This window comes from Streptomyces sp. TLI_053 (assembly GCF_900105395.1).
Lineage (GTDB): Bacteria > Actinomycetota > Actinomycetes > Streptomycetales > Streptomycetaceae > Kitasatospora.
The window spans coordinates 1,379,256-1,493,174 of sequence record NZ_LT629775.1 but is presented as its reverse complement, the minus strand read 5'-3'; the positions used below and the strand labels follow the sequence as shown (position 1 = coordinate 1,493,174).

Sequence of the window (113,919 nt, the reverse complement as noted above, 5' to 3'; positions counted from 1 at the left end):
GTGCTCCGCGACGAGGACGGCCGACCCGCCGCCGTCCTGTGCGTCAACCTTGACCGGGCCCCGCTCGAACACGCCGCCGCCCTGCTCGCCGCCTTCGCCGCGCCGACCGCCCCCCGCCCCGAACCGCTCTTCGAGCAGGACTGGACCGAGCGGATGAACGAGGTGATCGGCGGCTACGTGCGCGCCCACGGCCGGCCGCTCCGGCAGCTCGGGCGCGAGGACCGGCTCGCCGTGCTCCGCGAACTCGACCGGGCCGGAGTGCTCGCCGTCCGGCGCGCGGTCCCGGCTGTCGCGAGGGCGCTGGAGGTGTCCCGCTCCACCGTCTACACCCTGCTCGCCGAACTGCGGGAGGGCCCCGGCGCGGCCGAGACCCCCGAGGCGCCCGAGACCCCCGGACCGCCCGCCCTCCCGGCCGACTGACCCGCCCCCACGAAGGAGACCCGCCATGACCCGGCTCCCCGACTTCCGCCTGGAGACGTACTTCTCCCGCTGGGAGTTCACCGCCCGCCACCACCTCACGGCCTCCGACGCGCAGACCATGACGATGTCCGAACTGCTCGCCCTCGCCGACCCGGAGGACCGCCACGCCTGGGACACCCTCGCGCTCGGTTACACCGAGACCTTCGGCGACCCGGCCCTGCGCCGGGCGATCGCCGGACTCTACGAGCGGGCCGACGCCGACGACGTGATCTGCTTCGGCGGCGCGCAGGAGGGGCTCAACCTGGCGATGCAGGTCCTGCTCGGTCCCGAGGACCACGCCGTGGTGCTCACGCCGAACTACCAGTCCGCCGAGACCGTCCCGATGTCCCTCTGCGAGGTCACCGGCGTCGCGCTCGACCCCGCCCGCGACTGGGCGCTCGACCTCGACGAACTCACCGCCGCGCTGCGCCCCAACACCCGAGTGGTGTCCGTCAACTTCCCCAACAACCCGACCGGGGCGGTGATCGACGCCGCCGACTTCGTCCGGCTGGCCGAGATCTGCGACGAGCGCGGCATCCACCTCTTCAGCGACGAGGTCTACCGGGGTCTGGAGCGCGACCCGGCCCGCGCCCTGCCCCAGGCGGCCGACCTGTCCGAGCGTGCCCTCTCGCTGAACGTCACCTCCAAGTCGCTCGGCCTGCCCGGCCTGCGGATCGGCTGGATCGTGTGCCGCGACCGGGAGTTGCGCGGACGACTGGAGCGCGCCAAGCACTACACCACCATCTGCAACGCCGCTCCCAGCGAGATCCTCGCCCGGATCGCGATCAAGGCGCGTGAGCCGATCCTGGCCCGGAACCGGGCGGTCCTCGCGGCCAATCTGCCCCTCTTCGACGAGTTCTTCGCCCGCTTCGACGGCCTGTTCGAGTGGCGTGCCCCGGACGGCGGCTGTGTCGCCTACCCGCGCTACCTGGGTGCCGACGGCGTCGAGGCGTTCTGCACCGGGCTGGTCGAGGAGGCCGGTGTCCTGCTGCTGCCGGCCTCGATCTTCGCCTCGGAACTCACCCCGACGCCCGCCGACCGGTTCCGGATCGGCCTGGGTCGCCGCGACCCGGCCCCCGCGCTCGACGCCTTCGCCGGCTGGCTGAAGGGTCGTCGGGACTGAGGGGCCGGCACCGGGCGGACACCGCGCACGGTACGCCGCGGGGCGGTGGGGCGGACCGTCCGGACCTTCCCACCGCCCCGGCGCGGTTACAGCGGAGAGGGCAGCACCCAGGAGAGCATCAGGGTGTTGCCCGCGGCCTGGACGCCGACCGTGCCGAGCAGCCAGCGCAGCACGACGGCCAGCAGCTGCGGGTCCTTGGTCAGCAGCGTCTCGGTGCCCTTCGCGGTGACCAGGAGTTCGAGCGTGGTCGACAGCAACTCGGTGGCGCTCTCGGCGCCGTAGACCTTCGCCGCGTAGCTGCCGCTGGTGGTCGAGCGCGGGGGCGAGACCGGCATCACGGCCCGGTACGCGCACTCCTTCGCCACCTCGGGGTCCGCGTGCCCGGGGTAGATCGGCAGCAGTGTGCCGCCGCCCGCGGCGGTGTGCCGGGCGTGCAGCAGCCGGACGAGGTCGAGCCAGCAGCCGATCGGCAACACGTTCTCGATCACGTGGCCGACCTCGTGGGCGACCACGTCCAGCGTGTCCGTCTCCCCGATCGTGATGTTGATGCCCCCGGCGCCGGTGAAGGCCCGTACGTTGAGATCCGTGCCGCTCGTCTTCACCACGGTGAACCTGGGCAGTGGCAGTTGCCCCTGGACGCCGGGCGAGATCACGTTGCTCAGGGCCGTCAGGGCCTTCTTGATCGTTTCCACGCTCTTCGGGAGGGCCTTGTCCACCAGCAGGCCGGTCCTGACCGTGTCGTGCTCGGAGTGGTCTGCCTCGACCAGGGGGGCCGTGGCCCAGCGGGGATCGACCCCGCCGCGCAGCGGGACGGTCGAGGCCCCCTTCAGTGCCGCCACCACGGCGGGGAGCTTGCGCAGGGTCTGCTCGAGCGAGCCCCGCACCTGTTCGGTCAGGACGGGCTTGAACCCGGGCACGACGGGGTGCGCCGCGAGGTAGGCGGTGCCCAGGGCGTCCTGGTTCATCGGGTCGGCGAACCGCGCCAGCGTGCCGAACCGGTGGAACAGGGCCACGATGTCGGCGCTCGGCCGGCGCCGCAGCGCCCCGTGCCCGGCGTTGTACCAGCCGTCGACCACCTGCTGCGCGATCCCGTCGAGCTGGCCCTCCAGCAGCAGCTGGAGCTGGACGGGGGTGTGGTTCCCGTAGAGCGGGTCGTGCTGGTCGACGACGGACACCGCGCAGCCGGCGAGCTTCGAGTGCAGGATCATCAGGTCGTGGGTGCTGGCCAGTTCGTGGGCCAGGAAGAACCGGACGGTCTCCTGGAACACCTGGGTGTCGTTGGCGAGCGCGTGCGGGTTGGCCGGGAGGGCCGCCGGGACGGCGGCGTTCAGCGCGGCGACCAGGGGGTTGAAGAGGTCGGCCGGGTCCGGCAGGCGGGAGCCGTCCAGACAGGAGCGGATCCGCTTGTCGACCTGGCCCACCAGGTCGGGCGGGTTGTCCCCGGGCAGGTACTGGTCCTTGGGATGTGGCATGCGGGCCCCTCGGTCGAGGACGGGCGGGCCCGGTTCCCCCCTGGCCCGTCCCGTCGTGTTCGCCACGAGAGTAGACCCGCCGAGGAGCCCCGGACAGCCGAACCCGCGGACGGCGATCGATCAGGCGGGCGTACGACGCGCCTCCTTCGCACGGTACTTGAGGCCGAGCAGCGCCCCCGGCAGGCCGTGCGGCACCAGCCAGGAGACGTCCTCCCGGTCCACCGCGTCGAAGCGGTACTTGTAGGGCTCGGTGCCGCGCAGGAAGTCGAAGGTGGCCAGCCCCTGCCGGGCGGCCGCCCGGATCGCCTCGGCGATCACCGCCGTGCCGAGCCGCAGCGGCGCCCAGGCCTGGTCCCAGCCGATCTGGTAGTAGGCGAAGGTGTCCCGCCACTGGAACCCGTACAGCACGCCGACCACTTCGCCCGCCCGCTCCGCGACCAGGAACGCCGGACCCTCGCCGCGTCCGGTGTCGGCGGCCCGTTCGATCACCCGCAGGTGCAGCGGCGCCCTGGCCTCGTCGAAGGTGGTCGGCCGGCCGAGCGCGGCCCGGCGCAGCCGGTGCAGCCGGACGGTGGTGTGCAGCAGCTCGAAGCGTTCCGGGAGTTCGGCCGTCGCCAGGGCGGGCGGCACCCAGCGGAAGGTGATTCCCTCGGCGGCCAGTTTCCGGCCGTAGCGGCGCAGGTCGGCGCGGAACTGGCGGCTTCCCAGCGCCTCCGGACCGGCCGCCAGATCGGCGCGCGGGCAGGCGGTGCGCCCGATCTCCGTCGCGTCGGGCGGCAGCAGGGCGGCCTGGTCCGGATCCAGGTCGGTGAGCAGCAGACTCGTCCGCCGCCCGCGCCGGGAGAGCCAGTCGGCCACCTCGGTGCGGCGGTGCGGTGCGACGACGAAGCCGCAGTGGTCGGCCGCGCCCGCGCCGGAGCCGAGCACCGTCAGGCAGGGGACGGGCAGCGGCGCGCGGGGGTGGAGCCGCTGGACGGTGCGCAGCAGGGGGACCACGGCGTCGATCCGGCCGTCCCCGTCCCGCCACACCACGATCTCGCCGTCGCCGGCGGCCGTGCCCAGCGTCTCCCACCAGGCGAGGGTCCACTCCGGTGTGCTGAACCACGCGCCGCCGGCCGGGCCCGCCGCCAGTTCGCGCCAGCCGTCGACGACTTCCGGCGGCAGGGCGGGCGTCCGGTGGCGGACCGGCACCGTGCGCGCCGCGGCCTCGTTCCGGTGCGCCGCGCCGAGCTCTCCCGCAGCCGCGCCTCCCGGCCCCACCCGTGCTGCCCCCACCTGTCCCGCCCCCGCGTCTCGTGCCCCCGCGTCTCGTGCCCCCACGTGCCTGCCCCCAGGTCTTCGCCGCCCCGGTGCGCCGCCGCTCGGCGCTCCGGTCGCGGTCAGGTCCGCATTCTCCCGGACTCCCGCGCCCGATCGACGCGGTTCGGCCGGTTCCGCCGCCGCTTCCTTCCGGGCTTCGGCGGAACGGGAGCAACGGGAGTCGGCGCTTCCGGCCGCGGGTGGTCAGTTGCCGCCGCGCAGGTGGTGCACGGCGGGGTGGAGCCCGGACAGGATGGTGTCGAACCGGTCCCGCCCCGTGGTCGAGTTGACCCGGAGCCGGCTGATCCGCAGCGGGTGCGGCGGCAGGAGGCGGTCGTGGCGGTGGTCGAACAGGAAGCCGGTCCGGTAGCCGAGGCGCCGCAGTTCGGCGTCGGCGCGCGGGTCGACGTTGCCGTTGGGATAGGCGAAGGCGGTGGGTTCCTCGCCGCCGAGCCAGCCGGTGAGCGCGTCGTGCGCGCGTCGGATCTCGTCCCGGACGGTGCCGCCGTCGCAGCGGTCGAGGCAGGGGTGGCCGGCGGTGTGGTTGCCGACGGCCACGCCGTTCCGGGTGAGCGTCAGCAGATCGGCGGGGGTGAGCTGTTCCTGACGGGGGGCGCGGACGCGGGCACTCGCGCCGAGTTCGGCCAGTGCGGCCCGGCGCTCGCCGTCGGGGAGGGTCTTCATCCGGCGGACGACGCCCCCCGGCGGGCAGCCGTCCAGGCTGCGGGCGGTGCCGCCGTGGGCGGCCAGGAAGGCGGCCTCGGCCCACCAGAACGGCTGGTCGCCGCCGACGAGATCGGTGACCACGAAGGCGGCGGCGGGGATGCCGAGCCGGGTGAGCACGGGCAGGCCCTCGGTGAGCACGGTGCGGTCGCCGTCGTCGAAGGTGACCAGCACGCTGCGGGGCGGCAGCGCCCGTCCGGTGCGCACGGCCTCCTCGACGGCCGCGAGCGGGACCGGGCGGGCCACCCGGACCAGGCGTTCCATCTGGAGCGCGAACACCCGGGGGTCGTCCACCCCGTGGTAGGCGAGGACGGCCAGCCGCCGGGTGGCGGCGAGCCGGAACAGTGGCTGGAGCGGCGAGTTGCGCAGGACGGCGTCCACGGTGGCGCGGCGGCCGGCCAGCCGGGTCCGTCGCGGGGCGGTGGTCGGCGCCGGATCCGCGGTCGGCTCCGGGCCCGGATCCGTGGCCGGATCCACGCCGGGAAGCGGAACCCCGGTCGGTGCCGGGCCGGTTCTGGTGGCCGTCCCGGTGCCTGTTCCGGTGCCTGTTCCGTCGGCTCTTCCGGTGCTCGGGCCGTGCTCGGTCCCGGTCGAATGCGCGGTCCCCTCGGGCATGGACACGCTCCCCCTTCCTCCCCGTGTGATGCTGCGGCGGCGGGGGTGGGACACGTCGCACGGGCAGTTCCGGCCGTTCGGCACAGCTCTGCCCGGTGGGCGGCCCGCCCCGTCCACGAATTCCCAAGATAGTGCAAAAACCCATGCTCCGAACCGGGTTGTGCGCCGCGAACGGCCTTCGGGAGGAGGTTGGCGCATTCGTCGACGCGTCGGTGACCTGTGCGACGGCTGGGAGCATTCTGAGTGATTGCTGGTGGGAGCGGGGGCGGGTGCGCCGAGAGGGAAGCGGTCCGGCCGCCGGTTGCGGACCCGGCGGCCGGCCGTGGCCGGGGCTGCGGGGCCCCGACCGCGTCACCCCTTCCGAACCCGACGGGGCATCAGAAGGGGTAGGTGCAGGTGGTCACCTGCTGCGCGGCCTCCAGGGCCGGGCCGGCGGTGGCGCAGACCATCTTGAGGTCGCTGGTGACCACGCGGGGGGTCACGGCCCGGGCGGAGCCCTTGGTGACGGTGGTCGCCGAGGCGGCCGGCAGCCACGGGCTGCCCCAGGCACGCTGGGTGCGCACCTCGACCTTGACTATCGTCAACTGCCCGGGGTCGGCGGACACCTGGGCGACGCCGACGAATCCTCCGCCGTCCTTCTCCTGCCAGACGCACGGCTGGTTGAGCACGGCCGTACAGAACACGCCGCCCGCCCCGTTCGTGACCGAGGTCGTGCCGCCGGCGGTGACCGTCGCGGCCGAGGCCGGAGCGACCGTTGCCGCCGTGATCCCTGCCGCCGCGACCATCAGGGCTGCGATACGAGCGTTCATGATGTCAACCTCCTTGGAATGAAAGGGAATCTCACTCTGTGGGATGAGTCTTGCACAAAATATGGACGTGCTCCGTGTGTGCTGCATCACACTCATGGTGACCGTTCAACTACAGCTTGCAATCTCGCCAGTGACCCCGCGATTACCGTCGGGTGTCAGTCCGTCGACGAACGGGTGCCGCGCTCCGGTCGGCGGCCCACGGCCTTCCGCCGCCGCCCCGCGCGAGGCCCCCGCCCGGCTTTCCCGCGCAACTCTCCGGCCAGGACGCGGCGTTCACTCGTTCGGGTGGCGTTGCGCCCATAGGTCGTTCGGGCAGCTACGATCGGGCCGACCCCCGGAGGTGACCAGGATGAACACGGTCATCGTGCAGTTGCCCGACCCCCACCCGCCGGTCCGAGCCGACCGTCGGTTCGCCCGGCTGTCCCGGCCGCCCCGCAGTTCCCCGCCCGCTCGACCGGCCCTGTTGCACCTCGGGCCGGGCGACAGCGTGGAGTTCGGGCGCGGCGAGCCCGGCCGGCCGCTCGCCGTGCCGATCCCCGATCCCGGCGTGTCGCGTCGGGCCGGAGAGATCACGGCCGCCGAGGACTACTGGCGGCTCTCCAACTTCAGCGCCACCGCGACCTATGTCGTCGAGAACCTCGAAGGTGCCGGCGAGCACGTCAAGGTGGCACCCGGCCGGCTCGGCGCGCCGGTGCCGTTCGAGTTCTCCCGGGTGCTGCTCCCGGCCCTCGGCGAGCCGGCCGCGTTCAAGGTCTTCGCGCCCCAACACGCCTACCTGGCAGGCGGATCGGCCGGCGCGGACGGCGCGGGCGGGCTCGGCGCGCCGGGGGCCGGGTACGGCGAACCGACGGTCAGCCCGTTCGCCCTGGACCCGGGCGCCAAGTACTTCCTCGTCCTGCTCGCGCTCTGCGAGCCGCGCCTGCGCTCGCCCTCCGCGGCGGCCGTCCCCGGTGTCACCGAGGTGCTGGCCCGGCTGCGCTGCCTGCCGTCCTGCCGGGACCTCACCCGGTCGGCCGTCAACTACCACATCGACTACCTGGTCGGCAGCAAGCTCCGGCTGCGCGACCCGGCCGAACCGGTCGACCCCGGCGGCGCCGGCGCCGGTGGCAAGCGGGAGGAACTCGTCGCACTGGCACTGCGGTTCGACCTGGTGCGGGAGGAGCACCTGGTGCTGCTCCCGCCCCGGCGCGGCGGGTGACCGGGCGGTGGCGCCACGCGCGGTGGACCCGCCCGGAGCCCGGCCGGACGGCGGTGGGGCGGGGTTCGCGGTCCCGGCGGGCTACCCGCTCGGCGGCTACCTGGTCGGGGAGAGGATCGGAGCGGGCGGCTGGGGCAGCGTCCACGTCGCCCGGGCGGCCGATCCGGATCGCCCGCCCGAGGGCGAACTCGCCGAAGTGGCAGTCAAGTTCCTCCATCCGGGGCGGCTCGGACCTGGGCAGCGACAGGCCGTCGCCCAGGTCGCCCGCAGCGAGATCCGGTTCAGCCGCCGGGCCGACCACCCGCACCTGATCCGCACCTTCGCGGTGCTCACCCTCGCCGACCCGGAGCGGCCCGAACTCGACGGTGCCGTGGCCCTGGTGATGGAGCGCGCGGTGCGCAGTCTGCAGGACCTCCTGGCCGAGGCCCGGCCGCCGCACCCGCCGCCGGGGGCCGAGCGGATCCTGACCGAGGTCGCCGCCGGGCTCCGCCACATGCACGGCTCCGGCTGGGTGCACGGGGACCTCAAGCCCGGCAACGTGCTGCTGATGGCCGACGGCACCGCCAAGCTCGCCGACTTCGGGCTGACCGCGGAGCTGGAGGGCACCCACGCCTACGCCCCGCCGCTCGGCTCGCCGGACCACGTGCCGCCCGAGTGGTGGTCCGAGCGGACCGGCGCGCGCGGCGCGGCGCTCCGCCCGAGCGCCGACCTGTGGGCCTACGGCGTCCTCGCCCACCAGGTGCTGACCGGCGGACTGCACCCCTTCCTCGGTGCCACCGCCCGCGCCCGCTCGCTCGCCGCGGTCGCCTACGCGCGCGGCAGTGCCCCGCTGCGGCTCGACGCCGCGCTGCCGGAGCGGTGGCGGCCGCTGGTCACCGCCTGCCTGACGGCCGACCGGCAGCGGCGCGGGCGGCTGGACCTGGCGGTGCTGCTCGCCGGAACTCTCGGCGGAAGCGGAAGCGGGAGCGGGCGCGGGGGCGGGCGCGGGGCCGAGGTCGGGCGCGGGGCCAGGGCCCGTCCCGGGTCGGGAGGCGACGACGCCCGACCGGGCCCCGTCGCACTCGGCCCCGTCGCGCCGGGTGGGCGGAACACCCGGCGCCGGAGCGTCGCGCGCGCGGCGCCGCCGCTCGCCGCCGTCGCCACCCTGCTCCTCCTCACCGGAGCACCCGAGCGGTCCGGGCCCTCCGGTGCCACGTCCGCCGGTGCCACGTCGGCCGGCTCCACGTCCACCCGCCCCGTCCGCGCCGCTCCCGCGCGCCCCGGCGACCTCGCGCCCGGGTCCGACGTCCCCGCCGCCCTGCGCGGCCCGATCGAGGACGCCGCCCGCCGCTGCCCCGAGTCCGAGGTCACCCCGGCGCTGCTGGCGGCGATGCTCAAGGCGGAGTCCGGCTTCGACCCGGCCGCCGCCCGTCCCGCCACGGGCGAGTACGGGGTGGCGATGTGGACGCCCACGGTCTTCAACGCCTGGGCGCAGGACGCCGACCACGACGGCGTCAAGAGCTATCTGGACCCGGACGACGCCATCGCCGCGATGGGCGGCTACGTCTGCTGGCTCGACCAGCGGTTCAAGCAGCGGGGCTTCCCCGCCGCCGAGCTGCCCGCCCTGGTGACGGCCGGCTACCGGACGAGCGACAAGACGGTGGCCGATGCCGGCGGCGTCCCCGAACGGGTGAAAGCGCATGTCGCACGCGTGCTCGGCTACCTCGCCGAGTACGGCGGAGGTAGCGTGGCCGGGCCATGAGGTCGGCCACATCCGCCGTCTCCCCGGCGGCGTCGCCACGGAACCGGAGGTTCCGGATGGGATGCTCGGCAGCATGTTCACCAAGCTCCGACCGCTCGTCACGCAGTGGACCACCGTCGTCCCGCTGCTGGCCTTCCTCGTCCTCGCCCTGACCTGGCACCGCGACCTTCCCGGCTGGGTGGTGGGGGTGGTGTCCTGCTTCCTTGCGGGCGCCGTGCTCTCCGCCGTGCACCACGCGGAGGTGGTCGCCCACCGGGTGGGGGAGCCGTTCGGTTCCCTGGTGCTCGCGGTCGCGGTGACGGTGATCGAGGTCGCGCTGATCGTGACCCTGATGGCGGACGGCGGGGACAAGTCGGCGACGCTCGCCCGGGACACCGTGTTCGCGGCGGTGATGATCACCTGCAACGGCATCCTCGGCGTCTCCATCCTGGCCGCGGCCATCAAGCACCGGGTCGCGGTCTTCAACGCCGAGGGGACGGGCGCGGCGCTGGCCACCATCGGCACCCTCGCCACACTGAGCCTGGTCCTGCCGACCTTCACCACCAGCTCGCCCGGCCCCCAGTTCAACCCCACCCAGCTGGCCTTCGCGGCGGCCGCCTCGCTCGTGCTGTACGGACTGTTCGTGGCCACGCTGACGTTCCGGCACCGGGACTACTTCCTGCCGGTGACCTCCGACGGCAAGGTGCTGGACGAGGAGGACCACGCCGATCCGCCGAGCTCCCGCGCCATGGTGTTCAGTCTGGTGCTGCTCGGTGTGGCGCTGATCTCGGTGGTGGGCCTGGCCAAGGGCGTGTCGCCGACGATCGAGTCGGCGGTCGAGTCGGCGGGGCTGCCGTCCTCGGTCGTCGGTGTGGTGATCGCCCTGCTGGTCCTGCTGCCGGAGACCATCGCGGCCGTGCGCGCGGCCACCCGCAATCGCGTCCAGACCAGCCTCAACCTGGCGCTCGGCTCGGCCCTCGCGAGCATCGGCCTGACCATCCCGGCGGTGGCGATCGCCTCGCACTGGCTCTCCGGTCCGCTGGTCCTCGGCCTCGACCCCGCTCACCTCGTACTGCTGACGCTCACTCTGCTGGTCGGCACGCTGACGGTCATCCCGCGCCGGGCGACCCCGCTCCAGGGGGCCGTGCACCTGGCGATCCTGGCTGCGTACGTGGAGCTGGCGATCGTCCCCTGAGGTGGCGCTCGCCCCGTGCGGTGCGGGGCGGTGCAAGGCGGTGCGGGACGGCCGAACGGGGCCGGCGACCTGACGAGGTCGCCGGCCCTTCGTCCGTCCGTCCTCGCCGGGGCGGTACGGGCCGGGTGGTACGGGCCGGGGCCGGTCGACGGCCGGGCCGCAACGACTGTTCGACTGATCAACCGTCAGTATCCGGTCATTCCGTGGCGAGGTGCCCGTCCACCGGATCCGCCCGGAGCGGCCGCGCGGGCCACCGGACGCCCGCGTGTCGGGTGCGGCGCGACCGCCGGGCTCCATATCGTCGGGTGTCCGCCGAATCAGCCGAGTCCGCCGCAGGACCGACACCCGTGGGAGCGTCGCATGCCCGGCCCAGCACAGCAGCCGTCCACCCGCCCGGCCCGACCGGCCGGCCCGTCCGCCGACACCGCCGACGTCATCGTGGTCGGCGCGGGCCCCGCCGGTTCCACCGCCGCCTACCACCTCGCCCGGACCGGCCTGGACGTGCTCCTGCTGGAGAAGTCCGTGTTCCCCCGGGAGAAGGTCTGCGGCGACGGCCTCACCCCGCGCGCGGTACGGCAGTTGATCGACATGGGCATCGACGTCTCGGAGTCCGCCGGCTGGCTGCACAACCGGGGACTGCGGATCGTCGCGGGCGGACGCCGGCTGGAACTCGACTGGCCGGAACTCTCCGCCTTCCCGGGCTTCGGACTGGTCCGCCGCCGCGCCGACTTCGACGAACTGCTCGCCCGCCGCGCCGCCGCGGCCGGCGCCCGACTGGTCGAACGGGCCAACGTGGACGGCCCGTTGCTCGACGAGCCGACCGGCCGGATCACCGGTGTCACCGCCCGGCTCGGCGAGGAGCGCCGCCCGGTCGCCTACCGCGCGCCCCTGGTGGTGGCCGCCGACGGCAACTCCACCCGGCTCTCGCTGGCGATGAAGCGCTACCGCCGGACCGACCGTGCGATGGGTGTCGCCTACCGCACCTACTTCACCACCCCGCGCCACCAGGACCGCTACCTGGAAGCCTGGCTGGACCTGCGCGACCCGTCCGACCGGGACCGCCGGCTCCTTCCCGGCTACGGCTGGGTGTTCGGCATGGGGGACGGCACCGCCAACGTCGGTCTGGGCGTCGTCGACACCGGGGCGGTGGCCGGCGAGGTGGACTGGAAGCACCTGCTCCGGCGCTGGTGCGAGAACCTCCCCGCCGACTACGGCTACCACCCCGAGGCCGTCACCGAACCCATCCGGGGCTCCGCCCTCCCGATGGGCCTCAACCGCCAACCCCACTACGCCGACGGCCTGTTGCTGATCGGCGACGCGGGCGGCACGGTCAGCCCGGCCACCGGCGAGGGCATCGCCTACGCGATGGAGTCCGGCCGCTACGCCGCCGAGGCCGTCGTCCAGGCCCTGGCCCGCCGCACCGACCGCGGCCGCGACCTCGCCCTGCGCGCCTACCCCCAGAGCCTCCGCGCCGCCTACGACGGCTACTTCGCCCTCGGCCGCCTCACCGCCGCCGCCCTGAGTCGCCCCCGCCTGGTCGGCGCCGCGGGCGCCGCCGGCCTCGGCAGCCCGGCACTCCTGCGGGCCGCCTTCCGCCTCATGGTCAACCTGACCGAGCCCGACTCCCGCGACGCCCTGGACCGCCTCCTCCACATCCTCGGCCGCCTCGCCCCCAGCAGCCGGGGCTGATCCCGGCGTCGCTCCTCCCGGCGCGCGGAGCGACCGGCCTCCCCGCCCGCCGCCTGCCCCACCCGGTCGACCTCTTCGCCGTCTCCGCCGACCGGCGGCCGCCGTCGCGGGTCGGAGGTCGCGGGTGGCGGGTCGCGGGGCACCGGTCGCGGGTCGTGGGTCACAGGTCTGTCCGGATTCCGCGAGCGCCCGATCCACCGTCAGTTGCGCGTCGGCGCAGGCCAGGCGCTGCTGCCGGGCCGGTTCGCGTCGTTCCCGGGGCGGGAACACCCCGGGATCGACGGCCGAGCGGTCGCCCGGCCGTGCCATCCTGCCGGGAGGAGGACCGGGGGGTCCGCTGTCCGTCGGGGGGCGTGATGGGATCGATCGGTGTGTTGGGCGCGGTGGCCGGGCTCGTGGTGGCGGGGCTGTTGCGGTGGCTGCCGGTCAGGGGGCGGACGAGCGGTCTGCCGGCGGTCGGTGTCGCGGGAGTGCGGGGTGGTTCGAAGGCGGCGCTGACCGTGGCCGTCGTGGAACTCCACCTCGCGGAGGTGATCGACACCGGCCGCGCCGGACAATTGCGGAGGGTGGCGCACAGCGGCCCCGGACGGAACGTGACGTCCCTGCACCGGGCCGCGTGGACGGTTCTCGGCCGGAACCTCTCCTTGGCCGATGCCGCAGCCGCTCCGGCGGTGCGGCGGGCCCGGCAGGAGCTGAACGCCGAACTGGCCGGGCGCGGTCTGCGATGCGGTCGGGCCAGGTCGACACTGGCCGGTCTGCTGGCCCTGGCGGCCTGCGCCACGGCCGTGGCCGTCGCGGCGCAGGGGGCCCTTCGGACGGGACTGTCCCTGGCGGTCCTCTCGCTCGCCGTGCTGTGCGGCCCGGCGCGGACCCTGGCCGGTCACCGGCTGCTGCGCGAGCTGCGCCGTCGGCACCCTCGTCCCGCCGCCGTCCCGGCCGCCCCGGCGGAGACCGGACTCCTGGTCGCGCTCCACGGGCGCCGGGCCCTGCGTCCGCTGGTGCCGGAGTTCGCCGCCCGTGCCGGTCTGCTCGGTGGCCGCGCCGTCCGGGAGACCGTCGCCCGGTCCGGGGGCGGCCCGTACGAGGGTTTCGCCGCCGGTTCCGGTGAGGGCGGCGGCATCTGATGGACCGTCAGGGGCTGGCGGGAGCAGGGGGCGGCCCGCGCGGGACCCCGACCCCGTCCGCTCGGCAGGGTCCTACTGGTCGTTGAACCAGGCGCGGCCGTCGGGGGAGAGGAAGGTGCGGAGGACGAAGGTGCCGAGGGCGATGCCGGTGAGGGCGGCGATGGAGCCGGTCAGCAGGAGCAGGGCGGCGGTCGCCACCGAGAGGGCCTCGACGGCGACCACGGTGGTCCTGGTCCAGCCCGCGCGGCGGGAGGCGAGGCCGGCGCAGGTGCCGAGCAGCAGGCCCACCAGGACGGAGGCCATCGCGATGAACCGCACCGGCGCGACCTCGCCGCCCTGGTTCCGGCCGAGGGCGGCGAGCAGGGCGAGGCCCGCCGACCCGCTGAGTGCGGCGTGCACCCACACGCCCGCGACCGCCCATCTGACCGCCGGTGGCATTCGCCGTGCCGGCCACTGGTCCGTCATCGCTGACCACCCCCGGTCGTCGAGCGGCCCCGCGCGGTGGCCGGGCCGTACCGGCGAGGATCGGGGCCGGTCCGGCGGACTGTCAATGGAACGGATGCGCTCCGCGTCGGCGCCGTCACCGTCCGCCGCTGGTTGCGAGGGCTGCCGCGACCCGAGCTTGGGGGCGCGTCCCGACGGTCCGCGCGCCCCCTGGGGTGGGTACGCGCGGGCCCGCGTGACCCCGGAGCCGTCGTGCCGGGGCCGGCCCTCGTCCGGTGCGGCGGCGCGGTCGGTGAGCGGGGTGATCATGGCCCGATCGTGGCACGGCCGGGCGCCACCGCCGCGCGGATTCCGGACAGCCGCGAGCCGTCACCCGCAGTGATCGCGGACGGCGGGCGCGGCCGGGGGTGCGGGCCTAACCTGGAAGGGCGCGCCGGTGCGTGGTGCGGAACGGGAACGGTGGGCCATGACGGTCGTCTCGGCGGCACTCTTCGGGGCCGGTTGGCGTGCCACGTCACGCGGTTCCGCCGCCCTGCTGCGCGAGTGCGCGGCACGGGGCTGGACGGTGGTCCTGACCGCCCCCGGCCCGAGCGGGACCCCGGCACTCACCGTGACGGATCCGGGCCGCGATCCGGTCCGGGTGGCCCTCGGCCTGGTCGACGGCGAGCCGTCGCACGCCGTGTTCGTCGCCGCGAGCGCGCCCGAGGTCCGGGTCGCGAGGCTGGCCGGAGTGCCCTGTGTCGCGGTGCTCGGTCCCGGCCCCGGTGCCACGGCCGCGGAGGTGCGGGCGGCCGGTGCCGCCGAGGTGCACCCCGATGCCGCGGCCCTGTTGTGCGTGCTGGACGACAGCCTGCTCGCCCGTCCGCGGGCGTTCGGCGACCGTCGCCCGCCCGCCTCCCTCGCCCTCGCGGGCCGGAGCGGCTAGCGCACCCCCACCGGGCAGTCGCCCGGACCGATGTCGTCGTCACCGGACGTGCCGGAGGTGACCGAGATGGACGGACCCGCTTTGAGCGGACGGGAGCGGCGGCTCCTCGCCGAGATCGAGTGCGATCTGAGCCGGGACACTCGCCTCGACCGGCGATTGAGCACGATGGGAGCCGAACGGCCGCACCGCGTCCGGAGCGCGCTGCGCGGCTTCGGCTGGCGATTGCCGACCGGCGTGCTGATGACGGCACTGGTCATGGCGGCGCTGTGCCTCAGCATCGCGGTGCGCAGGCCGACGGCCGCCGTGGCGATCGCCACGGCCGCCGTGTGGGTCGGCAGCGTCGTGATCGCGGCCGCGCTGTCGGTCGTGCTGCGCCGCCACCGGCGGCACCGGGTGGACCCGGCGGACGGCCTGCCGGACCGCGGGGACCGCTGGGGCCGGGGGCCGTGGCCCGGTGAGCACCGGAGCTGGGGCCCGTACCGCGACCGGGGCGACGACCGGGCCGGGGGCCGGGGCGAGGGTCGGGCCGAGGGGCCGGGCGACGGGCGGGACGACCCGGGCCGGCGCGAACGCCGTCCGTGGGACCACCCGGAGGCGTGATGACCACCGAGCTGAGGGAGTACCGCCCGGGCTCCCACCACGCCGCCGACCTCACCCTGGTCGGCTACGACGTCGAGGCGACGGACGGCTCCCTCGGCCGGGTCGAGCAGGACGCCGGGGACCACCTGCTGGTGGACACCAGGCCGTGGGTGCCGGGCGCCCCGGTCCCGGTCCCGATCGGGACGGTCGCCCGCGTCGACCACCTGGAGCTGGTCGTCCACCTGGACTGCCCGCGCGCCCGGGTCCGCGTCGCCCCGCCGTCCGCCGTCGTCGAACTGACCGGGGGCGGACCGGCCGCCGCCGACCGCGCGGACCGGTCCGGCGCGCGCCCCGGGAGCTGAGCCGGTGCGGGGCGTGTCGGTGGGCGGGCAGCGGGTGGGCCCGTCCGGATTCCGGAGAGCGCGGCCGCCCGGACGCCGGAGAGCGGGGCGGTCCGGATGCCGCTGACGGTGCTCACCGGTCGGACGATCGCCTTCCTGGTCGCTCCCGAGGGCGTCGAGCAGGTCGAACTGACCATCCCCTGGCAGGCCGTCGCGGAGGCCGGCGGCACACCGCGGCTGTTGTCCACCCGCCCCGGACTCGTCGACGCCTACCGGCACCTCGACCGGGCGGACGCCTTCCCCGTCGACGACGTGGTCGGGGTGGCCCACCCGGGCGCCTACGACGGCCTGGTCCTGCCCGGAGGCGTCGCCAATCCCGACTGCCTGCGGCTGGACCGTACGGCCGTGGCCCTGGTCCATCGACTGGCCGCCGCCGGCCGACCGGTCGCGGTGACCGGTCACGGCGCGTGGACCCTGATCGAGGCGGACGCGGTGCGCGGACGCACCCTCACCTCCTGGCCGAGCCTGCGCACCGACCTGGTGAACGCCGGCGCGTTCTGGGCCGACGAACCGGTCCACGTCTGCCGGGACGGTCCCGGGGTGCTGGTCTCCGGCCGTCGGCCGGGTGACCTCCCGGCCTTCACCGAGTCGCTGGTGACGGAGTTCGCGCACGCCGGGCCGGCCGGGGGCCCGCACCCGCCGTGGCCGGTCGCCCACGAGGCCGCCCCGTCCCGCCATACGGAGGCGGAGACGGAGCAGGACTGACTGCGTGGACTGACTGCGTGGGACTGACTGCGCAGGCGGGCTCAGTCGCCCCGCAGGCGGACGAAGCGCGCCGTCGGCGGGCGGCCGGTGACGGTCACCTCGGCCCGCAGCGGAACGGCTAGCGGCCGGACGTCGCCGTACTGCGGATCGTGGACGGGTGCGCCGAGCCGCCCGGCCGCCAGCTCCGCCACCTGCCGGGACTGGAGCGGCGACAGCGGCGGGGAGGAGAGCAGCACCCGGCCGTCCTCCAGCTCCAGCACCACCGCGCGGGGCCGGGCGGGAGGCCCGGTGACGGCGCGGACGGTGGCGTCGGCGGTGTCGCCGCGCCGGTACTTCACCCAGACCCGGCCCGCCCCGCGCGGCCGGTACGCCGAACCGGCGGCCTTGCAGACCAGCCCCTCCACGCCGGTGTCGGCGAGCTGCTCCATCCAGGTCAGCGCCTCGGCCCGGTCGGTGGTCGCCAGCACCGGCTGGACCGGCGGCGGCACCTCGGCCAGCGCGGCCAGCAGCAATCGCCGCCGGTCGGCCAGCGGCAGGGACCGGACGTCCCGGCCGGGCAGGGCCAGCACGTCGAAGGCGACCAGCCCCAGCGCCACGTCCTCGGAGGCCCGGTCGCGCCGGGTCCGCAGCAGCTCCTCGAAGGCGAACCGGCCGCCGCGCCAGGCGACCAGCTCCGCGTCCAGCACCAGCCCGGCCGGCAGCCGGGCGACGGCCGCGGCGATCGGCGGGAACTCGGCGGCGAGGTCCCGTCCGGAGCGCGACTGCAGGAACGGCGGGCAGTCCGGACCGCGGGCGAAAGCCACGCAGCGGAAGCCGTCCAGCTTCAGCTCGTAGAGCACCCCGGCGCCGCCGAGGCCGTCCGCCGGCGGCACCGCGGGCACGGCGGCCGGGCGCATCACCTCCACCAGAGGCGTCAGGACCACCGGGTCGCGCCCGTCCCGGGGCCGGGCGGCGGAGGTCCCGGCTCCGGCCCCCGCGGCGCCGCCCCGGCGCGACGGGGCCGCGGGCAGCGGCCGGGCCCGCGCCGGGTCGAGCAGCGGCCCGAGCGGATCGCCGTCGGCCGCCAGCCGCTCCGGCACCTCGGCGATCGTGAACACCAGTTCCGCCGCCGAACCGGCCGCCTCCAGCTCCGCCCAGGAGAGCGGCGCCGACACCGTCGGCCGCTCCCGCGCCCGCACCGTGTAGGGGGCGGCCGTGGTCTTCTTCGCCGAGTTCTGCGACCAGTCGACGAGCACCCGGCCGGTGCGGCGGGCCTTCGCCATGGTGTGCACGACCAGCTCCGGACGGGCGGCCTCCAGCTCGGCCGCCAGCTCCTTCGCGTAGGCGGACACCCGGGTGCTCGGAGTGGGCTCCAGCGGCACCAGCAGATGGAGGCCCTTGCCGCCGGAGGTCTTCACCCAGGCCTCCAGACCGTCCGCCGCGAGCCGCTCGCGCAGCAGCCCGGCCACGGTGCGACAGGTCAGGACGTCCGCCCCCGCGCCCGGATCGAGATCCAGCACCAGCCGGTCGGCCAGCCCGGGTGCGGCGGCGTGCCACTGCGGCACGTGCAGCTCCAGACAGCCCAGGTTGACCACCGACAGCAGCCCGGCGCCGTCCTCCAGCACCACCTGGCGCAGCTCGCCGCTGTTGCTCGGCACCTCCGCCGTGCGCACCCAGTCGGGCGTGCCCGGCGGCGGGTTCTTCGCCACGAACACCTCGGCCGCCACGCCGTCCGGGCAGCGCAGGAAGGAGACCGGACGGTCGCGCAGGTGCGGCAGCAGGGCGGCGTGCACGGCGGCGTAGTAGCGCAGAACCTCGCCCTTCCGGGTGCCGGTCCGCGGGTAGTAGACCTTGTCCAGGTGCGAGAGCGCGAGGGTGCGCCCGTCGACCGTCATCTGCGGCATCGCCGCCTCCGGGGCTGCGCGCGTCCCCGGTCCCGGGCACGGCCCGCCCGGGCCGCCCGGGTCCACCGGGCCCGTCGCGGCCAGTCTGCCCGCGCCGGGGCCGCGGCGCGAGCCGTCCCGGCGGCCGGAACAGGTGCCGCCCTGGCAGCGTTGCCCACCGGTGACCGCCGAGAATCACCGGACCCAGGGGGATGTCATGAGTGGACCGATCACCGCTGTCGCCAGACTGAAGGCCGCGCCGGGGCAGGAGGAGCAGGTACGGGCCCAGGCGCTGTCGCTGGTCGCGCCGACCCTCGCCGAGCCGGGCTGCCTGTTCTACCGCCCGTACCAGGACCCGCTCGACCCCGCGTCCTGGGTGGTCGTCGAACAGTGGGCGAGCCGGGCGGACTTCGACGCCCACCTCGCCGCGCCGCACATGACCGAGGCCTTCGCCGCCGGCGCCACCCTCCTGGCCGGCCCGCCGGACCTCCAACTCCTCACCGACCTGGCCTGACACCCGCACGGGGTGACGGGTCGGCGGCCATCGGTGGCCGCCGACCCGGTCAGGACGATCGGTCTCGGTCCGCTCCAGGATCGCGGACCGAGACCGGGAGGGTGATCCTGTGCTGCCCGAGCCGCAACTCGTGATTCTCGGAATCGCCGGGTCTCCCATGCGCCGACCGACCGCGGTCCGGGGTTCTGGTCACTCCGGATTCCGTCGCCCGAAAGCTCCCACGCCCCGGCGTCGGACTTCGGCCGACCAGCCTCGAGAACGCCTTCGCCCGTCCGGGACCGTCAGTACCGACGCCAGTGGTCGCGACGTTCGACCTGCCAATCGCCGGTCGATTCACCGGATTCGTCCTGACCACCGAGATCTTCTCCGTTGAATCCGCAGACACCGGTCCAGGTCGTCGAGCCGAACCTCCAGCTTTCCGTCACCCTGACTCTCCAAGCCAGGTTCCAGCCTTTTGCGGCCAGGGCGTCCAGGGCAGCGGTCGCAAGCAGCAAGGCCGGCGGTCCGTGGCGGTCGATGCCCGGGTCGTGGAGGACCGGCCGATCTTCCCCGGAAAGATGGAAGTCGAGGTGTCGACCGCTCCAGTCGAGGTCCAACAGGTCGGCCAGCGTCCGCGATGGAACCGCCCGATTGTCCGGCTTGCCCTTGACACCGTCCGACAGTCGTACGAGGAAGGTGTCTTCGTATTCCGCCGTGCTGGGGGACGTGCCTTCACCACCGGACGACGGTCCGGTGGTGGCTGCTGGCCGCCGGTAGTACTCCGCCAGGTACATCTGAAGCGGCCAGCGCTCGCTCAGCCGTGGTGACGCCCCCGAACCCGACACGGTCGCGACGGTGCCTTCCCGCATGCCCCTCCGAACAAGGACCGTCTCCACCTCCACGTGGACGAACTTCTGGTCGGCGCCTGGTCTGGCCGGTGCCGACGACCGGTCCCCGTCCAGTCGCAGGACGGTGTACGGGTCGGTGACGAGAACCGGAAGTCGGTCTTCTGCTGCCGTGTCGTCAGGCCGGTCAAGGTTGTATTCGGCGCGCAGCACGCACCAGGCCACCCCATCGGGGTCCTGCACCGTCGTGAACCGGGACGGCTGCATGTCCCTCAGCACGGCGGCGATGTCACCGTCGCCCACCGGGGCGCACCACCAGGAGTCGGATCGCCGACTCAGGTGGGCCGAGGATGTCGGCCATCCCGGTGGGACGGTCGGGTCGATCCCGTGACGTCGGTCCAGCACTGAGAGTTCGGACCAGGCGCGCACCCCGCCTGGACCGGACGAGGTCGAGCCGTGCCATTCCTCCAGGACGGTCTCGAGGACCTTCTGCTGCTGGGCGTAGGCAGGCCACTCCCCGAGGCGATAGCCCCTCCGGCCTCGCATCTTCACCTCGAGCCGCCTCGGCTTCAAAGCCTGGGACCGCCGGACCAGCCACCGATAGCGGCCCGGATGACTGTCGGTGTTCTCCACCATCGACCCGAAGTAGCTCTTGCACCGCTCCGACGTCCGCCGGGAGACCGGCAGTGGAGGAGCCCATGGCAGTCCGACCCTCGGCTCCTCGCGCGGCATGGCGGACGACGGTCCGAGCAGTGTTCCCAGGCTGGAGATCGTCTGTTGGATGCCTCGGTGTGCCCTGAACCGGTCACGCGTCATGACGGCGTTCCACTGCTCCACTGGAACCGCCTCGCCTCCCAGCAGCAGCGCACCGTAGGCGGCCAACCAAGTCGCCTCGGCCACGTAGGAATCGTGGTGCTTCCCGAAGATCTCCACCTGTTCGATCGCCGCTCCGGGAACGTCCCGCCAGATCTGTGCCACCGCGCGCACGCACTGGGCGCGCAGTGGCGGGCTCGGAACTGTCGCAAGCCACAGCAGTACTCTGGTGACATCCGTGGCGTTCTTCCGAATCTCGGCGGCCCCTCCGGCTGCCCAGCGAATGAATTGCTGGACCATCGCCATTCCGTCGCGATCTTCCAGGAGATGCAGCATCGGGACGATGAAGCGGCTTGCCAACCGGCGCTTCCCCAGCCCGTGAAGCTCACGGTGGAGGAAGGCGGCGCCGGCTCGATGTCCCCGGCAGGCCGAGTTCGCCAGCACGGTGTACCAGACCCACGGTGCCAGCTCGGGGTCGGAAGTACAACGCTTCAGGAAACGGAGCGATTGACCGGTGACCCGACTGCAGTTCCTGCCTTCGAGAGAATCCAGAACAGCCATGACGACTGCCGACGGCAACCGCTTCGGCAGGAAATGCGGAAGTTCCTTCTCCGGGTGGGTGTAGGGCACCACGCCGGCCAGGGCGGACAGCAGTCGGTAAGCCCGATCGGCGGTCTCGTCAGGGCCGGACAGGTCTTTCACCAGCGAAGCCAGATGACGGCGGCGCCCGGTCTCGTTCATCAGATTGCCGGCCCGGACGTGCTCGGCAAACCTCTGCACAGCGAATCCGATCCGCTGGTTCTGCGGGTCCGACGCCAGCACGCCGGCCTGGAAGAGCCATTCCAGGAGCTGTACGGGCTCTCCCAGTTCAGGTGCACTGCTCAGAGCGGCACAGGCCGAGCCGTGGTCGAGCGAGTCCTGCAGGCCCAGGCGCTCGCCGAGGAGTGCACAGGCCCGGCTCACCAAAGGATGGTCAGCGGCGGACGGTCGACCGTGAAGGTACTCGAAGTAGTCCCTGTCGAGAGCCTTCAGCCACCGCTCGAAGAGGTCGCCGACGCTGGGCACCGGCACGGGTGCATCGTCCTCCACTGCGCCACGCTCGCGATACAGGCACCAGGCGAGCACGGTGAGCATCAACGGGCGGCGGAGTTCGGCGACATCGGGTGGAAGAACCAGCGCGGGCACCTGGTAGACATCCCGCAGGACCTCCCATGCCTTCACCGGGTCCGCCACACCGCTCGCCCAGTGGATCCCGTAGCACCCCCCGACCGTACCTTCGTCCCGTGACCTGCGCCGGTCCAGGCGGGTGGATGCAACGAGCAGGACCTCGGGGAACTCCCTCAGCAATGCCGTCAGGGACGCGAACCCGTCCAGCTCACGACCGCGCAGAGCTGCAACGTCATTGAGGGCGTCGATCACCAGCGTGGCGTGCCTTCGACTGGCACGTGCCTGCGTCTGGAGCACCGCCAGCAGTTTCCGGACAGAACCGACCCGACCGCCCGGCACGGCCGCGTCGGCGATCTCCTTCTCCCAGTGCTCGCCACCGAGTTCGCCACCACTGACGAACGCCACCGGAGCCCCGGCAACAACCCGGGCCTCCGCCCAGGCCCCGAGCCCGTAGGACTTGCCGGTGCCCCACCCTCCGGCAACCAGCAGAGCACCGGACGCTCGGGCGAGCAGGCAGGCGTCGACGGCGACCGCAGCCAGCCGGCGCTGGCACGCGTGCAGTTCCTGCAGTGCGGAGAACAGCCTTCGCTCGGCAGAAATGTGCTCGGCAGGCAAACCGTCACGCGGTTCTGACGCTTCGAAGGCCGCGCACAGCTCACGGATCACGGCTCCCATGGCTTCCGCCACCGAGGCCGCCCGTTCCAGAACCGGCGTGATGGTGCTGCCGTCGCCCCTCGCGGACTCGGGCGGCACGCCTTCGAGCACGGTGGCGAGATCCTCGATCCTCCGAAGGCATTCCGCGCGCTCACCCCCTTGGCCACGCCACACCGCGAGGGCCGATTCGACCCGCTCGGCCGCCGGCTGTCGAAATCCTTCGGCAGACGGATCCCAGTCGACCCAGCGCCGCAGCTCATCGGCCGCCAACCGGATGCGAGCCGCGCCCGTCCCGGGGGAGGTCAACTCCTCGAGGACATCGCTGAGCGGAGTGTGCAGCCATGGAGTCTCCAGCCCGTCGGCGCCGGCACGCCGCCGGACGCTGCGCGCCGTAGCCAGAGCCTTGCGATCGAGGTCGATGCGGCGAGCGAACTCATCATCGGCGGGGGATGGTTCGGACTCGGCAACCGGTTGTCCGACGCCATGTGCACCACTGGTGTACATGTGCAGCTCGCCCACCGTTCCGACCTGCACCACCGGACCGTGGAACTCTCCGCCCTCGATATGGTTCGCCACTCGCCCGATTCTGCCGAAGAACCAGTGGCACAGGGGCATCCTTCCGGGCGCGGACGACGAGAATCGGATTTGCCCTCCGAGTCCGGGAAGGTCACGGCCCGAGCAGGGTGAGCGCGGTGCGGACCAGGGTGGTGTCGGTGGTGGGGTCGGGTGCGCCCGCCACGTCGGAGCGGAACAGCGAGGCGCCCTCGACCAGCATGATGAACACCCCGGCGCGGGCCCGGCGTTCCTCCTCCGGGAGGTGGGGGTGGCGGCGGGCGAGGAAGGCGGTCACCTGGGTCCGGTAGTCGTCGTAGAACCCGCGTACCGCCGCCGCCACGGTCGTGTCCCGGGCGGCCAGGGCCCACACCTCGACGAACAGCCGCATCAGCCGGGCGTCCTCCTGCTCGGCCAGCAGGGTGGTCACCACCCCGGTGGGCGCTCCCGGGGCGTCGGGGTCGGTGGAGAGCAGGGGGGCCAGCCGCTCCGCCGAACGCCGCAGCACCCGCTCCAGGACGGCGGCCACCAGGTCCGCGTGGGTGGGGAAGTAGTACTGGAGGTGGCCCAGCCGGACGCCCGCCGCCGCAGCGACGGCCCGCATCGTCCACTCCGGTCCGCCCTCGGCGACCAGCACCTCCTCGGCCGCGTCGAGCAGGGCCTCCCGGCGCTCCGCGCCCTTCCGCCCCCGGGCCGGGGTGCGGCTGTCGCCGTCGGCGGCAGGGGCGGTCGTCCGCCGCCGCCCGCGGGCCGGGCCGGCCGACGGGGCGGCGGGCGAGTTTTTCCCGGGGCCCTCCGCCCGGGCGCCCCCGGGGGAAGGCGACGGGTCGGAGGGCGGCGACGGAGCGTCGTCCGCCGTCGGGGCGGGGGCCGGGTCGGGTGCGGTGCTCATGCAGCAGCATCCAAGCCGGGCGCGGGGCTGATGTCGACCGCGACCCCCAGGGCGGCGAGGTCGGCCACCACCCGGGCCGGGTGCGGTGTCTGCTCGGGGAAGGAGACGCCGGCCGGTGCCGCCGCCGCGCCGTCCGAGCCAAGGATGCGGCGGAGGGCGAGCAGGCCGCCGACGGCGGTGAGGTGGGCCTGGCCGGCGCGGTCCTCGACGACCGCGCCGAGGGTGCGGCCGGCGTGCCGGACGTCGACGCGCAGCAGCGCGGTGCCGCCCTCGCCGGGGGAGTACAGCAGGGCGCGGCGGGCGGACTGCCAGCGGTCGCCCCGGCCCCAGCGGAAGAAGCCGGTGTGCTTGGCGGCCAGCAGGGCCCGGGTGCTGAGGTCGGAGCTGAAGCCGATCCGGGTGGTGGCCGTGGTGGTGCCGAGGGTGAGCGGCAGGGTGAACTGTTCGGGCGTGTCGATCCGGGCGACCCGGGTGGGGTGGTCGCCGATCCGGACGGTGCGCGCCTCGGTCAGCGGGGCGACGGTACGGCGCCGGCCCGCGCTGATCACCTCGTAGTCCAGCCCGAGCCGGTCCATGAACTCGACGGAGTCCGCGCCGGCCCGGTCGGCGAGGTCCCAGCGGATCGAGGTCTCGACCCGGTCCGCCCCGCCGAGGCGTTCGGCCAGCGCGGCCGCGACGAGACCGACCACGCCGCCCATCCAGGCCGAGGAGAGCAGCACCGGCGCGGTGGGGCGCAGCAGGGCGGCGACGGTGGCGGCGCGCTGGAGCCGGACGGTCCAGCGGGTGACGTCCACGTACGGGACACCGGCGCGGGCGGCCGCCCGGAGCACCCGGTCGTCGGGGTCGTTGACGACGCCGACGACGGCGCTCACCGCCGCGGTGAAGGGGGCGGGGTCGGCGAGGTCCCAGCGGCGGACGGCGGCGTGCGGGGCGCCGCCGAGCTCGCGGACGAGGGCCGCGCCGCGCTCCTCCGACCGGCCGGTGAGCAGGACGGGGCGCTCGGCCGCGACCATCCGGGCGAGTTCGCCGCCGACCGTCCCGTAGCCGCCGACCAGGAGGACCGGTCCGTGGGGGTCGAGCGTGAGGAGGTCCGGGCTGTCGGTGCCGGGGGCCGGGGTGTTGTTCGAAGTGGTCATGCGCAAAAACTAGGTCACCTGACCTAAAAATTCTGTCAAGACGGCGGGGCGTCGACGGATCGGGGCCGCCGCCCGGCGCCCCGGCCGGTCACCAGGGCGTGCGCGTCCGCGACCAGGTCCTCGACCCGCTCCCAGTCCACCGGGGGGACGTCGAGACGGACGCCCACCCAGCCCCGGTGGCCGACGTACGGCGGGCGGAAGAACAGCTCCGGCTCCTCGGCGACCAGGAACTCCTGCGCGCCGGCGGCCGCCGGGCACCAGAACGCCAGCCGGTCGTCGTGGTGGTGGTCGGCGAGCATCACGAACACCCGCGCTCGGCGGCCGGGGCCGGCGAACCAGGTCGGCTCGCCGTGGCTGACCCGCTCGTCGACCTCCGGCAGGGCCAGGCAGACGGCCCGCAGCCGCTGGACGGCCGCCGCGTCGTCGACGGCCGCCGCGTCGCCGGCGGGAACCGGGGCGGGCCGGTCGTCTCCGGCGGGAACCGGGCCCGCCCCGCCGTCGGCCTGCGCCGCGCCCGCCCCGCCGTCGGCCTGCGCCGCGCCCGCCCCGCCGTCGGCCTGCGCCGCGCCCGCCCCGCCGTCGGCCTGCGCCGGCCGGTCGGCTGACCGCACCGCTCAGCCCGCCGAGGGGCGCGGAGCACCCGGGTAGCTGCCGAAGTACCAGTGGTTGCCCTCCGGGTCGGCGGCGGCGAAGTCGCGCGAGCCGTAGTCGGTGTCGTACGGCGCGGTGGTGATCCGGGCCCCGGCGGCGGCCGCCCGCGTGTGCAGGGCGTCCGGGTCCGCCGTGACCACGTAGGCGGAGAAGGTCCCGGGGCCGCCGGGCCAGGGCTCGCCGTCCTCGGGGGCCGGCCGGTCGGAGCCCAGCATGATCCCGCCGCCCTCCGGCCACGCCAGTTCGGCATGGGCCACGAACTCGCCCTCGCCGTAGGCGACGACCTCCTCGAAGCCGAAGGCCTCCACCAGGAAGCGGATCAGCGCCCGGGCGTCGCGGGCCCGCAGACTGGGCCAGACCTGCGGGGCGGGTGCCGTCCCCGCGCCGGTGCCACCGCTGTTCGCGCCGTCGGTGTCCATGGCCGGTACCTCCTCGGTTCGGGGCGACCCGCCCGGATGGGGCCGGTCCGCCGTCATGCCTCCCACTCTGGCCCGGGCCCGGCCGCCCCGCCTTGGACGTTTCGGAACCTCGCCGCGTCCGGCCCCTCCTCGGCGAGCCAGACCGTCGGCGCGCACCCCGCGAGCGCACGGAACTCCCGGGCCAGATGAGCCTGGTCGAAGTACCCGCAGCGCACCGCGAGCTCCGCCAGCCGTGGCGCCGGACCGGGCGCGGCCAACAGCCGCCGGGCCCGGTCGAACCGGATCACCCGCGCGGCGGCCTTCGGAGTGAGCCCGGTCTCGCGGCGGAACCGGTCCAGCAGATGGCGGCCGCTCCAGCCGGTCTCCTGGGCGAGCGCGGCCACCGGCAGCGCCCCACCGCTGCGCCGCAGCGCGTCCCAGGCGCGCAGCACCTCGGGCTGCACCCGGCCGGAGGGGTGCGCGAGACGCAGCAGCGCGCCGTCGAGCGCCGCGAACCGCTCCGGCCAGGTCCGGGCCTCCCGCACGGCCTCCTGGAGCCGCTCGGCGACCGCGCCGAGCACCGCCTCCGCAGGGACGTCCAGCTCGGCGAGCTCCCCGGCCGGCAGCCCGAACAGTGCCCGCGCCGCCAGCGGGTGGACGGCGACCTGGATGCCGGACTGCCGGCCGTCGTGGCTGATCAGCGCCGGGGCCGTGTGCAGCCCGCCGAGCAGGGTGGCGAAGCTGCCGGGCGGCTGTGCCGGGTCGGGGTGGCCCGCCATGGTGAGCGGTTCGTCCAGGGTCACGATGAAGGTCAGGTACGGGGACGGCAGGCCCCGGTGCAGGGCGGGCGGCAGACCCCGTTGGCGGTAGCCCGAGTACCAGGCCACATAGGGGCGCAGAGCGGTCGCGGGCCGTGCCCGGACCGCCTCGTCGACCGGGTCGGGGGCGGCTGTCACCGCTGTCCGGTCCGCCGCCCGTACCGGACCGGGCGCTCCGGTGAACTCCTCCGTCACGCCCCCAGTATCGTCCCGCCGGAGCCCCGGCGACGCCCGGCGACCGCCGCCCTGCCGTGCCCGGCGACCGCCTCCCCGCCGTGCCCGGTGACGGCCTCCCGGCCACACTCGGCAACGGCCGCCCCGGATGCGCTCGCGGACCCCCGGCACCCGTGCGTAGGGTGGGCGCACCGGAACACCCGGTGCTCGGGGGAGACGCCTGAGGAGGAGTCCCCGTGACTACTGCCCGAGACATCATGCACGCCGGCGCCCAGTGCGTCGCCGCCGACCAGAGCCTCGCCGATGCCGCCAGGATGATGCGCGACATGAACGTCGGCGCCCTCCCGATCTGCGGCGCGGACCAGAAGCTCAAGGGCATCATCACCGACCGCGACATCATCGTCCGGTGCATCGCCGAGGGGCGGGACCCGGCGGCGATGAAGGCCATGGAGCTGGCCGGCCACCTGCACTGCGTCCACGCGGACGACAGCATGGACGCGGTGCTGCACAAGATGGAGCAGCACCAGATCCGCCGCATCCCGGTCATCGACGGCGACCGGCTGGTCGGCATGATCAGCGAGGCCGACCTCGCGATGGGCCACCGCGAGGGCCAGCGGCTGACGGACCAGCAGATCGTCGACTTCATGGACAGCGTCTACATGACCCGGTGACGCCACGGCCGGTGACCACTGCCGGTGACCACTGCCGGTGACGCCACGGCCGGTGACCACTGCCGGTGACGCCACGGCCGCCGGCCACCGCCGGTGACACCGCCGTCCACCGCGGAGGCCCGCCGTCGCCGCCCACCGCGAAGTCCCCCGGGACCCCCGTGCCGCACCGGCACGGGGGTCCCGCCCGCTCCGGGCGCTCTGTAACAGAATCCCCGGACCGGTTAACGCGGGCGCCCCGGCGGCCCTCCTGGTCGTGGAAGTGTGGCAACGACGACAGGAGCGCTGGTGGATCCCGTGACGGGCTCGGTGGTGGCGGGTGTACTGGGGTTGGTGGGCGCCCTGGTCACCCTGGTGGGGCAGTTACGGCCGCGCCGGCGGGACCGGCCCCAGCCGCCCCCGGTCGTGGTCGTCCTCGCGGTCCGCGCGCGCCGGTCCGAGGACGACGGACAGCAGCGGCCGGTGCGGCCGGAGCCGCACGAGGATCGGGGTCGCGGCGCGCATGAGTGAGACCGGCCCGGAGGGGGAGGCCGCGTCGGCGGCGTCCCTCGGCCACCTTCCGGCCCCCGCCGACGGCAGCGGTACCGGAACCCGGCACGGCGAGTTCGCGTACTTCTACCGCACCTGCCTCCGCCGGCTGGTGGCGTTCCTGATGTGGCAGGGAGCCCCGGCCGCGCTGGCCGCGGACCTGGCCCAGGACACCATGGTCAAGGCGTACGAGCGGTGGGACCGGATCCAGTCCCCGGAGGCCTGGTGCCGGAGAGTCGCGTCCCGCGAACTCGTGCGCGCCTTCAGCCAGGTCGAGGACAGCATCGAGGAACTCGCCCTCGAACCGACCTCGTTGCTGCCGGCCCCGGGGCACGCCGCCGAGTGGGAGGGCGAGCAGGAGATCCTGCGGCTGCTGGGCGGCCTGCCGGCCCGTCAGCGCCAGGTCCTGGCCTGGACGCTGGACGGCTACACGCCGACGGAGATCGCCGCCGAACTGGGCATGCGCCCCGCCGCGGTCCGCGCCAGCCTGTTCAAGGCGCGGCTGGCCGTCTCCAGCAGAATGACCGATCGAGAGGGGGAATGATGGCCGAGCGCGGTTCTCCCGAGCGCCGCACCCGTGATGTCTCGGACCGGATGGCGGCACTGCGGAAATCCTTCCTGCACGGGCTCGACGCCCATCTGGACGTGGCGGCCGGGCTGCGCGAGGTGATGCTGTGCGCCCGTCACAAGGAGCTGGCGGAGGGCCTGGACGCCGTGCTCGACATCGAGGCCGGGCTGGTGTCCGTGCTGTCCCGCGGCACGGCCCGGACGGAGTTCGAGGAAGCCGCCGCCCCCCTCTACGACGTCGGCCTGATGCACCAGCGGTTCGAGCTGATCGGCCCGGAACAGCGCCTGGTGCTGCGCGGGCACCCGCTGGTCACCTCGGCCATCCTCGCGGACCTGCTGATCCGAACCGTGGTGCTGGCCCAGGACCTCACCTACGGCCTGGGATTCGGCCGGTACCACGGGATGCCGCTGCAGCGGGCGGTGTTCGCCGCCCAGGGGGTCGCCCGGGGCATCGCGCAGGAGCTCGACCGGCGGGCCGCCCTCGCCTGGGACCTGCGGGACCGCGCCCACGAGATCGTGGCGCTGCTCGAACCCCACTACCCGGAGATCGACCGGGCACGCCGGGTCGGTCAGCTCCTGGTGCGGGAGATGGTGACCACGATCGACCACCGGGTGCGGACGGCGGACCACCCGGCGATCGCCGAGTTCCTGCGCGCCTGCGAGGTGTTCATGTACGCGGTGGCCGGCGGGGACCTCACCCGAGCGGTCCGGGAGGTGCAGTACCTGTCCCGGGTACTGGTCGAGCAGGTCGGCGAACTGCTCGAACTCGGCGAACCGGAGACCCTGGACCTGGAGTTCCTGGCCGAGGTGCTGGACGACTTCACCACCGCGGACCTCACCTCGGTCGACCTCGCCGGGGTCGACCTCGCCGGGGTGCGCTGGTCCGAGCTGCGCACCCGGTGGCCCGCCGCCGTCAGCGTCGACCAGCTCCGGGCGGACTCCCGGGAGACACTGCCCGGGTCCGGGATCTACGTCGTCCGGCCCGGCACCGGGACCCGCGACGTGACCAGGGTCTGAGGACGCCGGACGGGCGCGGCGCCGGGGTTCCGGCACCGCGCCCGCCTCGGCCGTGTCCGCGCCCCGGCCGTGCCCCCGGCCGACCGCGTTCGCAGCCGGCCGGGGAATCGATCGGCCGGGCGACCGACCGACGGAACGTCACATCACGGACGGGACCGACGGACGGGCATCAGCAGGTGAGCACCGGAGCGGCCCAGTCGGCGTGGTCGCTGTTGGTGCCGTCGCCGCCGTCCGTCACCACGAGCCGCAGCTCGTTGGCCCCGGCCAGTGCCGCCGTCAGGTGCTTGACGCCGGACGCGGAGGTGACCCGCCCGCTGTCGGCGACCTTGGTGTCGTCGGCGTAGATCTCGAAGGAGACCGAACCGCGGCCCTGGGCCTCCGCGTCGATCCCGACATCGGTGCTGATCGAGGAGCAGGCGCCGCCCAGGTAGTAGACGATCTCGCTGAAGGCGTTGACGCCCAGGCCCTTGGCGTAGGTGGCGCCGCCGATGGTGATGGTGCCGCCGTCCCGAGCCTGGTTGTCGCCGTTGCTCATGTCGCGCTCGACCGGGCCCCAGCTGTTGCCCGCGGCCGACCAGTTGAGGTCGGAGACCTGGTACGTCCCGGCGGCCGGGCCGTCGCCGCAGGCGACCCGGACGTTCGCCCAGTCGGCGTGGTCCCAGGAAGTGCCGTCGCCGCCGTCGGTGACGACCAGCTTCAGCTCCTGCGCGCCGGTGAGGTCGGCGGTCAGCCGTCGGGCCTGGTCCTGGCCGGTGACCGGTCCGCTGTCGGCGGCCTTCACCCCGTCCTTGAAGACCTGGAACACCACCGAGCCGTTGCCGTAGGCGTCGTCGTCGATGCCCACGTCGGTGACCAGGTTGCGGCAGGTCCCGCCGAGGTGGAAGCCGATCTCACTGGGGGCGTGCACCCCGAGGCCGTTGGCGAACTGGGCGCCGCGGATGGTGATCGTGCCGCCGTCGCCGGCCACGTGGTCGCCGTTGCTGCGGTCGCGCTCCACCGGGCCCCAGAAGTTGGACACGGCGGTGAACGGCAGATCGCTCAGCCGGGTCACGCCCGAGGGCGGGGAGACCGGAGAGCTCGGGGTGACCCGGAACATCGCCGTGCCGTGGCCGGGCACGACCGCGCTGATCGTGCCGTCGCCGGTGCTGCTCTTCTTCGACCACAGGTCCTTGACCTTGTAGGACTCGGCACCGCCGATCCCGACCGCCTGCGCGGTGGTGCTGATGGTGGCGTCGTAGGAACCCTCGTTGGTGAGGGTGACCGAACGGCTGCCGTCCGCCAGCGGCTTGCTCATCACCACCAGCCCGTTCTCCCGGGAGACCACGGCGCCCTGCTTGCCCAGCGGGTCCTGGTCCACCGCGATCACATCGGTGTTGGTGAGGATCTCCAGGGTCTCCGGCTCGGCGGTCCGCAGGTCGGTGCCGATCATCAGCGGGGCCGCCATCTGCGCCCAGAGGCTGAAGTGGGTCCGGTACTCGGTGCCGGTCATGCCGCCGTTGCCGACCTCCAGCATGTCCGGGTCGTTGAACGCCCCGGGCTTGGCGTAGTTCGCCAGGCCCTGGTTGGCCTGCGCGATGGAGATCATGCTCTGCCAGTTGTCGCTGATGTCACCGGTGGTGCGCCACGAGTTGCCGACCGGCTGCGCCCAGTTCCACGGCCCGGTGCTGCCCCACTCGCAGATGCTGTAGAGGATCGAGCGGCCGGTCTTCTTCAGCGCGTCGCCCATCGCCTTGTACCGGGTCCGCGCGTCGACGCCCTTGTTGTTGCAGTTGTCGTACTTGAGGTAGTCGACGCCCCAGGACGCCCACAGGTCTGCGTCCTGCTGCTCGTGGCCGAGCCCGCCCGGGAAGCCCTTGACGTCGCAGGTGTGGTCGCCGGCGCTGGAGTAGATGCCGAACTTCAGGCCCTTGCCGTGCACGTAGTCGGCGAGGGCCTTGATGCCGTGCGGGAAGCGGACCGGGTCGGCCACCAGGTTGCCGCTCGCGTCGCGCTGGGGCAGGGCCCAGCAGTCGTCGAGGTTGACGTACTGGTAGCCGGCCGCCTTGAGGCCCTTGGAGACGAAGATGTCGGCGATGCCCTTGATCATCGCCTCGTTGAACTGGGCGCCGCAGTAGGTGGAGTTCCAGTTGTTGAAGCCCATCTGCGGCGTCAGGTTGAGGCCGTTGTCGAGCGCCGCTGCCGACGGTGCGGTGGCGAGCTGGAGCCCGACCGTCACGGCGCCGCCGCCGGCGAACAGGGCTAGTGCGGTGAGCGCGGACGCGGCACGGCGCGCCGGTCGGGCGTCGGGGGTTCGCACGAATCCTCCATCGGGGGATCGGAGTTGGGCGGGGAAAACGGACCGGCCGGCCTGGCGGGGGAGCCGGGCGGCAGACCGGTCGGACCGGCTGGTGGGGTCGGGGCGTCCAGGGTGGCGGAGCGGTCCGCTCAGTTCAGCGGCGTCCAGGCCTGGCCGGCCGCGGCCGGGTTCGGCGGATTGAGTTCCACGGAGGACGTCGGGGCGGACCGCGGGGCGTCCAGGGCGAGTCCGCTGGCGACGTTGGTGATGGTCAGCGCGCCGGTGGCGGCGTTCTGGGTGACCCGCCACTTCTGGTTCGGGCTGTTGGGGTCCCAGCGGTTGAGCACCCAGGCGGGCGAGCCGTTGCCGCCGCCGCCGGTCAGGGTGCCGTGGGTCTGGGTGGGGGTGTCGCAGTTGTCGGTGATCCGGACGGTGCCGTCGGGGTTCGGGGTGAACTTCCACTGCTCCGAGGTGTGCCAGTCCCACCACGTGTTGATGTCGGTGGTCGACCCGTCGGGCGCGGAGCACATGCCGCGGATCTCCAGCACCTGTCCGCCGGTGCCGCCGGCGCTGATGCCGTGGTAGCGGCCGTCGCCGACGACCGCCGCCGGGACGGTGGTGGGCAGGGCCCTGAGGCGGTACATGGTGACGCCGTGGGCCGGGACCCAGCCGCCGACGGTGCTGGTGAAGGTGTTGGTGGCGCCGGTCCAGAGGTCCTTGGCGGTGTAGCCGGGGCCGGTCAGTCCGAGGTCGGCGAGGGTGGGCGTGACGTAGCGCCAGCCGGACGGGTCCTGGTTGATCAGCAGCACCGCGGTGTCACCGTCGGCCAGTTGGCGCTTCAGGACGATCGGATCGGTGGCGTTGTTCGGCGCGCGGCCGACGAGGGTGGCCGGCTCGGCGAGACGGTCCTGGTCCACCGCGATGACGTCGGCGTTCTTGTAGACCGCGAGGGCGGAGTCGCTGATGCCGGTGGACCAGGTGTACCCCTGGTAGCTGTGCCGGGAGTCGGCGGCGGTGCGCAGGTCGGCGCCGCTGATGAGCGGGGAGGCCATCATGGCGAGGATCGACATCTCGGCGCGCGACTCGTCGTCGGTCATCGGCTTGTGGCAGACGCAGGTGTCGGTGGTGCCGTAGATGCCGTAGGGGTTCAGCCACCCCGCGAACATCATGTCCATGTCGTTCCAGCTGCCGGGGCGGACGTTGGCCGGGTACTCGAGCGCCGTCCGCAACTGGCCGTTGTACAGCACGCCGTCCAGGTCCGGGCCCCGGTCGCCGCCGATCCGGCACAGGTTGGCGACCTGGCCGCACCACTTGCCGGTCGGCGCGTAGCCGGGTGCCTCGCGCTCGGGGGTGCCGGCGGCGACCACCACCGGGTCGGTGCGGGCCGGGTCGTCGGCGGCCAGCAGGTAGGGCACGCCGGAGTGCACCGGCTGGGCGGACACGCTGAGCGTGACCTTGGGTCGGTTCTGCGCCGCCGAGGCGGCGTCCAGCGCCCGGCGGAAGTCCTGCACCCGGGCGTAGACGGACCGGGTGAGCTCGCGGCCGATGCCCTGGGTGTAGTAGTCGTGGCCGTCGGGGCCGACGATCCTCGGCCCGTAGGGGCAGTCGTCGTACTTGACGTAGTCGACACCCCAGGAGACGAAGTCGGTGGCGTCGGTGGTCTCGTGCCCCAGGCTGCCGGGGCGGCCCTGGCAGGTGGTGTAGGTGGTGGTGGCGTAGAGGCCGAACTTCATGCCCTTGCTGTGCGCGTACCAGGAGAGGTACTCGATGCCGTTGAGGGTCCGGCCGTTGACGGTGTGGGCCGGGAACCGCGCCGGGTCGGGCACCAGGTGGCCGCTGGTGAGGTCGAAGCCGGTTCCGTCGGTGCCGCTGACCGGGTTGCGGTTGGCGTCGTACAGCTGCATGGCGCCCTCGGCGGTCTTCGCGAAGTCCGCGCTCTGGCCGTCGCGGTGGCCCAGCGACCACCCGTCGTCGATGGTGACCGTGTTGTAGCCGGCCGCGACCAGACCGCGGGAGGCCATGAAGTCGATGGTCTGGAGGACCTGCTCCTGGGTGACGGCGGTGCCGAGGGTGTTCCAGGAGTTCCAGCCCATGGGCGGGGTGAGGGCCTGTCCGTTCTCGACGGCGGCGGCGGGGGTCGCCGAGGGGCCGAGGGCGAGCGTGCCGAGTCCGGCGGAGGCGAGGGCCAGTGCGAGCAGGGTGCGGGGCACCGCTCGGGCCAGGCTGCGGGCCAGAGGGCGGGGGAGGGCGTGGGGGAGGTGCGGCGCGGTTCTGCGCATGGGCGCTCCAGGGCGCGAGTGGGGGTGGGCGGGGAGTGCGCGGAGGTGGCACTGAGGTGCGGCAGGGGAGTCGCCGTGATGCTTTCTGTCTCTTTTTCGAACAGAAAGCAACGCAGCATAGACACGACAGAACCCGCCGCTCAAGAGGGCGTGCGAACCCCGGAGGCCGTTGTCATTACTTGTCCCATATGGCGTGTCACGACTTGATCTCGGCGGCGAACGCTACTTGACGGCTCGTCAGAGCGGGGTGTGATATTTCACATCGCGTTTGAATCTGTTTGATTCTGCTGATGAGGAGCGGTCCCCTCCATGATCCGAAGCACCAACCGCCGCGTCGCCGCGGCAGGTTCCCTCCTGTTGTCCCTCGGCCTGGTCACGGCCTGTTCCGACGGTCAGGAGACCACCGGCGCCAACGCCTCGGTGGCTCCGGTCAGCGGGAAGATCTCGATCACCTACCTGCAGAAGCAGGGGGACCAGGAGTACTTCATCGGCGAGGCCGCCGGGGCGAAGGCGAAGGCCGCCGAACTCGGCGTCGACCTCAAGGTGGTGAACCTCGGCAACGACGCCAACAAGACGGTCAGCGAGGTCCAGTCCGCCATCGCCCAGAAGACCAACGGCATCATCGTCGTGGTCCCGGACCCGGCCGTCGGGCCGCAGGTCGTGCAGACCGCCAGGGACGCGAAGATCGCCCTGCTCACCTCCGACGACCAGGTCTGCGCCACCGGTCCGGACCCCGCCGCCTGCGCCAAGGCCGATCTGGTGCCGCGGGTCGGCTTCAGCGGGGCGCAGATGGGCGCCGAGGTCGGCAAGCGCGCCGCCGAGGAGTACACCAAGGCCGGCTGGACGGCCGCCGACACCCGGATCGTCTCCGCCTGGAAGCAGGACGTCACCGTCTGCGGGGACCGGGTCAAGGGCGCGAAGCAGGCCTTCGACGCGGTCGTCCCCGGCGTCCAGAACATCGACGTCGCCACCGACAACACCCCCACCGGCGCGCAGGACAAGGTCGCCGCGATCATCACCGCCAACGCCGGCGTCAAGCACTGGGTGGTGTGGGGCTGCAACGACGAGAACGTGCACGGCGGCGTCACCGCGCTCCAGAACGCCGGTATCGGCGCCGACAACGTGATCGGCATCGGCCTCGGCGCCTACCTCGCCTGCAAGGACTGGAGCGGCGGCAAGCCGACCGGGATGAAGGCCGCGCTGTTCATCAACGGCAAGGAGGTCGGCGCGCTCGCGGTCCAGAGCATGGTCGACAAGCTCAGGAACGGCAAGGACCTGCCGGCCGAGCAGTTCGCCCCCACCACCATGGTCGACGCGGCCGGCTGGCAGAGCGCGGGCGTCACCTGTGGGTGACCCGACCTCCTCCCGGCGGGAGCCCTCGGTACCGGGGACCTCGGCAACCGGCACCCCGCTGTCCGGGGCCTCGCTGTCCGGCTCCTCGGTATCCGGGTCCCCGGTACCGGGCCCCGCCGCTCCGGCCGCCGCGGAAGCGGCCGGAGTCACCGGCGTCGCGGCCGTCACCAAGACCTTCGGCGCCGTCCGGGCCCTCGGCGGAGTCACCCTCGACTTCCCCCGCGGCGCGGTCACCGCGCTGATGGGCGAGAACGGCGCCGGCAAGTCCACCCTGCTGAAGATCCTCACCGGCGACCACCAGCCCACCGAGGGCCGCGTCCTGCTCGACGGCCGCCCCGTCGACCTGCGCTCCCCGGCCCAGGCCCGCGCGCTCGGCATCCGGATCGTCCCGCAGGAACCCGAGATCGTCCCGCACGTCTCGGTCGCCGAGAACGTCTACGCCGGCGCCCTCCCCACCGGCCGGGGCCGCCGGCTCGACCGGGCCGAGCTGCGCCGCCGGATCACCGCCGACCTGGAGCGGCTCGGCTTCGCCGGGGTGCTCGACCCCGACCTGCTCGGCTCCCGACTCACCCCCGCCCAGCGGCAGTTGGTCGAGATCCTGCGCGCGCTCACCGGCGAGGCCAAGCTGATCGCCTTCGACGAGCCCACCTCCTCGCTGTCCGAGCAGGAGGTGGACGCCCTGTTCGCGCTGATCGGGCGGCTCCGCGCGCAGGGCATCGCGATCGTCTACGTCTCGCACCGGATGCAGGAGATCTTCCGGCTCGCCGACCGGATCGCCGTCCTGCGGGACGGCGAGCTGGTCGGCGTCCAGGACGCCCGCGACACCGGCGAGGCCGAACTCGTCCGGCAGATGGTCGGCCGCGACCTGTCCGCGATGTTCACCCGTGCCGACGTCGCCACCGACCGGGTCGTCCTGGAGACCCGGGGCCTGACCACCGACCACGTCCGCGACATCGACCTGACCGTCCGGGCCGGCGAGGTCGTCGGCCTGGCCGGCCTCATCGGTGCCGGCCGTTCGGAACTCGCCCTCGCACTCGCCGGGGACCTTCCGGTCCGCTCCGGCAGCGTCACCCTCGACGGCAGGCCGCTGCCGTTCGGCCACCCCGGCCGGGTGATCCGCGCCGGCCTCGGCCTCGCCCCCGAGGAACGCAAGGCCCAGGCGCTGTTCCTGCACCGGTCGGTCCGCGACAACACCTCGATCGCGGTGCTGGACCGGCTGCGCCGCCGGCGCTTCGTCAGGCGCGCCGCCGAACGCGAGCTGGCCGCCGAGTACACGGGCCGGCTGCGGGTGCGGACCCCGTCGATCGAGCACGAGGTGCGCAAGCTGTCCGGCGGCAACCAGCAGAAGGTCGTCCTGGCCCGCTGGCTGGCCCGACGCCCCAAGCTGCTGATCCTCGACGAACCCACCCGCGGCATCGACATCGGTGCCAAGGCGGAGATCTACCGGATCGTCGCGGACCTGGCCGAGCAGGGGGTCGCGCTGCTGGTCATCTCCTCCGACCTGCCCGAGGTCCTCGGCCTGGCCGACCGGATCGTGGTCATGCAGGGCGGGCGGGTCACCGGCGAGCTGGATCGCGCCGACGCCACCGAGGAGGCCGTCCTGCGACTCGCGATGGCCGACGACATCACCCGTACGAAGACCCCGGGAGCAGCCTCGTGACCAGCGCCACCACCCCGCCCGCCGTCGACCGGCCCGCACCGCCCGGCCGGCCCGCGCGCGGGAACGGCCGCCCGCTCGCCGTCCTGGCCGCCCTCGGCGGCCAGAACCTCAGCCTGCTCGGCGCCCTCGCCCTGGTCCTCACCGTCTTCGGCTCGCTCAACGAGAACTACCTCAGCTGGACCAACGTCCAGGTGATCGCCGAGGCCGCGACCATCACCGGCCTGCTCGCCGTGGTCCAGACCGTGGTGATCATCTGCGGCGGCCTGGACATCTCGGTCGGCTCGCAGGCCGGCCTGGCCTCGGTGGTCAGCGCGATGGCCTACACCTCGGCCGGGTCGAACGCCGTCGCCGGGACGGCGGCCGCGGTGGCCGTCGGTGTCCTGGTCGGCGTCGTCAACGGCCTGGTAATCGTCTACGGCCGGGTCAACGCGACCATCGCCACCCTGGCCGGCCTCGCCGCCTACAAGGGCGTCGCCCAACTCGTCTCCGACGGACGGGCGCAGGGCTACGTCCTGGGTGACCCGGTGTTCGTCTTCCTCGGCCGGGGGAAGATCGCCGGCCTGCCGGTGATGGTGTGGATCCTGATCCTGGTCGCGCTCGCGGTGCACGTCCTGCTGCAGTACACCGACCTCGGCCGCAACCTCTACGCGATCGGCGGCAACAACACCGCCGCCCGGCTGGCCGGAATCCCGATCAACAAGTACCTGGTGGCCGTGTACGCCCTGATCGGCGCGGTCGCCGCACTCGCCGGGATCCTGCTGACCGCCCGCACCGGCTCCGGGCAGCCGGTCTCCGGAAGTGAGGGCCTGGAACTCAAGGCGATCACGGCCGCGGCCCTCGGCGGCTGCGCGCTCAAGGGCGGCAAGGGCGGCATCGGCGGCACCCTGCTGGCGGTCGCCCTGCTGGGCGCGCTGGAGAACGGCCTCACCGTCGAGGGCATCAACTCCTTCTGGCAGAACGTCGCCCAGGGCTCGCTGCTGGTGGTCGCGGTGGTCATCCAGCAGTCCCGCTCCGGCGAACGGGCGGTCGGCCTGCCCGGGTAGCCGTCCTCCGCCGTTTCCTTCTGCCCCGCCCGCCGTTCCCCGTCGGGTACCGGCGGGGCGTGTACAGGGCGGCGCCCGCGGGCAGGTGACCCCTCGTGGTGGGTGACCGCCCGGGTGCGGACCGTTCGGCGGCCTCCGGTGGGTCACCGTCCGTCGGCAGGACGGGAGGGCGCAGCAGTGACCACGAAATGGACCGGGGTGTCGCTCGAGGACGTGCGGCTCGACGCGGCCGGCATCGCCGGGGCGAGATTCCGCCCGGACCCCTCGGTGGTGCTGCCGGAGCGGGTGGAGGTCTACCGGATCCTGGACGGCCGGGGCGAGCCGCTGTCCTGCACACCGGCCGAGCACGAGCGCTGGGAGCTGGCGGCCGTGGCCTGTCTGGGCCGGTTGTCGCAGGCCCTCGAGGACTTCTACTGGGCGCACGGCGGCACCATGATCGAGATCGACCTCGTCAACGGCCGGCAGAGCCGCTACGGCATCACCGCGCCGCGCCGCTGGCCGGGGCGCGAGCGGCGGGTCGCCGAACGGTCGGGCCGTGCCCAGCGGCTGCTGGCGTCGGAGGTGGGGCGGGCCGTCGAGGAGTACCGGCCGGTGCGGGAGGAGATCGCCCTGCGGGTGGAGGCGGAGCGCGTGGTCCGCGAGGAGGCCCGGGTGGCCGCGCACCGGGCCGAGCGGCACCGCCGGGCGGTCCTGGACGAACTGGCCGGCCGCCGGGTGTGGGAGTACCGGGAGGGCCGGGCGGGGGAGCCGGTGCGGGTCCGGCGGGTCGACCTGCCCCGGCCCGACGGATGGCCGGAGGCCGAGGACGGCGGCGCGGAGCCGCTGACCGCAAGGGAGTTGGCGGATGCGCTGAACGCCCTGAACCGGTCGGCCGAGAGCCCGGTCGAGGTCGGGTGGGACGAGCGCGCGAGGGTCGCGACCGAGGAGGAGTGCCGGGCGCGGACGTTGTCCGGGACCTTCCTGGAGTGGTGGCAGGACCTCGCCGGGCGGAGCTGGTCGGACGGGCCGGACGGTCCCCGCCCGTACTTCCTGTCACCGGAGGCACGCCGCCGTTCCCGGAGCCGCGGGCCGAGCTACGGCGGTACCGGCATGGGCGGGACCGGCGGTTTCACCGGCGGCCACTCCTACGGTGGGTTCGGCGGCTACTGACCCGGCCGCCCGGGGGCACGGACCGGCGCCACCGGGTCAGGCCCCGGCGACCGGGGCGACGACGAGCTCCCCGACGGACTCCGTCAGGGCGGCCCGGGCCTGGGTGTTCAGTCCCGAATCGGTGACGAACACGTCGATCTCGTCGAGCGTGGCGAAGCCGCTGAGCGCGACCACGCCCCATTTGGTGTGGTCGGCGACGACCGCGACCCGCCGCGCCGAGGCGACCAGCGCCCGGTTGGTCTGCGCCTCCGCGAGGTTGGGCGTGGTCAGACCGGCCTTCTCGGAGACCCCGTGGGCGCCCAGGATCAGCAGGTCGACGTGGAGCGAGCGCACGGCCTGGTCGGCGAGCGGCCCGACCAGCGCGGCCGAGGGTGTGGGCGAGCCGCCGGTCAGCAGCAGGGCGGGCGCGCCGGTCCCGTGCTCGTCGCCGGCCGAGCGGACCAGTTCCGCGACCGGCAGCGAGTTGGTGACCACGGTGAGGCGCGGGATGTGCAGCAGCCGGGCCGCGACCGCGTAGGCGGTGGTGCCCGCGGCGACGGCGATCACGCTGCCCGGCTCGACCAGGGTGGCGGCGGCCTCGGCCACCGCGGCCTTCGCGGCCGACTCCAGGCCGGACTTGGCCTCGAAGCCCGGTTCGTCGATGGCGGTGTCCGAGGCGGAGACGGCGCCGCCGTGCACCTTCTTGACCACGCCCGAACGCTCCAGGGCGTCGAGGTCGCGCCGCACGGTCATGTCCGAGACGCCCAACTGGTCGACCAGCTCCGCCACGCGCACGGCCCCGCTGCGGCGCACCGTCTCGGCGATCAGCGCTTGCCGCTGGTGGGCGAGCAGCCCGGTGTCCGCCACGGATGCGCTCCCTCGTGCTGGTGTGCCATCAGGCCCGACAGTCCGTAAAGGATACTGGCTGGCCGCATACGCCCGACCGCCGAGGTGTTCGCCGATACACGACCGCGACGCCTTTACCGGATCCTGACCCGATCGACGGACGCCCGCGACGCCGTCCACACAGAAGCCTGATGAGGCGCGGCTAGCGTCCCGCCCATGTCCAAGACACCTGGTACCACTGCCGAGACGCCCGGAACCACCGCCGGAACCACCGGCACCGACCGGACCCTGCCTCGCGGGCGCGCCGCCCTGGGGGTGCTGCTGCTGACCGCGACCGCGGCCGTGCTGCTGCCGACCGCCGCGGCCGCCGCGGAACGCGAGTCCGTCACGGTGCACGCCGGCGCCACGACCACCGAGGAGCGCGACCGGACCGACGCCTACTGGACCCCCGACCGGATGCGACTCGCGGGCGCACTCGTTCCCGAGATCACGCCCGTGCCCGAGGACGACCGCACGCCGGACGACCCCCGGCCGCTGCCCGCCGGCACCCCGGACCCGGGGGCCGTCTGGACCCACGGCGGGGCGGTGAGCCGCAGCGTGGGGCGGCTGTTCTTCACCTTCTCCGACGGCTACGACGGCAGCTGCACCGCCACCGTCGTCACCGCCGCGAACCGCAGCACCGCCGTCACCGCCGCGCACTGTCTGCGGGGCGTCGGCTCACCCGGCGCCGACGACACCTGGCGCCACAACCTGTACTTCGTCCCCGGCTACCGCAACGGCACGAAGCCGCTCGGCGGATTCAGCGTCCGGAGCATGGCCACCTCCTCGCACTGGGACGCCGACCCGGGCGGCACGACCTCGAACGCCGTCGCGGTGGCGGGCCACGACACCGGGATGCTGGTGCTGAACCGTTCGGCCGACGGGCGGCGGGTCGCCGAGGTCGCGGGAAGCCAGCGGATCGCGTTCACCCGGCCCGTGGAGGGCGAGTTCGTCGACACCTTCGGCTACCCGAAGGACCGGCTCAACGACCCGGCGGCCGAGTACGCCGGCTCGCGCATGATCCACTGCGCCGGACCCGCCCGTTCCGGTCCGGCGGCGCCGCTGCTGTGGGGCGAGTCCTGCGACATGTCGCACGGGGCGAGCGGAGGCCCCCACCTCACGGGCTTCGACCCCCGGACCGGTGTCGGCACGGTCGTGGGCGTCACCACCACGACCGAGGAACTCGCGGGCGGCAGCGCCGGCACGCTCTACGCCACCCGCCTCGGTGACGGTGCGCGGCGTCTGTACGACTGGGGGAGCGGTCGGGCGGTCTGAGGCTGCCCGGGTACTGCCGGTCGGGGAACGCACGGCGCCGCTGATACCGGACCGTTCCCTGTGGTGGGGGTGGTCGGGTGTCAGCGGCGTGTGTCGTGGTGCGGCCCCCGGTGGTGGTGGGGGCGGGGGTGTTACTTGGTGAGGCCGGCCTTGACGGAGCAGACGGGCCAGGCGCCGGGGCCCTGGGCGGCGAGGACCTTCTCGCCGATGGTGATCTGCTGGGCCTTGGTGGCCTGGTGGGCCTGGGGGGCGTAGGCGGTGCCGCCGAAGGCGGCCCAGGTGGAGCTGGTGAACTGCAGGCCGCCGTAGAAGCCGTTGCCGGAGTTGATGGCCCAGTTGCCGGTGGCCTCGCAGGCGGCGACCTTGTCCCAGACGCCGGCGGGGGCGGCGGAGGCGCTGTTGGCCGTGACGAGTCCGGCCACCGGCAGGGCGAGGACCGCCCCGGCCATCAGTGCCGTCCGGACGCGGTTGCGGCGCTTCGGGGTGGCGGTGACGGCGGTGGTGGCGGTGGTCTCGTTACGGAAGGTCATGCGGTTCCTTTCGGAGGGGGTGCGGGCGTGCGGAACCAGGCCCTGGGGGCTTGTGGTTGCGGGGGGCTCGCACGGTGTTCCCGGTGAGCGGTGTGCTCGTTCGGTGCGACGCATTCGAAGTTACGGGGGTGGGGGTGGTGTTTCAAGGATTCGGAGGTTTAGGCACGTCAGTGGGGGGTTACCGTGGGTATGGATCATGAGAATGGGTTGATTTGAAGGCAAATGCCCCGATTTTCAAGATCGAATACCGGCCGGAAGTGGCCTGGGCCACGTCGGCGGGCCTGTGAGGCCGGGCACACGGTCGACGAGGAGTGGCGGCCCGGTTCCGGCGGGTGCGGAAACCGGGCTCCCGGGCGGGCCCCGGAGGCGCTGCCGGGTGGTCCGGACCACAGCCCTCACCCGCCGTGCCCGACGCCGTCACCCGCCGTGTCCGGCATAGCCTCGGGCCATGAGCAACGAGAGTGATGCGGAGCAGGGGGCGGCGGCCGCCGACGGGGCCGAGGAGCCGGGCGCGGCCGTGGCGCCGTCCGGATTCGAGCTGGGCACCGACGGGCCCAAGATGATCGTGGCGGGCCTCGACGGCTCGGACTCCTCCTGGCGGGCGACCGCCTACGCGGCGGGCCTGGCCCGGCGGCAGAACGCCACCCTGGCGATCGCGTACATCCAGCCGGTGCTGGGCGCGGCCACCGCGCTCGCGGGCGCCGCCGTGGAGGAGACCACCCAGGAGATCGCCGAGGAACTGCTCGCCGCCGTCCGCGAGGCCGAGGACCGGCTGCGCGACGTCTGGCGGGTGGAGTGGCGCTTCCTGACCGTGCGCGGTGACCCCTATACGGGTCTGGCCCGGCTGGCCGACGAGCTGCGGGCGGACGCGGTGGTGGTCGGCGCCTCCGAGCAGGCCGGGCACCGGGTGATCGGCTCGGTCGCGGTCCGGCTGGTCAAGGCGGGCCGCTGGCCGGTCACCGTGGTGCCGTAGCCGCCGCACGGGGAGCGGGGAGGAGGAGCGAGGGCTGCGGTCCCGGCGGGTGCCGGGGCCGCAGCCCTCGTGCGGTCGGTGCGGGGCGCCGGGCGAACCTCGGGCGCGCGCCAGGCGGCGGTCAGAGAATGGAGAGGCCGTTGCCGCAGATGTTGGTCTGGATGTTGATCGGGATCTGGATCTGGTTGCCGGACAGCACACCCGGGGAGTTGGCCACGATGCCGTTGGCGTAGGCGCCGCCCTCGTTGATGCAGACGGTGCCGCCGCCCGGGAGACCGCCCGGGAGGCCGTTGTGGACCGGCGGGGCCGGGGTGTGGTGCACGGGGGTGTCGCAGTCGAGCGCGAGGGCGGGACCGGCGGAGAGGACCGCCAGCGCGGCACTGAGGCCGGCGGCGAGCAGGTACTTCCTGGTGTTGGTCATGGCGAAGGAATAGCCAGTCGACACGCCTGTAACGACATAATCCGACCATAAGGTCACCCGATCGCAGGCGGAACCGCACACCGATGCAGGAGTCCCGCCGCCCGCCCGGCGCACCGGAGGGGCGGTCCGGCCGCCGCTGTGGTGCGGACGGACCCCGAGCGGGCGCCCGTCGGGTCCGTCCCGGCCGGAGGACCGGGCCGGAACGGGACCCCGGCCCCGTGCGCCCGGGACAGCCGCTCCCCGACGCTCGAGGTACGGCCGCCACCGGGGTCGGACCACTCCGGCGGCGGCCGCCACCACGGCACGAACGGGAGACCCGTATGTACGCACACTGGGGCACCTTCACCAAGAACGACACCCTCGGCGACTGCCTCGGCCTGGCCCAGACCGCGCTGCTGCGCCAGGGCTTCCAGGTCTGGGACCTCGCGGGCGACGGCGACTACCAGGTGATCGGGGGCAACGCGGACGTGATCGCGATCGTCGTCTGCGTCCCGCAGTCCGGGAACATCTGGCTGACCGTCAGCGCCTTCTCCACCGATTCGGCGCTCGCCGAGCGCACCCGCAACGACGTGCGCTCGTTCATCGTCAGCTCGATCCGGATCGACTGACCCGGCGCCGCCCGGCGCCGAACCGCGCCGGACGGTCCGGCGGCCCCCGGGCGGCAGGCCCGCCCCCGGGGCCGCCGGGGCCCGGCGCTAGGCTGCGGGACCATGACGGACACCTCGGTCGATCCGCCCCGGACACCCCGCCGCAGTCCCGCCGGAGCGGCCGAGGCACCGCGCCCGGCCGCCCGGCGGGGCCACCGGCCGGGCACCACCCGGCCGGACGACGGGAACGCCACCGCCGCCACCCGCCCGCCCGGCACTCGGCCGACCACCGCCCGCCCCGCCGAGGGCACGGCCCCCGCGGCCTCCTCGGCCTCCTCGACGCCTCCGGCCCGTTCGACCCCTTCGGCCGCCGGTCGCGCCGTCGCCGGAGCGGACGCGGCGGACGCGGCGGACGCGGCGTCCGCGGGCCCGGCCGGGGCCGACCTGCACCTGGACCTGCCCGCCACCGGCAGCCGCCGGTCCGCCCTGATGGCCGCCCTGCGCGAGGCGATCCGCAGCGGCCGGCTCGCCCCGGGCACCCGGCTGCCGCCCTACCGCGCGCTCGCCGCGGACCTCGGCATCGCCCGCAACACCGCCGCCGACGCCTACGCCGAACTGGTCGCCGAGGGCTGGCTCACCGCGCGTCAGGGCTCCGGCACCACCGTCGCCGAACGGGCCGAACCCGTCCCCCCGGTCCGGGCCCGCCGTTCCTCCCGCCCGCCGCGCCCCGCCCACGACCTGCGGCAGGGCCAGCCCGACGCCGCCGCCTTCCCGCGCACCGCCTGGCTCGCCGCCGGGCGCCGGGCGCTCACCGCCGCGCCCAACGAGGCGTTCGGGCCCGGTGATCCGCAGGGCCGGCGGGAGCTGCGCGAAGCCCTCGCCGACTACCTCGCCCGGGCCCGCGGCGTCCGCACCGACCCGGAGCGGATCGTGGTCTGCTCGGGCTTCGCACACGCGCTGCGGCTGCTGTTCGACGGCCCGCGCGCGGTCCTCCCGGCCCGGACGGCCGGGGCGCTCGCCGTCGAGGGCTACGGACTGGCGTTCCACCGCGGGCTGCTGGCCGCCGCCGGTGCCACCACCCGCCCGCTCCCGCTCGACGAGCACGGTGCCCGGGTGGGCGGGCTGGCGGAGGATCCGGAGATCCGTACGGTGCTGCTGACGCCCGCCCACCAGTTCCCGACCGGCGGACCGCTGCACCCCGGCCGCCGCGCGGCGGTGGTCGACTGGGCCCGCGGCCGCGGCGGGCTGGTCCTGGAGGACGACTACGACGGGGAGTTCCGCTACGACCGGCAGCCGGTCGGCGCTCTGCAGGGACTGGACCCGGAGCGGGTGGTCTATCTGGGGACGGCCAGCAAGAGCCTCAGTCCCGCGCTGCGGCTCGGCTGGATGGTGCTGCCGGACCACCTGGTGGACCGGGTGCTGGCGGCGAAGGGCGAGCGGGAGGCCTGGGCCAGCGCCCTGGACCAGCTGACCCTCGCCGAGTTCGTCGAGTCCGGCGGCTACGACCGGCACGTGCGGCGGATGCGCCGCCGCTACCGCGACCGCCGGGACCGGCTGGTCGGCGCACTGGCCGAGCACGCCCCGCACATCGAGGTCACCGGGATCGCGGCCGGGCTGCACGCGGTGCTCCGGCTCGCGCCCGGGACGGAGCGCTCGGTGCTCAAGGCCGCCGCCTACCGGGGGCTGGTGCTGGACGGCCTGGCCGACTACCGGCACCCGCTGCTCGCGGCGGAGGCGATGCCGGCGACGGACGGTCTGGTCGTGGGCTACGCGACCCCGCCGGACCACGCCTACCCGGCGGCGCTGGAGGCGCTCTGCGCCATCCTGCCGCCGCCGCTCTGAGGGGCGGGCGCGGAGGGTAGGCGCCCGGCCGCCGGACGGAGGGTGCAACCGGGGCGGAACCGGGAGGCAATGGCCCGTGGCGTCCGCTCCGCTGTCATATGCCAGTACGGACCGGCCCGGAGGCGGGCCCCGGAGCGGGGACGGCCGCCTACGCTCATTGGTCATGCGCACTTCATTTCTGAGCCGTTTCGGCCTGCCCGCGATCCTCGCCCTCCTCCTCGGCCTGCTGCTGTCGGCCACCCCCGCCCACGCGGACACCCCGTTGCTCTCGGTCTCCGTCGACAAGACGACGGCCACCCCCGGCTCGGACGTCACCCTGACGCTGACCCTGACGAACCCGCACGACACCGCCGCCTACTTCGTCTACGAGTCCGTCCAGCCGACCTACGGCACCACCCTCAACACCGGTCTGAAGTACGCCTTCTCCTCCTGCGGCGGCAACGTCACCGCCTGTGACACCGGTGCCACCAGCGGCCTGGTCCACCACTCCGTCCCGGTCGCCGCGGGCGCGACCACCACCGTCACCCTGACCTACACCGTCGGCACCGACTCGGTCTGCGGCAACGGCGCCCGGATCGACTTCTACACGTACCTCTACTACGAGTACGCGGCCGGTGCGGCCAGTGACTCCGGCATCTTCCAGGTCCCCGGCAACGAGGTCGTCTGCCCCGCCTGAACCGCCCCCGCCTGAACCGCCCCCGTCCGAACCGCCTCCGCAGAACCGCTCCCCCAGCCGGGCCGACAGGCCGTCGGCCCGCTCCCCGTCAGGTGCCGGTCATCCCCCCGTACCGGCATCTGACGGGGCCTTCGCGGTTCCTGCCGCCCGCCGCCTGCCGCCCGCCGCCTGCCGCCTGCCGCCCGCCGTTCGCCGCCCGCCGCCCGCCGCCCGCCGTTCGCCGGGCCGGCCGACCCGGTGTTGTCGGACCCTCGTGGCAGGCTTGGCGCATGGCCGAACTCGTGACCACCGACACCGCCGAGGCTGCGCCCGCCGAGGGCGCGCCGCCGATCCCGGGCGACGTCGCGGAGCTGATCCGGGCCCGGGTCGGCGAGCGGTCGGCGCCCCTGGTCGAGCGGCTGTTCCGCTTCTCCCTCGTGCTGGAGGAGCTGCCGGACGAAACGCGGGGCGAGACGCTGGACGCGGTGCCGGTCGGGCGGCTCGGCGGTCTGCCCGAGCTCCCGGTGGGTACGGCCTGGCCCGAGGCCGCCGGCCGCCCGATGCAGCTGCTCGCGCAGCTCGACTGCGCCGCCCTCGCCACGGCCTTCCGCTCCACCGGGCCGGGCGCCGAGGGCTGGCCGCTGCCCGCCGAAGGGCTGCTGCTCTTCTTCCACGACGAATGGCTCTCCGACTTCACCGGCCGGGGGTGCCGGGTGCTGCACGTCCCCGCCGGTGCGCCGCCCCGGCCGGCCCCGGTGGTCGAGCGGGGCACGCCCGTCGTCCCCGCCGTTCCGGTCCGGGCCGCCCGGGCGCTCTCCGCGCCGTCCTACCAGGACCAGGAGCTGGAGCGGCTGTTCCCGGACGACTTCCTGGTCGCCTTCGACCTCGCCCAGGACCTCGCCGAGCGGATGCCGCGGCCCGAGGTCCGGTTGCTGGGCTGGTGCGACACGGACACCGGCCGGCCCGAGGGGCACCGCCCGCTGCTCCAGATCGGGAGCGGTGCGCTGGCCGTCGACTGGGGCGAGTGCGTGAACGTCTCCTTCTGGATCTCCGAGGAGGACTTCGCCGTCGGCCGCCTCGACCGGGTCCGGCACGGCTTCGAGGTCGCCTGACCGCGGCCGCCCGGCAGGCGGGAGCCGGAGGGCGGAGCCTAGGGTGGAGGGAGGCCCGGGTGAGCGGTCGGACGTCAGCGGTCGGACGTGAGCGGTCGGACGCCGGTCCGGGCATGGCCGGAGCGTGCGGCGGAGCGGTGGGACGAACGTGGCCCCGAGGACAGACGCGAACCCCGAGCACCCGGACCCCGAACGACCGGAACACCCCGGGCGCCCGGGGCCCGCAGAACCGCCCGACGCCCCGGCCGCCCCGCGGCCCGCCGGCCCCGGAGCGGTGAAGGAGAGCGCCCCCGTCGCCGAACTGGTGCGCTCGATGCGGGCCCACCCCGCCCGGCTGCCGGAACTCCTCGCCGTCTTCGCCGTCCGGCACCGGGGCCCCCGGGCCGCGCGCCGGGTCGCGGCACTCCGCGCCGCCCACCCGGAGGCCAGTACCGGTGACCTGGCGGCGCGGGCCGTCGACCACGCCCGGCTGGTCAGCCAGAGCGAGGGCGCCTTCGTCGGCGGGCCGTTCCTCTGGCTCGTCCCGTTCGCCTTCTGCACCGCCCTGCTCGCCCAGGCGCAGCTGCTGCTGGAGCTGGCCGCCCTCGCCGGGAAGGATCCGGCCGACCGGGCCCGGGCCCCCGAACTGCTCGTCCTCCAGGGCGCCCACCCCGACCTCGCCGCCGCCGAGCGCGCGCTCGCGGCGGGTCCGGAGCCCGTTGCCGCCTCCCGTCCGCCCGGCCGCCTCCGGGGGTTCTGGGAGCTGGTCCGGAGGATGGCCCGGCTGCTCGGCATCACCAGTGAGGACACCGTCCCGCCGCCGTCCCGCTGGCGGTCGGCGGGGGAGTGGTCCCTGCTGGCGCTGGTCCTTCTGATGGGTACCGTGGCCCCGCTGGTCTGGCTCCCGTACATGGCGCTGTCCTACACCTGGGCCACCGACCGGCTGGCGGTCCGCGGGGTCGCCCACTACTTCGGCGGCGACCCGACCGGGTGGCCCGGGCTGCACCGGGCCCGCGCGGATCCCGGGGTGGTGGCCGCGACGGGCCGGGCCCTGGCCGCGCTGCTCGTCCCGGTCGCGGCGGTGGCCGGGCTGCTGCTGGCCGACGTCCGGCTCGCCGACAGCCGCTGGCCGGTGCTGGCCCCGGTCCTGATCGTCCTGTCCGTCACGGTGGGCGCGCTGTGGTGGACCGTGCACCGGCGCAGTCTGCGGGCGGCCCGGCGGGCGGCCCGCTCGGAGCACGGGGCCGGCGGGTGAGTCCGTGCGCGTCCGGCCGGTGGGTGGAAACGCGGGGCGCGCGGGGGCGCTCGCACCGGGCCGACCGGCACCCGGATTCGCACTGTGTTCGAGCATCGAACGTGTGTTTGTCACGCCCGCGCCCCACCGGCTGGGGCGCGCGCCTTCGCGCTGCTCCGTTCGGGTGGGGTGAATCGTTCCTACGTCTGGACGATTCGCATGCGCAGAAACGTGTCGGCCCACCGGCGCAAGGGCGACGGATTCAAACCTTCCGATCGGAGAGATTCACCCAATCGGGGGGCACTCGGTTGTCGTACGGGATGGGCCGTGCGGTGGTGATCTAGGGTTCCGATGGATCGCCCGAGCGGGCGCGCCGCATCGCGAAGACAGTCAACACCCGCACCGATACGCGTATCTGATGATCCGTCGATACCTGGCCCCCGGCTGCCGCCGGTCGCGCGACGGGTCGGCGTGACTGATCACACGAAATGGAGAACCCTGCCGATGACCGTGGAGACGGCCCCGGAGACACCGCAGGTGGCGCAGTCGAGCCTGACGACGGCTGCTGCCCGCAATCTCGCCACCACCACCAAGTCCGCGCCGCAGATGCAGGAGATCACCTCCCGCTGGCTGCTCAAGGTGCTGCCCTGGGTGCAGGCCGCCGGTGGTGCCTACCGGGTCAACCGCCGACTGACCTACACCGTCGGTGACGGCCGGGTCGAGTTCATCAAGACCGGTTCCGAGGTCCGGGTCATCCCCCAGGAGCTGGGTGAGCTGGCCCTGCTGCGCGGGTTCGAGGACGACGAGGTGCTGACCGCGCTGGCCGACCGCTGCGAGCAGCGCGACTTCGGTCCCGGCGAGGTGCTCGCCGAACGCGGTGGGGCTGCGGACCGGATCTACCTGATCGCACACGGCAAGATCAACCAGATCGGCACCGGCAAGTACGGTGACGAGACGGTGGTCGGCGTACTCGGTGACGGCGACCGGTTCGGCGAGCAGTCCGTGCTCGACCAGGACGCCGTCTGGGAGTTCACCGCGAGGACGGTGACGGCGGGCACGGTGCTGTCGCTGCCCCGCCGCGACTTCGAGCAGATCCGGGACAACTCGCCGGCGCTCCAGGAGCACCTCACCGCCTTCCTCGCCCTGCCGCTCCAGCGCCAGAACGAGCGCGGCGAGGCCGAGATCGCGATGTCCGCCGGCCACCACGGCGAGTACCAGCTGCCCGGCGCGTTCGTGGACTACGAGCTGAAGCCGCGCGAGTACGAGCTGAGCGTCGCGCAGACGATCCTCAAGGTGCACACCCGGGTCGCCGACCTCTACAACCAGCCGATGAACCAGATCGAGCACCAGCTCCGGCTGACCATCGAGGCGCTGCGCGAGCGCCAGGAGCACGAGCTGGTCAACAACCCGGAGTTCGGCCTGCTCAACAACGCCGACTTCGCCCAGCGGATCCAGACCCACTCCGGCCCGCCCACCCCGGACGACCTGGACGAGCTGCTCAGCCGCCGCCGGGACCCGGACTACCTGCTCGCCCACCCGCGTGCGATCGCCGCGATCGGCCGCGAGCTGAACGCCCGCGGGATCTACCCGCACCACGTCGACCTCGGCGGACAGCAGGTGCCGGCCTGGCGCGGTGTGCCGATCCTGCCCTGCAACAAGATCCCGATCAGCAAGGAGAACACCAGCTCCATCCTGGTGATCCGGACCGGCGAGGACAACCAGGGCGTCATCGGCCTGCACCAGACCGGCCTCCCGGACGAGTACCAGCCCGGCCTGTCGGTCCGCTTCATGGGCATCGACGAGAAGGCGATCATCTCCTACCTGGTCAGTGCCTACTACTCGGCTGCGATCCTGGTGCCGGACGCCGTCGGTGTCCTGGAGAACGTCGAGATCGCGCACGGCCGCCACTGAGCCCCGCACCGCGCGGTGGGCCCGGGTCGCATGACCCGGGCCCACCCCGGGCACACACCCCGGAGCGGCCGTAACCGGTTCTCCGCATGATCGTTTCACCTGATGCCGGACGGCCCGCCCACTGCGGCGGGCCGTCCGGTGTCGGCCCCCCTTCCGGCGTGGGCCGGTCCTCCTGACGACACGAGAGGTGCATGGAGCCCATGCCGCAGCACCAGCCGCCCCGGCGGATACCGATGGACGGGGCATCGTGACCGCGGGCCGGGCGTCGGCGGACGGCGCCCCCCGCAGCCGCGCCGGCTTACCCGGAGCGGGCGCCGCCGAGGGCGGCGAGCCGCGGGCGCGGAGGGTCCGACTGGTCGGAGCCGCCGCCGGTGTGGTCGCGCTCTGCGCGCTGCTGACCGGTTCGGCCACCGCCCGCTCCTCGTCGGACCGGCAGGGCGGGCACCCGCACGGTCCGGTCGTCGACACCTGCGTCTGCGGCGGTACGAGTGTGTCGGTCGGGGCGGGCCGGGACGGCGTGGACACCGAGGTGGACGTGGACGCGGAGGTGGGGGTGGACGTCGACCTCTCCGGAATCCTGCACCACCCGAAGCCGTGGCCCACCCGGCCCCGGCCGCCGAAGCCGACGCACCACCACCCCTGTCCCTCGCCGACGCCGACGCCGACGCCGACACCTACCCCGACTCCGACGCCGACGCGGACGGCCACCCCGACACCCACGCCCACCCCGAGCCCCACCGTGACGCCCACGCCGACGCCCACACCCACGCCGAAGCCGACCGTCACGCCCACCCCCACCCCGGTGCCGACACCGCCGCCGACCCCGGCCCCGGTGCCGCCCGCCCCGCCCGCCCCGACGCCGCCGCCCGCGTCGCCCCGGCCGCCCGCGCCCACTCCGACGCCACCGCCGCCGGCGCCCTCGCCGAGACCGGCGAGCCCGCGGCCGTCCACCGCGCCGGCGGTACCGCCCCCGGTTCCCGCCGCTCCCGCGCCGCCGGCCCCGGTCCCGACGCCGCCCCCGGTGTCCCCGGCGCCCAGCCCGGTGCGACCGGCCCCCACGCTGCGGCCGGTGCCGAAGACCCAGCCGCTGGCGGCGCCACCCGTGCACCACGGCAGCTCGCCGACGCGGACCATGCTGGTGGTCACCGTGCCCGCCGTGCTCGCCGTGGCGGCGCTGCGCCCGCGCGGCGGCGGGGGAGGCGGCCGGGGTCGTGCCGGTGGCCGGGCCGGAACCGGTGGTTCCGCCGGTTCGAGCGGCTCCTGACGCCGCCCCACCCCCTGCTCCGTTCCCCCGTTCCCGCGTCCGTGCCCCGTCGCTCGTACGCGTTCCTGGTCCGCACGGGCCGGGCCCGGTGCGGCCCGGGCCGACTGTCCGACTGATTTCGATCGACTCATGTCGATCCCCGACCGAGAAAGGAGTCCCGATGTCCGAATGGTTGGCGCTGGCCATCGCCATGCTGGCGGCCTGTGCCGTGGTGGTGGCGGTGGTGCTGCTGAGGCACCGCCGCGCCGGTGCGGACGAGGACACCGACGAGACACCCGACGTCATCGAGTACATGACGATGATGATCGGCGTGGTCTACGCGATCGTGCTCGGCCTGGCCATCGCCGGAGTCTGGGAGACCCGCGGCGCGGCGCAGGACGACGTCTTCCGCGAGGCGCAGGCGCTGCACGAGGTGAGCGCCCGTGCGCAGGTCTACCCGGTGGAGTTCCGCGACAGGATCCGGGCCGACGTCGACGCTTACGTCTCCTACGTGGTCGACGTGGAGTGGACGTACATGCGCGAGAACGGCGAGATCTCCGAACGCGGCACCGAGCTGCTCGACAAGCTGCGCACCGATGTGGCGACCCGCCCGCCGGCCTCCGACCTGGAGGCACAGGCGTACCAGCCGATGCTGGACCGGATCAGCGTCGTCGACGACGCCCGCAACGCGCGCGGCCAGAACGCCGGCCCGAGCATGCCCGGCGTGGTCTGGTTCGGCCTGATCGTCGGCGCCGTCGTCACGGTGGGCATGGTGTTCTTCCTCCAGATCCGGCGCTCCCCGCGGGAGTTGATCCTGGCCGGCGCGTTCAGCGCGCTGATCGCCTTCCTGCTCTTCCTGATCTGGGACTTCGACGACCCGTTCGGCCGGAGCGTCTCGGTCACCACCCAGACGTTCACCGACCTGTTCCCCACCCTGGGTGGCGGCAGCGGCTGAGCGCACCGCGCGGGATCCTCCTGCGGGCCGACCCCCACGATCCGGGCTTTCGATAATCTGATCGGGCCGCTGGGGGTCGGCCCCGGCGTGCGCGCGGAGAGGAATCGCGAGCAGTGGCGTACCAGCAGCCCGGCCAGGGTGAACAGTTCCCGACGACCCAGCGCCCCGGACGTGCTTGGTGGTGGCTGCCGGCCGAGGAGAGGCGCGACCGCAAACGCCGGCAGCAGGAGTGGAAGGCCTACCTGCGCAGGCACGGGGAGCGGAAGAAGGACAACGACCTCGACGACTTCCTGCCCCCCGGTTGCAGCGGCGGAAGTGGCGGCGGCTGCCGGACCGGCGGCAACGGCGGTGGTGGCAACGGCGGTTGCGGTGGTGGCAACGGGGGCTGCGGCGGGGGAGGCGGCGGCTGCGACGGCCCCTGCCTGCTCGCGCTGCTCCCGACGGTCCTGGCCGCCGGCCTCCGGTTCGCCCTGACCGCCGGCCGGGGAGACGGCGCCGGTCCCCGTCCGGCCGACCGGGCCGCGCCCGCGCCGCGGGGCCTGGTGGCCGGGGTGCTCTACGGCGCGGTGCGCCACTACCGCACCGAGATCAGCCCGAAGCGGCCCGCCTGCTGCCTGTACACGCCGAGTTGCTCCACCTACGCGGTGCAGGCGCTGCACCGGCACGGCGCGGTGCGCGGCGCCCGGCTGACGGCGGGCCGGCTGCTGCGCTGCCGGCCCGAGGCGGCCCGGCGGAGGAACGGCGTCGACCCGGTGCCGGAGCACTGATGCCGCGGTGCTGATGCCGCGGTGCCGATGCCGCGGTGCTGATCCCGCAGCGCTTGTCCCGCTCCGGCGCGCCGGAGCGCACGTGGGCGGGGCCCGGCCGGATGTGCCGGTCGGGCCCCGCCGTACCGCTCGACGTCAGTGCAGGCTGCTGTTCATCGCGTTGAGCATCGTCCCGGCGGCGTCGTCGTTCTCCAGCGAGAACGCGAACATCCCGGCCAGCCCCTTGCTCCTGGCGTACGCGCCGCGGGCCTGGACGGCCTGCGGGGTGTCACCGGTCCAGAAGTTGGTGCCGTCGTACACCCAGGAGGACTCGGTCACCGGGTCCCAGCGGGTGTTGGCGGCGGTGGGGTTGAGCTCCTTCCAGGCAGCCAGACCGGCCTCCGCGCTCAGCGGCTTGGCCGGGGTCGGACCGGTCGCGCTCTGGTACAGGCCGAAGTTGGCACCGGCCGGCACGCCAGTCCAGCCGCGCCAGTAGAACGGCACGCCCAGCACCAGCTTGGACGCCGGGAACCCGCCCGCGATGCCGTACTCCGGCAGGCCGGAGGTGTACGCGGTGAGCGTGGTGTCGATGTTGTACTTCCGGTTGCCCGGGGTGATCGGCGTGGTCGGGTCGGCCGGGCTGTCGTGCAGCGGGTCCTGGTGGTTGGTCGGGCCCTTGGCGTCCCACGAGCCGTGCATGTCGTAGGTCATGATGTCGGCGTAGTCGAGGTACGCGCCGATCTTGTCGGTCTCCAGCTGGGCGATCTTGTCCTGGCCGCTGGGGAGCGCCGCCGTCAGCAGGAAGCGCTTGCCCTGGGCGTTGCCGAGGGCGTCCAGCTGGGTGCGGAACTCCTTCAGCAGCAGGGTGAAGTTCTGCTTGTCGGCGGGCGAGGTGTGGTTGCCGGTGTGGCCGCCGGCCGAACCCGGGTACTCCCAGTCGAGGTCGACGCCGTCGAAGAGCCCGGCCGCCGAGGCCGCGCCGCCCGCCGGGTCACCGGCGACGTTGGCCGGCAGGTTCCCCTTGAGGAACATGTCCAGGCAGGAGGAGACGAACTTCTTGCGGGAGGCGTCCGAGGCCGCCGCGTCCGAGAAGTACTTGGAGTAGGTCCAGCCGCCGATCGAGATGGTGAACCTCAGGTTCGGGTACTTGGCCTTCAGCTGGCGCAACTGGTTGAAGTTGCCCTTGAGCGGCTGCTCCCAGGTGTCGGCGCTGCCGTCCACGCTGGCCGCGCCGTTGTAGTCGGCCTGGTAGTCGGCGTACGCGTCGCCGGCGCCGTCACCGGCGTTGGGGTTGTTCTCGTTCGCCGAGTCGGAGGCCTTGACCGCCTGGAAGCAGGTGAGGTTGCTCGGGTGGATGTTGGCGAACGCGTAGTTGATGACGTCCAGTTTGCCGGCGGCGCCGCTGGTGTCGACGTTCTTCGCGTGGTACGCGTTCTCGTAGACGCCCCACTGGTCGAAGTAGGCCGAGCGGAACGGGCTGGTGGCGGGCGCCGCGGTGGTGGTGGTGCTCACCCGGGCCGACTGGGCGGAGGCGTGACCGCCGGAGTAGCCCTGGACGGTGAAGGCGTAGCCGCGCGAGGGCAGCAGCGAGCTGACCGCCACCGAGGTGCCCATCGAGGTGGCCACCAACTGGTCGCCGGCGTAGACCTTGTAGGCGACCGGGGCGTCACCGGCGGTCGCGGTGGACGGCTGCCACTGGAGCACCACGGCGTTGTGGGTGACCTTGGTGACGGTGACACCGGCCGGTGTGGTGACCTTGCCGTCCCCGGCGGGGCCGGTGGCCGTCGAGGTGGCGGTGGGCGTCGCCGTCGCGGTCCCGGTGGGGCTGCCGGTCGCGGTCGGGCTGGCCGTCGGGCTGTTCGTCGCCGTGGGGCTGCTCGTGGGGCTGCCGGTCGCGGTCGGGCTGGCCGTCGGGCTGTTGGTCGCGGTCGGGCTGGCGGTCCCGGTCGGCCCGGCCGGGCCGGTCAGGCTCAGGTCGTCGGCCTGGTAGGCGCCGGTGCCGTACCAGCCGTGGGTGAAGACCGTCACCGAGGTGGTGCTCGCACCCGTGGTGAAGGTGCTGCTCAGCTGTGTCCAGCCGCCGGTGCCGGGCGTCCAGCTCTGGGAGTTGACGCCGGTCCCGGTCGCTCCGAGGTAGACGTAGTTGCCCCGGACCCAGCCGGCCAGGGTGTAGGTGGTGTTCGGTAGGACGGTGACGGTCTGCCGGCACTCGGCGGTGTCGGAGGCCGAGACGGCGCCGTTGAGCGCGTAACCGCCGCCGTGGACCGGGGTGGTGACCACGGAGCCGTTGGCACAGGTCCAGCCGGCCAGGGTTCCGGTCTCCAGGTCCGCGTTGGCCAGCAGGTTGGCGGCGGCGGCCGAGGCGGTGTCGAGCGTGAGCGCGAGGGCGGCGCCGCCGGTACTGAGCGTGGCGGCCAGGGCGAGCGCGAGTGCTCGGCGGCGCGGCGCGACGGCCCGGCGCTCGTCAGGGCGCGCGGACATGACACGGTCGTGCATGCGGTTGTCCTCCGGAGGAGTGGGGTTTCCGGCGGTGCGACGGCCCGGACGGGCCAGGGGAGCCGGGCCGGGCGCTGTGGGGGCGCGCGGCCGGGTGAAGACGGTGCGGCAGGAAGTGCGGGCGTGCGGATGTGCGGTGTGCGGGCGTACGGATGTACGGGTGTGCGGGCATGCGGGCGTGCAGGCGTCCCGATGCGGACCGGCCGGGGCCGGTGCATCACGACATCACAGATTGGACTGGACCAATATTCGCCGTCAAGGGTGCCCGGCGGGGGAATCGCGGAGCGTCCGGGCGCCCGGTGGGCCGGCCCGGGGACCGGTACGGTGGCCTCCCGAGAAGTCCCCGCGTCGAACGGAGAACGGCCATGGACAGCCGCGCCTGGGACGAGCGCTACGCCGCCAGCGAGCTGGTCTGGGGCACCGAGCCCAATCGCTGGGTGGTCCGTGAACTGGCCGGACTCGCACCCGGACGGGCCCTGGACCTGGCCGCCGGGGAGGGCCGCAACAGCATCTGGCTGGCCGGTCTCGGCTGGGAGGTCACCGGGCTCGACTTCTCCACCGTCGCCCTCGGTCGCGCCGAACGGCTCACCGCCTCGCTGCCCGACGAGGTCGCCGACCGGCTCACCTGGCGGCACGGCGACGCCCGGAGCTTCGAGGCCCCGCCGGAGGGCTACGACCTGGTCGTGGTCGCCTACCTCCAGCTCCCGGCCGAGGACCGGCGGGCGGCGCTGCGGCGCGCCGCGGCGGCGGTCGCGCCCGGCGGCACCCTGCTGGTGGTCGGGCACGACTCCGACAACCTGACCGAGGGCTTCGGCGGTCCGCAGGACCCGGCCGTGCTCTACACCGCCGGGGACGTGCTCGCCGACCTGGCCGGTGCCGGTCTGCGGACCGTCCGGGCCGATCGGGTGCTCCGCCCGGTCGCCGCCGAGGCCGGCCACCGGGGCGGGGGAGGGGCCGAGGGCGGGGGTACGGTGGCGGTGGACGCCCTGGTCCGACTGGAGCGGACGGCCTGACCCGACCCGTCCGGACGGCCCGAACCGACCTGCCCGGGCGGCCCGCCCGCCGTGGGCGGGAGCGTGGGTGCGAGTGCGTGGAGCGGTGCGGCGCGGTGCGAGGTCTCCCGCATCCGCGGCGGTCCCACGGGGTATGCAGGTGTCCCGGGACGAAGGCGTCCCGCAGCGCCAAAAAGATCTACAGTGCTGTAGATTCAAAGCGCGAGTGCGAGCAACGAGGAGGGCGCGATGAGCGTTTCGCTGGCGAAGGGGCAGAAGCTCAGCCTGGAGAAGCCGGGCGGAGGCCGCCTGGGCGTGGTACGGATGGGCCTCGGCTGGCGGGCGGCGCAGCGCAAGGGCTTCCTCGCCAAGCTGTTCGCCTCCCAGGAGATCGACCTGGACGCCTCGGCGGTGCTGTTCTCCGGGGGAAAGCCGGTCGACGTGGTGTTCTTCCAGCACCTCTCCAGCAACGACGGCTCGGTGCGGCACAGCGGCGACAACCTGACCGGTGGCGCCGGGGACGCCACCGACGACGAGACCATCACCGTCGACCTCAACGCCGTACCGGCCGAGGTGGACCAGATCCTGTTCACCGTGAACTCCTTCACCGGCCAGACCTTCCAGGAGGTCGAGAACGCCTTCTGCCGGCTGGTCGACACCCAGACCGACACCGAGCTCGCCCGGTACACGCTCACCGGCGGCGGCGCCTACACCGCGCAGATCATGGCCAAGATGCAGCGCACCCAGGCCGGTTGGCAGATGACCGCGATCGGGCAGCCGGCCGGCGGCCGCACCTTCCAGGACCTCATGCCGGAGCTGGTCAAGCACCTCTGAAGCAGCAGCCCGGTCGCACGGCCCGCCCGGGTGTCCCGGACGGGCCGGTCCGGGTGCCCGCAGGTCCCGGCCGGCGGGGGCCGGGCGCGGTCGGGTGGAGTTCCGCGATAACCCTGCGGGGCTCTCGGCGGGTCCGCTAACACTGGCCGCATGGACGATGACGCTGCGCAGCTGCCGGAGCACCTGACGATCCGGGTCACCCACACGGACGACCCGGTCGCCGCGGTGGCCGGTCTGGAGGCCTGGGCATCCCGCGAGAAGTACCCGAACCTGATGATGATGCCGCCCGTGTTCGGCAGTCTGGAGCGGACGGGCGCGGGCACCTGGCGGATCGTCGAGTTCCACGCCACCACCCCGCAGGCCGCCCGGGACGACCTGGGCCACGCGTTCCGCCTCTGGGCGCTCGCCGAACCCGGTTCGGGCGGGGCCGCCGACCGGGGCCTCGACGAGGAGGAGCGGGCCTCCTACCGCGCGGCCTACGAGCGGCTGGAACGGGAGCCGCTCGACGAGATCTCCGCCGGCGGGCGCGACTACCGGATCTTCCGCGCCGAGCAGGTGCTGCGCTCGGGCCCGGACGGCATCGAACCGCCCCGGCCGACCGATCCGGACCCGGCTGCCGTGGGAGAGGGGCACCGGCTGCCGCCCCGGACGAGCGGGTTCGTGATCGACCCGGCCGCGGGCGTCACCCTGGTCGACGGAATCCTGCGGCTCGACATGATGTCGCTGGTACCGACCGGCCGTTCCATCCCGGAGAACGTCCGGGAGCAGGCGCGACGCTCCTCCCACCTCTATCCGAACGTGCTGGTGCTGCCCGTGCACTGCGCGGTCGCGGAGTACCGGGACGGCGGCTGGGGCCCGATGACCGGTGCCTGCGAGACCCCGCAGCAGGCCCGCGACACCCTGGCCGCCTACCTCCGGGAGTTCGCCCCCAGGCTCGACCCGGGCCTCGGTGCGGAGGAACTCGCCCGCTACGCGGAGGCCGCCGACCGGCTGGACGCCGAGCGTTCCGACGAACTCCGCGCCGCGGACCGCCACTTCCGGCTGGTCCGGGTCGAGCCGGTGGTCCGCCTCGGCCTCGACGGCCCGGAACTGCCCCGCAGTTCGGACTGGGACCCGGAACTCCCGCTGCGCCTCCAGGAACAGCGCGACCTGGAGGCGGGCATCCGCTACGCCGAGGACGGGGGCGAGAGCGGGAACGCGAGCGCCGGTGACGACGCAGGGGCGGCGAACGGCTGAGGGACTGTTCCGGAACGGGCACGCTCCCGCTCCGGCCGGTCGCGGGTCCGTCACCTGTCGGTGGGACGGCCCCAGTTGACGGGGAGGTCGTGGAGGCCGCCGGTCACACTCGCGCCGTCGACCCGGACCTCCTCCGGCGCGCAGCCGAGACGGAGGTCCGGCAGGCGCCGGAACAGGGTCTCGTAGGCGATCCGCAGCTCCAGCCGGGCCAGTCCGGCGCCCAGGCAGAAGAACTTGCCGTGCCCGAAGGCCAGATGGGGATTGGACGTCCGGCCGAGGTCGAGGGTGTCCGGGTCCGGGAACACCCGCTCGTCCCGGTTGGCGGACTGGAAGGAGAACACGACGAGGTCGCCGGCGGCGATCCGACCGCCGCCGTACTCCAGGTCGGCGCGGGCGTAGCGGGGCATCCAGCTGCCGCCCGGCACCGCGAGGCGCATGACCTCCTCCACGGCGGAGGGGGCGAGGCCGGGGTCGGCGGCGAGCGCCGTCCGGGCGGCGGGGTCGGCGAGCAGGTACAGCAGGCCGTAGGGCAGCCGGGTGGCGACGGTCTCGTAGCCGGCCAGCAGGAGGCCGCTGAGGGTGTGCGGGAGTTCGTCGGGGCGCAGGGCACCGGGCCGTGTCGCGTCGGGCCCGTCGGCACGGGCGGCGAGCTCGGTGAGCAGGTCGTCCGCGGGGTTGCGGCGGCGCTGGTCGAGGAGTTCGCCGATGATGCGGTCGAGGCCCCGCCGCTCCGCCGCGTCCGCCGTCCCCCCGGGGTCCGGGACCCGGCGCACCCGGTCCGACCAGGCGGCGAACGCGACCCGCCGTTCGGCCGGGATGCCGATGAGGTCGCAGATCACGCCGAGGGCGAAGGGCCGGGCGAGGTCCGCGCACAGTTCGGCCGGCGGGCCGGTGTCGAGCAGTGCTCCGAGCAGTGCGTCGAAGGACGCCTGGAGCCGGGGCCGGAGTTGTTCGACGCGGCGCGCCCCGAAGGCCTCGGTGAGGGTGCTGCGCCAGCGCCGGTGGTCCGCCACCGCCGTGGCGTGGTTGGTCTCCGGGCCGAGCAGCGCCGCGTCCCAGAGCCGGGGCGCGCGGGCCGGGTCGGGGTGCGACTTGCCGATCCGCGGGTCGCCGCAGAGCGCGCGGACGTCGGCGTGGCGGGTGACGAGCCAGGCCCGGTCGCCGGTGGCCGTGGGGAGCCTGGCCAGGCCGCCGCGCTCGCGGAGCGCGGCGAGCCCGGGCGGCTCGGCCAGGGCGGCGGGGCAGGCGAACGGAAGCGCGCCCGTCCCGGCCGCGTCCTCGTCCGCCCCCCGGGCGGCTTTCCCGCCGGTCGCCCCGGTGCCGGTGCCGCTGCTGTCGCTGCCCGTGCCGGTGTCGCTGCCCGCACTCATGACGTGTCCCCCCTCGCCGGCCGCGGTGGCCGGTGCCAGTCGCGTTCCCGGCTCGGCGTCGCTAGTGGACCGCCCGGCCGTCCTCGGCGCGGCGCCGGGTGCCGCGCTGGGCCGCGGCCGCCGCGGCCGCCGTTGTGATCGCCTGGACCACGGTGGACATCGAGCCCGGGTGGGCGGCCAGGAAGAGGTTGGGCTCGACCAGTTCGAGTTCCATCACCAGCGGTGTGCCGTCGGCGTTGTCGACGAGGTCCACCCGGGCGTACAGCAGGTCCGCCGAGCCCGGCACCGTGGCCAGCGCCCGTTCGGCCACCGCGAGGTCGGCGGGGGTCGGTGACCACGGCTGGAGCCCCGGGTGGGCGACCTTGCGCCGGTCGAACGGCACGTCGGGGGAGAGTACGGCGTTCTTCCGGATCGCGTGCAGGAAGCGTCCCCGGACGAAGACCAGCGCGCGTTCGCCGGTGCTGTCGATGCCGCTCATGTACGGCTGGAGGATGGCGGTGAGGCCCTCGGCGTGCATCCGGGCCACCTGGTCGTGCGCCTCGTCGTGCTGCTCGGGCCGGTACCGGGCGGCGTAGCGGGCACCTGCGCCGATCACCGGCTTGAGCACGTACTCGTGGTCGTCCGGAAGGTCGGCCGGGTCGCCGGGGGCCAGGTAACGGGTGCGGACGACCGGGACGCCGGCCGCCGCGAGGGTGCCGAGGTAGCTCTTGTCCGAGCTCCAGCGCACCACCTCCGGGGGGTTGGCCAGCCGGGTCGCGCGGCTGCAGCGGTCGACCCAGTCGAGGAATTCGGGCTTGCGCCAGGTGTAGTCCCAGGTGGACCGGATCACCGCGAGATCGAATTCCGACCAGTCGACGCCCGGATCGTCCCATTCCGCAGAGATTGCGTCGGCACCCGCTTCGGAAAGCGCCCGGAGGAGCAGGGGCATGTCATGGTCGGCATTGATTTCCGGACGGGGCCTAGCCATTACCAGTGCGATCTTAGGATCGATCATCGGCCATTTCCTCGGCTCGGGGGCGGCAGTGCGGCAGTAAGCTACCAGCTGGCCGGCCCGGGGAATTCCCACGCGATCGAGGTGCCGATTACTGACCGGTGTCGGTCAATCGTAGAATGTCCTGACCGCCGGCGGCCAGGGTTGTCCCAGGAATGGCGGAAGTCCGCGCGTCCCGTCCGTTCAGCGACCCAGGCCGGACCGGATGAGCGCCAGGTGCCGGGCCGCGTGGAGCGTCTCCGGGTGGTCCGTGCCGAGCACCCGCCTGGCGGCCTCCAGAGCGTCGGCCTGGAGCCGGTGGGCCTCCTCGGCCTCTCCCCGGGCGAGCAGCGTCTCGGAGAAGTTGTGCGCCGTCCGCAGCGTCTGCGGATGGTCGTCGCCGAGCACCCGGCGGTACCGGGCGAGGGTCTCCCGCTGGAGGCGGTGCGCCTCCTCCAGCCGCCCCAGGCGGCGCAGCGTGGTGCCGTAGGAGTCCGCCGCCCGGAGCGTGTGCGGGCTGTCCTCGCCGAACGCCCGCCGGCAGCGGGCGAGGGTCTCCTGGTGGAGTTCGCGGGCCTCCTCGTAGCGGCCGAGCGCGCTGAGGTCGGCGGCCAGGTGGTTCGCCGAGCGGAGGGTGTCGGGGTGGTCGTCGCCGAGCACCCGGCGGTACCGGGCGAGGGTCTCCTGGTGGAGTTCGCGGGCCTCCTCGTAGCGGCCGAGCGCGCTGAGGTCGGCGGCCAGGTGGTTCGCCGAGTGCAGGGTGTGCGGGTGGTCGTGCCCGAGCAGGCGACGGTACCGGGCGAGGGTGTCCTCCTGGAGCCGTCGGGACTCCTCGTAGCGGCCCCGGAGACGCAGGTTGATCGCCTGCCCGTGGGCCAGCCGCAGGGTCTGCGGGTCGTCCTCGCCCAGGGCGCGGCGGCTGCGCGGCATGGACGCCTGGTAGAGCAGGTGCGCCGCCTCGTACCGGCCCTGCTCGCGGTGGGCGCGCGCCAGGCAGCGGCTCGCCCAGAGCACGTGCCGGTCGTCGGGACCGGAGGACGCGGTCCAGCTGGTGCGGAGGTCCACCGCCAGGCGGGCGGCGGCCTCGGAGTCCCCGCGCTCGGTGAGGTACCAGGCGGCGTCGCAGGCGAGGCCGCGCAGCTCCGGCGAGTCGGCGCCGCCCGGGTCGACGGCCAGCAGGTGCGGGACCACCCGGGCCCAGGTCGCCCAGGTGGCGGGGTCCTCGGGGTCGCCGGGCGCGGCCTGGACGAGGACGCTCCGCGCGTGGCGGCGCACGTCGGCGGCCTCCTCGCCCAACTGGTCCCGGATGACGGCCTGGACGAGGCGGTGCAGCCGGACGCCGTCGTGGGTGCTGGTCGCCAGCCCCAGCCGGACGGCCGAACCGACCCCCCGGTGCAGGGCGACCGGGTCGGTGTCGGCCAGCGCCAGGGCGGCCAGCGGGCCGCCGGGAGCGAGCGGGCCGGGGGCCTGCGGGGTCCGGCCCGCCGTCGACCGTCCGAACGCGAGCAGCCAGTGCACCGGGACGGACTCCGGGGCGAGGAACGCGCACAGCCGCACCACCGCCAGACCGAGCGGGTCCAGCCGGGCCAGCCTCGTCGCGCTGAGGTCGATGGCCCCCGCGAGCGGCTTGCGGTAGTCGCCGGTGCTGCCCTCGGTCAGCACCGCCGTCGCGTGGGTGTCCAGCAGGGCCAGGTAGTCGCCGACCCGGGTGGCCGTCTCGGCGAGGAAGCCGCCCGCCTGGGCCAGGGCGAGCGGCAGGTCGGCGAGGGCGCTCGCCAGCAGATCCGCGTCCTCTGGGCTCAGCTCGGGCCGACGGGTGCGCAGCAGGGCCACCGACTCGTCCCGCTCCATGACGTCGACCGGGACGGTGGTGGCGATCCCTTCCCAGCCGCCGGCCCTCGAGGTGATCAGCACGTGGCCGGGGCCGCCCGGCAGCCACTTGGCCACCCCGGCGCGGTCGTCGGCGTTGTCGAAGACCAGCAGCCAGCGGTTGCGGCCGCGCAGGTGGGCCTTGAGGACGGCGACGGCCGTCGCCGTGTCGGTGCCGGGCTCGGCGAGCGCCAGCTCCACCGCCAGGGCCGCCACCTGTTCGCCGATCAGCGCCGGGTCCTCGGCGGCGATCCACCAGACCACGTCGTAGTGCGAGGCGAACCGGCAGGCGAACTCGATCGCGATCTGGGTCTTGCCGACGCCGCCGACCCCGCGCAGGGCCTGCACCCCGCCGGCGGTCCCGCTGCCGAGGCGGCGGCGCAGGTCCGACAGGACGGCGTCCCGGCCGGTGAACTCCGGATTCCGGGGTTCGACGTTCCAGACCGCCGGGAGGCTGCCGCTGACCCGGCCGGGCAGTGGCGCGGCGTCCGGGTCGGCCTCGGGGGCCGACCGGGCGGGCGGGACGGCGGCGGGGCGGGGACCGGCGGTGGGGAGGGCACCGGCAGTGAGGAAGGGACCGGCGGCGGTGACGGGTTCCGGGCCGGTGGGTGGGGCTGCGGCCTCCGCCCCGGTCGCGGCTGCGGTTCTCGTGCCCGCTCCGACCCCCACCCCCGCTCGCGCCACTGCTCCGACCTCTGCCCCCGTCCCCGTTCCGGCCCCGGCGAACTCGGTTTCGGCCAGCTCGGCGAGAGCGGTGCGGGCGCGGGCCGCGAGCGCGCGCTCGCCCCGCCGGTCGAGTTCGTCGGCCACCGCCGTCCACGCCTCGACGGCCCGTCCGACGGCCTCGCCGGCACGCTGGGAGGCCTCGGTCCGGGCGGTCGAGGCGGCGTGCAGCTCCGCCACCCGTTCTTCCAGCTCCCGAACCCGCTGCCGGGTGGCCCGGAGCTCCTGGCGGGACAGATCGGGGCGTGGATCCTCCGCGCCGGGTCCCGGCTCGCTCCGGACGTCGGTCTTGTAGTGGACGGCCAGGCGGTTCCAGGCACTCTCCCAGCTCGGCTCGGCCACCGGGTCCACGCCGCACAGCTCGACGAAGGCGAGCAGGAACGCCTTGCTCGGGAAGCGGCGGCCGGAGAGGACCTCGCCGAGCGTCGTCCTCGGCAGCGAGCGGCCGCTCTGGAGCGCCCGCTTCTCCAGGTCCCGGTAGGAAGGGCTGTCCGCACGGATCCGCAGTGTTCTCAGACAGCGTGCGAGGTCTTCCTTGCTCGCGGCGGAAGCGGGATCGAGACGATCCGCGGAGTTCCCGTTCATCGAGATCGCACAGCCCCCCATGCCTGTCCGACGGTGTCCCGAGGTGTCCGACAGCATACGCGTCCCGTGCCAATCCGGGACGCGCCGCGTCCCGACTCGTCGAACCGTTGTCCGTGAAAAGGAGCGATCTGCCCGGACCTGGCGCGTGATCGGCTCCGGTTCTGGCGGGACGGCGCGCGGGGTGGTGATCTGTAGACGCGGTGCGCTGTCGGGAATTCCGCGGTCGCACCGGCCGATTCCGGTGACGTCGCGCGGCACGGGGAGTTACGGGGAGTTCTCCGCGGGAACGGGCACCGAAATTTCCGGAATCGAATCGGATGTCGATATTCCGAGGTCTCGGAGAACGGCGGTTCGGCCGGCGGGCCGGGCCGCACGGGAGGAGGGCTTCGCGTGCACCAGCAGACACCCTCGACCGGCCGCGGTCCGCGGCGGCCGGCCGGGCGGACCCAAGGCCGCCGGCTCCGCGGCCGGCTCGCCGGCCGAACCGTCCGGCTCACCGGACTCGCCCTGTCGGGCGCGATCGCCGGAATCGCCATGACTCTCGCCGGAGCCACCGCGGTCAACGCCGGGAACTTCGGCCTCGCGGTGACCACCACGCTCATCGCGGCCTTCCCCCCGTCCGGCCGGGCCCCCGGCCGGACGGACGGCGGCCCCGCCGGTACCGACGAGGCGGTCCCCGGCCCGGACCCCGGCCCGGACGCCGCCTGATCCGTCCGTCCGGTCCCGTCCCGTTTCGGTCGGCTGCGGGTTCCGTTCGATCGCGACGGACCGTCAGTCATCACCACCGGCAGGGAGAACGGCCGTCGCCACCGTGGTCCAGGACATCGCGATCGAGTCCGGCGCCGACGAGGTCGGGGACGGGACGGACGGTGACACCCGCGGCGGGCCGGGCGCTGACCGCCCGGTCACGCTCGACGGGTCGCGGTGCCCGGCGGTACGCGCGGTCGGGCACCGTGCCCCGGGCGGGCGCGGTCAGCCCCCGATGAGCGCGAAGCCGACGACCACGCCCGCGGTGACACTGATCCTTCCCGGTGTCAGGTCGCCGTCGCCGTCGCCGCCCCCGCTGCCGCGGTGACTGCGGTAACTGCTCTGCAGTTGCTCGGAGTCCACGTCCTTGATGTGGACGACGGGACCGAGCCGGACCTGGGCGGCCCCGGCGTACAGCTCCGCCTTCTCCCGTGCGGCCGTCACGGCGGCGGTGCGTGCCTGTGCGCGCAGCTCCTTCTTGGTACTCACGTCGAACTCGACACCGTCGACCTGGTTCGCCCCGGCCTCGACGACATCGACGAGCACGGACTCCAGCAGATCGAGCTCGCGCAGCTCGATCACGAACGAGGCGGTGCACTCGTAGCCGAGGAACGTGCGCTCGTTGCCGTAGTCCCAGGAGGACTTCAGGTCCAGCCGGGAGGTCGAGACCGCCGTATCGGGGATCCCGTGGCCGCGCAGGACCTCCCGGATCCGGTTGACCCCGCCCCGGGTGGCCTCGAACGCCTCGGCCGGCTTGGGTCGTGTCTCCGCGATCGCCACCCGGACCCGGGCCAGGTCCGGTGTGGCGTCCACGCTCGCGGCGCCGAACACGGACGCGCCCCAGGGGGTGTCTATCGAGTGCTTGTCGAACATGCGGCTCATCCAATCAGTGTGACGACTGACGATCCAGGGGTGCGCGTGCACGACGAGGGCCCGGCGGTCGTGCCGGGCCCTCGGGTCTCGCTCCACTGCTGCCGCACCCCGCCCGCCCGAGTCCTCGACCGGGGAAGGGGGAGCGTGGTCGGGCTACTGCTGGGCCGAAGGGGACGGCGCGGCGGACGGGGAGGTCGTGGCGCTCGGGGTGACGGTCGCGGACGGGGTGTCCGACGGGGTGGGGGTGGGGCAGCCCGGGGCGCTCGGGGTCGCCGTCGCGCTCGGGGTCACCGAGGGGCCGGCCGACGGGCTGCCGGACGGCGTCGCGGAGGGGCTCGCGGTCGCGGTCGGCGTGCCGGTCGGGGCGGGGCAGCTGGTCGGGGTGCCCGTGGGCGTCGCCGTCGGCGTGGCGGTCGGCGTCGTCGACGGGGTGCCGGTCGGCGTCGTGGTGGGGGTTGTCGTCGGGGTCGCGGTCGCGCTGGGGCTCGGGCTCCCGGACGGCGTGGTGACGGGGGCGGTGGGCGTGCCGCTCGGGGTGCCGCTCGGTTCGGCGGACGGCGAGGCGGACGCGGAGGGCGAGGGGGTGCCGGAGGGCGTCGCGCTCGGCGAGGGCTCGCCCGACGGGGTGGTGCCCGGGACGGTCGGCGTGGTGCTCGGGGTGCCGGGCGTCGTCGGAGCCGTGTTCTGGCCCGGCGTCGGCGCGGGCGTCGTGCCAGGGGTCGGCAGGATCGGGGCCGGCGGGGCGGTCGGGACGAGCGGCGCCACCGGTGCGACCGGGAGCTGCGGCGTCAGCGGGCTCGGGGTGCCGGGGCGGTTCGGGGTGGTGACCGGGCTGCCGGTGCCGAAGTGGGCCATCCAGTTCCGGACCGTGCGCAGGTACTCGGCGGAGTGGTTGTAGCCGAGGATCGCCCGGTCCAGCTGGGCCGGGTCGGAGAGGTCGCGGCCGCCCGCGCACAGGTACCGGCCGGCCGCCTCGGCGGCGTCGAAGACGTTGTTCGGGTCGGCCTTGCCGTCCCCGTTGGCGTCCACGCCCCAGGAGGCCCAGGTGGACGGGATGAACTGCATCGGCCCGACGGCGCGGTCCCACTGGGTGTCGCCGTCGAAGCGGCCGCCGTCGGTGTCACCGATCGCCGCGAAGCCGGCGCCGTTCAAGGCCGGGCCGAGGATCGGACGGAACGTCGTCCCGCCGGCGTCGACCGCGCCGCGGCCGGCCTGGCCGGACTCGACCTCGCCGATCGCGGCGAGCAGCTGCCAGGGCAGGTGGCAGCCGGGGGAGCGCAGGAGCAGCGCGGCCTCGGCCTTGCGGTAGGCGGCGAACACCGTCTCCGGCAGGGCCGGCCCGGAGCGCAGCGGATCGGCGAACGGCGAGGTGAGCGGCGCGAGCGGCGGCTGGGTGAGCGGCAGGGTGCCGCCGCCGTCGACCGGCGCGGTGCCGAGGATGCCCGGGAGCGGGGTGGCACCGGTGCCGAACGGGGTGGCGGTGCCGTCGGCGCCGAGGCCCGGGACCGGGGCTGCGCTGCCGCTGGGCCGGTCGGGAACGGGCTCGGCCGCGGCGGCCGGGGCGAGCCGGAGGCCGGTCACCTGGGAGCCGGTCAGCGCCGCGAGGGCGGTGAAGACCGCCAGCATGCCGGTGAGCCGCTTGCCGAGCCGCAGCCGGCGGCCGGTCGTCCGACCGGTCCGTCGCTCCGTCCCCGTGGCTCCGCCGTCGCCTCGCGTGGCCGTGCCGCTCCTGGTCACCATGCTCTGCCCCTCCCCGTCACCGTCCGGTCCCCTGGGAACGGACAGGCTGTCACCATCGTGCCTGCCGGTGCATGACAGATCTCATCACCCGAATGATTAGTATCACGACGATCTGACAGGTCCCCGGTGGCCCGGGGCAGTACCGGGCGCCACCGTTCGGTGAACGGACGGTGGAGCGGTTCGACCGGACACGGTCACACGCGGCCGGGGCGGGGCAGGACGGGCCGCGCTTCAGAGCTCCAGGAGCATCCCGTCCTCGGCCACGGCCGCGCCGGCCGCCGCCAGCGCCGGGGCCAGCGCGATCGCCTCCGGCGAACCCCGGTGGGCCAGCGGGTTGGTGTTGTTGAGGTGGGTGTAGAGGTAGCGCGGGCCGGGCCGGCCGGACAGGTGGGGGAGCGAGTCGGCGACCGCCAGGTGTCCCATGCCGCGCGAGCCCCGGGCGCCGCCGGTGCGCTCGGCGAGCTCCTCGTCCGTCGCGAAGGTGCCGTCCAGGATCACCACGTCCGCGTCGGCCACCGCCCGGTCGACGGCGGGCGTCCACGCGGCCAGTCCGGGGGCGTAGACGGCGCGGGCGCGGCCGCCGGTCTCGGTGAAGCGGTAGCCGATCACCCAGTCCGTTCGCGCGCCGGCCGGTTCCCCGGCACGTTCCCCGGCCGGTTCCCCGGCACGTTCGCCCGCCGGGAGGGCGGCCAGATCGGCGGCGTACCGGGGGCGCTTGCCGCCGAGGGCCAGCGGTTCGGCCACCAGCCCGCCGGCCAGCTCGACCGGCTCCCCCGGGACGACGGTGTGCCAGCGCGCCTCGGTGTAGGGGGCGAGCAGCGGGCCGACCGGGAACGCCTCGTGCAGCGCGGTCCGGACCGGAGCGGTCGCGTGCACGGTCAGCCCGGCGGCCTCGCGCAGGGTCACCAGGCCCAGGGTGTGGTCGAGTTCGCCGCTGGTCAGCAGGACGCCGCGGAGCGGGGTGTCCCGGGTGCCGGGCGGGGGCGCCAGCTCGGGGGTGGCGAGCAACTGGGACCGCAGGTCGGGGGAGGCGTTGACCAGGTACCAGGCGGCGCCGTCGGCGCTGACCGCGAGGCAGTCCTGACTGCGGGCGGTACCGGTGCGGCGGGCGGTGGCGCAGCCCGCGCAGCCGCAGTTCCACTGGGGCAGGCCGCCGCCGGCGGCGGTGCCGAGGATCCGGATCTTCAGTGCGTGCTCCGAGGGACGGGTCCGGGGCCGGGGGCGCTCACGCCGGGCCCGGCACGGACGGGTCGGGCGTCGGCGCCGGGACGGCCGGGACCGACGGCACCGGGGGGACGGGCGCGGTGAACCGGCGCGCCCGGGGGGCCGGACCGGCCTCCGGGTCCGGCGCGTGCACCAGGTGGTGCTGCGGGGAGAGCCGGCACGCGGGGTCGGTGACGCCCGCGTCGCCGGTGAACTGGAAGGCCTGGCAGCGGCAGCCGCCGAAGTCCTGCTCGCGCAGGTCGCAGCTGCGGCACGGTTCGGGCATCCAGTCGGTGCCGCGGTAGCGGTTGAACGCCGGCGAGTCGTGCCAGCTCGCGGCCAGTCCGTCGGTGACCGCGTTCGGCAGCCGAAGCCCGGGCAGTTGGGCGGCGGCCAGGCAGGGCAGCACGGCGCCGTCGGGAGCGACCACCAACTGCTCGTTGCCCCAGCCGTTCATGCACGGTTTGGCGGTGCCGCTGTGGTGGTCGGCGACGACATGGGTGATCTCGATCCGGTCGCCGTGCCGCGCGCGGGCGGCGGCGACGTCCTGTTCGGCCTGCCGGACCTGCTCGTCGCTCGGCGCGAGGTGGGCCCGGTTGACCCAGGCCCAGCCGTAGAACTGGGTGTGCGCGAGCTCCACCCGGTCGGCGCCGAGCCCGACCGCGAGGTCGGCGATCTCGCCGAGGCGCCCGACGTTGGCGCGGTGCAGCACGGCGTTGACGGTGAGCGGCAGCCCGGCGGCGGTGAGCAGGGCGGCCGCGGCGAGCTTGCGCTCGTGCCCGGTGGGGCCCTTGAGCCGGGTCAGCCCGGCGATGCTGTCGGCCTGCCGCGGGTCGGCGTCCTGGACGGACAGTTGCACGTGGTCCAGCCCGGCCGCGACGAGTTCGGCGGCCCGGGGGCCGTCCAGCGGCAGGCCGCTGGTGATCAGATTGGTGTAGAGGCCCAGATCGCGGGCGTGCGCGACGATGGTCGCCAGATCGCGGCGGAGCAGCGGCTCGCCACCGGTGAGGTGGACCTGGAGCACACCGAGCCCGCGCGCCTGGTCGAGCACCCGCAGCCACTGCCCGGTGTCCAGTTCGTTCCGCTGCCGGACGAGTTCGACCGGGTTGGCGCAGTAGTGGCACTGCAGCGGGCACCGGTGGGTGAGTTCGGCGACCAGACCGAGGGGGGCGGGCGCGCGCTTGCCGGCCGCGGCCCCGGGCAGGCCGGCGGCCGGCTGCGGATCGGCCGGGCCGCCGGTGCCGTCGAGGGCGAGCAGCCGCCGTTCGGCGAGGTCGGCCAGCAGGGCGAGCACCTGACCGGCGTCCACGCCCTCGTACTCCTCGGCCAGCCGGGCGGTGACCCCGGCGACGTCGCGCCGTCCGTCGCAGTGCCGGAGCACGGCCGCGGCGGTCCCGTTGAGCAGCAGCACGCCCTCCGGGTAGAGCAGGGCGGCCTGTTGCCGGACCGGGTCGTGGACCAGCCGCACCCCGCGCCGCAGCCCGGGGGCCGCGGCGGCGGGTGCGGCGTTCACCGGCCGGCCCCGGCGGGCACCGGGGTTCCGGCGGCGGTGGCCCCGGTGGTGGCGGTGGTGGCGGCGGTCTCCGGGCCGTAGTCGACCGCGTCGAGCATCGCCCGCAGCACCTCGCACTTGAAGGCGAGCGCCGACACCGCGGCGTGCTGCTGCTCGGCCGTCACGCAGTGGTCCAGCACCACGTCGAGCGTCCGGGCGCTGTCCCGGCGCGCGTCGGGGATCCGGTGCTCGAAGTAGGCGTAGCCGGCCGGGTCGATCCAGTCGTAGTGCTTCTGCCAGGCGATCACCCGCTCGGCCATGTGGTCGGGCGAGAACATCTCGGTCAGCGCGGCCGCGACGCCCTCGGTCCACGGCCGGGTCTGGCAGAAGTGCAGGTAGCCGTCGACGGCGAAGCGCACACCGCGCGCCACGTGCCGTTCGTCCAGGACCTCGGCGCGGTCCAGGCCGACGGCCTCGGCGAGCACCAGCCAGTCGGCCAGCCCGCCCTCGCCCTCCTGCGGCCCGTCCTGCTGGCCGAGTCGCCGGGTCCACTCCCGACGGACCTCCGGGAGCGGGCAGTTGGCGATGATCGCGGCGTTCTTCCGGGTCAGGCACAGCTGGTAGTACCAGCGGTTGGCGACCCAGCGCCGCAACTCCGGTGGCGTGCAGCCACCGGAGTGCAGGCGCAGATGGAACGGGTGGGTGTCCCAGTACCGTTCCCGCAGGCCGTACAGCCTGGCCGCGAACTCGTCGCGGGTCGACGCGGTGGTGGAAGCCTGGGTCACCGAGTGGTCCGCGCGGCGTACGCGGTGACCTCGGCGCCGGTGCGGTGGCACTCCACCGACGGGGCGGACCAGGTGGGCTTGGCGGCGGCCGGAGCGGCCGGCGCGACGGTGGCGGTGGTGACGGGCAGCTGGGGCGCGAGCGTGGACTTCATGGGAGTTGCCCTCCTCGGTGAAGTGGGGGTGGGGGTCGGGGTCCGGCGGCCCTTGGAGCAGGACGCTACGAGCCACCGGGTCCGCCCGCCGGTCCGAACCGTGCGATCGTGTGACATTCGCGAGCGAACGGGTGACGCGACGGACTCCGCACCCGGGCGGGGCCCGGGAGGGAAACCGGTGTCGAGTGTGCCGGTCCGGCAGTGCCGTGTCGAGTGGGCGTCACGGGGTGTGTCGGGGTGCGGCGGGCAGTTCCGGTCAGGGCGGGACGGGGTGTTCCGGGCGGGATGTGCCGGAGTGCGGCGTGTGTTCCACCGGCTCAGGTGGCCCAGGTGGCCCAGGTGGAGCGGTGGCCCGGGCGGCACGGCGGTCCGGACGGACCACGGGCTCAGGTGGACCGGCCGAAGGCCACCAGGTGGCCGTCCTTGGTGCCGACGAACACCCGTCCGCCGTCCGTCGCCGGGACGGAGAACCTGGTCACCGTGCCGAGTGCGAAGCTGCGCCGCAGTTTGAGCGAGCCGTTGACCGGAAGCGCGTCGTAGACCCGCAGTTCGCCGTTCTGGCCGCCCGGTCCGGTGCCCGAGTAGACCGACCACACCAGGGCCGAACCGGCCGCCGTCCCGTTGGAGGTGACGACGGGGGAGCCGGAGGCGTAGCCGAAGCCCTCGGGGCTGGTCGCGGCACTGGTCAGCTGGGGGTTCCCGGCACTGTTGACCGAGTACTTCAGGGCGCGCAGCGAACCGTAGTTCTCCGTCAGATAGACGTAGCCGCCGTCGCCGCCCCAGACGCCCGCGTGGCCCCAGACGCCCTTGAACGGGCCGGTGGTGCCGACCACGCCGTCCGTGCCGTTGGGGCCCTGGCCCATGCCGCCGAGCTTGTCCCGGTCGAGCAGGAAGATCCGGCCGTCCTTGCCCACCTGCACCATGAGGTGCGGGTGCGCGGCGTTGCCGAAACCGGACGGCAGGGCGACCGGTCCGCCGGAGCCGAGGTCCACGTCGCCGTGGTCCATCTCGCGGTTGTTGGTGGGGCTGAAGAAGTCCCGCGGGGCGAGGCTGCCGTCGCTGTTGACGCCCAGCCGGACGACGGACTCGGCGAAGTGGCCGCCGGGTTTGTCGCCCGGGCCCTTCAGCGGCGAGGAGCCCTCGCCCGCGCCGTTGCCGGTCGCGATGAAGATCCGCCCGGAGCCGTCCGAGACCAGGCCGCCGCCGCTCATCCAGACGCCCGCGTTCTGCGAGGCGGAGCCGGACTCGGTGGACCAGAGGGTGAGTTTGCGGGTGCTGGTGTTGACGCCCGCGACCGTGCCGACGTAGGTGCCGATCCCGCAGTCCGAGGCGAAGCCGAAGTAGACCGCGCCGTCGAGCAGCAGCAGTCCGGCCCGCTGCGCGGAACTGTTCGGATTGAACGCCACCCCCGGGCTGTTCACCGGCGAGCCCGCGACGGTGACCGGCCAGCCGCTGCGCGAGGTGCCGGTGGTGGCGTCCAGGGCGTGCACCGAGAAGTGCGCACCGCCCTCGCTGGACTTGCTCACCAGGTAGACGGTCTTGGTGGCCTTGTCGTAGACCGGGGTCGAGATGATGCCGGTGCCCGGGGAGAGGCAGGCGCTGGAGGACGCCACCGGGGTGCCGAGCGCGCGTTGCCAGAGGATCTTCCCGTCCGCCGCGTTGACGCCGTAGACGTGGTTGGTCGAGGTCGCCACCACCACGGTCGAGCCGGCCACCAGCGGTTGGGCGTACACCGCGCCGTCGACGGCGGTCGACCAGCGGCGGCCGAAGTCGGAGCCGGACACCTGGGCGGGCGCGAGGCCGGGTTCGTTGGCGTCCCAGGCGGTGCGCATCGTGTTGACCGAGACGGTCGGGCTGTCGGCCCGGGCGGGGGCCGCGCCGCCGAGCGCACCGGCGGCGAGGGCCGGGGCGAGCAGTGCGAATCCGGAGAGCAGGGCCGCCCCGGTGAGCCTGCGCCGGGGGCCGGCCGGCGGCGCCGCGGGGCCCGGTGGCGGGGAGGTCGGGCCCCGGGACGCCGAGCGCCCGGGGACCGGGCCCCGGGACATCGGGCCCGGGGGTATCGGTTCCGGGTGCGGTCCGGCGGGCTGCGGTCCGGTGGAACGGGCGGGCGGGTGGGATCGGCTCATGCGATTCGCCTCGGCTGTCGGGGGAGTACGGCTGCGGCGCCGTGGCGTCATTCTGCGAACGCCCGCGCCGCACCCGCATCCGCCCGAACCCCGGAGCCCGTTCCGTTCACGCCCCGGGGGGAACGCACTGCGCCGGGCGGCGGCGCCCCGGGCGGGACGCGGTGCCCGGTCCCCGGTCAGGACAGCAGGGCGCTGCGGTACTGCATGATCCGGTAGTTCGTCGGGTCGTACCACTGGCTGACGACGATGTGGAAGTTGCCGAACGTGGAGCCGGGGACGACGAAGCCGCCGTACGGGGCGGCGACCAGGTTGGCGACCTCCTGGCCCGGGGCGCAGGGCAGGACCATGGTCTGCTCCGGCGTCCTGGTCAGGTCGGAGGTCGGGAGCGGGAAGACCATCGCCCTGATCGACAGCGGGTCCGTGTTGAGCCAGGTGAGGACGTACTTGCCGTCCATGGCGCGGAAGCACAGCTCGCCCCACTTGCGGGTGCCGAACACCGAGGTCGGGGACGCGCCCCACCGCCAGCCGCCGTCGTAGCCCCACGGCTCGTAGGCGTCGGGGTCGCCGAGGCGGTCCTGGCGCACCCGGTGCAGCAGCATGCCCGACTGCACGTCACGGTCGAAGACCGTGGACAGCACGTAGCAGTAGCCGTCGTCGGCCACGGCGTAGGTCTTCTGCTGGAACTGTCCGCCGTGCAGGTCCCCCGGCCACTGGCAGAGGTACTCCCAGGTGTTGCCGTTGTCCGTGGAGCGCCAGAAGTCGGTGTGGTGGGTGTCGTAGATGACGCCGCGCATGAGGTGCATGTACATCACCCCGTCGACGACGAAGGCGTCGGACGGGATCGCGGTCGTGAAGTCGTTGCCGACCGGGTTGTGCGGTTCCTCTACGAGGCTGATGCCGTGGGCGCCGCGGACGACGTCGTCGATGCGGAGGTTGCCGAGGTCCGCGCTGCCGGACCGCAGGCCGACCGGGGCGTTCCAATCGGGTTCGGGGACCCGGTCGCCGCCGAAGGTGTCGCCGCAGACGAAGAGCATGGAGCCGTCGGGGCAGCGGACGGGGATGCCCAGGTCCGTCCACGGTGCCCCGAACCGCCCGGTCTCGGCCGGGCCGCTGAGGTTCTTCACCTTGACCGTGATCGTCGGAGCGGTCGGGTCGTACGGACCGTTGGCGACCGCCGCCGGGGCGCCCGCAGTGATCGCCCCCGCCCCCACCGCGACCCCGAGGCCGATCCTCAGGAGCTCGCGGCGGGAGGGCCCGGCGGTCGTCCCTGCGTGCCCGGCGGTCGTCCCTGCCTGCCCGCCGGTCGCCGCCACGTGTCCGTCCGATGTGTGTGTCATGGTGCCGATGGCCCTTCCGGAGAGCCGCGTTCCCGCGGCTGCGAACGGACCGCGGGCATCCGGGTGGTGGCGGTGACGGTCCGTCACCGAGACTATGGTGCCGGGTGCTCGCCGCATCGGTCGGTGGACGGACCTTCACCCGAACTGCGTAGGCCGGAGGCGTTGGTCCGCTCCCGGCCGGCCCTGACGCCGGCTAGACCAGCTTGGACAGGGCGAGCGCCAGCCCGCTCGCCGCCGCCGCCTCGGCCGGGGCGTTGGCCTCGTCGTTCGGGCCCCGGTCCTTGACCACCTCGACGGAGTAGAGGCGTCCGGAGGAGACGAAGTACACCTCGGGCCGGTAGCCGTCCTTGCGCTGGACCAGGTAGGCCTCCTCGCCCACGCCCGGGAGCGGGGTGAGCGTGTAGTCCGGGTTGGTCCTCAGTGCGGCGAGGACGGTGGGGGAGGTCTCCCGGATGTGGGCGTAGGACTGCCGGGAGCCCCAGGTGCAACCCCAGACTTCCTTGCCGTCCACCTTGTCGGGGTGGGTGCCGTTGAACGGGCCGGCGGTACCGACGGCGGCCACGACCTGCGGGGAGGTGAGGAGGGTGCAGGCGTCCGCGGGGCGCTTGGTGGTACCGGCCGGGGTGGTACCGGCCGGGGTGGTGGCGGCCGGGGTGGTGGCGGCCGGGGACGCGGGGGTGGGGGCGGCCGAGGGCGGTGCGGCGGGGCTGGTGGCCGCCGGGCTGTTCGCGGTGCCGGGTGTGGTGCCGGGCGTGGTGCCGGTACCGGGGGCCGTGGTGCTGCCGGCGGTGCTCGGCGGCGCGGAGGCCGCGGTGGATCCGCCGCCCGAGGAGGAGCAGCCGGCCACCGCGACGGCCGCGAGGGCCAGCGCCGGCAGCCAGGCGTACCGGCGGCCCGACGTGATCCGGGTGCGGGGCGTGATCGGTGTCCTTCGGTCCATGGAACCCCCTCCGATGGTCGTCCACCGGTGCGGCGGACTGCGTGGTGGCAGGATCCTACGGCCGGGAACGGGCCGATATTTCCCGTTCCGGCTACGGGAGTTGGACAACCCGGTCACGGGAGCGGAGACCGCCGGGCCACGGGCGCCGGGACAGCCCGTCGCGGGCGCGGAGCCGGCGCCTCCGGGGGTCGGGACGGCGGTCCGGGGCACGGGGGTGGTACGCGCACGTGCGGCCGGGCTCCCGGCGGCGCCCTCGGCCGAGCGACTGACCAGGCCGGATGCGGAACCCCTCCATACCAGTGCGGTCGGGTCGCTGTCGAGGACCGGAGGGCGTCTTCCCCGGACGGGTGACGTTCTGGTGAAAGTGGTCATGCCAGGAACGGCGGCCCGTCATCCTGAGCCGGTGATCAGGCGGATCCCGGGACGGGGCGGGTCGCGCGACCAGTGGGACACCTGAGGGACGGAGGCCCTGACAATGAGCACCAACCTGCCGGAGACCGTGGTCGAGGCCCCGGCCGCGCTGCCCGCGCCGCCGAGAGTCGTCGACGACCTGGCCCGCGACCTCACCCACGCGGCGGCCGCCGTCCGGGCCGCGTCCCGGGGCGGCCGGAGCGGAGGGGACCTCGCGGTGGCCGCGTACACCGCGGTGGTGTGCACCGGGCGTTCGGCGGCCCGCGCCCTGGAGGAGGCCGCCGCCTGGTGCCGGCAGGCGCCGGAGGCCGAGGTGCACTCGCTGGCCTGGGCACGTGTCCCCGGCCATCGCGACGACGTCTTCGAGTACCGGGTCACCCTCGCCGTCAGCTTTCCCGACCGGGAGACCGGCGAGCACGCCGGGGACACCCACCACGCCCGGCGCTGACGGCGGGGGAGTCCTCGAGGAGGAGGGGTCGATCGGCGGGGGCCGGACGCGGAGGGAGGCGCCGATCGGCGGGGACCGGGCGGGTCGGCCCGTCGTTAGACTCACCCCATGAACACTGGGGGAACGAACGATCCGGCGCCGGAAGCCCCGGCGCCGGAAGCCCGGGTGCTGACGGCCGGGGACCGCGCGTCGGAGCCGGAGGAGCGCGAACTGTCCACCGGCGCGGCCGTGCTGGTCACCGTGCTCGCCGCCGTCTGCGGCGCGCTGGTGATACTCCTCGTGCTGCACGGGCTGGGCTGGACGGCTCCCGGCCTCGGTTGGCTGGTCGCCAAGGGCGCCGTGAAGATCGGCGTCGGCGGCACGGTCGGACTGGTCGCCGCCCTCGGCTGGCTCCGGGCCCGCCGCTCGGAGCGGCGGACGGCGGACGGCGCCTGAGGCGCCCGGGCCGTCAAGGATCCTTCGGCAACCCCTGGGGCGGCCCGGGCGCGGGAGTTCAGTCCTGCGCGGCCGTCGCGCACTCGGGGTGGCCCCAACTGCCGCCCACCTTGGTGATCTTGTCCCCCTTGGCGTAGGGCCGCGAGCACGGGCAGGTGCCGGGGAAGCGCGCGGACAGCGTCGGAGCGCTGCCCGAGGACCGGCGCTTCGCGGCGGCCGGGGAGGCGGCACCCGCGCTTCGGGTGCCGGTCCTGGCCGCACCCCCGCGCGAGGCTCCGCCGCGGGCCGGGCCGCTCGCGGCCGGGTCCGGCACGGGGAGGTCGGCGGCCGTTCCGCCGGCGGCCTCCTGGGTGCGGGCGGCGTCGCTGGCGGCCTTGTCGGCGACGGCGTTCAGGGGGTCGCCGTCGACCTGGTGGGCGGGCACGTAGACGAAGGTGACGTCCCGCCCGTCGAGCAGCTCGTCGATCCGCTGGATCAGCTCCTGGTTGGCGACCGGCTTGCCCGCGGCGGTCTTCCAGCCGTTGCGCTTCCAGCCCTTCAGCCACTTGGTGACCGAATCACGGGTGTAGGTGCTGTCCAGCCGCACCTCCAGCGGAACGGCGGCGTCCGTGGCGGCCAGCAGCCGCTCCAGCGCCGTGAGTTCGCCCACGTTGTTGGTGCTGTGCCCCAGCGGTCCGGCCTGCCAGCGCTGCGGCACCCCGGCGCTGTCCGCCACCACGTAGGCCCAGGCCGCCGGGCCCGGGTTTCCCTTGGCCGCCCCGTCACAGGCGGCAATGATTCGGTCGTTCATACGGCGATCATGCCAGGACGGGCGGTGTCCCCCGGACCACGGCGGTCCGTCCGGGCCACGGCGCCTCCCGCGAGGGTACGCCGCTCCTGCCGCCGAGGCGTCGGTCAGGGTGTGCCGGTCGGAGCGACGTCCGGAGCCGTGTCCGGGGTCGTCCTCGGAGTTGTCCTCGGAGTTGTCTTCGGAGCCGCGTCCAGTGCTCCGTCCAGTGCCGCGTCCAGGCGATCGGCGAGCGTGCTCCACGGACGGCAGTCGACCACCGGGAGCGCGTGCCGGCGGGCCTTGTCGGCGAGCCAGCGCGAGTACCGGGCACCGACCTCGGCGCGGCCCGTCTGGTCGCCGCTCGCCGGTTCGCGCGCCGCGTAGTTGGCGGCGATCCGGTCCGCGTCGCCCTCGTGCAGGAACACCGCCCGGACGTCCCGGCCCGTCGCCCTCCCGAGGGCGACGGCCCGCGCGCAGACGGCGGGGGTGAGGTAGTCGCCCTCGATCACGGCCGGGACGGGGACGGTCAGCCGGTTGCGCACCGCACCGAGCGCGGCCGGTTCCAGGGCCTCGGCGGTGGCGATCTGGAGCTCCAGGACGTGCCCGGGGGCCCACACGTCCTCGGGGCGCCCGGGTGCGTCGGGCCCGTCGAAATGGTGCAGTGCCGGGTGCTGTTCGGCGGTGGTGAGCTCCTGGACGGCGGCGACCACGTCGTCGAACTCGACCACGAACGCGCCGGTCGCCGCCGCGATCCGTGCGGCCGCCACGCTCTTCCCGACGCCGGAGGCGCCACCGAGCAGTACGAGTTCCCAGGTCCGTTTCGGCATCCGACGACACTATCGTGCGGGATCCGGGCGGATCATCCGGATTTCCCCGCCTGCCGGGGGCCGCCTGCCCGGGGCCGCCGGCTCAGGAGGTCGTTCGGCCGTGGTTCGGTTCGCCTGCGGGTCGGTTCGGCGGTGGGTCCGTTCGGCCGTGGGTCCGTTCGGCCGGTCACGGCCGCACGAAGCGCGCGGGGGGAACGGAACCGCCGTCCGGGCCGCCGCTCCGGGCGGTGAGTACCGGTTGGTAGTAGCCGCTGGACTCCGGGCTGTGCCAGGTGATGTCGGTGAAACCGGCCCCGGCCACGAACTCCGTCAACTGCGAGCGCGTCAGCGCCCAGTAGGTGGTCCGGCGGACCCGGACGTCCCAGGTGCCTCCCGCGGGAACGAGCTGGAAGTGCTCCAGGTCGTAGCGCTCACCGTCCTCGTGCCAGTGCCAGAGCTGGAAGGTGATCACCTTTCCCGCACTCGTCCCCGAGACCTGCGGAGGCGTCGTGGTGGGTCAGGCCCGCCGGGCCTCGTCGTAGTCCCGGACGGTGACCATCAGCAGTCCGTCCTCCCGGAGGACCCGCCCCATGCCGAGGAGCGCCGTCCGGACGTCCTCGCCGGAGAGCAGGTGCGGCAGCGAGTTGTCCGCGCAGACGATCGCGTCGAAGGCCCGGTCCGCGAAGGGCAGTCGGCGCATGTCCGCCGCAACGGCCGGAACCCGGCCGCCCCGGGCCGCCGCCTCGGCCGAGGCGCGGGCGGCGGCGACCGGACTGAGGTCGCCGCCGACCACCCGATGCCCGGCCGCGGCCAGCCCGATCGCCTGGGTACCGATCCCGCACGAGCAGTCGAGCACCCGCTGCGGCCCGGGCCCGAGACCCTGGCGGACCAACTCGCCCAGCACCCCGGCCTGGTGCGCCACGCTCGCGTCCCAGTCCCGGAACATCAGGTGGTAGTCACCGGCCAACCGGTCGTAGAAGTCCCGCACGGAGAACTCGGACATGTACCCGCCCTTGAGTCGTCGGGGTGATGAGGGCGGCGGAGCGCCGAGGTGACGAGGCTCGTTCACAGCCGCTCCCTCCCCTTCGGCTCCGCCACGCATGCGTTCGGCGGCTATCTCTGTTCCCGTACTTCGGCCTTGGCCCCCACGGCGAGGAGTTCACGGACCGTGGCTTCGGCCCTCTCCTGCGACACGTCCTCGAGGACGGTCGCCGGAAGACGGTCCAGGAGCGACCTGCTCTGCCACAGGCCGAGCTCCGTGCGCCGGCGGAGCACCTTCACGACCTCGATCACCCGGGGTCCGAAGTCGGTCAGAACCACGTCGTTGGGCACGTTGTCGCAGATCAGCGTGAAGTGCTCGACCGTCAAGGTGCCTCCTCGCTCCAGGGGTGGAAGGCAGCCTAGAACGTGTGCCCGACGGTTCGCGGGCATTTTGCGGCAGCGGACCGGCGATGCGGCCTGCTCTCACCTGTCGGGCACCGTCCCGGGGCGGCACGGCGGTCCGCACACGTTCCCGGGCGGCCGCCCAGCGGCGGGGGCCCGGCACCCTCGGCCCTGTCGGCGGTCCCGGGGGCCCGATGACCGCAGGGACGCCGGGCCGCCGGGACGCCGGGTCAGGGCTCCGGGTGTCCGGCCGGGGGCGGTTCGGGGTGGTCGAGCCGGCGCTGCCAAGCGGTCAGGAGGGTCTCCAGGGCGGCCGCCTCTTCGGGGGTGAGGACGCTCAGCAGGCGGTGCTCGTTGCGCATGTGTGCCGTGAAGGCCTCGTCGAACAGCCGTCGGCCGGCCTCGGTGAGTGCCACCACGCGGCCCCGGCCGTCCGCCTCGCTGCGGCGGCGGGTGACCAGACCGGCCCGTTCCAGCCGGTCGATGCGCTTGGTCATGGCGCCGGTGGTGACCATGGTGCGGGCGGCGAGCTCCCCGGGTGCCCGTTCGAACGGTGCGCCCGCCCGGCGGAGTGCGGCGAGCACGTCGAACTCGCCCTCGCCGAGGCCGTAGCGGCCGTAGACCAGGCAGAGTTCCTCGGTCAGCCGGCCGGACAGCCGGTGCAGGCGTCCGATCACCGCCTGCGGGGAGACGTCCAGGTCGGGACGCTCCCGGCGCCACTCGGCCTGGATGGTGGCCACATGGTCGGGGGCCGTACGGTCCCGGGCCGTACGGTCCTGGCCTGCACGGTCGGAGGCCGCGCGGCCGGTGTGCGCGGGGGCGCCCGAGGGGATGGTGGCCGCGGGACCGGTGGCCGCAGGGGTGCTGGGGCCGTGGTCGGAGTCGGTGGGCGTGGGTGCCATGGCTCCATCCTAACGCTATAGCTTCCATGGAAGGTATATTGGCTTCCATGGAAGCAAGTTTTCGATGGGTGCTGCTGACCGCCGTCGCGCCGGTGGCGTGGGGCGCGAACTACTACGTCACCCGCGAGTTCCTCCCGGCGGACCGCCCGCTCTGGGGGGCCGCCCTGCGGGCCCTGCCCGCCGGACTGCTCCTGTTCGCGCTGCGCCCGCGTCGGCCGCGGGGAGCCTGGTGGTGGCGCACGGCCGTCCTCGGGCTGCTCAACACGGCGGGATTCTTCGTCCTGCTCTACGTCGCCTCGCAGTCCCTGGCCACCAGCGTCGCCTCCACCGTGATGGCGGCCTCGCCGCTCGCGATGCTGCTCCTGGCCTGGGTGCTGACCGCCGCCCGCCCCGCCCGGGCGCACCTGCTCGGAGCCCTGGTCGGCCTGGCCGGCGTCGGGCTGATGCTGCTGGCCAGGAGCGAACCGGTCAGCCTGCCGGGCCTGGCCGCCTCGGCGGCGGCGATGCTGGTCTCCTCGCTCGGTTACGTCCTCGCCGCCCGCTGGCGGGAGGGGGCGGACGTCCTCGCCACCACCGCCTGGCAACTGCTGGCGGGCGGACTGGTCCTGCTGCCCCTGGCCGTGTTGGTCGAGGGCCCGCCCGTGGTGCCCACCGGGCGGGAGTCGGCGGCCTTCGGCTATGTCGCGGTGGTGGCGACCGCGCTGGCCTTCGCCGCCTGGTTCGCGGGCCTGCGCCGGCTGCCGGCGGGCACGGTCGGGCTGCTGGGGCTGCTCAATCCGCTGACCGGCGTGCTGCTCGGCACCGTGGTGGCGGGCGAGGGGCTCGGCCCGCCGCAGGTCGCCGGGCTGCTGCTGGTCCTGGCGGGGGTCGCGCTCGGCCGCCCGCGGCCCGGTTCGGGGGGTGGTCGGGGGCGTGGTTCAGGGGGTGGTTCAGGGGGTGATTCGGAGGCCGGCCTCGGAGGCGGCCCGTCCGGGCGTGGCGTGGCGGCGGGCGTGGTCGGAAGGGCGGTCGGAGGGGGCGCCGGAGGGGCTGGGAGCGGCGCCGGTGGGGGCAGTGGCGCTGGGGACGGATGGGGCAGGAGTGCTCGGAGAGATTCCGAGTGACGTCGGTGCTTGCTCGAACTTCCTTGCGTTCACCGAAAGTTGGCCACCAGGGGCGGATCGGACCGGTAGGAATGGGAGCGCCCGACCCGGCCGGGGCGGGTGGAGGGGACGGGGCGCGAGGGGCTGGACCGACCGTGCCCGGGCGCCGCGGGGGAGCCCTCTCCGGCTTTCCTGTCTTCTGCGAGCAAGGGACCCGATGCGTTCGTTCACCAAGACCCTGCCCGTCCTGCTGGCCGGCGTGGCGCTCACCGCGGCCGCGCTGGCGTCCCCCGGCGGGGCCGACGCGGCGACCACCGAAAGACCCCACGGTCTGGAGGTCGCCGTGCCGGCCTACGTCCTGCCCGGCGAGGCCATGCTGGTCGCCGCGGCGGGCGCCCGCCCGGCACCGTCGATCGTCGTCCTCAACCCGTCCAACGGCTACGCCCCCTTCGACGCGGCCTGGCAGGCGCAGGCCGACGCGCTGCGTGCCGGGGTCACCGCGCACGGCACCGCCACCCGGGTGCTGGGCTACGTCGACACGGGCCACGGTTCGCTCCCGCAGTCCGCCGTCCGCGCGGTCGTCGACAACTACCTGAGGACGGCCGACCACCGGCTGCACGTCGACGGCATCTTCTTCGACCAGACCGGGCGCGACTGCGGCCCTGGCGACAGTGCCCGCGACTACTACGCGGACCTGCGCCGCTACGTCCAGGAGACCGTCTACGCCGTCGCCCCGCAGGCCCAGGACCTGGTGGTGAACAACCCGGGAACCGCCGTCGCCGACTGCTACCTCGAACCCGGTCACCGTACGGCCGACGTCTTCGTGACCTTCGAGGGCGACTACGACGACTACACCGGCGCCTGGCTGGGCGGCAACGTCTTCAACCCCACGGCGGGCTACTACTCCGGCGCGACCCTCGACGCCAGCGGCACGGCCTTCTGGCACCTGGTGTACGACACCCCGGACCGGGCCGCGATGCGCACCGCCCTCGACGCCGCGTTCACCCGGGGCGCCGGGTACGTCTACGCCACGGACGACGAACTGCTGGTGCCCTGGGACGAAGCCCCGGGCTGGGGCTTCTCCGCCGAGACCGCGTACGCGGCCGCCAAGGGCTGACGGGCGCGGACCGGTCCGGTCTGGTCGGTCCGGCCGCTCCTGCGGGGAGTGATGTCCCCGGAGGAGCGGCCGGGCGCGATGCGGCCGGTGGGATTCGGCCTGGGCGATGCGGTGGGGTGCGGCGCGGGCCTGGCGGGTGGAGGGTGAGGACGGAGTGCGTCGCGCCTCAGTACTCCCGGTCCCGCCGGGCGGCGGCGACGGTCCAGGAGATCATGATCACGGCCGCGAGTGCCAGCAGGACGACTCCGAAGCCGATCGCCGTCCAGCCACCGCTGGTCATGCTGTCCAACTGCTCCTGGTAGGTGGTGTCGTGAGGTTCCGGCATGCCCTCACCGAACGAGCCCTTCACCTGGACGTGGCAGATCTCGCCGGGTGACATGGGCCGGCCGTAGCAGGTGGGTTCGGCGCCGTTCAGCTTGTCGGCGCCCACGAGGACCAGGCCGACACCGGCGACCAGCAGGACGAGTGGGATCAACACCTGGAGAGCCTCCCCGGATTCCTCCGACACCGACGACTCCGCACGGCTGCGGTGGGCGGCCGGTGCGTACGCACACGCCCTTCGACGTGCGGGAGGAGCGGGACGGTTCCTTCCGGGGGCGGGTCCGTCCGGGGGCGGGTCCGTCCGCAGGGGTTCGGGGACGGTGCTGCGCTGCGGGGTCTCAGTGCAGGGGGACGGCGTAGACCGGTTCCGGCCCGAAGGCGGTGAAGCCGCTTCTGCGCAGGATCGGGCCGGACGTGGTGCTGTTGGCCTTGACCAGGGCCATGGTCGCCCCGTGCGTCGCCGCGTAGGAGAGCCGGGCGGCGAGCAATGCCCGGTACACGCCCCGGCCCCGCCACGGCGGCGCGACCACGCCGCCCGTCAGCCGTGCGACCCCGTCCACGATCGACACGCCGCCGCAGCCGGCCGGTTCACCGTCCACATGGGCGACGACCGTGCCGCCCTCGCCGGCCGGGAAGGCCTTCGCGACCCTCGCCGCGGTCGCTTCGATCCGCTGCTCGGGCGGGAGCGCGCCGCCGAACCCGGTGACCTCGATCGCCGCCGCGTCCCGCGCTGTCGCCGGGTCCGTCGCCCAGCGGAGCGAGATGTCCACCGTCGGCGGCCGCAGTGGGGGCGCGCCCCCACTCAGGTCCGCGGCCAGAAGTTCCAGGCCGAGCTTCACCCGCCCTCCCCGCGAGGCGAGTTCGGCGGCCAGGCCGGCGGGGGAGCCGACCGGCACCTGCCAGTCCAGGATCGGCGGCCCGAAGGCGCGGGCCCGGTCGAGGACCGCTTCGACGGCCGTCGGGAGTGGACCGGCCGGGGTGAAGGAGACCACCGAGAGGTCGAAGGCGACATGCTCGGGCAGTCGCAGGATCGTGTACTCGGCGGTCTCGACCACCTCGGCGTCGTCCGGTTTCCACACCCAGGCCGCACCGGCGGCGACGACGTCGGCAGTTGAGAGACTCATGCGGCGGAGCCTAGGCGCCCCGGTCGGTGCGTACGCGGTGCTGTTGCACGATCAGGACACTTTCGTCACAAGGCCGGTGCGCCGAGGGCCGGCGCGAGGGGGGAACGGGAAAACCACGTGACCCGGAGGCGGTCCGCTCCCTACACTCGGCAGCCAGAGACGCACCGCCGTGGTTCCGGTGGCGGTGCGCGCGCCGTGATGAGCCGAGGGAGGATCGGTCGTGCGACACCGCACCGCTGCCGTCGTCCCCTCGTCCCGGTTCGAGGTGATCCTGGTGTCCTCGTTCCTCCGGTGCCCGCTGCGCGGCCGGCACCGGATCCGCGCGACGCACCGCTGACCTCGGGTCACTCCTCCGGTCGTCCGCCGCCCTTCCGGCTCTGCTGCTCTCCTCCTTCTTCTTCTTCTTCTGCCTGTGGGTTCCCAGGCCCCCGGGTGCCCCGGGTGCCGTCATCGGGTGCTCGACCACCGCCGTCCCCGTGTCGATCACGTCGATCAGATCGATCATGTTGATCGTGGTGACCGGGCCGGGCCGGGCCGGGCCGGGCCGGGCCGGGCTGGGAGGGGCGGGGGTGGGTTCGTGGGGTGGACCGGACGGGGCGGGCCGGCCCGGCCGGGTACGTCGTCGCCGCAATCGCGCTGCCCCCAGCACCTCGTTCCACCTCGAAAGGCACCGGGCCATGCGCACCGACGTCCGCCGTACGCACACCGCCGTCACCACCACCACCAGCACCGCTGCTGCCGCCGCCGTCCTGGCCGGCATCAACACCGTCCGCAACCTGGGCATCCTGGCCCACGTGGACGCGGGCAAGACCACCGTCACCGAGCGGATCCTCTTCCTGGCCGGCGAGACCCACAAGCGCGGCGAGGTCCACGACGGGACCACCGTCACCGACTGCCACCCGCAGGAGCGCGAACGCGGCATCACCATTTTCGCCGCCGCCGTCAGCTGCCTCTGGGACGGCCACCGGATCAACCTCATCGACACCCCCGGACACGTCGACTTCGCCGACGAGGTCGAACGCTCGCTGCGGGTGCTGGACGGAGCGGTCGCGGTGTTCGACGCCGTCGCCGGGGTGGAGCCGCAGAGCGAGAGCGTCTGGCGCCAGGCCGACCGGCACGGCGTGCCCCGGATCGCCTTCGTCAACAAGATGGACCGGGCCGGAGCCGATCTCGACGCGGCCGTCGCCTCGATCCGGGAACGGCTGCACCCGGTCCCGCTCGCCGTCCAACTGCCCGTCGGGCGGGAGGGCGACTTCATCGGCGTCGTCGACCTGCTGACAATGCGTGCTCTGACCTGGGACGACGGCCCAGGACGGGACGGCCTGCGGGAAGTGCCGGTGCCGGAGGAGCTCCGGGCCGAGGCCGAGCACCGGCGCCGACGGCTGGACGAGGCCGTGGCTGGGCTCCATCCGGCCGCACTGGAGGAGTACTACGAGCACTCTGCACTCTCCACCGCGACCCTGGCCGCCGCGCTGCGGGACTTCACCCGTAGCGGAGAGGCCGTGGTCGTGCTGTGCGGATCGGCCTACCGCAACCGAGGTGTCGAACCGCTGCTGGCAGCCGTCACGGCCTACCTGCCCTCACCGCTGGACGTCCCCGCGGTGCGCGGATCCTCCGTGGGTGCGGAGAGTGCGGAGAGTGCGGAGGGTGCCGAGGGCGCGGAGGGCGCGGAGGTGGAGCGGGCCGCCGATCCCGCCGGTCCGCTCACCGCGCTGGTGTTCAAGGTGAACGTCACCGCCTCCGGCCGACTGACCTATCTGCGCCTCTACACCGGAACGCTGCGTAAGGGGGACACCGTGCTGGACGCCACGACCGGTCGTACCGAACGGATCGCCCGGATCCTGCGGGTGCAGGCCGACAGCCACACCGAGACGGACTCGGCGGTCGCCGGGGACATCGTCGCGGTGATCGGGGTCAAGGCCGCGCGCACGGGCGCCACGTTGTGCGCGCCCGGCGCGCCGCTGGTCCTCGAACCGCCCGTCACCGCCGAGCCGGTGGTGACGGTCGCGGTCGAGGCGCGGCGCTCGGTGGACACCGACCGGCTGGCGGTCGCGCTGGCCCGGCTGGCGGAGGAGGACCCGTCGCTGGTCGTCCGGACCGATCCGGAGACCGGGCAGCGGGTGCTCTCGGGCCTGGGTGAACTGCACCTGGAGGTGGCGGTGGAGAAGATCCGCCGTGATCACAACGGTCTGGAGGTGACCGTCGGCCGCCCGCAGGTCGCCCTTCGGGAGACGGTCGAACGCGGAGTCACCGGTCACGTCCACCGTCACGTCAAGCAGGACGGCGGCGCCGGCCAGTTCGCCCAGGTCGTGATCGACGTGGCGCCGCTGGACGGGCCGGTCGGCGCGCAGGAGGGCGGGGGCTTCGTGTTCGCGTCCACCGTGACCGGCGGGCGGGTACCGAAGGAGTACGTCCAGGCGGTCGAGGCGGGCTGCCGGGACGCGCTCGCCGAGGGCCCGTTGGGCGGCCACCCGGTCACCGGCCTGCGGGTCACCCTGACCGACGGGGCCACCCACACCAAGGACTCCTCGGACCTCGCCTTCCGCACCGCCGGGCGGACGGCGCTCCGCGACGCGCTGCGCGCCTGCCGGGTGGTGCTGCTGGAGCCGGTCGTCGAGGTGACGGTGACGGTGCCGCAGGAGGCGGTGGGCGGCGTCCTCGGTGACCTCGCCGCCCGCCGGGGGCGGGTCCAGGGTTCGGACCCGCACGGTGCGACGGCTTCGGTGACGGCGGTCGTGCCGCTGGCCGAGCTGTTCGGCTACGCCACCGCCCTGCGCAGCCGTACCCAGGGCCGGGGCACGTTCACCACTCGTCCGGCCGGGTACGCCCCGGCACCGGCCGCCGCCCGGTAGGCGGGTCGGCCGCCGGACCCGCCTACGGGTGGGTCCGGCGGCACCGTCGGCCTGGTGGTGGGCGAGCGGTGGGCAGATGGTGGGCAGGTGGTGGGAAGCTGCTGGGCGCGCGGTCGGCAGATGGTGGGCGGGTGGTGGCGGTGCCCGGTTCGGCCCGTTCGGCCCGTTCGGCGGTGCTCCGCCCGGGGAGGGCGGAGAACCGCCTCTGACCTGCGCGTCCTTCCTCGGAGGTGACGGGTGAGCGGTTAGCGTGGCGTGGCGGCCGCGGCCGGTCGCGCGGCGTCTACGGGCGCCGTCGGCACCACCAGGGACGGCAGGCATGCAGTTCGACGATCAGGGCGACCTCGACACCTCGCAGGTCGACGACCGGCGCCGCATCCCCGGCGGGAAGGTCGCTGTCGGGGGTGGTGCGGCCGGTCTGATCGCCGTCCTGATCGCGGTGCTCTTCGGTGTCGACCCGAGCGTCCTCGGGCTCTCCGACAGCGGAGGAGACACGGGCGCCGGGTCCGGCCGGGGTACCACGGCGGGTGAGGTGCAACAGGTCTGCCGGACCGGTGCCGACGCCAACAGCCGTCAGGACTGCCGGATCGTCGCCGTCACCAACAGTCTCCAGGACTACTGGGGTGGTCAGTTGCCCCGGTCCGGGGTGGCCTACCGCCCCGCCGAGACGGTCCTGTTCACCGGGCGGGTGTCCACCGGCTGCGGCGCGGCGAGCTCGGCGGTCGGCCCGTTCTACTGCCCGGCCGACCGGCGGGCCTACTTCGACCTCGGCTTCTTCGACGAGCTGGCCACCCGCTTCGGCGCTTCCGGGGGCCCGTTCGCCGAGGCCTATGTCGTCGCGCACGAGTACGGACACCACATCCAGAACCTGACCGGCACCATGCAGAAGGTCGGCCGCGACCGGCAGGGTGCCAACAGCGCCTCGGTGAAGCTCGAACTCCAGGCGGACTGCTACGCCGGTGTCTGGGCCCACCACGCCACCACCACCCCGCAGGCGTCCACCGGTCGGCCGCTGATCCGCACCCTGACCGATCAGGACATCGCCCAGGGACTGGACGCGGCGGCGGCCGTCGGTGACGACCGGATCCAGAAGCAGTCCACCGGCCGGATCGACCCGGACACCTGGACCCACGGCTCCTCGGACCAGCGCAAGGCCTGGTTCACCGCCGGCTACCGCTTCGGCGACCCGGCCCGCTGCGACACCTTCGCGACGTCGAGCTGACCCGTGCTCCCGGTCGTGCGTCGCCCATCGTGCGCCGCCGCTGGTGCGCCGCCGGTGGCGCGCTCCGTGTCGTGAGGCCCGGCCCCGCGCCACCCTGTCATATGTCAGGGACCGCTGCGGGCGGTGGCTTCCTACGCTGCTGAACACCGGCCGAATCCGGGCCGGACCGGCAAATGGGAGAGAACCACCATGCGCAAGATCATGCACACCTTCGCCGCGCTCGCCCTCGCGGCGGCCGCCGTCACCACGATGGGGAGCTCCGGCGCCCAGGCGGCCGACGGTTCCTGGGACGGGTGTCCGTACGGGGCTGTCTGCATCTACCCCCAGGACTCCGACACCAGCCGGCCGCCGACCGATGTCTTCTACAGCTACGGCCCCCACAACCTCCACAACCAGTACGGCTGGCACTGGGTGCTCAACAACCAGTCCGGCGGCGCCCATGCCCACCTGTGCACCCGCTCCAACGGCGGGGGTTGCGGCTACGACATCGCCGCCCAGGCTGGCGTCTACGCCGACCTCACCCCGATCAACTCCATCACCCTGGACCGCCCCTGAGTCCCCGATCGCCTCAGCCCCTGGACGCCCGGGCCGCTCGCCCTTGAGCGCCTGAGTCCCTGAACCGGCGGGCCGCCGCCCGCACCCGCCGTGCGCGCCGTCGCCGGGTCCTCCGGGGGGAGACCCGGCGGCGGGGCGTTCCGTGGTCGGCCGTGCCACGCGTCCCGCCCTTCAGGATGTCGTGGGGGAGGGGCAGGTGAGGTCGTCGGCGGGGGCCGCGCCGGTCAGCAGGTAGGACTCGACGACGTTGCGGACGCAGGCATTGGGGCCCGGGTACTGGCCGTGGTCGCCGTTGCCGGTGACGGTCACCAGGCGGGAGCCGCTCAGGGCTCGGTGGGCGGAGAGGGCGGCTTCGTAGTACGTGGCGGGGTCGTGCACCGAGTTGAGCATCAGGGTGGGGGGCAGGCCCGCGCCGGTGACCCGGACCCGGGGCGCGGTCGGGGTCGGCCAGGAGGCGCAGACGGCGGCGAAGGCGAGGGTGCGGGCCCCGACCAGCGGCCAGCGGGCGGTGTTCTCGGTGCCCCGGGCGGCCCAGTGGGAGAGGTCGCGGTCCCAGGGGGTGTCGCTGCAGGTGACGGCGAAGTACTCGGCCAGGAACCCCGGGCCGAGGTAGTCGCCGAAGACCCGCCGGGCAGTGGTGCGGGCGGCCGGGTCGGCGCCCGGCCAGTCGTCGAGTGCGGTCAGCGCGGTGGCCAGCTGGGCGAAGCCGTTGCTCTCGCGGTAGATGCCCTGGATGGTGCCGTTGTCCAGCTGGTTCGGGCCGAGGGTGAGCCGGCCGTCGACGATCGGGTGCTCGTGGAGTGCGGCGCGACGGGCCTCCCAGTGGGCCTTCGCCTCGGCGGGGGTGGTGCCGTAGTGGTAGACGCCGTCGCGGGCGGCGAGCCACGGCAGGAAGTCCTCCTCGAAGCGCCGCTGGAAGCTCATCGGCTGGCCCGACTGGAACCGCTCCCAGGTGTCGTCGAAGCCGATGTTGCTGTCCAGCACCATCCGCTCGATCCGGTGCGGGAAGAGCGTCGCGTAGTAGGCGCCGATCATCGTGGCGTAGGAGGGTCCGTAGTAGCTGATCCGGCGCTCGCCGAGGAGGGCGCGCAGCAGGTCGATGTCCCGGGCGGTCTGCTCGGTGGTCAGGAAGGGCAGCAGGCCGCCGCTGCGCTGCTCGCAGTCGGCGGCGAAGGCGGCGGAGCCGGCGATCACGCGGGCACGGTCGGCCGGCGTGTCGTCGCGGAAGTCCCCGGCGAAGAAGGAGCGGAGCTCCTCGGTGGTCCGACAGACGGCCCGGGTGCTGTGGCCGACGCCGCGCTGGTCGAACCCGATGATGTCGTAGGAGGCGCCGAGGGCGGGTGCGTTGCGCACGTGGTCGGCCGGGCGGAGCAGCCCCTCGCCGCCGGGGCCGCCCGCGGCCGTGAGCAGGGTGCCGATCCGCCGGGCCGGATCGGTCGCGCGGTGCCGGGAGACCGCGACGGTGATGTCCGGGCCGCGGCCCGGGTGGTGCCAGTCCCTGGGTGCGGTCATGGTGGTGCACTCCAGCGTGGCCTCCTCCGCACAGGTCTGCCAGGTGAGTTGCTGGTGGGCGTAGCGGGTGGGGACGGCGGCGGCCGCCCCGGTGGGCGCCGCGACGGCACCGGCGGTGCCGGTGGTGGAGGCGAGGGCGAGGAGGGTGAGCAGCGCGGCGGTGCGCCGGCCGGGCCCGGTTCGGCGGACGCGGCGGGCCAAGGCTCCGCTGGTGGGGGCGCCGGTCGTGGAGGTACCGGTGGCGGAGGTACCTGTGCTGGGGGTGCTGGTACGGGTCAGGTCTCGTGTGGTCATGGCACGATCCTGACGGTCGGATCGATCGTGGTCGATCAGGTGCGCACCCGTCTTTCCGGTGGTGCCTGCACCACCCCGAACCGGTGGCCCGGTGCAGCCGGCCGTCCTCCGGAGTGACGGCCTCGTCCAGTAGTTGACGTGTCGTCACACGACTCCGCCCGAAACACACCACCGTGTCGGTGATGGGGTGTTTCGGGCGGAGCGGGCGGGGGGAGGCATGCTGGTGGACGGCACTCAGTAGCCGGCGGTGAAGCGGACGCGGCGGTGCGCGGGCCGCTCGGCCTCGTCGAGGAGGGCGACGGCGAGGTCCTCCATGGAGATGGTCGAGGTGCCGTCGGGGGCGACGAGGAGTTCGTCGCGGCCGAGCCGGAAGAGTCCGGTGCGCTCGCCCGGGGCGAGCAGGGCGGAGGGGCTGAGGTAGGTCCAGTCGACCTCGGTCTCGGCGAGGTAGAGGGAGAACTGCTCGCCGCAGGCGTTGGCGATGGGCAGCAGGGCGGCGGGGAAGTCCCGGGAGTCGGCGAGGGTGACGCCGTCGCCACCGGGCACGGTGAGGCTTCCGGCGCCGCCGACGACCAGGAGTCGGACGCCGGTGCCGGCCAGTCCGGCGAGCAGACCCTTGGTGGCGACGGCCAGTTCGTCCTCCCGCCCGGGGGCCGGGCGGGTGGCCGTGACCAGCAGGTCCTGGTCGGCGGCGAGGCGGCGGACGTCCTCGGGGTCGCGGGCGTCCCCGGTGGCGATCCGGACGGTGGCGGGGAGCGTGTGCGGGCGGTGCGGGTCGCGCAGCACGGCGGTGACGTGGTGGCCGCGGGCGACGGCCTCGGCCACGACCCGGCTGCCGACGTTGCCGGTGGCGCCGAAGACGGTGATGTTCATGGGCGGTTCTCCTCGGGTGGGTCGAACGGATCGGAACGGCGGGACGGAGGTGACGCGGGCGCTCGGTCAGACGGACTGGCGGGTGCGGTCGTCGGCCGGTCGACCGCTGTGGTCGGAGGGTACGCCGACGGGCGGGGCCGTCACCGTCCTCGACGGGGTGCGCGGGCGCTGGGTCTGGGCGGCGACGAGGGAGCCGAGCACGATCAGCGCGCCGAGGGCCTGCACGGGCGAGAGGTCCTGGCCGAGGACCAGCCAGCCGAGGGCGGTGGCGACCACGGGGCTGAGCAGTCCGAGGAAGGTGACGGAGGTCGGAGGGAGGGCGCGGATGCCGCGGAACCAGAGCGCGTAGGCGACGGCCGCGCCGATGAGGCTCAGATAGCCGTAGCCGAGCAGGTTGGCGCCGGTGAGGTGGGACGGGGGCGGTCCCTCGACCAGGAGGGCGACCGGGAGCAGCAGCAGGCCGCCGGCGGTGAGCTGCCATCCGGTGGTGGCGAGCAGCGGCGCCGGTGAGGTCCAGCGCTTGGAGAGGACGACGCCGGTCGCCATGACCACCGCGCCGCCGAGCGCGGCCACGATGCCGAGGGCGTCCAACTGGGCGCCGGCACGCAGGACGAGCAGGCTGACGCCGGCCACCCCGGCTATGCCGGAGAGGAGGGTGCGCGGGGAGAGCCGGTCGCCGAGCAGGGCGGCCGACAGGCCGGCGGCGATCAGCGGTTGTACGGCGCCGACGGTGGCGGCGACCCCGCCGGGAAGACGGTAGGCGGCGACGAAGAGGAGGGCGAAGAAGGCACCGATGTTCAGGGCGCCGAGGACGAGCGAGCGCCACCACCAACTGCCGGTCGGCAGGCGGCGGGTGAGGGCGATCAGCAGCAGTCCGGCGGGCAGGGCGCGGAGCACGCCGGCGAGCAGCGGGCGTCCCGGCGGCAGCAGTTCGGTGGTGACGAGGTAGGTGGAGCCCCAGATGGCGGGGGCCAGGGCGGTCAGCAGCACGATGGCGAGTCGATTCCTTAGCACTAAGCCAATATATCTCAGCGCTAAGGCATCTTCGCAAGGTCAGTCCGAGGGGCGGGTGCTGTGAGGTATCTCACCGCTAAGGCATCGTTTAGGGTGGGGGCATGGCAGACCGCGTGGATCATGTGGACCGGATCGTGCAGCAGTGGGGTGCCGAGCGCCCCGACCTGGATGTCTCGCCGATGGAGGTGATCGGCCGCCTCAAGCGGCTGTCCCGACTGGTCGACGCCGAGCTGAAGGAGACCTTCGCCCGGCACGACCTCGACTTCGCCTCCTTCGACGTGCTCGCCACCCTGCGCCGCAGCGGCCCGCCGTACCGGCTCACCCCGACCCTGCTGATGCAGTCGGCGATGGTCACCTCCGGGGCGATCAGCCAGCGCCTCGACCGGCTGGAGGCGCGCGGCCTGGTCACGCGCACCCCCAGCGGTTCCGACGGCCGGAGCCGCGAGGTCGAGCTCACCGAGGAGGGCTACGCCCTGATCGACCGCGCCCTGCCGGACCACCTGGCGACCGAGCGCCGGATCCTGGGCGACCTCGACGAGCCGAGGACCGCCGACTTCGTCGCCGCCCTGCGCACCCTCCTCGGCACCCTCGGGGACGACCCCGAATGATCGGGCCGCACCCGACGGCCGGTCACGGACCGACCGCCACCGCCTTGAAGAACGTGTAGTGGAACGACCCGTCCGGCTCGGCCGTGCGGCGCAGCTCGGCGACGCCGCGGTCGAAGTCGTCGGCCGTGTCGAGGCCGGCCGCGAGCGCGTCGGCGCGGACCGCCTCGACCATCGCGACGAAGGTGCGCCGGGTGAACCCCTCGGCCAGTTCGGGGCGGCCGCCGTCCACGTACATCGTGCGCGGGGCGACCGAGACGTCGCGGAACCCGGCCCCGGTGAGCAGCGGGTACAGCCGCCGTCCGATCAGGCCGTCCCCGCCGCCGTCCGCCTGGAGCCGGACCAGGTGGCCGACGACGCGCTGCGCGGCCTCGCCGCGGGGGTGGAAGAACGCCGAGCCGTGGTCGCCCTCGATCACCGTGACGGTGCCGCCCGGGCGCAGCACCCGGCGCAGTGCCGTCAGCGCGGCCGCCGGGTCGGCGAGGTGTTCCAGGACGAAGCAGAGGAAGAGGTGGTCGAACGAACCGTCGGGGAACGGGAGTCGGTGCAGATCGCCGTGGTGCCAGGAGACCTGGGCCTCCGGCAGCTGTTCCGCGACCCGGGCCCGGGCCCGGGCCAGCGAGTCGGCGGAGATGTCGGCGGCCGTCAGCAGCAGCCCCGGGCTGGACTCCAGCAGGTGCACCGTCTGGGCGCCGACCCCGCAGCCGGCCTCCAGGACCCTGCTGCCCGGCGGGTACACCGTGCCGGCGTGCAGCAGCCCGGCGAGGCTGTCGGCCTGATCGCCCAGGCGGCGGGCCTCGGCGGGGGAGTAGCCGTGCACATAGGCCCGGTCGGGGTGCGCCGGGGAAGCAGTCGAAAGGGAAGGAGTCGCAGGGGAAGGGGCCGCAGGGGAAGGGGCCGAAGGGGAAGCGATCGCGGTGGTGTCGGCCGATGCGCTGGTGGTCGTCATGTCTTCACCCTCCCGGCACAATGGACCGGTGCACAGGTCCAATGATCATTCGATCGACAGGTCCAGAACGGCGGGTGCGGACTTTCTCCAGCTCGACCCCGGGCAGGCGCCCGCCGGTGGACTCGCGGACTGGCTGGCGCGCCGGCTCCGGGCGGCGATCGATGACGGCCGGCTCCCCGTCGGCAGCCGGCTGCCCGCCACCCGGGTGCTCGCCGCCGACCTGCGGGTCTCGCGCGGCGTGGTGACCGAGGCCTACCGCCGCCTCACCGAGGAGGGGAGGATCGCGGGCCTGGGCCGGGGCGGCACCGTCGTGGTCGACCAGTTCGCCCCGGAGACCGTGCCGCCGCCCCGGCCCACGACCACCCGCCCGCCGGCCCCCCGCCCCGCCGGCACACACCCCGCCGGTACCGGCCCCGGACCCGCCCGCCCCGGACCCGCCCGCACCACCCCCGCGCCCGCCTCGCCGTTCGACGGCGCACCCGCCACGACCGTCTTCGACTCCCTCCGCACCGCCCCCGCCCGGATCGACCTCACCCCCGGCGTCCCCGACCTCGCCGCCTTCCCCCGTACCGCCTGGCTGCGCGCCGAACGCGCCGTCCTGCGCGACCTCGCCGCACCGGACTTCGGCTACGGCGACCCGCGTGGCACCCCGGCCCTGCGCCGCGCCGTCGCCGACTGGCTGGCCCGCAACCGCGGCATCCGCGCCGATCCCGGGGAGGTTCTCGTCGTCGCCGGGGCGGCCCAGGCGCTCGCCCTCGTCGGTGAGGTGTTGCGTGCGGACGGCCTGGACGTGGTCGCCGTCGAGGACCCGGGCTCCCTCGGCACCCGGCAGCACCTCGGTCACCGGATCACCGCCACCCCGCCCGTCCCCGTCGACGCGGACGGCATCCGGGTGGACGCGCTGCGCGCCGTCGGCGCCCGGGCCGTGCTGCTGACGCCGGCCCACCAGTTCCCGACCGGCGTCGTACTCGGCGGCGCCCGACGCCGCGAACTGCTCCAATGGGCGGCCGACGGCGGGCTCGTGATCGAGGACGACTACGACGCCGAACACCGCTACGACCGCCCGCCCGTGCCCGCCCTGCGCGGTGTCCTCCCCGAGCAGGTCGTCTACCTCGGCAGCGTCTCCAAGCTGCTCGCCCCCGCGCTGCGCACCGGATGGGTGCTCGCCCCCGCCCGATACCGGGATTCCCTGGTCGACGCGAAACGGCTCAGCGACCTCGGCAACGCCGCACTCCCGCAGCTGGTCCTCGCCCACCTGATGGAATCGGGCGCCCTGGAGCGCCACCTCCGGCTGCAGCGCACCCGCCACCGGCGCCGACGCGATGCCACGACGGCCGCCCTCGCCGCCCACCTGCCCGGTGCCGCGGTCCACGGCGCGGCGGCCGGGCTGCACCTCATGCTCACCTTCCCCGACGGTCTGCCCTGCACCGACACCGAGCTCGCGACGGCGGCGCTGGCCCACGGGGTGAAGGTGCACCCGCTGTCCTGGCACGCCCGGCTGCCGCACCCGCCGGGACTGGTCCTCGGGTACGGGGCCGGCACACCGGGCGAGATCGAGGAGGGCGTCGCCGTCCTCGGACGGCTGCTCCGGGAGGCGGGACCACCGTGCCCGGGGTGAGGCTGCTGCTGTTACGCCGTCCGGTCGCGGGGTCCGCGGCACCGGCGGCGTGTCCGCGGTCGAACCCGTCGACTCCCGCGCACCGATCGACGATCCTGGCCGTTCCCGGGGCGACCCGCCCGACCCGACCAAACCGGGCCGACCCGCCCGCCCGACCCGCCTGACCCGACCGGCCCGCCCGCCCGGTCCGGATCCCGCCCGGCCCGGATCCCGACCGACCGAGGGAGGCCGGATGTCGACGCCCCGCCGTGGAGGCCCCATGCCCCGCCCGTCACGCCGCAGCACCCGTCGGACGTCCCGCCGACGGGTCCGCTTCGCGCTCCTGGTACTGCTGCTGGCGGCGGTGGGTCCGGCGACAGGGCTCGGCCCGGTCGCGCCGGTGGCGGTACAGGCGCCACCCGACCGGCCGACCGGGCCCGTCGACCCGGGCACGGGCACTGCGACCCGCGCCGCCGGCGACACCGACGGGGTCGGGACGACCCCGGGGAACCCGACTCCCACCGGAAGGAGCACCACCGTGCCCACCGCTGCGCCCACCGCCGCGTCGCTCCGGCTCGCCGGCCGTCGGATCGTCTACTCCTACCGCGGCGACACCCCTCCGCCGGAACTGCTCGACACCATCCGGGCGGGCCGCGCCGCCGGTGTCATCCTGTTCAAGGAGAACGCTCCCTCGCCCGAGCAACTCCGGGTGGCCATGCAGATACTGAAGGGCGCGGCGCAGGAATCGCCCTCCGGCGCACCGCTGTTGCTGATGACCGACCAGGAGGGCGGGAAGGTCCGGCGGCTGCCCGGGGAGCCCGTCCGCTCGGCCCGGCAGACCGGCGCGGCCGCCGATCCGGCCGGGGACGCGGCCCGGTCCGGCGCGGGAGCGGCAGGCACCCTGATCGACGCGGGCCTGAACGTCAACCTCGCGCCGGTACTCGACGTCTTCGACGCACCGGACAACTTCATCGACCACTTCGAGCGCTCCTACGGCGGGAATCCCGAGGCGGTCGCCGAGTCGGCCACCGCCTTCCTCGCCGCCCAGCAGCAGCTGGGGGTCGCCGCCACCGCCAAGCACTTCCCCGGTCTCGGCGCCGCGGCCCGTGACGAGAACACCGACGAACGCCCGGTCGTCCTGCCGGTCCCGCTGGCCGAGCTCCGGGCACGGGGCGAGGAGCCCTACCGTGCCGCCATCGCCGGCGGGGTCCGGCTGGTGATGGCCTCCTGGGCGGTCTATCCGGCCCTCGACGCCGAGCGCCCGGCCGGACTGTCCGGCGCCGTCGTCCAGGGCGAGCTGCGTCGGCGCCTCGGATTCCGCGGGGTGACCGTCACCGATGCCCTGGAGGCCGGTGCTCTCGCCGCCTTCGGGGACACCGGGGAGCGGGCGGTCGCCGCGGCCCTGGCGGGCATGGACCTCCTGCTGTGCTCCGCCCGCGACGTCCAGCAGGGAGACGCCGCCGCGGAGGCCATCGCGGTCGCCCTCGACAGTGGCCGTCTGGACGCCGGGGAGTTCAGCAGCGCCGTCGGCCGCGTGGACACCCTCCGCACTTCCTTCAGTCGGCCCTGAGCCTGCCCGGCCCGGCTCGCCCGCTCCTGAGCCTGCCCGCTCCTGAGCTCGCCCGCTCCTGAGCTCGCCCGCTCCTGAGCCCGCCCGCTCCTGAGCCTGCCCGCTCCTGAGCCTGCCCGGCCCGTCCGTCCCTGGGCCCGCACGCTCCGGCTCCCGCACGCCCGCTGAGTCCCGCCTGCACCCGAGGCCCGTGCCTACGCCCGTGCCTACGCCCGTGCCTTCGGCATCCGCGCGCACCCGCCCCCGTCCACCGGCGCTCGCCGCCCGGCCGGCTGCCCCCGCCGCCCCGGTCGGCCGGCCCCCGCAGAGCCTGTCCGCCCGCTCCCACCCGGGGTGGCGCGGGTGGCGAGGGTGGCGAGGGGGTGGCGCAAAAGGGAGTGAGGGTGGCGCGAAGAGGGTGCACAGCTGACCAACACGCGCCGATCCTTAGCGGAAACGAGCGGACACGGAGGGTCATCCGGATGGCAGGCTTGCCGCCGTGACTGTGCACCCTCTCGTACACGAGATCGCCGACGCCTACCTGACCCTGGTCGACGCCGCCGCACCCGGGCTGGTCGAGGGCCTCTACGTGGTCGGTTCGGCCGCGCTGGGGGACTTCCACCCGGCGCGGAGCGACATCGACTTCGTGGCCGTGTCCGCCGATCCGGTGACGGCGGCGCAGCTCGCGGGGCTGGAGCGCGCGCACGCCCGGCTGGCGGCCCGCTATCCGCGCCCCGCGTTCGACGGCCCCTATCTGACCTGGCACGAACTCGCGGGCCCGCCCACCCAGGCGGCGCCGGGACCGCAGGTGCTCGGGGGGACGGTCCGGCACCGGGTGAGAACCGACCGCACGCCGGTGCTCTGGCACACCCTGGCGCGGCACGGCGTCACGCTCTGTGGTCCACGGGCCCAGGAGCTGATGATCGACACCGCGCCGGGGGAGCTCGCGGTGTGGACGGCCGGGAGTCTGGAGGACTACTGGCGCCCGTGGCGGCGGCGTTCCTCGCGGCTGGCCTCGCGGGCGGGGTTGGCCCTTCTGGACGGGGCCGGCCCGGCCCACGGCGTGCTCGGGGTGAGCCGCGCGCACTTCACGCTGGCGACCGGGCGGATCGCCTCGAAGCGCGGGGCGGGCGAGTACGCCCGGGCGGTGTTCGACGAGCGCTGGTACCGGATCGTGGACGAGTGCCTGCGGATCCGGGACGGCGGACGGGGGCGCTCCCGCTATCCGAACCCGTTGACCCGGCGGGCCGACGCCCTCGCGTTCATGGACATGGCGATCGAGAGCGCCCAGCGGCTGAGTGCCGGCCGAGTGCCGTTGGGCGAGTAGTGATTCACGCCATCGAGGGCTGAGAATCACGCCATCGAAGGCCAGTTTCCAGTCTGATCATCAACTGTTCTGATCTTGGCCCTTTCTTGCATTGGAATCGCATGAAAGTCTTACGACATGCCACATGTGAAATGTCACATGTGGCCATGTTGATTCCTTGCAGTCAAAGAGAGAAGAGGAGGAGCGGACATGCGGATGAACCGACTCACCCTGACCGCGGCCGGGATCGTCGGCGCGGCTGCCCTGCTGGCCGTGCCGGCCGAGGCGAGTGCCGCCCAGACCGCCACCACGGGCATCATCGGCACCACCACCACCTGCGGTGCCTCCGGCCTGCAGGCCGGTCTGTCGACCCGGGTGTGCGCCGAGATCACCGGTGACAACGTCCAGCTGTACGGGCAGATCAGCCTGGCCGGCCCGCCGAGCCCCGGCACCCCGTGGCCGCAGACCGTCGAGCTGATCACCGGCCTGTCCGGCCAGGTCGTCGGCGGCGCGTCGCTCGGCTCGGTCAGCGGGTACACCCGCTTCACTGCCAGCACCGTGCAGGTGCGTGGCGTCGGCGGCACCGTTCCGTGCGGTTCCACCGTGCACGGCAGCTTCAGTGCCTCCGCCTACCCGTGGGGTCCCGTTCCGGTGACCGTCGACGTCGTGGTGCCGTGTTGATGACGCGCGCCCGGTAGGGCGGTGCGGGCCCGGGGCCAACGGTCCCGGGCCCGCACTGTTGCCTCCCCGCGGCTGTCGGCCCCTCGGCGTCCCCCGGCTTTCCCGCCGCTCTGCATCCGCTTTCCGTGTTCGGTGATGACGACTTGAAGAAATCTTCATCCGCAAGGATGATGCTTCACGCCGCCCGGCGGCCAACGAGCCCGTCCCCGACCCGCAGGAGAGAACGGACGATGCCGGTCCCGCTCTACCAGGCGAAAGCGGAGTTCTTCCGCACGCTCGGACACCCGGTCCGTATCCGCGTCCTGGAACTGCTCCAGAACGGACCGCGACCGGTGCGCGAGCTGCTGGCCGAGATCAGGATCGAGCCGTCCAATCTCTCCCAGCAGTTGTCCGTCCTGCGCCGTACCCAGCTGGTGACCGCGACCCGCGAGGGCAACACGGTCGTCTACGCCCTCAGCACACCGGACGTCGCCGAACTGCTGCGGGCCGCCCGGCGGATCCTGACCGAGCTGATCACCGACCAGGACGCGCTGCTCGGCGAGCTGCGCGGGCCCGAGACCCCCGCGACCCCGGCGGGCCACCGATGAGCCCGGACGGCACCACCGGCCACGACGGCACCGCACCCGGTAGCGGTGCCGCGGGCGACGACGGCACCACGGGCCGGCGGGCGACGCTGGAGGAGAAGGCCCGGCGTCGGGCGATGCTGATCCGGGCGGGCATCTACATCTTCGCCACGCACCTGTTCGCCGGCTTCGTCCTGCTGCTGTTCGCCCTCGGCGACCGGAAGTGACCCGGCCCGCCCGGGATCAGCGCGCGGCGTCCCCGCCGGTGTAGCGCCGGCTGGTGCTGGTCCACGCGTGGACGCCCTCGACGAGTTCCCGGGTGCCGTGGAGGTACCAGCCGCCCTCCGGGTGACGGAGCAGCAGCCGGCGGCGCAGCGACTCGCTCTCCGCGGTCAGCCGGGCGATCCTCGTGCCGACGGACCGCACCGCCCGCGCCCGGGTGCAGCCGCGGACCCGTTGCAGCGTGAGCACGGTGTTGAAGGCCGCGACCTGCTGGCGTTCCTCCCGGTCGGCCGAGTACAGGTCGTTGATCAGCGTCGCCGCATCGGCGGTGTTCGCGCGCAGGCGGTGCAGCGCCGGGTCCCGGTGCAGGGCGGCCGGTGCCTCGCCGCCGTGGACGTGCTCCAGTATGCCCATGAACGGATAGAGGCAGCTGGCGTGGCGGCGCAGCCGGACGGTCTCGGCGAGGTCGGGGTGGGTGCACGCGGCGCGGTGGGCGGTCTCGGCGAGGAAGGTCTCCAGGCAGGAGCGCCATTCGTCGGCGGTGCGTCGGCGCCACTCCGGTGACATGGGGGCGGTCTGGCGCTGCCACAGTTCCCGCCAGGCGTCGACCAGGTGGGGCTGGGGGCCGCCAGCCGGGACGGGGCGGCCGGCCACGACGGCGAGCAGCGGTGCGACGACGGCGCGGGCCGTGGCGGGGTCCCGTCCCGGCGGGCCGTCGAAGCGGTCGTCGAGGATGGTGAACCAGCCCAGGATGTCGATCAGCAGGTCCAGTTCCGCGCCGCGGGCGCGGGGGTAGGCGTGGCCGATCAGCTCGGGCAGCGCGAACGACTGGTAGCGGGCGAGGTCGGCCGGGGCGAGCAGGCCGTGGGCGAGCGCCCAGTCGTCGTGCCGGGCGGTGGCGGCGGTGAGTTCGGCCGGGGTTCGGGCCAATTCGGTGCCGGGCCGGAGGAGCGGACGGCGGGCCGTGCCGGTGCGGCCCGCCGGTCGGGCCCGCGGCGTGGTTCGGGGGGACGGCGCGGGCCGGGGGACGGCCGTTACGGGTCCGAGGAGGACGAGGCGCCGAGCGGTGCCCGGCCCAGGCGCGAGGGGCTCGCTGCCGGCGCCGCGAGGGCGCGGGCCCGTTCGGTCGGCGTTGCGCGAGACGCTGCGCGCCTCCGTGGCGCGCGAGTCGGAGGTACGCGGGTCGTGGGCGCGTGGACCGGAGGCACGTGGATCGGAGGTGCGCGAGTCGGGGGCGCGCGAGTCGGAGGTACGCGGATCGGTGGCCCGCGAAGCCGTGCGGGCGACCGTCCGGGCGGCGGTCCGCAGCGCGGTGGTGTGCAGCGCCGCCGGGTACGACCGGCCGGGAGCGGACCGGGCCGACCGGCCGGGCAGCACCGTCGACCGTGCGGGCAGCAGGGTCGAGCGGCGCGGCCCGGCGATCGGCAGGCACCGGGCCGGCGCGTCGTCCCGGCCGCCCGGCGCCGGGGTGCGGCGCGAGCCGGGGGCGTGCGGCGCCCGGCTTCCGCCGCGCGGCGTGAGCCGCACCCGCAGGCCCTGGGCCTGGACGGTCGTCCAGACGACCTCGCGGGCCCGCCCGTCGGGGACGGCCGTCGGGTGCCAGCGCCGCAGGACGGCGGCGGCCGCCACGGTCAACTCGGCCCAGGCGAAGGCCTCGCCGATGCACTTGTGCTTGCCGGCGCCGAACGGGAGGAAGGCCTGCCGGGCCGCGGCGGTACCGCCGGTGCCCGTTCCCCCGGTCCCGTCGGGGTCGTACCAGCGGTCGGGGTCGAACCGGAGCGGGTCCGGGTGGAGGGCGGGGTCGCGGTGGATCGCGGTGAGGCTGTAGAGCAGTTCGGTGCCGGCCGGGATCCGGTAGGCGCCGAGCGTGACCGGGACGCGCGCGGTGCGCATCAGGAAGGCGTTCGGCGCGTGCAGCCGGACCACCTCCTGGGTGACGGCACGGGTGTAGGCGAGTCGGGCGAGCGCCTCCGGGGTGGGCACCGTCCCGGCCGGGAGGTGCTCGTCCAGTTCGGCCAGGACGCGGGCCTCGATGTGGGGGTGCCGGACCAGTTCGTCGATCAGCCAGGTCAGCGTGGTGGAGACGGTCTCGGTGCCGGCGCCGAACATGGTGATCGCCTCGGAGCGGACGTCCGCCTCGGTGAGCGGCCGTCCGGTGGCGGGGTCGACGGCGGCCCGCAGCAGGGCGGGCAGGCCGGTGCGCCGGGCCCCGCCCCCGGTCATCGGGCAGCCGCCCCCGGCCGCACCGGCGCCAGGCCCGACCGGCCCGCCGCGCAAAGCCGGTCCGCCGGGTCCGCCGGGTCCGCCGTGCTCGGCCGGTCCGCCGCGCGCGCCGTACCGGCCGCCGGGCGCGGTGCCGTTGACGGCCTGGTCGACGACGCGGTTGAGCACCCGGACGGCGGCGTCGAAGCGCCGGTTCACCGGCAGTGGCAGCCGGGCGAGCGCCGGGTGCGGGTAGAGGGACTGGACGATCTGTCCCTTCACCAGGTCGGGCAGGGCGCGGTGGAAGGCGAGGGTGGCGTCCTCGCTCAGCCGGGCGTCGAAGAGCGCGCGGGTGACGATCTCCAGCGCGAGGTGGTTCATCTCCTTGGCCACGTCGAGGACCTGGCCGGGGCGCCAGCGGTCGGCCCGCTCCTCGGTGACCCGGTGCATGACGGCCAGGTAGTCGGCCATCCGGTCCGGGCCGAAGGCGGGCTGGATGATCCGGCGGCGGTCGCGGTGGGCGCGGCCCTCGGACATCAGCAGGCCGTCCCCGAAAGCCGTCCTCAGGGTGTCCTGGACGGCGCCGCGGGGGCAGTCGTGGGCGAGCGCGACGAGCAGCGTGTGCACGAGGCCGGCGTCGGTGACGACGCAGACGGTGCGCGGGCCGAGGCGGATCCGGACCACGTCGCCGTACCGGGAGAGGGAGCCGAGGAAGCCGAGCGGGTCCCGCAGCAGGGCCGGGGCGTGGCCGAGCCCGGGCAGTGCGCCGGGGGCGAGCGGGGGAACGACCGCTCGGCGGGGCCCTGCCGGGGGGGTTCTCGGCGGGGCGGGCGGTCTGCGGGTCTCGTTCGTCAGGATCATGACATCACCTCTCACCAGATGGACCGGGGAACGGACCGGTGGGACGGTCCGGCGCGACCGGTCGGTGTCGGACCGGTCGAACGGCCCGGCGTTGCGGTACCACCGGAGCCGCCGCCGCGACCGCCGGGTTCCGGGGGCCGGTCGACGCGGACCCCGCGCGCGCCGCTGCCAGAGGGCGCACGCCATGGGAAACGCGCCGGTCCCGTGAGCGTTGCGCCGTACCCGGGTTGATCACCCCATCGGTGGAGTGTCCTCAAGGTGTACGCGTGGCGTCCCGATGGGGCCGTCCGGACGGCCGTCGGCGACCCCGCCCGGGGGGCGGACCGTTCGGGTCCGCCCGGGTCGTCCTGCCTGGTGGGCAGGGCCTTTCGGCCCTCGGCGGGAGGGCGTGCACGGGTCCAGCATGGTGCCGAACCGAGGAGGATCCCCTGATGACCCGTCTGCGCCACCGGCCCGCCCTCGACGTCCGGGTGGAGATCCGGGGCGAACTGCCCCGCGAGGACGCGGAGTACGCCCGGAGCCGGTGCCTGGCGCTGATCGCGGACCTCGGGCCGGACGCGCACACCGCCCGGCTGCGGCTCACCCGGCCGCGGGACCGGTCGGTGACCAGGCCCGCCGTCGCCCAGGCCGCGCTGGACCTGGCGGGCGTGGGGCGGGTCCGGGTGGAACTGGCGGCGGTGACCGTCCGGGAGGCGGTCGACCTGGCGCTCGGCACTCTCGCCGGGCGCGCCGTCCGGCTGCGCGAGCTCGGCGACATCGGGCTGGCGACGGCGTACGAGAGCTCCTACCGTCCCCAGTACGCGCCGCGGCCGCTCGCCGAACGGCGGATCGTCCGGCGGAAGTCGGTGCTCCTGGTCCGGCACACGCCCGAGCAGGCGGTGCGCGAGATGCTGGCCCTCGACTACCGGTTCCACCTCTTCTCGGACGTGCTCACCGGCCAGGACAGCGTGGTCCACCGGACACCCGCGAGCGGGGGATTCCGGCTGGTACGGGCCCACTCCACGGCCCGGCTCGGCAGCTCGGGGCTGCCACTGACGGAGAGCGCGCACCCGGCTTCCCGGCTGGACGTCCTCGAAGCGGCCCGCCAACTCTGGCTGACCTGCTGGCCCTTCGTCTTCCACACCGATCCCGGTGACGGGCGCGGCCGGATCCTGTACCGCCGCTACGACGGCCACTATGGCTTGATCACGCCGATAGCGGACCCCTACTGACGGGCAGGTAATGATCGGCAAGGGCTGACCGGTACACGACCGACAACGGACGAGCACACCCTCACGCTCTGGACGGGGAACTGGGACCATGGACTGCGAAGAAGTCATGCTGACCGTCAGGATCGCGGCCGCCGAACGGGCCCTGCTGCGTGAACTCGCGCGTGGACACGGCGCCGACATGTCCGACGTCGCGGCGGACGGGCTGATCGACGTCGTCCCCAGTCTGCACGTCCTCCCGCTGTTCCCGGCCCGGCCGGAGCCGACGGTGCTGCCCGTCGCCCAGGGGATCGGGGCCGGGGCCGGGGCCGCGTCAGGGCCCGAGGCGGCGCCGGGGCCGGGCCCGGGGGACGCGGACGTGCTGCGGCTGCTGCGGGTGCTGGCCCGGCCGGCGCCGTGCGCGGTCACCCTCTGGCTGCCGGCGCCGGTCGCCGATCTGCTCCCGCTGGTCGGCGAGCGGATCACGGCGGTGACCGGTCTGCGGATCGGCCCGGCGAGCGCCGCCCTGTCGGCCGCGCTCCGGTACTGGCTGGCGGGTGATCCGGGGCAGCTCGCGGCGGGCCTCGCCGCGCTGCACCGGCAGGGCAGCCTCGGTCTCGCCCCGCAGCGGCTCGACGTCGCGGCCTGAGACGGGCTCGCTGGTCCCGAGGGCGTCCTGCCGCTCACAAGGGCGTCCTACCGCTACGAGGGCGCCCCTGCTGCTTCCGAGGGCGTCCTGCCGCTCACGAGGGAGTCCTGCCGGTCCCGAGGCGCGCACCGGCCCCCGGGCGGGGCGCCGACGACGTGTCACCGACCGCGCCTCGAGTCCCGGCCGGACGCCCTCGTCCGCCCGCGCGAATTTCGAAAAGAGGTTTTTGTTATCCGGCCCGCCCGGGCCGGTCTCCGGAGTGTCGGAAGGTTCAGGCCATCACCCCGAGCGGTGGCCGGACCCTCGCACGAGGAGAGGAGTCACCCGATGGGGCACCGGAGCACGGAGCTCCGCCGTCGGCGGCGTCGACGGACGGGCAAGCGCACGGCACTGATCTCACTGGCGGTCGCGGCCGGACTGGTCGCGGGCGCGCTGGGCATCAGCACCGCCATGGAGTCGTCCGCGGTGCACGACACCGCCGCGGCGAGCGCGGTGGCGGGTTCGGCCGACGGGGTGGGCGGTGCCATGGCGGGCACGATCGCCGACGACGGCACGGGCGAGACCGGCACCGCCGAGAACGCCACCAGGGCCCCCGGGCCGAAGCGCGACCAGAAGGCCGCGCCGATCAAGGAGATACCCAAGGACCAGCCCGAACGCGGCCTGGTCTACGCCGGACTGAACCTGCCCGCCGGCGACCGCTGCGCCGGTTCGCTGGAGGTGACCGGCGGCGAGCTGTGCAGCCACGGCCCGGACGCGCCGCCGAAGGACGTGGACATCCGCAAGGACGTCCCGCCGGTGGCCGCCGCCGTCGCCCAGCCGGCCCCGCTGACGCCCCCGGCCGATGCCCAACCGCCCACCGCCGCGGACCTGGTGAAGGGTTCGATGCCGGTCCTGGACGCGGCGACCAAGACGCTGCTGGCCGACGCGGCCGGTGACCAGGCGGTCGCCGCCGCGCCCGCCGCCGGCGGCCAGGGCGTCGTCTGCGAGGGCGACGGCAGTGCCGGCAACCGGGTCCAGGTGGTCTACGCGCACACCCCGGGCAACGACCGGTTCGCCCAGTACCTGGCCTCCTTCAAGAAGTGGGCCGCCGACGTCGACGTCATCTACAACGCGAGCGCCCAGGAGACGGGTGGTGTCCGGCACGTCCGGTTCGTCACCGAATCCGACTGCTCCGCCTCGGTGTTGAACATCCAGGTGTCCGACGCGGAGATGGCCGACTTCAACACCAGCAACCGTGCGATCGCGGCCCAGGGCCTCAACCGCAAGGACCGCAAGTACATGATCTTCGCCGACGCCAAGGTGTACTGCGGCATCGGCACCTTCGCCGGCGACGAGCGGCCCGGCCAGGACAACCTGAGCAACTTCGGCCCCTCCTACGGCCGGACGGACTCGGGCTGCTGGGGCGGCCACACCGCCGCGCACGAACTCGGCCACAACCTGGGCGCGGTGAGCAACAGCGCGCCCAACTCCAGCAAGGGCGGCCACTGCGTCGACGAGTGGGACATCATGTGCTACTCGGACACCCCGTACTACCCGGCGATGCGCACGGTCTGCCCGGACAACGCCAGTGACATGCGCCTGGACTGCCGGCACGACGACTACTACCACACCGACCCGGCGCCGGGCAGCTACCTCGCCACCCACTGGAACGTCGCCAACAACCGCTTCCTGATCGCCGGCGGCGGCACCGGGCCGACGCCCGACCCGACGAAGAGCCCGACCGGCTCGCCCACCCCGACGAACTCGCCGACCCGCAGCCCGTCGCCCACCGCGACCGGCGGCACCCCGACGCCCACCGGCACGCCGACCGCGACCGGTTCGCCCACCGCGGGGCCGACCGCCACCAACAGCGCCTCGCCGACCGCGAGCCCGACCGGCACCCCGAGCCCGACCGGCTCTCCGACCGGCACCGGTACCCCGACGCCGACCGGCACCCCGACCTCCACCGGTACGCCGAGTCCCACCGGATCGACCACCCCGAGCCCGACCCCGACCCCGACCGCCTCACCCACCGGCGGCACCGGCCCGGCCATGACGGTCAGTCAGGTCACCCAGACCTCGGCCGTGTTGAGCTGGCCCGCGGTGAAGGGCGCGAACGGGTACGACGTGCTGCTGAACGGCCAGACGATCGGCACCGTCCGGGCGACCGTGGTCGGCGTGGTCCGGCTCGCGCCCGACACCGCCTACTCCGTCGCGGTGGCCGTCCGGGACGCCGCCGGAGCGGTCTCCAAGCCGGGTCGCGCGGCCTCCTTCCGCACGGCCGCCGACGCCGGGAAGCCGCAGCCCGGGACCCGCTACAGCCTGCTGAACGGCCTCACCGGCCAGGCCGCCGACCTCTGGGGCAGCTCGCTCAACGACGGCACGGTGGCCATCGCCTACCAGCGCACCGGTTACGCCAACCAGAAGTGGACCTTCGAGGACAGCGGCGCGGGCACGCTGCGGATCAAGTCCGTCCGCTCGGAGAAGTGCCTGCAGCTCGGCGGCAACCCGGTCGCCGGACAGTACGTCGCGCAGCGCCCCTGCTCGGACGCGGCCGGGCAGAAGTGGCGGGTCACCTCCGCCGGCGGTGCGGTCGTCCTGACCGCCGACGGTTCCGAGCTCGTCCTCGGTGTCGGCAAGCGCTGGTACTACGGCGGTTGGCTGCTGGAGCTGCAGAAGCCGAACGGCCAGACCTACCAGAGCTGGAACCTGCAGAAGACCACCTGACGTCCGGGGTTCGACCCCCGATCCCCGGACCCGAGCCGGGTGCGGCCGCCGCTGACGCAGTGGCGGCCGCACCCGGCCCGTTCGACTTCACCAGGAAGACCCGCGATGTCCCGCACCCGTCAGTCCCTCGCCGCTCTGGCCCTCGCCGGGGCGGTCGTGCTCGCCCCCGCCGCAGTCCCCGCCGCCGCGCACGGGGACACCGTCCACCTGGAGGTGTCCGGCCAGGACGGCGGGCACGTGACCACCGTCGCCACCTGGGAGAACGACCACGACCCGGTCACCGAGCAGTTCGCCGGGACGCTCTCCGCCACCTCCGCCGACGGCCGGGCGGCCGGACCGTGGCGGCTGGTCGCCGTGCCGGGGCGGCCGGGTACCTACACCACACGGGAGTTCCTGCCGGCCGGGCACTGGCGGATCGTGGTGGACTGCGCGTTCCCCTCGCTCGGGCACGGTGAGCGCGAACTCGACGTCGAGACGGCGGTGATCTCCGACCCGACGCTGCCGACGCCCACCGGTCCGGGCACGGCGGGTCCCGGCACGGTGGGTCCGGGCACGGCAGGTCCGGGTACCCACGGTCCCACGGTCCGGCCGACGGCGGCGGGCACGGCTCCCGACCCCGCCGCCACCCGGACCCCGCCGGGTGCCGCCTCCGCCTCCGACGCCACTGCGGCCGCCGCCCGAGCGGACGGGTCCGACGGGTCCGACGGGTCCGATCTCGGCACCTGGGCCGCCGTGGGCACCGCCGTGGTCGCAGTCGCCCTGGTCGCCACCGGCCTCGTCCTGCGCCGCCGGGCCCGCCGTTCCTGAGCCGCCGTTCCTGCGCCGCCGGGCCCGCCGTTCCTGAGCCGCCGTTCCCGGTCCGCAGGGCCCGCCGTTCCCCAGTCGCCGTCCCCGAGTCGACCCCGGCCCGGCGGCACCCCGGCGATCCGCCGCCGGGAACCACCGGGTGCGAACTGCTCGTCCTCCCCGCAACGGGCGTCACGGGGCGTCCGTCATGAGGCGAGGGAGCATGCGGATCGTGCGAAAGGTACTGATCACCGGCGGGGCAGGATTCATCGGAAGCACCGTGGCGTCCGCGTTGCTGGACGCGGGCATCACCCCGGTCGTCCTCGACGACCTCTCCAAGGGCCGGGCCGAGTTCGTCGAGGGCCGGGAGTTCTACCGGGGGGACATCGCGGACCCGGCGCTGGTCGACCGGATCTTCGCGGAGCACCCCGACATCGACGCGACGCTGCACTGCGCCGCCCGGATCGTCGTCCCCGAGTCGGTCGCGCGCCCGCTGTTCTACTACCGGGAGAACGTCGGCAAGACCGTCGAACTGCTGGAGTCGCTCCAGCGCAACGGCTGCACCCGGGTGGTCTTCAGCAGCTCCGCCTCCATCTACCGCCCCACCCCGACCGGCCGGGTCGACGAGAGCTGCCCGGTCGACGGGAGCAGCCCGTACGCGCGCACCAAGCAGATGATGGAGCAGGTGCTCCAGGACTGGACCCGGGGGGCCGACGCCGACGGGACGCGGGTCGTCGCGCTGCGCTACTTCAACCCGATCGGCGCCGACCCGCGGCTGCGGACCGGTCTCCAGGACCTCGCGCCGAGCCACGCGCTCGGCAAGCTGATCGAGGCGCACGTCAGCGGTACCCCGTTCACCATCACCGGTGTCGACTGGGACACCCGGGACGGCTCGGGGATCCGGGACTACATCCACGTCCAGGACGTCGCCGACGCCCACGTCGCCGCGCTGGTCCGGTTCGACGAGGTGGTCCGGCCCGGGGCCGAGGACCGCTATCGGGTCGTCAACATCGGTACCGGTGACGGCACCACGGTCCGCGAGCTGGTCGAGGCCTTCGAGCAGGCGATCGGCGAGAAGCTGGACGTCCGGGAGGCGGAGCCGCGCCCCGGGGACGTGCTCGGCTGCTACAGCGACGTGACGGCGGCGCGCGAACTGCTCGGCTGGGAGCCGCGCCGGAGCATCGCGGAGGGCGTCCGGGACGCGCTCGCGTGGCGCGCCCGCTGGATCGAGCGCCTGGCCACGACCGTCTGACGGCCGGCCGAGCGCGGCCCGTCCCGCCCCGGACCCGGCCGGTCCGGGGTCCGGGCGGGGACGGTCCGCGCCGGGCGTTACTTGGGCTCGTCCAGGCCGTTGACGAAGTCCTTCGCCTTGCCCGTGGCGGTCTCGATGTGCCCGCTGTACTTGCCGTCCGTCCTGTCGTCGACGATCCCGGCGACCTTGTCCAGGCCCTGGGTGACGGCTCCGCTGTGCTCGCGGGCGAGGTCGGTGGCCTTGTCGGCGAGGTTCTTGAGGTGCTCGAACATGATGGTCCTTCTGTTCGTTCCGCCCGGTTCGTGTTCATCCTAGCCGCCCCTGACCTGCCGTTTTCCCGGCCGGGAGACACCGTGGTGGTGAGGTGGCGGGTGAGGCCGGGGTGAATTCGCGGGGACGGGTTTGTATGCTGCACTCTTGCTCTACAGCATTGTAGAAGTTCACCGGAGGGGCACCACGGAAGGGGTGTGGGGAATGGTCGGGCAACACGCGAGAGGCGCGGGAGGATCGGCCCCGCCGCCCCGCCCCGGTGGCACGGCGGTGGTCCTGCTGGCCGCGACCGGGCTGCCGCTGGCCGGCGCGGTCGCCGGGGAGCTGACCGGGAACGGCGGCGGTCCGCTCCTCGCCGTTGGTGCCGTTCTGGGAACCGGCGTCGCGGCGGCCCGCTGCACCCGCCCCGGGCGCTGGTGGGTCGTCATCGCCGCGCCGCCCGTGGTCCTGGTCGCCAGGGTCGGCACCGCCTGGGCCACCGCCACCGCATCCGACGCCGGATCCGATGCCGCACAGGGCAAGGCGCTCGCCTCGGCGGCGGTGCGCTGGGTGGTCGACGCCTTCCCGGTGATGGCGCTGGCCCTGGTCGTGGCGCTGTCGGTGGTCGCCGGACGAGCGGCCCTCGCGGCCCGGTCGGCCCGCACCCGCCCGACCGCGACCGCGACCGCAAGCGGGAGCGGGGCCGGGAGCGGGGTTGGGAGCGCGAGCCGGGTCCCGAGCCCGCGCCCACGTACGGTTCCGGCCCCCGGCCCGGCCCGGGTCACCCCCACCCCCACCCCGGCCGCGGTCCCCGCCGGCCGGACCGCTGACCGGAGGCGTCGTCATGGCTGAGCCCCGCACCGGGCCGTTGACCGTCGTCGGCCGGGTGCTCGCCGGCACCCTCTCGGTGGTCGTCCTCGGCACGAGCGGCCTGGTCTGGTACGAGTACCGGCAGCTCGACAGCGGCATGGTGAAGTCGGGCGCGCTCACCGAGGCCCGGAAGAACGCGCCGCCGCACCTCGACAAGTCCGTCAACCTGCTGCTCATCGGCCTCGACAGCCGCAAGGACATGGACGGCAACGATCTGCCGAAGGAGTTCGTCGAGGAGGAACTGCACGCCGGCTCCAGCGAGATCGGCGGGTACAACACCAACGCACTGATCGTCCTGCACATACCGGCGAACGGGGGCAAGGTGACGGCGCTGTCCGTCCCGCGCGACGACTACGTGCAGACCGTCGGCGCGGACGGGAAGATGCACAAGATCAAGGAGGCGTACGGCATCGCCAAGGGCGCCGCCGAGCAGAAGCTGAGCGGCAAGGGGCTGTCGAAGCCGGAGCTGGAACGGCAGAGCCGGGAAGCCGGGCGGGCCGCGACCGTCCAGACCGTCCAGTCCTTCCTGGACATCCCGATCGACCACTTCGCGGAGGTGAACCTGATCGGCTTCTACGACATCGCCAAGGCCGTCGAGCCGATCCAGGTCTGCCTCAACAACCCGGTCGACGACCCGATCGTGGCCCGGACGGAGACCCGCGAGGGCGGCGGGACGGGGCTGCGGCTCCCGGCCGGTGTCAGCTCGCTCGACGCCCGGCAGGCACTGTCGTTCGTCCGTCAGCGCCATCACCTCAAGAACGGTGACCTGGACCGGACCCACCGGCAGCAGGCCTTCATCTCCTCCGTCGTCTACAAGTTGAAGCAGGACGGCGTGGTCGGCGACCTCGGCCGGCTCCAGCGGCTGTTCGACGCGGTGAAGAAGGACGTCGTCATCGACGACCGTTGGAACGTCCTGGACTTCGCCCAGCAGGCGCCCAACCTGACCGGTGGCAATGTGGAGTTCAACACGCTGCCGATCACCGGGTTCAAGAACATCGGCGGTCAGGAGGTCAACACCGTCGACCCGGTCCAGATCAAGCGGATCGTCAAGCAGCTGTTCGGCCACGAGGTCCCACCGGAGGCCGCGCCCTCCGCCTCCGGAGAGCAGGTCGCGCCCGTCGTACCGGCGGCGTTCGCGGCGCCCGTCGCCCCCCGGACGACGACTCCGGCCGCGCCCCGCTCCACGCACTCCCCACGCGCCGGGAGCCCGTCCGCATCATCGGAGGCCCCGTCGACCGGACCCACTGCCGAGCCGACGCCCGACCTTCCCATGCAGGGCCCCGCGGTGAAGGCCGGGGGCATCCCCTGCGTGGACTGAACCCGAGGCGCCGTCCCATGACAGCGAGCCCGTGCCGGGCCTTCCGCCCGGCACGGGCTCGCTGTCGGTCGTTGTCCGAGGACGGGGCGGGAGCCTAGTGTCGGCGGCCCCGGGTGCGCAGGACGAGCAGGCCGGTCATCAGGCAGCCGAGCGCGCCGAGGGCGAGCACCGGGAGCGCGCCGGAGCCGGTGTCGGGCAGTTTCCCGTCAGGCCCGGGGGAGTGCGTCGGCCCGGCGGTGGGCCGGTGGCCGTGGCCGTGCGTCGCCGTGGGGGAAGGGGACGCGGTGGGGCTGGGCGACGCGGTCGGGGAAGCGGTCGGGGAAGCCGTCGGGGAAGCCGTCGGGGACGGGGACGCCGTCGGTGAGGGCGAGGTCGTGGGGGACGGCGACGGCGTGGGGACGGTCACCGTGACGTCGGCGCGGCAGCGGGCGTCGCCCTCGCCGGGCGGGCAGTTGTTGCGGTACGTGGCGGAGGTGACGGTGTTGCCGAGGGCCGTGTCGGTGGTGAGCGAACTGTGCACGGTCACCGAGTAGGTGATGGTGGCGCTCCCGCCGACCGGCAGGTCCCCGGTCCAGTGCAGGGTGCTGCCGGTGACGGTGACGGAGCCCAGGTCGGTGACGGCGTCACCGTTGTAGTCGGCCCGGGAGAGCACGTCGGCGAGGTTGTCGTCGAGGCTGACGCCGGGGGCGGCGACACGGCCGGTGTTGGTGACCTCGATCCGGTAGCCGACGGTCCGGCCCGGGGTGGTGGAGGTCGGGGTGGCGGTCTTCGCGATCGAGTAGACCGGGGTTTCGACCACGGTGTTGCGCACCGTGTTGCTGGTGCGGGTCTGCTCGCGCCGGGTCTGGTTGCCCCGGAAGGTCAGGCTCGCGCTGTCGTCCAGCACGGTTCCGCCGGTGGCCGCCGGGTCGACGGTGGCCCGGAAGGCGATGTCGGTGCTCGCACCCGGGGCGAGGTCGGCGACCTGGCAGGTGAC

At 74.4% G+C, this 113,919-nt stretch carries 99 protein-coding genes and 1 pseudogene (2 of these 100 running past the window's edge); 56 read left to right on the top strand and 44 right to left on the bottom strand.

The features are described from left to right. Both BLU95_RS05710 and BLU95_RS05705 read left to right on the top strand, forming a co-directional pair. On the top strand, positions 1-420 hold the 3' portion of the coding sequence (locus tag BLU95_RS05710; RefSeq protein WP_093858996.1) for a helix-turn-helix transcriptional regulator. 270 nt of this gene lie to the left of the window's left edge; the window shows 420 of its 690 coding nt (coding positions 271-690); the start codon falls outside the window, past its left edge; it ends in the stop codon at positions 418-420. Positions 421-445: 25 nt separating this feature from the next. Further along, positions 446-1,582 (top strand): aminotransferase class I/II-fold pyridoxal phosphate-dependent enzyme, encoded by a 1,137-nt coding sequence (locus BLU95_RS05705; RefSeq protein ID WP_093858995.1) that lies wholly within the window; start codon positions 446-448, stop codon positions 1,580-1,582. Positions 1,583-1,668: 86 nt separating this feature from the next. On the opposite strand, the gene BLU95_RS05700 is transcribed toward BLU95_RS05705, so the two are convergent. The 4 genes from BLU95_RS05700 to BLU95_RS05685 all read right to left on the bottom strand — a co-directional run bounded on the left by BLU95_RS05700 (position 1,669) and on the right by BLU95_RS05685 (position 6,500). Then, the gene (locus tag BLU95_RS05700; RefSeq protein WP_093858994.1) at positions 1,669-3,054 is read right to left on the bottom strand and encodes a hypothetical protein; all 1,386 of its coding nucleotides are present in this window, start codon (positions 3,052-3,054) and stop codon (positions 1,669-1,671) included. Between the two features lie 120 nt (positions 3,055-3,174). Beyond that, the gene (locus BLU95_RS05695; protein ID WP_159424795.1) at positions 3,175-4,245 is read right to left on the bottom strand and encodes a GNAT family N-acetyltransferase; all 1,071 of its coding nucleotides are present in this window, start codon (positions 4,243-4,245) and stop codon (positions 3,175-3,177) included. A gap of 312 nt (positions 4,246-4,557) precedes the next feature. Further along, on the bottom strand, positions 4,558-5,553 hold the full coding sequence (locus BLU95_RS05690; RefSeq protein ID WP_231978332.1) for a polysaccharide deacetylase family protein: 996 nt from the start codon (positions 5,551-5,553) through the stop codon (positions 4,558-4,560). 515 nt (positions 5,554-6,068) lie between these two features. Further along, complete coding sequence (locus BLU95_RS05685) at positions 6,069-6,500, bottom strand: hypothetical protein (RefSeq protein WP_159424794.1); 432 nt, start codon at positions 6,498-6,500, stop codon at positions 6,069-6,071. Positions 6,501-6,849: 349 nt separating this feature from the next. On the opposite strand from BLU95_RS05685, the gene BLU95_RS05680 reads away from it, so the two are divergent. From BLU95_RS05680 to BLU95_RS05660, 5 genes are all read left to right on the top strand, one after another. Beyond that, complete coding sequence (locus tag BLU95_RS05680; RefSeq protein ID WP_231978330.1) at positions 6,850-7,698, top strand: serine/threonine protein kinase; 849 nt, start codon at positions 6,850-6,852, stop codon at positions 7,696-7,698. Between the two features lie 7 nt (positions 7,699-7,705). Continuing rightward, the gene (locus tag BLU95_RS05675) at positions 7,706-9,439 is read left to right on the top strand and encodes a serine/threonine-protein kinase (RefSeq protein ID WP_231978328.1); all 1,734 of its coding nucleotides are present in this window, start codon (positions 7,706-7,708) and stop codon (positions 9,437-9,439) included. A gap of 73 nt (positions 9,440-9,512) precedes the next feature. Beyond that, positions 9,513-10,613, top strand: a complete 1,101-nt coding sequence (locus tag BLU95_RS05670) for a calcium:cation antiporter (RefSeq protein ID WP_093864669.1) — start codon at positions 9,513-9,515, stop codon at positions 10,611-10,613. 360 nt (positions 10,614-10,973) lie between these two features. After that, positions 10,974-12,302, top strand: a complete 1,329-nt coding sequence (locus BLU95_RS05665) for a geranylgeranyl reductase family protein (RefSeq protein ID WP_093858989.1) — start codon at positions 10,974-10,976, stop codon at positions 12,300-12,302. Between the two features lie 356 nt (positions 12,303-12,658). Continuing rightward, on the top strand, positions 12,659-13,426 hold the full coding sequence (locus BLU95_RS05660) for a hypothetical protein (RefSeq protein ID WP_093858988.1): 768 nt from the start codon (positions 12,659-12,661) through the stop codon (positions 13,424-13,426). Between the two features lie 72 nt (positions 13,427-13,498). Here BLU95_RS05660 and BLU95_RS05655 read toward each other — a convergent pair whose 3' ends face one another. Beyond that, the gene (locus tag BLU95_RS05655) at positions 13,499-13,825 is read right to left on the bottom strand and encodes a hypothetical protein (protein WP_159424793.1); all 327 of its coding nucleotides are present in this window, start codon (positions 13,823-13,825) and stop codon (positions 13,499-13,501) included. Positions 13,826-14,336: 511 nt separating this feature from the next. Between BLU95_RS05655 and BLU95_RS05650 the strand changes: the two genes are divergently transcribed. The 4 genes from BLU95_RS05650 (at position 14,337) to BLU95_RS05635 (ending at position 16,480) form a co-directional block, all read left to right on the top strand. Continuing rightward, positions 14,337-14,795 carry a hypothetical protein gene (locus BLU95_RS05650; protein WP_093858986.1) on the top strand — a complete coding sequence of 153 codons (459 nt, stop codon included), beginning with the start codon at positions 14,337-14,339 and terminating at the stop codon, positions 14,793-14,795. Positions 14,796-14,861: 66 nt separating this feature from the next. After that, entirely contained in the window at positions 14,862-15,395 is a 534-nt protein-coding gene (locus BLU95_RS05645) for a hypothetical protein (protein WP_159424792.1), read from the top strand. Then, positions 15,395-15,736: a hypothetical protein gene (locus BLU95_RS05640; RefSeq protein WP_093858984.1), complete on the top strand. Its 342-nt coding sequence runs from the start codon at positions 15,395-15,397 to the stop codon at positions 15,734-15,736. Before BLU95_RS05645 ends, BLU95_RS05640 begins: the two co-directional genes overlap by 1 nt. A 96-nt stretch (positions 15,737-15,832) precedes the next feature. Further along, complete coding sequence (locus tag BLU95_RS05635) at positions 15,833-16,480, top strand: DJ-1/PfpI family protein (protein WP_093858983.1); 648 nt, start codon at positions 15,833-15,835, stop codon at positions 16,478-16,480. Between the two features lie 41 nt (positions 16,481-16,521). Here BLU95_RS05635 and ligD read toward each other — a convergent pair whose 3' ends face one another. Further along, positions 16,522-18,363: a non-homologous end-joining DNA ligase gene (gene ligD, locus BLU95_RS45485; RefSeq protein WP_093858982.1), complete on the bottom strand. Its 1,842-nt coding sequence runs from the start codon at positions 18,361-18,363 to the stop codon at positions 16,522-16,524. 196 nt (positions 18,364-18,559) lie between these two features. Between ligD and BLU95_RS05625 the strand changes: the two genes are divergently transcribed. Continuing rightward, positions 18,560-18,856, top strand: coding sequence for a putative quinol monooxygenase (locus tag BLU95_RS05625; protein WP_093864668.1), 297 nt, complete (start codon positions 18,560-18,562; stop codon positions 18,854-18,856). Between the two features lie 281 nt (positions 18,857-19,137). Here the strand turns inward: BLU95_RS05625 and BLU95_RS05620 are convergent, their stop codons facing one another. The 6 genes from BLU95_RS05620 to BLU95_RS05595 all read right to left on the bottom strand — a co-directional run bounded on the left by BLU95_RS05620 (position 19,138) and on the right by BLU95_RS05595 (position 26,956). Continuing rightward, positions 19,138-22,890, bottom strand: a complete 3,753-nt coding sequence (locus BLU95_RS05620) for a hypothetical protein (RefSeq protein WP_159424791.1) — start codon at positions 22,888-22,890, stop codon at positions 19,138-19,140. A 91-nt stretch (positions 22,891-22,981) separates the two neighbouring features. Next, positions 22,982-23,758 carry a TetR/AcrR family transcriptional regulator gene (locus BLU95_RS05615; protein ID WP_093858980.1) on the bottom strand — a complete coding sequence of 259 codons (777 nt, stop codon included), beginning with the start codon at positions 23,756-23,758 and terminating at the stop codon, positions 22,982-22,984. Continuing rightward, on the bottom strand, positions 23,755-24,894 hold the full coding sequence (locus BLU95_RS05610; RefSeq protein WP_093858979.1) for a saccharopine dehydrogenase family protein: 1,140 nt from the start codon (positions 24,892-24,894) through the stop codon (positions 23,755-23,757). Before BLU95_RS05610 ends, BLU95_RS05615 begins: the two co-directional genes overlap by 4 nt. Positions 24,895-24,929: 35 nt before the next feature. After that, positions 24,930-25,505 carry an MmcQ/YjbR family DNA-binding protein gene (locus BLU95_RS43770; protein ID WP_231978326.1) on the bottom strand — a complete coding sequence of 192 codons (576 nt, stop codon included), beginning with the start codon at positions 25,503-25,505 and terminating at the stop codon, positions 24,930-24,932. Between the two features lie 3 nt (positions 25,506-25,508). Further along, on the bottom strand, positions 25,509-25,964 hold the full coding sequence (locus BLU95_RS05600; protein WP_093858978.1) for a VOC family protein: 456 nt from the start codon (positions 25,962-25,964) through the stop codon (positions 25,509-25,511). A gap of 53 nt (positions 25,965-26,017) precedes the next feature. Continuing rightward, complete coding sequence (locus tag BLU95_RS05595) at positions 26,018-26,956, bottom strand: helix-turn-helix domain-containing protein (RefSeq protein WP_231978325.1); 939 nt, start codon at positions 26,954-26,956, stop codon at positions 26,018-26,020. A gap of 215 nt (positions 26,957-27,171) precedes the next feature. Between BLU95_RS05595 and BLU95_RS05590 the strand changes: the two genes are divergently transcribed. The 4 genes from BLU95_RS05590 (at position 27,172) to BLU95_RS05580 (ending at position 29,715) form a co-directional block, all read left to right on the top strand. Then, positions 27,172-27,606, top strand: coding sequence for a CBS domain-containing protein (locus tag BLU95_RS05590; protein WP_093858977.1), 435 nt, complete (start codon positions 27,172-27,174; stop codon positions 27,604-27,606). A 285-nt stretch (positions 27,607-27,891) separates the two neighbouring features. After that, complete coding sequence (locus BLU95_RS42150) at positions 27,892-28,113, top strand: hypothetical protein (protein WP_159424790.1); 222 nt, start codon at positions 27,892-27,894, stop codon at positions 28,111-28,113. Next, the gene (locus BLU95_RS05585) at positions 28,106-28,675 is read left to right on the top strand and encodes an RNA polymerase sigma factor (RefSeq protein WP_093858976.1); all 570 of its coding nucleotides are present in this window, start codon (positions 28,106-28,108) and stop codon (positions 28,673-28,675) included. Before BLU95_RS42150 ends, BLU95_RS05585 begins: the two co-directional genes overlap by 8 nt. Further along, positions 28,672-29,715: a hypothetical protein gene (locus tag BLU95_RS05580; RefSeq protein ID WP_159424789.1), complete on the top strand. Its 1,044-nt coding sequence runs from the start codon at positions 28,672-28,674 to the stop codon at positions 29,713-29,715. Before BLU95_RS05585 ends, BLU95_RS05580 begins: the two co-directional genes overlap by 4 nt. Before the next feature lie 169 nt (positions 29,716-29,884). Here the strand turns inward: BLU95_RS05580 and BLU95_RS05575 are convergent, their stop codons facing one another. Both BLU95_RS05575 and BLU95_RS05570 read right to left on the bottom strand, forming a co-directional pair. Beyond that, entirely contained in the window at positions 29,885-32,011 is a 2,127-nt protein-coding gene (locus tag BLU95_RS05575; protein ID WP_502689805.1) for an NPCBM/NEW2 domain-containing protein, read from the bottom strand. Positions 32,012-32,139: 128 nt separating this feature from the next. Further along, a complete protein-coding gene (locus BLU95_RS05570) occupies positions 32,140-34,269 on the bottom strand; it encodes an alpha-galactosidase (RefSeq protein WP_093858974.1) in 2,130 nt (709 codons plus the stop codon). Between the two features lie 309 nt (positions 34,270-34,578). Here BLU95_RS05570 and BLU95_RS05565 point away from each other — a divergent pair, with 309 nt between their 5' ends. The 4 genes from BLU95_RS05565 to BLU95_RS42145 all read left to right on the top strand — a co-directional run bounded on the left by BLU95_RS05565 (position 34,579) and on the right by BLU95_RS42145 (position 39,474). Next, positions 34,579-35,622, top strand: coding sequence for a substrate-binding domain-containing protein (locus BLU95_RS05565; RefSeq protein WP_093858973.1), 1,044 nt, complete (start codon positions 34,579-34,581; stop codon positions 35,620-35,622). Positions 35,623-35,695: 73 nt separating this feature from the next. Then, positions 35,696-37,282 (top strand): sugar ABC transporter ATP-binding protein, encoded by a 1,587-nt coding sequence (locus BLU95_RS05560; protein ID WP_093864664.1) that lies wholly within the window; start codon positions 35,696-35,698, stop codon positions 37,280-37,282. Next, positions 37,279-38,325, top strand: a complete 1,047-nt coding sequence (locus BLU95_RS05555; RefSeq protein ID WP_162497188.1) for an ABC transporter permease — start codon at positions 37,279-37,281, stop codon at positions 38,323-38,325. Before BLU95_RS05560 ends, BLU95_RS05555 begins: the two co-directional genes overlap by 4 nt. 177 nt (positions 38,326-38,502) lie before the next feature. After that, positions 38,503-39,474, top strand: a complete 972-nt coding sequence (locus BLU95_RS42145; protein ID WP_159424788.1) for a hypothetical protein — start codon at positions 38,503-38,505, stop codon at positions 39,472-39,474. 36 nt (positions 39,475-39,510) lie between these two features. Here the strand turns inward: BLU95_RS42145 and BLU95_RS05545 are convergent, their stop codons facing one another. Further along, the gene (locus BLU95_RS05545) at positions 39,511-40,320 is read right to left on the bottom strand and encodes a DeoR/GlpR family DNA-binding transcription regulator (RefSeq protein WP_093858971.1); all 810 of its coding nucleotides are present in this window, start codon (positions 40,318-40,320) and stop codon (positions 39,511-39,513) included. A gap of 195 nt (positions 40,321-40,515) precedes the next feature. Between BLU95_RS05545 and BLU95_RS05540 the strand changes: the two genes are divergently transcribed. Then, positions 40,516-41,613 (top strand): trypsin-like serine peptidase, encoded by a 1,098-nt coding sequence (locus BLU95_RS05540; RefSeq protein WP_231978321.1) that lies wholly within the window; start codon positions 40,516-40,518, stop codon positions 41,611-41,613. 131 nt (positions 41,614-41,744) lie between these two features. Here BLU95_RS05540 and BLU95_RS05535 read toward each other — a convergent pair whose 3' ends face one another. After that, the gene (locus tag BLU95_RS05535) at positions 41,745-42,143 is read right to left on the bottom strand and encodes a transglycosylase family protein (protein ID WP_063795035.1); all 399 of its coding nucleotides are present in this window, start codon (positions 42,141-42,143) and stop codon (positions 41,745-41,747) included. 559 nt (positions 42,144-42,702) lie between these two features. Between BLU95_RS05535 and BLU95_RS05530 the strand changes: the two genes are divergently transcribed. Next, positions 42,703-43,116 (top strand): universal stress protein, encoded by a 414-nt coding sequence (locus tag BLU95_RS05530; protein ID WP_231978678.1) that lies wholly within the window; start codon positions 42,703-42,705, stop codon positions 43,114-43,116. Positions 43,117-43,237: 121 nt separating this feature from the next. Here BLU95_RS05530 and BLU95_RS05525 read toward each other — a convergent pair whose 3' ends face one another. Beyond that, positions 43,238-43,537, bottom strand: a complete 300-nt coding sequence (locus tag BLU95_RS05525) for a chaplin (RefSeq protein WP_093858969.1) — start codon at positions 43,535-43,537, stop codon at positions 43,238-43,240. A 320-nt stretch (positions 43,538-43,857) separates the two neighbouring features. Between BLU95_RS05525 and BLU95_RS05520 the strand changes: the two genes are divergently transcribed. The 9 genes from BLU95_RS05520 to yidD all read left to right on the top strand — a co-directional run bounded on the left by BLU95_RS05520 (position 43,858) and on the right by yidD (position 53,822). Then, complete coding sequence (locus BLU95_RS05520) at positions 43,858-44,145, top strand: hypothetical protein (RefSeq protein WP_093858968.1); 288 nt, start codon at positions 43,858-43,860, stop codon at positions 44,143-44,145. A gap of 102 nt (positions 44,146-44,247) precedes the next feature. Beyond that, a complete protein-coding gene (gene pdxR / locus BLU95_RS05515) occupies positions 44,248-45,966 on the top strand; it encodes a MocR-like pyridoxine biosynthesis transcription factor PdxR (RefSeq protein ID WP_093858967.1) in 1,719 nt (572 codons plus the stop codon). A 163-nt stretch (positions 45,967-46,129) separates the two neighbouring features. After that, complete coding sequence (locus BLU95_RS05510) at positions 46,130-46,642, top strand: hypothetical protein (RefSeq protein WP_093858966.1); 513 nt, start codon at positions 46,130-46,132, stop codon at positions 46,640-46,642. A 269-nt stretch (positions 46,643-46,911) separates the two neighbouring features. After that, a complete protein-coding gene (locus BLU95_RS05505; RefSeq protein WP_093858965.1) occupies positions 46,912-47,733 on the top strand; it encodes a DUF1963 domain-containing protein in 822 nt (273 codons plus the stop codon). Positions 47,734-48,007: 274 nt separating this feature from the next. After that, entirely contained in the window at positions 48,008-48,967 is a 960-nt protein-coding gene (locus tag BLU95_RS05500; RefSeq protein ID WP_093858964.1) for a hypothetical protein, read from the top strand. Between the two features lie 483 nt (positions 48,968-49,450). Next, positions 49,451-50,857, top strand: coding sequence for a family 2B encapsulin nanocompartment shell protein (locus BLU95_RS05495; RefSeq protein WP_093858963.1), 1,407 nt, complete (start codon positions 49,451-49,453; stop codon positions 50,855-50,857). A gap of 594 nt (positions 50,858-51,451) precedes the next feature. Continuing rightward, complete coding sequence (locus tag BLU95_RS41325; RefSeq protein WP_107452479.1) at positions 51,452-52,237, top strand: hypothetical protein; 786 nt, start codon at positions 51,452-51,454, stop codon at positions 52,235-52,237. Between the two features lie 44 nt (positions 52,238-52,281). Further along, positions 52,282-53,055 carry a bestrophin-like domain gene (locus BLU95_RS05480; protein WP_093858961.1) on the top strand — a complete coding sequence of 258 codons (774 nt, stop codon included), beginning with the start codon at positions 52,282-52,284 and terminating at the stop codon, positions 53,053-53,055. A 113-nt stretch (positions 53,056-53,168) separates the two neighbouring features. Further along, positions 53,169-53,822 carry a membrane protein insertion efficiency factor YidD gene (yidD, locus tag BLU95_RS43760; protein ID WP_231978319.1) on the top strand — a complete coding sequence of 218 codons (654 nt, stop codon included), beginning with the start codon at positions 53,169-53,171 and terminating at the stop codon, positions 53,820-53,822. A 135-nt stretch (positions 53,823-53,957) separates the two neighbouring features. On the opposite strand, the gene BLU95_RS05470 is transcribed toward yidD, so the two are convergent. Beyond that, positions 53,958-56,297, bottom strand: coding sequence for a glycosyl hydrolase family 18 protein (locus BLU95_RS05470; RefSeq protein WP_093858960.1), 2,340 nt, complete (start codon positions 56,295-56,297; stop codon positions 53,958-53,960). Positions 56,298-56,662: 365 nt separating this feature from the next. Between BLU95_RS05470 and BLU95_RS05465 the strand changes: the two genes are divergently transcribed. The 3 genes from BLU95_RS05465 to BLU95_RS05455 all read left to right on the top strand — a co-directional run bounded on the left by BLU95_RS05465 (position 56,663) and on the right by BLU95_RS05455 (position 59,359). After that, the gene (locus tag BLU95_RS05465; protein WP_107452478.1) at positions 56,663-57,310 is read left to right on the top strand and encodes a class I SAM-dependent methyltransferase; all 648 of its coding nucleotides are present in this window, start codon (positions 56,663-56,665) and stop codon (positions 57,308-57,310) included. Positions 57,311-57,538: 228 nt separating this feature from the next. Continuing rightward, positions 57,539-58,123 (top strand): TerD family protein, encoded by a 585-nt coding sequence (locus tag BLU95_RS05460; RefSeq protein ID WP_093858959.1) that lies wholly within the window; start codon positions 57,539-57,541, stop codon positions 58,121-58,123. Positions 58,124-58,273: 150 nt separating this feature from the next. Then, entirely contained in the window at positions 58,274-59,359 is a 1,086-nt protein-coding gene (locus tag BLU95_RS05455) for a DUF5954 family protein (RefSeq protein ID WP_093858958.1), read from the top strand. Between the two features lie 50 nt (positions 59,360-59,409). Here BLU95_RS05455 and BLU95_RS05450 read toward each other — a convergent pair whose 3' ends face one another. The 3 genes from BLU95_RS05450 to fxsT form a co-directional block, all read right to left on the bottom strand. Continuing rightward, entirely contained in the window at positions 59,410-60,729 is a 1,320-nt protein-coding gene (locus tag BLU95_RS05450) for a cytochrome P450 (RefSeq protein WP_093858957.1), read from the bottom strand. 61 nt (positions 60,730-60,790) lie between these two features. After that, a complete protein-coding gene (locus BLU95_RS05445; RefSeq protein WP_093858956.1) occupies positions 60,791-61,723 on the bottom strand; it encodes an ATP-grasp domain-containing protein in 933 nt (310 codons plus the stop codon). A gap of 180 nt (positions 61,724-61,903) precedes the next feature. After that, the gene (gene fxsT, locus BLU95_RS05440) at positions 61,904-64,876 is read right to left on the bottom strand and encodes an FxSxx-COOH system tetratricopeptide repeat protein (RefSeq protein ID WP_159424787.1); all 2,973 of its coding nucleotides are present in this window, start codon (positions 64,874-64,876) and stop codon (positions 61,904-61,906) included. 390 nt (positions 64,877-65,266) lie between these two features. On the opposite strand from fxsT, the gene BLU95_RS05435 reads away from it, so the two are divergent. Continuing rightward, complete coding sequence (locus tag BLU95_RS05435) at positions 65,267-65,584, top strand: hypothetical protein (protein WP_093858954.1); 318 nt, start codon at positions 65,267-65,269, stop codon at positions 65,582-65,584. Between the two features lie 264 nt (positions 65,585-65,848). On the opposite strand, the gene BLU95_RS05430 is transcribed toward BLU95_RS05435, so the two are convergent. The 9 genes from BLU95_RS05430 to BLU95_RS05390 form a co-directional block, all read right to left on the bottom strand. Continuing rightward, a complete protein-coding gene (locus BLU95_RS05430; protein WP_093858953.1) occupies positions 65,849-66,505 on the bottom strand; it encodes an SIMPL domain-containing protein in 657 nt (218 codons plus the stop codon). 144 nt (positions 66,506-66,649) lie between these two features. Continuing rightward, the gene (locus tag BLU95_RS05425) at positions 66,650-68,236 is read right to left on the bottom strand and encodes a lytic transglycosylase domain-containing protein (RefSeq protein WP_231978317.1); all 1,587 of its coding nucleotides are present in this window, start codon (positions 68,234-68,236) and stop codon (positions 66,650-66,652) included. Positions 68,237-68,467: 231 nt separating this feature from the next. Then, complete coding sequence (gene pqqB, locus BLU95_RS05420) at positions 68,468-69,412, bottom strand: pyrroloquinoline quinone biosynthesis protein PqqB (RefSeq protein WP_502689859.1); 945 nt, start codon at positions 69,410-69,412, stop codon at positions 68,468-68,470. Between the two features lie 49 nt (positions 69,413-69,461). After that, a complete protein-coding gene (gene pqqE / locus BLU95_RS05415; protein ID WP_173862006.1) occupies positions 69,462-70,952 on the bottom strand; it encodes a pyrroloquinoline quinone biosynthesis protein PqqE in 1,491 nt (496 codons plus the stop codon). Next, positions 70,949-71,716, bottom strand: a complete 768-nt coding sequence (gene pqqC / locus BLU95_RS05410) for a pyrroloquinoline-quinone synthase PqqC (RefSeq protein ID WP_093858951.1) — start codon at positions 71,714-71,716, stop codon at positions 70,949-70,951. The genes pqqE and pqqC overlap by 4 nt, the downstream gene beginning before the upstream one ends. Beyond that, positions 71,713-71,868, bottom strand: coding sequence for a pyrroloquinoline quinone precursor peptide PqqA (gene pqqA / locus BLU95_RS05405; protein ID WP_093858950.1), 156 nt, complete (start codon positions 71,866-71,868; stop codon positions 71,713-71,715). The genes pqqC and pqqA overlap by 4 nt, the downstream gene beginning before the upstream one ends. A 386-nt stretch (positions 71,869-72,254) precedes the next feature. Then, on the bottom strand, positions 72,255-73,913 hold the full coding sequence (locus tag BLU95_RS05400; protein ID WP_107452477.1) for an outer membrane protein assembly factor BamB family protein: 1,659 nt from the start codon (positions 73,911-73,913) through the stop codon (positions 72,255-72,257). Positions 73,914-74,170: 257 nt separating this feature from the next. Then, positions 74,171-75,331, bottom strand: a complete 1,161-nt coding sequence (locus tag BLU95_RS05395; RefSeq protein WP_093858948.1) for a DUF4185 domain-containing protein — start codon at positions 75,329-75,331, stop codon at positions 74,171-74,173. A 193-nt stretch (positions 75,332-75,524) separates the two neighbouring features. Beyond that, positions 75,525-76,271, bottom strand: coding sequence for a hypothetical protein (locus BLU95_RS05390; protein ID WP_093858947.1), 747 nt, complete (start codon positions 76,269-76,271; stop codon positions 75,525-75,527). Between the two features lie 475 nt (positions 76,272-76,746). Here BLU95_RS05390 and BLU95_RS05385 point away from each other — a divergent pair, with 475 nt between their 5' ends. Together BLU95_RS05385 and BLU95_RS05380 are read left to right on the top strand one after the other, a co-directional pair. Next, complete coding sequence (locus BLU95_RS05385) at positions 76,747-77,130, top strand: hypothetical protein (protein WP_093858946.1); 384 nt, start codon at positions 76,747-76,749, stop codon at positions 77,128-77,130. Between the two features lie 108 nt (positions 77,131-77,238). After that, positions 77,239-77,565, top strand: a complete 327-nt coding sequence (locus BLU95_RS05380; protein ID WP_159424786.1) for a hypothetical protein — start codon at positions 77,239-77,241, stop codon at positions 77,563-77,565. A gap of 58 nt (positions 77,566-77,623) precedes the next feature. On the opposite strand, the gene BLU95_RS05375 is transcribed toward BLU95_RS05380, so the two are convergent. The 5 genes and pseudogenes from BLU95_RS05375 to BLU95_RS05355 all read right to left on the bottom strand — a co-directional run bounded on the left by BLU95_RS05375 (position 77,624) and on the right by BLU95_RS05355 (position 81,263). Then, entirely contained in the window at positions 77,624-78,355 is a 732-nt protein-coding gene (locus BLU95_RS05375) for a ribonuclease H family protein (protein ID WP_093858944.1), read from the bottom strand. A gap of 104 nt (positions 78,356-78,459) precedes the next feature. Beyond that, complete coding sequence (locus tag BLU95_RS05370) at positions 78,460-79,161, bottom strand: AAA family ATPase (protein WP_093858943.1); 702 nt, start codon at positions 79,159-79,161, stop codon at positions 78,460-78,462. A gap of 166 nt (positions 79,162-79,327) precedes the next feature. Continuing rightward, a pseudogene (locus tag BLU95_RS05365) lies at positions 79,328-80,143 on the bottom strand (class I SAM-dependent methyltransferase). A 110-nt stretch (positions 80,144-80,253) separates the two neighbouring features. After that, the gene (locus BLU95_RS05360; protein ID WP_231978315.1) at positions 80,254-80,508 is read right to left on the bottom strand and encodes a ribosomal protein L7/L12; all 255 of its coding nucleotides are present in this window, start codon (positions 80,506-80,508) and stop codon (positions 80,254-80,256) included. A 245-nt stretch (positions 80,509-80,753) separates the two neighbouring features. Further along, a complete protein-coding gene (locus BLU95_RS05355; protein ID WP_231978677.1) occupies positions 80,754-81,263 on the bottom strand; it encodes a MarR family winged helix-turn-helix transcriptional regulator in 510 nt (169 codons plus the stop codon). A gap of 209 nt (positions 81,264-81,472) precedes the next feature. Between BLU95_RS05355 and BLU95_RS05350 the strand changes: the two genes are divergently transcribed. Next, complete coding sequence (locus BLU95_RS05350; RefSeq protein WP_093858940.1) at positions 81,473-82,528, top strand: EamA family transporter; 1,056 nt, start codon at positions 81,473-81,475, stop codon at positions 82,526-82,528. 196 nt (positions 82,529-82,724) lie between these two features. Then, positions 82,725-83,624, top strand: a complete 900-nt coding sequence (locus BLU95_RS05345) for a spherulation-specific family 4 protein (protein ID WP_093858939.1) — start codon at positions 82,725-82,727, stop codon at positions 83,622-83,624. A gap of 166 nt (positions 83,625-83,790) precedes the next feature. Here the strand turns inward: BLU95_RS05345 and BLU95_RS05340 are convergent, their stop codons facing one another. Both BLU95_RS05340 and BLU95_RS05335 read right to left on the bottom strand, forming a co-directional pair. Continuing rightward, positions 83,791-84,102, bottom strand: coding sequence for a hypothetical protein (locus tag BLU95_RS05340; protein WP_159424785.1), 312 nt, complete (start codon positions 84,100-84,102; stop codon positions 83,791-83,793). Between the two features lie 181 nt (positions 84,103-84,283). After that, positions 84,284-85,069 (bottom strand): GNAT family N-acetyltransferase, encoded by a 786-nt coding sequence (locus BLU95_RS05335; protein WP_093858937.1) that lies wholly within the window; start codon positions 85,067-85,069, stop codon positions 84,284-84,286. A gap of 677 nt (positions 85,070-85,746) precedes the next feature. Between BLU95_RS05335 and fusA the strand changes: the two genes are divergently transcribed. From fusA to BLU95_RS05320, 3 genes are all read left to right on the top strand, one after another. Then, a complete protein-coding gene (gene fusA / locus BLU95_RS05330; RefSeq protein WP_093858936.1) occupies positions 85,747-87,921 on the top strand; it encodes an elongation factor G in 2,175 nt (724 codons plus the stop codon). Between the two features lie 319 nt (positions 87,922-88,240). Further along, on the top strand, positions 88,241-89,143 hold the full coding sequence (ypfJ, locus tag BLU95_RS05325) for a KPN_02809 family neutral zinc metallopeptidase (RefSeq protein WP_093858935.1): 903 nt from the start codon (positions 88,241-88,243) through the stop codon (positions 89,141-89,143). Between the two features lie 189 nt (positions 89,144-89,332). Continuing rightward, positions 89,333-89,698 carry a hypothetical protein gene (locus BLU95_RS05320; protein WP_093858934.1) on the top strand — a complete coding sequence of 122 codons (366 nt, stop codon included), beginning with the start codon at positions 89,333-89,335 and terminating at the stop codon, positions 89,696-89,698. A 171-nt stretch (positions 89,699-89,869) separates the two neighbouring features. On the opposite strand, the gene BLU95_RS05315 is transcribed toward BLU95_RS05320, so the two are convergent. The 3 genes from BLU95_RS05315 to BLU95_RS05305 form a co-directional block, all read right to left on the bottom strand. Next, positions 89,870-91,504: an alpha/beta hydrolase gene (locus BLU95_RS05315; protein WP_093858933.1), complete on the bottom strand. Its 1,635-nt coding sequence runs from the start codon at positions 91,502-91,504 to the stop codon at positions 89,870-89,872. Between the two features lie 234 nt (positions 91,505-91,738). Continuing rightward, on the bottom strand, positions 91,739-92,377 hold the full coding sequence (locus tag BLU95_RS05310; protein WP_093858932.1) for an NAD(P)-dependent oxidoreductase: 639 nt from the start codon (positions 92,375-92,377) through the stop codon (positions 91,739-91,741). A gap of 66 nt (positions 92,378-92,443) precedes the next feature. Beyond that, complete coding sequence (locus tag BLU95_RS05305; protein WP_162497187.1) at positions 92,444-93,391, bottom strand: EamA family transporter; 948 nt, start codon at positions 93,389-93,391, stop codon at positions 92,444-92,446. A 101-nt stretch (positions 93,392-93,492) separates the two neighbouring features. Here BLU95_RS05305 and BLU95_RS05300 point away from each other — a divergent pair, with 101 nt between their 5' ends. After that, on the top strand, positions 93,493-93,999 hold the full coding sequence (locus tag BLU95_RS05300) for a MarR family winged helix-turn-helix transcriptional regulator (RefSeq protein WP_093858931.1): 507 nt from the start codon (positions 93,493-93,495) through the stop codon (positions 93,997-93,999). A gap of 22 nt (positions 94,000-94,021) precedes the next feature. On the opposite strand, the gene BLU95_RS05295 is transcribed toward BLU95_RS05300, so the two are convergent. Then, positions 94,022-94,816, bottom strand: a complete 795-nt coding sequence (locus BLU95_RS05295; RefSeq protein ID WP_231978314.1) for a methyltransferase domain-containing protein — start codon at positions 94,814-94,816, stop codon at positions 94,022-94,024. Positions 94,817-94,973: 157 nt separating this feature from the next. Between BLU95_RS05295 and pdxR (BLU95_RS05290) the strand changes: the two genes are divergently transcribed. From pdxR (BLU95_RS05290) to BLU95_RS05265, 6 genes are all read left to right on the top strand, one after another. Continuing rightward, a complete protein-coding gene (gene pdxR / locus BLU95_RS05290; RefSeq protein ID WP_231978313.1) occupies positions 94,974-96,563 on the top strand; it encodes a MocR-like pyridoxine biosynthesis transcription factor PdxR in 1,590 nt (529 codons plus the stop codon). Between the two features lie 517 nt (positions 96,564-97,080). Then, complete coding sequence (locus BLU95_RS05285) at positions 97,081-98,112, top strand: glycoside hydrolase family 3 N-terminal domain-containing protein (protein WP_231978312.1); 1,032 nt, start codon at positions 97,081-97,083, stop codon at positions 98,110-98,112. A 478-nt stretch (positions 98,113-98,590) separates the two neighbouring features. Further along, positions 98,591-99,418 carry a nucleotidyltransferase domain-containing protein gene (locus BLU95_RS05280; protein WP_093858928.1) on the top strand — a complete coding sequence of 276 codons (828 nt, stop codon included), beginning with the start codon at positions 98,591-98,593 and terminating at the stop codon, positions 99,416-99,418. A 189-nt stretch (positions 99,419-99,607) separates the two neighbouring features. Beyond that, positions 99,608-100,078 (top strand): hypothetical protein, encoded by a 471-nt coding sequence (locus BLU95_RS05275; protein ID WP_093858927.1) that lies wholly within the window; start codon positions 99,608-99,610, stop codon positions 100,076-100,078. A gap of 230 nt (positions 100,079-100,308) precedes the next feature. Then, entirely contained in the window at positions 100,309-100,665 is a 357-nt protein-coding gene (locus BLU95_RS05270) for an ArsR/SmtB family transcription factor (RefSeq protein ID WP_093858926.1), read from the top strand. After that, on the top strand, positions 100,662-100,868 hold the full coding sequence (locus BLU95_RS05265; RefSeq protein WP_093858925.1) for a DUF6126 family protein: 207 nt from the start codon (positions 100,662-100,664) through the stop codon (positions 100,866-100,868). The genes BLU95_RS05270 and BLU95_RS05265 overlap by 4 nt, the downstream gene beginning before the upstream one ends. Before the next feature lie 16 nt (positions 100,869-100,884). On the opposite strand, the gene BLU95_RS05260 is transcribed toward BLU95_RS05265, so the two are convergent. Next, positions 100,885-103,926, bottom strand: a complete 3,042-nt coding sequence (locus BLU95_RS05260; RefSeq protein ID WP_159424784.1) for a cytochrome P450 — start codon at positions 103,924-103,926, stop codon at positions 100,885-100,887. 431 nt (positions 103,927-104,357) lie between these two features. Here BLU95_RS05260 and BLU95_RS05255 point away from each other — a divergent pair, with 431 nt between their 5' ends. The 5 genes from BLU95_RS05255 to galE all read left to right on the top strand — a co-directional run bounded on the left by BLU95_RS05255 (position 104,358) and on the right by galE (position 110,506). Then, entirely contained in the window at positions 104,358-105,137 is a 780-nt protein-coding gene (locus BLU95_RS05255) for a sigma 54 modulation/S30EA ribosomal C-terminal domain-containing protein (protein ID WP_093858923.1), read from the top strand. Positions 105,138-105,225: 88 nt separating this feature from the next. Continuing rightward, positions 105,226-105,762 (top strand): hypothetical protein, encoded by a 537-nt coding sequence (locus BLU95_RS42140; protein ID WP_159424783.1) that lies wholly within the window; start codon positions 105,226-105,228, stop codon positions 105,760-105,762. Between the two features lie 327 nt (positions 105,763-106,089). Continuing rightward, positions 106,090-108,468, top strand: a complete 2,379-nt coding sequence (locus tag BLU95_RS05245) for an RICIN domain-containing protein (RefSeq protein ID WP_093858921.1) — start codon at positions 106,090-106,092, stop codon at positions 108,466-108,468. A 105-nt stretch (positions 108,469-108,573) separates the two neighbouring features. Beyond that, positions 108,574-109,275, top strand: a complete 702-nt coding sequence (locus BLU95_RS05240) for a hypothetical protein (protein ID WP_093858920.1) — start codon at positions 108,574-108,576, stop codon at positions 109,273-109,275. Between the two features lie 211 nt (positions 109,276-109,486). Then, entirely contained in the window at positions 109,487-110,506 is a 1,020-nt protein-coding gene (gene galE, locus BLU95_RS05235; protein ID WP_231978311.1) for a UDP-glucose 4-epimerase GalE, read from the top strand. A gap of 77 nt (positions 110,507-110,583) precedes the next feature. On the opposite strand, the gene BLU95_RS05230 is transcribed toward galE, so the two are convergent. Beyond that, positions 110,584-110,778, bottom strand: a complete 195-nt coding sequence (locus BLU95_RS05230) for an antitoxin (protein ID WP_093858918.1) — start codon at positions 110,776-110,778, stop codon at positions 110,584-110,586. 202 nt (positions 110,779-110,980) lie between these two features. Between BLU95_RS05230 and BLU95_RS05225 the strand changes: the two genes are divergently transcribed. Both BLU95_RS05225 and BLU95_RS05220 read left to right on the top strand, forming a co-directional pair. Beyond that, positions 110,981-111,607 (top strand): DUF6542 domain-containing protein, encoded by a 627-nt coding sequence (locus tag BLU95_RS05225; RefSeq protein ID WP_159424782.1) that lies wholly within the window; start codon positions 110,981-110,983, stop codon positions 111,605-111,607. Next, entirely contained in the window at positions 111,600-112,943 is a 1,344-nt protein-coding gene (locus BLU95_RS05220; protein ID WP_093858916.1) for an LCP family protein, read from the top strand. Before BLU95_RS05225 ends, BLU95_RS05220 begins: the two co-directional genes overlap by 8 nt. Positions 112,944-113,037: 94 nt before the next feature. Here the strand turns inward: BLU95_RS05220 and BLU95_RS05215 are convergent, their stop codons facing one another. Next, positions 113,038-113,919, bottom strand: the final stretch of a protein-coding gene (locus BLU95_RS05215) for a DUF7927 domain-containing protein (RefSeq protein ID WP_093858915.1). It continues 1,440 nt past the right edge of the window; the window shows 882 of its 2,322 coding nt (coding positions 1,441-2,322); its start codon lies off the right edge, out of view — the gene reads right to left on this strand; the stop codon is at positions 113,038-113,040.

Bases quoted from the DNA above. Each gene is read 5' to 3' on its own strand.
- BLU95_RS05705 (WP_093858995.1), top strand. From the start codon at position 446: ATGACCCGGCTCCCCGACTTCCGCCTGGAGACGTACTTCTCCCGCTGG.
- BLU95_RS05700 (WP_093858994.1), bottom strand. From the start codon at position 3,054: ATGCCACATCCCAAGGACCAGTACCTGCCCGGGGACAACCCGCCCGAC.
- BLU95_RS05685 (WP_159424794.1), bottom strand. From the start codon at position 6,500: ATGAACGCTCGTATCGCAGCCCTGATGGTCGCGGCGGCAGGGATCACG.
- BLU95_RS05680 (WP_231978330.1), top strand. From the start codon at position 6,850: ATGAACACGGTCATCGTGCAGTTGCCCGACCCCCACCCGCCGGTCCGA.
- BLU95_RS05670 (WP_093864669.1), top strand. From the start codon at position 9,513: ATGTTCACCAAGCTCCGACCGCTCGTCACGCAGTGGACCACCGTCGTC.
- BLU95_RS05665 (WP_093858989.1), top strand. From the start codon at position 10,974: ATGCCCGGCCCAGCACAGCAGCCGTCCACCCGCCCGGCCCGACCGGCC.
- BLU95_RS05660 (WP_093858988.1), top strand. From the start codon at position 12,659: ATGGGATCGATCGGTGTGTTGGGCGCGGTGGCCGGGCTCGTGGTGGCG.
- BLU95_RS05650 (WP_093858986.1), top strand. From the start codon at position 14,337: ATGACGGTCGTCTCGGCGGCACTCTTCGGGGCCGGTTGGCGTGCCACG.
- BLU95_RS05645 (WP_159424792.1), top strand. From the start codon at position 14,862: ATGGACGGACCCGCTTTGAGCGGACGGGAGCGGCGGCTCCTCGCCGAG.
- BLU95_RS05640 (WP_093858984.1), top strand. From the start codon at position 15,395: ATGACCACCGAGCTGAGGGAGTACCGCCCGGGCTCCCACCACGCCGCC.
- BLU95_RS05635 (WP_093858983.1), top strand. From the start codon at position 15,833: ATGCCGCTGACGGTGCTCACCGGTCGGACGATCGCCTTCCTGGTCGCT.
- ligD (WP_093858982.1), bottom strand. From the start codon at position 18,363: ATGCCGCAGATGACGGTCGACGGGCGCACCCTCGCGCTCTCGCACCTG.
- BLU95_RS05625 (WP_093864668.1), top strand. From the start codon at position 18,560: ATGAGTGGACCGATCACCGCTGTCGCCAGACTGAAGGCCGCGCCGGGG.
- BLU95_RS05615 (WP_093858980.1), bottom strand. From the start codon at position 23,758: ATGAGCACCGCACCCGACCCGGCCCCCGCCCCGACGGCGGACGACGCT.
- BLU95_RS05610 (WP_093858979.1), bottom strand. From the start codon at position 24,894: ATGACCACTTCGAACAACACCCCGGCCCCCGGCACCGACAGCCCGGAC.
- BLU95_RS05600 (WP_093858978.1), bottom strand. From the start codon at position 25,964: ATGGACACCGACGGCGCGAACAGCGGTGGCACCGGCGCGGGGACGGCA.
- BLU95_RS05585 (WP_093858976.1), top strand. From the start codon at position 28,106: ATGAGTGAGACCGGCCCGGAGGGGGAGGCCGCGTCGGCGGCGTCCCTC.
- BLU95_RS05580 (WP_159424789.1), top strand. From the start codon at position 28,672: ATGATGGCCGAGCGCGGTTCTCCCGAGCGCCGCACCCGTGATGTCTCG.
- BLU95_RS05570 (WP_093858974.1), bottom strand. From the start codon at position 34,269: ATGCGCAGAACCGCGCCGCACCTCCCCCACGCCCTCCCCCGCCCTCTG.
- BLU95_RS05565 (WP_093858973.1), top strand. From the start codon at position 34,579: ATGATCCGAAGCACCAACCGCCGCGTCGCCGCGGCAGGTTCCCTCCTG.
- BLU95_RS05540 (WP_231978321.1), top strand. From the start codon at position 40,516: ATGTCCAAGACACCTGGTACCACTGCCGAGACGCCCGGAACCACCGCC.
- BLU95_RS05535 (WP_063795035.1), bottom strand. From the start codon at position 42,143: ATGACCTTCCGTAACGAGACCACCGCCACCACCGCCGTCACCGCCACC.
- BLU95_RS05530 (WP_231978678.1), top strand. From the start codon at position 42,703: ATGATCGTGGCGGGCCTCGACGGCTCGGACTCCTCCTGGCGGGCGACC.
- BLU95_RS05525 (WP_093858969.1), bottom strand. From the start codon at position 43,537: ATGACCAACACCAGGAAGTACCTGCTCGCCGCCGGCCTCAGTGCCGCG.
- BLU95_RS05520 (WP_093858968.1), top strand. From the start codon at position 43,858: ATGTACGCACACTGGGGCACCTTCACCAAGAACGACACCCTCGGCGAC.
- pdxR (WP_093858967.1), top strand. From the start codon at position 44,248: ATGACGGACACCTCGGTCGATCCGCCCCGGACACCCCGCCGCAGTCCC.
- BLU95_RS05510 (WP_093858966.1), top strand. From the start codon at position 46,130: ATGCGCACTTCATTTCTGAGCCGTTTCGGCCTGCCCGCGATCCTCGCC.
- BLU95_RS05505 (WP_093858965.1), top strand. From the start codon at position 46,912: ATGGCCGAACTCGTGACCACCGACACCGCCGAGGCTGCGCCCGCCGAG.
- BLU95_RS05495 (WP_093858963.1), top strand. From the start codon at position 49,451: ATGACCGTGGAGACGGCCCCGGAGACACCGCAGGTGGCGCAGTCGAGC.
- BLU95_RS05480 (WP_093858961.1), top strand. From the start codon at position 52,282: ATGTCCGAATGGTTGGCGCTGGCCATCGCCATGCTGGCGGCCTGTGCC.
- BLU95_RS05470 (WP_093858960.1), bottom strand. From the start codon at position 56,297: ATGCACGACCGTGTCATGTCCGCGCGCCCTGACGAGCGCCGGGCCGTC.
- BLU95_RS05465 (WP_107452478.1), top strand. From the start codon at position 56,663: ATGGACAGCCGCGCCTGGGACGAGCGCTACGCCGCCAGCGAGCTGGTC.
- BLU95_RS05460 (WP_093858959.1), top strand. From the start codon at position 57,539: ATGAGCGTTTCGCTGGCGAAGGGGCAGAAGCTCAGCCTGGAGAAGCCG.
- BLU95_RS05455 (WP_093858958.1), top strand. From the start codon at position 58,274: ATGGACGATGACGCTGCGCAGCTGCCGGAGCACCTGACGATCCGGGTC.
- BLU95_RS05450 (WP_093858957.1), bottom strand. From the start codon at position 60,729: ATGAGTGCGGGCAGCGACACCGGCACGGGCAGCGACAGCAGCGGCACC.
- BLU95_RS05445 (WP_093858956.1), bottom strand. From the start codon at position 61,723: ATGATCGATCCTAAGATCGCACTGGTAATGGCTAGGCCCCGTCCGGAA.
- fxsT (WP_159424787.1), bottom strand. From the start codon at position 64,876: ATGAACGGGAACTCCGCGGATCGTCTCGATCCCGCTTCCGCCGCGAGC.
- BLU95_RS05430 (WP_093858953.1), bottom strand. From the start codon at position 66,505: ATGAGCCGCATGTTCGACAAGCACTCGATAGACACCCCCTGGGGCGCG.
- BLU95_RS05425 (WP_231978317.1), bottom strand. From the start codon at position 68,236: ATGGTGACCAGGAGCGGCACGGCCACGCGAGGCGACGGCGGAGCCACG.
- pqqA (WP_093858950.1), bottom strand. From the start codon at position 71,868: ATGAAGTCCACGCTCGCGCCCCAGCTGCCCGTCACCACCGCCACCGTC.
- BLU95_RS05400 (WP_107452477.1), bottom strand. From the start codon at position 73,913: ATGTCCCGGGGCCCGGTCCCCGGGCGCTCGGCGTCCCGGGGCCCGACC.
- BLU95_RS05395 (WP_093858948.1), bottom strand. From the start codon at position 75,331: ATGACACACACATCGGACGGACACGTGGCGGCGACCGGCGGGCAGGCA.
- BLU95_RS05390 (WP_093858947.1), bottom strand. From the start codon at position 76,271: ATGGACCGAAGGACACCGATCACGCCCCGCACCCGGATCACGTCGGGC.
- BLU95_RS05385 (WP_093858946.1), top strand. From the start codon at position 76,747: ATGAGCACCAACCTGCCGGAGACCGTGGTCGAGGCCCCGGCCGCGCTG.
- BLU95_RS05380 (WP_159424786.1), top strand. From the start codon at position 77,239: ATGAACACTGGGGGAACGAACGATCCGGCGCCGGAAGCCCCGGCGCCG.
- BLU95_RS05375 (WP_093858944.1), bottom strand. From the start codon at position 78,355: ATGAACGACCGAATCATTGCCGCCTGTGACGGGGCGGCCAAGGGAAAC.
- BLU95_RS05370 (WP_093858943.1), bottom strand. From the start codon at position 79,161: ATGCCGAAACGGACCTGGGAACTCGTACTGCTCGGTGGCGCCTCCGGC.
- BLU95_RS05350 (WP_093858940.1), top strand. From the start codon at position 81,473: ATGGAAGCAAGTTTTCGATGGGTGCTGCTGACCGCCGTCGCGCCGGTG.
- BLU95_RS05345 (WP_093858939.1), top strand. From the start codon at position 82,725: ATGCGTTCGTTCACCAAGACCCTGCCCGTCCTGCTGGCCGGCGTGGCG.
- BLU95_RS05335 (WP_093858937.1), bottom strand. From the start codon at position 85,069: ATGAGTCTCTCAACTGCCGACGTCGTCGCCGCCGGTGCGGCCTGGGTG.
- fusA (WP_093858936.1), top strand. From the start codon at position 85,747: ATGCGCACCGACGTCCGCCGTACGCACACCGCCGTCACCACCACCACC.
- ypfJ (WP_093858935.1), top strand. From the start codon at position 88,241: ATGCAGTTCGACGATCAGGGCGACCTCGACACCTCGCAGGTCGACGAC.
- BLU95_RS05320 (WP_093858934.1), top strand. From the start codon at position 89,333: ATGCGCAAGATCATGCACACCTTCGCCGCGCTCGCCCTCGCGGCGGCC.
- BLU95_RS05315 (WP_093858933.1), bottom strand. From the start codon at position 91,504: ATGACCACACGAGACCTGACCCGTACCAGCACCCCCAGCACAGGTACC.
- BLU95_RS05310 (WP_093858932.1), bottom strand. From the start codon at position 92,377: ATGAACATCACCGTCTTCGGCGCCACCGGCAACGTCGGCAGCCGGGTC.
- BLU95_RS05300 (WP_093858931.1), top strand. From the start codon at position 93,493: ATGGCAGACCGCGTGGATCATGTGGACCGGATCGTGCAGCAGTGGGGT.
- BLU95_RS05275 (WP_093858927.1), top strand. From the start codon at position 99,608: ATGCGGATGAACCGACTCACCCTGACCGCGGCCGGGATCGTCGGCGCG.
- BLU95_RS05270 (WP_093858926.1), top strand. From the start codon at position 100,309: ATGCCGGTCCCGCTCTACCAGGCGAAAGCGGAGTTCTTCCGCACGCTC.
- BLU95_RS05265 (WP_093858925.1), top strand. From the start codon at position 100,662: ATGAGCCCGGACGGCACCACCGGCCACGACGGCACCGCACCCGGTAGC.
- BLU95_RS05260 (WP_159424784.1), bottom strand. From the start codon at position 103,926: ATGATCCTGACGAACGAGACCCGCAGACCGCCCGCCCCGCCGAGAACC.
- BLU95_RS05255 (WP_093858923.1), top strand. From the start codon at position 104,358: ATGACCCGTCTGCGCCACCGGCCCGCCCTCGACGTCCGGGTGGAGATC.
- BLU95_RS42140 (WP_159424783.1), top strand. From the start codon at position 105,226: ATGGACTGCGAAGAAGTCATGCTGACCGTCAGGATCGCGGCCGCCGAA.
- BLU95_RS05245 (WP_093858921.1), top strand. From the start codon at position 106,090: ATGGGGCACCGGAGCACGGAGCTCCGCCGTCGGCGGCGTCGACGGACG.
- BLU95_RS05240 (WP_093858920.1), top strand. From the start codon at position 108,574: ATGTCCCGCACCCGTCAGTCCCTCGCCGCTCTGGCCCTCGCCGGGGCG.
- BLU95_RS05230 (WP_093858918.1), bottom strand. From the start codon at position 110,778: ATGTTCGAGCACCTCAAGAACCTCGCCGACAAGGCCACCGACCTCGCC.
- BLU95_RS05225 (WP_159424782.1), top strand. From the start codon at position 110,981: ATGGTCGGGCAACACGCGAGAGGCGCGGGAGGATCGGCCCCGCCGCCC.
- BLU95_RS05220 (WP_093858916.1), top strand. From the start codon at position 111,600: ATGGCTGAGCCCCGCACCGGGCCGTTGACCGTCGTCGGCCGGGTGCTC.